We start from the raw sequence: 112044 nt of genomic DNA on the forward strand, positions 1-112044 counted from the left end.
CAGGAAGACTTCGCGCCTCGTCTTCTTCCTCTTGCCGGCGTACTCCGCGTCCGAAAAACTCAGCTGGCTCATCGCTCAAGCTCCTTTGCGTCTTTCAACGCATGAAGGCATCATCGGTGGACTTGTTCAGACGTTCCTTAGCATCCGGGGAATCAACTTCTTGTTCCCGGGGGACATGGAACGAGCCGGATTTCTGAACCTGCTCAAGTATCAGCCGTTTGTGAATCTGCTGCCGAATGTGCACGTGCTGATGGCAGCGCACCATGGCCGAGAAAATGGCAAGTGCGAAGCGATGTTCGACCTCTACGGATGCAACCCAGAACTCGTCGTCATTTCCGACTGCGCAAAGAAGCATCAGTCTCAGGAGACGGTACCCTACTATTACAGCAAGGCGAGGGGAATTGCCGGCTTCAGGGGAAAAGGACCTCGGTCGGTTCTGACTACGCGGAGCGACGGGCACATCTGGTTCCGTTGGGAGAACGGTGCCTGCAAAGTGTTTTGACACCGATGCGCTCTATGAGCTAAAGAGCTCGGTCCGGGCACTGGCGAATACCGAATGAGGCGATAGGCCGCTTCAAGTCGCGCTCTCGCCTCAGGCTGGTCACGCTGTGCTGAGACTCTGGTCCGAGGCTCCGTCCACCAACAGTACGTTCTCGAGGGCGGTCACACCCTAGTTTGAACCAGCAAACACTTCGCCTGCGATTCACTCATATCTGGTTGCAAAACCGGTCGCGGAATCGCCGCCTAGTCAGTTGACCGCTCGAAGTCGTGCTCCAAACTTCTCATTGAAATTCAATGAAGACCGGAGCCTGAGAACATGAGCAAGAGATTGGCGAAACTCACCGCTATGCAAGTTCAGCACTTCACCAAGCCGGGTAACTACGGCGACGGCGGAGGTCTCTACCTGCAGATCAATCCCCAGGGCAGGAAGAGCTGGATCTTCCGCTATGAGCTTTTCGGGCGCGAACGCTACATGGGTCTCGGGCCACTGCATAGCGTCGGCCTTGCTGACGCGAGAGTTGCCGCGCGCGAGGCTCGGCGATGCCTCCTCGACAAGGTGGATCCTTTGGAGAAGAAACGTCAGGAGGTGGAGAAACAGCGCAGCGACCAAGCGCGCGAGTTGCCCTTTGACGCCTGCGCCAAACAGTACATCGAAGCTCATGGCGATGTGTGGCGAAGCGCGAAGCACCGGCAGCAATGGGAGAACACACTGCGCACCTATGCTTCTCCGCACTTTGGCTCGGTCAACGCCCGCAAGATTGACACGGACCTTGTGCTGAAGGCCCTCGCGCCGATCTGGGCGAGCAGGACCGAAACCGCCACGCGCGTGCGCGAACGCATCGAGCGGGTCTTGGCTTGGGCGGCAACTCGCGGATATCGCGATGGCGAGAACCCCGCCCGCTGGACAGGCCATCTTGAGTGGCTGTTGCCAGCCCCTTCAAAGCTCAAGAAGGTGAAGCATCATGCGGCGCTGCCGTTCAGTGAGATCGGCGCATTCTTCAAAGCTTTGAGGACGCAGGAAGGCGTTGCTGCCCAGGCGCTGGAATTCACGATCCTCACGGCTTGTCGTACGAACGAGGTGCTGGGAGCGTCGTGGAGCGAGGTCGACCTGGTCAACTGCGTATGGACCGTGCCGGCAGAGCGGATGAAAGCGGGCAGGGTGCATCGAGTTCCGCTGGGCGATGCGACTGTCAAGTTGCTCCGCGCGCAGATCGGTTTGGATGCTGTGGTTGTTTTCCCCGGGACAAAGAAGGGGGCGCGGTTGTCCGCCATGGCCATGCCGACGGTCTTGCAGCGGCTCCAGCGCGATGACCTGACGGTTCACGGCTTTCGCTCGACGTTTCGGGACTGGGCGGCCGAGGTCACCGACTATCCGGGCGACCTCGCCGAGATCGCTTTGGCGCACACCGTGGGCACGGCCGTTGAAAACGCCTACCGCCGCAGCGACCTGTTTGAATGGCGCCGTCGCCTCATGGCGGACTGGGCCGCGTGGTGTGGAGAAAATGCTCCTTCGAATGCGCGACCCGCCACGGATGCACGGGGCTCCCAGGAGAAGCCGTCTCCCAACGATCTCCGCCCAATTTCTCAGGCCCCCGCCGCCACCCCCATTCTGGTCGGAGACGGGGTGAATCGTGGTGGTCCGACGTGAGACGACCGACGCTCCTAAGTCATCGGCCCAGCTTGATTTTTGGGACCTGGTGGGACGACCTGACATCATCCGGCGGCAGTCGTCCACTCCGCCAATGCTTCAAGCACGACAAGGGCCTTCGGGCCCTTGTTCGTTTCTGCCGCACATTCTTTAGTTGAGTGATGTCTTCAGCTCGATGAAGCTGTTCGACTTGGGCCCGCGGTTCAGCCACGCCGATTCGCGGGCGTGGGCCAGGCGTTTGCGCGCTCGTTGCGCGTCAAGGGCGTCATGTCCTTTGCGGCAATCCTGCGCGAAGGAAATCGAATCCATCGCACCGATGAAATATCGAAATGTCTCCCTCAGGAAAGCTCCTCGTCTTCCGGCGGCATCCCCGGCACTTGGCTGCCATACTCCCCGTCGCGGCAGTAGTACATCATCCCTTCGGGCGTGAACACCACCGTGACCGACTCCGGCCGGCCTGTGCTCGGCGCGCGGCGGAATCCTTCCTCTTCCACCATGTCGAACGCTTCGGTCTCCGACAGGCAGATGCGAGCCGCCCTGAGGCGCGTGCCCGCAGCCTCGACGTACCGAAGCCCCTCGTCCAGAGAGCCGGGCGAACCGTCGGGTGTCATTCCCGCCTCGTTCCCGTACAGCGACGCCTGCCCACCCGCTATGGAGTAAGTCCAGTCGACGACGCCTTTGGCGGTCATCGCTCGCGCGACGTGGGCGACAGCTTGCGCCGCCGGAATCAGTAACGAGAAATGACCCAGTGTCATCACCACCTTGTCATCGTCCCCGGCGGCGGGGCCTATCGCCGCGACTGCGTAGCACGTCGACAAGCCGCTCGTCGCCAACGCATCGAGCGTTCCATCGCTGCTTCGCCTGTCGACGACGATGGTCGCCATGTCGTCCATCGACACGTCGAACACAATGCGCAGATTGCCGAGCTCGGGCGAAGTGGGCTGCAATTCCTGAATGCCTTCGGCGCGCAACAGCGGCATTGTTCGTGTGAACTCGGCCAGACGGACCACGTCGGGCGGCGCGCCGACTTCGACCACGCCGCGGGCCGGTGGGCTCGCTCGCCTCGTGGATTGCATCTCGGCGAGATGCTCGTCCGATTCCGGCTTTCGCTTGCCTCCTGCACGATCCTCGGGTGCCGGCGGCTGAACAGGCATGTGGATGCTCAAAGCAGCCTGTGCGGGGAATGGCTGCAGCCCCGCGGACACATGAATGCCGAGCAACTCGGAAGCGGGCCGCGGGCGATGCGCAGCGTCAAGGTCGACTTCGCCCCGGTCCATCGCAGGTTGCACGCGCGCCGGCGCCGGAAGTGAAAGTCGAGTGCGTTCACGACTTTGCACGAGGGAAGTGACGGGGTCACCTACTGACGCCGCCACGGGAAGCGATGGGGAAATGGATGTTCGCGCGAACATGGGAGTCCTCGGTGGTTGGCGCCGCTGGAATCGGCGAGCAGGCGAGCAGGCCGGCCGGACGCCAGGCCCGTTCGCGCCATGGGTTATTCGGACAGATGAGTAACGCAGAGCCAAGCCGAGTTCCAACCGGGGCGGCGGCATCGCGAAGCTGCCATTCGCTTCTCCAAGTACAGCGTTAGGTTGTACCGAGGGTACGGAGGGTCTTGGTCACGCCGTCAAGTTCTTCAGAACCCGGCTGCCCGAGCCGGGAGAGCACATCGTCTTCGGCCGAGCCATCCCGAATACCGTACAGCGAAGGGCGGGTGGGAACGCCCGCGCCATTCACCGAAGTACGTCCACCACATTCCGCGCAGCACCGACGCCCATGTTCACATAGGCGTCACCGGTGACGCCTCCGATGTGCGGGCTGAGCACAATGTTCGGCTCGTGCTGGAACGCATGCGGGACGGTCATCGGCTCGACGGCGAAGCTGTCCAGGCCCGCGCAAGCGACCTGCCCCGAACGCACCGCCTGCAACAGCGCGGATTCGTCGATGAGCCCCCCGCGCGCCGTGTTCACCAGAATGACGCCGCGCTTGCACGCGGCAAGCGCCTGCGCGTTCACCATGTTCCGGTTGTCGGCCGTGAGCGGACAGTGAAGCGAAATCGCGTCGGACTCGCGCCAGAGCGTGGGCAAGTCCCCCAGCCGCACGTACTCGGGCACGTGGTGCGCGAAAGGGTCGAAGCCGATCACCTTCATGCCCATCGCATCGCACATGCGCGCGAAGCGCTGGCCGATCGCACCGAGGCCGACGAGGCCGATCGTGCGCCCGTGCAGCTCGAGGCTCTTGTGCGTGGCCTTGTCCCAGTGGCCCGCGTGCATGCGCTCGTTCAGGCGCACGACGGACTTGGCGCACGCGAGCAGCAATGCCAGCGCCTGTTCGGCGACCGCCGCGGCGTTCGCGCCGGCGGCTGCGCGCACTTCGATGCCGCGAGCCTTGGCCGCGTCCTGGTCGATCGTGTCCGTTCCGCTTCCGTGCTTGGAGATGACGCGCAGCGACGGTGCGGCATCCATGACCGCGGCGCCGACCTTGCCGTAGCGCACAATGATCGCGACGGGGTCGTGCCGCTTGCACAGCGCGATGAGGTCGTTTTCTTGCGGCGTCTTGCCCGCGTAGACCACATCGAAATCGCGTAGGAGATCGAGCGCCTGCGGCGCGAGGTCCGCACCCGTGACGACGACCGCGCGTCTGGCGCTCACAGGCCTTCGCCTTCCTTCAGCACGCCCGCGGCGCGCAGCGCGGGCACGAGCCACTTGGCGGCAGTGTCGCCGTTCTTGATCGCGGCGATGCGCGCAGCCTCGTCCTCCACCTTCTTGCGGGCCAGCGGCAGGAGCGAAGCGACACGTTCCCGCTCGCCGACGAACACGCCGTCCGCATCGGCGACGACGAGGTCGCCCGACCGCAAGACGACACCGCCGCATGCGATCGGATGGCCGATGCGGCCCGGAACATTCTTCGTCGGCCCGTTCGGGTTGGTGCCGAACGAGAACACGGGAAAGTCCATCTCGTCGATCTCGAGACTGTCGCGCACGGCACCGTCGATCACGACGCCGGCGATGCCCAGCTGCCTGCATGCGGTCATCATGATCGTGCCCATCAGCGCGGCCGTCTGGTCGGCCTTGCCATCGATCACGAGCACGTCGCCGGGCCTGGCGAGCGACATGGCGGCATGGATCATCAGGTTGTCGCCGGGGCGCACGTCCACGGTGAGAGCGGGGCCCGCGAGCTTCATGCGCGGGCGCAGCGCCGCGATGCGGCCGTGCAAGGCACCGCGGCGGCCGTTCACGTCGGCAAGGATTGCCGCCTGGAATTCGCAAGCCTGGCGCACGAGGTCAGGGGAAACGCGCTCGAAGTCGCGGACGATGTCGGGGTTCATGCGGTGTCTTTCTTGAAGGTGGGGATCGAGTCGACGCGGGCGACGCTCAATCGATCTTGGCGCCGGATTCCTTCACGACCGCGCCCCAGCGGGCGACGTCGTCGCGAATGAGTCGGGCGAACTGCTCGGGCGTCCCGCCGAGAATGTCCGCGCCCTGCGCATCGAACTGCTTCTTCAGCTCCGCATCCTTGAGCGCCTTGTTGATGTCGGCGTTCAGCTTCGACACGATGTCCTTGGAAAGGTTGGCCGGGCCGAGGATGCCGAACCAGGTCACGGATTCGAAGCCCTTGTAGCCCGACTCCGCGACGGTCCGCACTTGCGGCAGGTCGGCAACCCGCTTGGCGGATGTGACGGCGAGCGCGCGCATCTTGCCGCTGCGGATGTGGCCGATCAGCGTCGGCACCGACGACACGTACAGCTGCACCGCGCCGCTCATCACGTCGGTGGTGCCTTGCGATGCGCCCTTGTACGGGATGTGCGTGAGCTTGATGCCCGCCTGCTTCTGGAGCTCGACCATCGTGAGGTGCGCCACCGTGCCGTTTCCGGAAGAAGCGAAATTGATGCTGCCCGGATGCGCCTTCGCTTCCTTGATCACGTCCTCGATCGTGTGGAACGGCGAATTGGCGCTGGTAACGATCAGCAGCGGCGAGCTGGCCACCAGGCCGATCGGCGTCAGGTCCTTGACCGGGTCGTAGGGCAGGTGCGAGTACAGCGTGGGATTGATCGCCAGGTTGCTGGTCTGGCCCATGACGAGCGTGTACCCGTCGGCAGTCGACTTCGCCGCGGCATCGACGCCGAGATTGCCGCCCGCACCGGGTCGGTTTTCGACCACGAAGTTGTAGCCCGGCATCTTGCCGGTGACCTCGCGGGTGAGGACGTCCGTACCTCCGCCCGCGGGGAAGGGCACGATCACGCGGATGGGCTTGGCCGGCCAGGCTTGCGCGAACGCGGTGGATGCAACGAAGGATGCGGCGGTGAGCGCGAGCAATGCGCGGCGTGTGAAATTCATGTGTTGTCTCCGTTCGTGCTTGCTGCACGTGGACCGAATGTAGAGGGACGTTGCACGAGCTACAATACCGTTTCACTCCTTGAATCGCGGTGCAAGATGCGCAACTCAGCCAAGGAACGATCGAGCCCTGCGGCCACGCACCCGGGCGTTGCCGCGGTGACGAAGGCCTTGTCCGTGATGGAAGCCTTCGAGATCGGCGAGTCGACACTGAGCCTTGCCGAGTTGAGCCGCAGGGTCGGCATGCACAAGACGACGGTGCTTCGGCTCGCGCGCACGCTGGCGTTATCGCAATACATGGTGCAGTCCGACGATGGCCAGTGGCGGCTCGGCCCCGCGGCTGGCTGGCTGGGCGCTCGCTACCAGGCCGGCTTCGACGTGAACAACGTCGTCGAGCCCGCGCTGCACCAGCTGGTCAAGGAAACAGGCGAGAGCGCCTCGTTCTACGTGCGCGAAGGAGACATCCGTTCCTGTGTCGCGCGCGTCGAAGGCCCGCGCTCGGTGCGACATAACATTCGGATAGGCGAGCGGCTGCCGTTGAACCGCGGAGCGCCGGGGCGAGTCATTCTCGCGTTCAGTGGCGCGGCCGGCGAGCCCTACGAATCCATCCGCGAGCGCGGCTATCACATCTCGCTCGGCGAACGGGAGGCGGAAGTTGCGAGTGTTGCCGCGCCAGTGTTCGCACTGAATTGGAGGCTGCTCGGCTCGATCTGCATTTCGGGGCCGAGCGCGCGCCTCACGAAGGCGAAGCTGGACAAGCACGCGAAGTTCGTGATCCGGGCGGCCAACCAGCTTTCGTATGCACTGGCGGGCACGAAGTCGTCGGCGACACCGGCAGCCGTGTCCCGTTGGCATCCCTGAGGGATGCGCCTTCGTGCAGCCGAAGAACTGCTTCCTGCGAGCGGCCTCGAATCAGGCGTGAGCAATGCCTCGCGTGACGCCGGCGGTGAGGCGGCGCCACACGGGCTTGAACAGCCGCAGCGCGCTCGACGCGTCTTTCTCGGCGAAGCCGGCGAAACCGAATAGAAGCCCCTTGCGCTTTGCGGTGATGCAATAGGCGGAGATGGGAGCGATGTCGATGCCATGAGTGGCTGCGGCCTCGCAGATGGCAATGTCGTCGATTTCACTGTCCAGCGAAACGCAAATGTGCAAGCCCGCGTTGGGCAGGTCCGCGAAGGCGCTTTCACCGAAGATCGTCGACGCGTGCTCGACGAACGAAGCCCGTCGCCGGCTGTAGACGTTGCGCATGCGCCGCAAGTGCCGCAGGTAGTCGCCGCTCTCGATGAACTTGTAGAGACACCATTGCGCCTCGATGCTGCTGAATCGGTCCGCAATGGCTTTTGCGCGTCCAAGCCCCTTCACGACCGCCGGGCTCGCAACGACGAAGCCCAGGCGAATCGACGGAAAGAGCGTCTTCGAAAAACTGCCGACGTACGCTACCCGGTGCTCGGAGTCGAGGTTCTTCAATGACGGGACGGCATTGAAGTTGTACTGGAACTCTCCGTCGTAGTCGTCTTCAACGATCCACGCGTCGTTCTGTTGCGCCCATGCGAGGAGTGCGAGGCGCCTGTTCAGTTTGAGTTGGTAGCCGAGAGGAAACTGGTGCGTGGGCGAAACAACCACGGCCCTGATTCCCTGCAAACGCTCCAGAGCGTCGACCCGCAACCCTTCGGCATCGACGGGGATTGGCACAGGAACCAGCCCCGCGGCTTTCATGGCCGCGACGCTGCCCGGATAACACGGGTCTTCGATCGCGACGCGATCCCCGGCGTCGCAAAGCACCGTGAACAGCATTGAAAGACCCTGCTGTGCGCCGTTGGTGACGATCAGGTCTTCGGCGCCGCAGTTGATGCCGCGCGAGAGAAACACGACTTCGGCCAACGCCTCGCGCAGGCGCACATAGCCGGAAGATCCGTGGTAGTCCGCCAGCCGGTGGGCGACGGGGTCCGGCATGTCGCGCAACAAGCCGTGCCATCGCCGGAAGGGAAACAACTCCGCCGCGGGTTGGCCCAGCCGGAAAGGAAGGCTGCGATCGGGCGGCGCGTTGCCCCATTCCGGCAGGTAGCTGCTGAGGCCCGCACCGCGGCGTGAAAGCTGGCCGGTCTTTCCGCTGCTCTCGCGGCCTTTGCCTGCGGCCGGCAGGGTGACCGTCGACACGTAGGTGCCATCGCCGGTTCTCGATTGCACGTAACCCTCATCGCGCAAACGGTTGTACGCCGCGTTCACCGTCCCCCGCGCCACGCCGAGGATTTGGGCGTAGTCGCGCTCCGGCGGCAGGCGGATGCCCGCCTTCAATTGCCCCGTGAGGATGCTCTCCTTGAGCATGCGGTAGATGAGCGCGGACTTGTTTTCGCCCTCGTACGCGGGGGGTAGACGTGAGGGAACGGTTTTCATTGGCTCGAATACTTCGCTGGAATTGGTACAACCGATCACGGCTGAACTTCTCAAAATTGTAGTCCAACAAGGGTAGGCCATACAGACCCGGATGACGGGCCACATACAGAAGAAGCACGGATGAATTCAGTCGTTGTCGGACACATCCGCACCATGGACCCCATGCGCCCCACTGCGCAGGCGATGGCGGTCGTCGACGGACGCATTGCAGCCATCGGCGCGCGCAATGAAATCGCGGCGCGGTTCGGCAGGGATGCGCGCACTCTCTCGTTTGAAGGCGGGGCGATTCTTCCCGGCCTCATCGATACCCACAACCACCTCCTGCGCACCGCCATGCAAGAGAGACTGGCCGATCTTTCGCAGTGCCGCAGCGTGTCGGACGTCCTCGACGCCGTCGCCGCCTATGCACGCGCGAATCCGGACAAGCCATGGATCGCATCGGGCATGGGCTGGCATGTGGTGAACCTCGAGGAAGGGCGCTATCCCACACGAAAGGAACTGGACAGCGTCTGCCCCGACCGCCCGGTCTACTTGCCGCGCGTGGGCCATGCGGCGGTCGCCAATTCACGCGCCTTGCGGTTGGCGGGCATCGACCGTCATACCGTCGATCCGCTGGGCGGCCGGATCGAAAAAGACGAAGAAGGCGAGCCGAGCGGGGTGCTCCTCGCCCGGCCCGCGTTCGACCTGGTGGGGCGCCTGGTGCCGCCGGCGGCTCTTGACGAAGTGCTGCAAGCGATCCTCGACATGCAGGCAAAGTATCACGCCTGCGGCATCACGGGCTTGATCGAGCCGGGTTTGTCGCGCGAAGACTTTGCTGCCTACCGGCAGCTCCACGAAGACGGGCGCCTCACGATTCGCACGGTTGCCATGCCGATGGCGGCGACGGGTGCGGGAGATGACGAAATGATCGCAGACCTGCAGGCGTGGCAGGGCCGCACAGGCCAGGGTGACCAGCGGCTGAAACTCGGCGGGGTGAAAGTGGTGCTTGACGGCGGGGCGTCGCTCGGCACTTCGCTCATGCGCGAGCCCTACCCGGGCGATCCGTGCAATTGCGGCATCCAGGTCACGCAGACTGAAACCCTGCATCGGCTGGCCGAATATTGCGCGGGCCACGGGTGGTCGATGGGCGTGCACGCAGTGGGCGGAAGGGCGATCGACATCGTCATGTCGACTTTCGACGCCGTCGACCGTCTCCATCCCATCCGCGACCTGCGTTTTCACGTGATTCACGCGTACCTGTGGCCTTCGAAGGGAAACATCGAAACGGCGGCACGCCTGGGCATCGGTGTTGCCACGCAGGCTTCCATGCAATACCAATTCGCGCCGATTCTCGTGAAACGCATGGGCGCTCGCGCAGTGGGCCGCGCAACACCCATCCGGGACTGGATGGATGCGGGTGTGATCGTAGGAGGCGGCTCCGATTCGCCAGTGACGCCCTATCAGCCGCTGCTGGGCATCTGGCATGCCGTGACTCGCTGGGTGGATGCTTTGACGCTGGTGCTGGGGCGCGAGCAGGCCATCTCGGCGCAGCAAGCGCTCGAGATGTATACGACCAACGCTGCATGGCTGAGTTTTGCGGAAGGGGAGCGGGGCATGCTGAAAGAAGGCATGCTGGCCGACTGGGTCAGCTTGGCCGTGGACCCGCTCGAATGCGATCCCCATGCCATCAAGACGGTGAAGGTGCAGGCCACTGCGGTGGGCGGCGAACTTGTCCACATGGCGCCATGAGCTGCACGCAAACGCCAACCGCCGAGCACGCGCTGCAAGGCTACGAATGGTTTCGGGGGCTTTGCGCAACCCAACGAAGCCTCGTGCTTTCGACAAGCCGCCTGGAGCGGCTTGCCGCGAAGGAGCTGATCGGAAGACGAGGAGACTTTCCCGACACGTGGACGGGCGTGCTGAGCGGCATTGTGAAAGCCAGTTTCCATACCGTCGACGGCCGAACGCACAGTTTCGTCCTGGCGTATCCGGGCGAGTGGATCGAAGAGTGCGACATCATCAACGCCACCTGCCGCATGTACGACATCGCAACGCTTACGCAAGCCACCGTCCTTCGCATTTCCGCGGACACCTTTCGGACTTTGAACAGCAACAGCTTCGAATTCGCGGCCTTCGCCATGAAGGCGCTTACGAGCCGGCACATGCGCCTCATTGTTCGCAGCCATGTCGACCGCATCTCGAGCAAGGAAGCCAGCGTCGCCAAGCTACTGGCGGAACTGACCGAGTTCAGTTGCGCGGCTCGCCAGGGCGCTTGCGTCGACAGCGGAGAGCTGTTCGTCACGCAGGAGGATGTCGCGGAAATCGTGGGCCTCACACGCCAGACCGTCAACGAAGCGATCAACTCGCTGGTGGAAAAGAAGCTGATCGGCAAGCGCCGCGGCCGCATCACGGTGCAGAGCATCGGTGGGTTGCGGTCTTCATTCTCGGCGGTGCTTGCAGCCGCGGCCTGAAACCGGCGCGCCGCTCTTGCTTCTTTCATTCGCGATCACGCCACACAAGTGTCGGCGCACCGACATACACGAAGCTCCTGCATTCCTAGCATTCGTTGCGCCGCGCGATCCCGTGCGGCACATCTGGAATAACCAACTTTGGTCGAGGAGCAGACTTTGAAGAAAGCGATCACAGCGGCAATCATGGCGTTTGTGGGAACAGGCGCGGCGTGGGCCCAGTCGTCGGTCACCCTCTGGGGGGTGGTCGATGCGGCCCTGCAACGCGTGAGCGGCGATGGCAACGGAAGCATCACGCGCCTCGTGCAAGGCGCCAACCGTTCGAGCCAGATTGGTTTTCGCGGTGTCGAAGACCTGGGTGGCGGCATGTCGGCCTCCTTCTGGCTGGAAGCGGGCATGAACAACGACAGCGGCACCTTCCAGCCGTCGAACATCAACAACCAGCCAACGGGCAGTGCGCTGGCCGGTATCAACGGCGGCCAAGGCCTCACGTTCAACCGGCGCTCGACGGTGAGCCTTGCAGGCTCGTTCGGCGAGGTGAGGCTGGGCCGCGACTACATCCCCGCGTTCTGGCAGTCCTCGCTCTACGACGTGTTCGGTCACGTCGGCTCGGCCTCGAGCTTCAACCTCATCGGCTCGCTGGGCAGTGCGAACGGCATGCAGGCGAATGTGCGAGCGTCGAACAGCATCGGCTATTTCCTGCCGCCCAACCTTGGCGGCTTCTACGGCCAGGTGATGTACGCGCTCGGCGAAAACCCGAGCAACGCTGCCGGCGGCACGAAGAACAACGGCGACCATTTCGGTGGCCGTCTCGGTTATTCGTTCGGCGCAGGCAATATTTCCTATGGTTACGGCCGCACCCGCTACACCACGGGTGACTACGTCCAGCAGGGGCTTGCGGGTACATACGACTTTGCGGTGGCGAAGCTCTTCGCAGGCATCTACCGCGATGCAATCCGCTCCGCCCTGCAGCCGAGAAACAGCGCCTGGTATGTCGGTGCCTCGATCCCGTTCGGTGTGGGGGAGTTCAAGCTTTCGTACACGTCGGCCAACCAGAACGCCGGTGCAGGCAACAACGATGGCTCGCAGATTGGCATCGGATACGTCCACAACCTGAGCAAGCGCACGGCTTTGTACGCGACGTACAGCGTGGTCGACAACAAGGGCGCGAGCGTCTTCTACAGCAATGGCCGACCCACCACAACGCCCGGCGGCAACACGACGGGCGCCGAGCTCGGCCTGCGCCATCTCTTCTGAAGCAACAAAGCAAAACCCGCAAGTTCTCCAAGGTTGGGCCGGCTCGGGGCCGGCCCTTTTTTCCCCGACATCTGCGCAGTCACCCATGCAAAACCCATCACCGCAAGGGTCGTGCGAGCTTCGCATGACCCACTTCGGCGCAGCCGGCTGGCGCATCACAGACGGCATGACGACGTTGCTGGTCGATCCGTATTTCTCCCGCGTGCGCTATGCAGGCAAGACCTTCGGCGACCCCGACGCCCCGGTGTCTCCCGGCGACGCGCGCCCCATCTTCCGTCCGGCCGATCGCCTGCACACCGACGTGGCGCTCGTCGACAATCACATCGACCGGGCCGACTACATCCTGATCTCGCACTCGCACTTCAACCATTGCATGGACATGCCGCACATCGCGCGCAAGACCGGTGCACTGGTGCTGGGCACCGAGAGCACGATGAACGTCGCGCGTGCCGGCGATGTTGCCGAGCGCCAGCTCATCACCGTGAAGGGTGGCGAGGACTACGCCTTCGACACGCTGTCGGTCCGGGTGCTGCCGAGCCTGCACTCGCCGCTGGCCGCGAAGCGGTACTTCGAGTCGAGGCTGGTGCCCCCCGACGTGGAGCGGCCGCTGCGCATGATCGACTACTGCGAAGGCGGCACGCTCGGCTACTTCGTCCGCTGGAAGTCGCATCGCATCATCGTGTTCGGTTCGATGAACTACATCGAGCGGGAACTGTTCGACATCGACGCGACAATCGCCCTCGTGCCGGCGGCCAAGCCGCGCCTGCACATTCACGACTACACCGGCCGCCTTCTGCGGCGCGTCGGCTTGCCCCCGCTGGTGGTTGCCACGCACTGGGACGTTCAGACGGCGCCCTACGGTGCGCCGCAAGACGAGGCACTGGCGCAGGCCGACACCTTCGTGGCGGAGGTGAGGCATGTGTCGCCCGGCTCGGAAGTCGTCGTGCCGCGTCATTTCGACACCGTGGTCGTTAGCGAGTCCGGCGCGGTGCGCGCGGTCGAGAGCGCGCATCCGGAGGCGAATTGGCCCAGCTTCCGCAGCTGAATTGGCCCACGGAAATTTCATGCAACTGCACATAATTCAAGGCCAATGTCACTCCCCGCCAAAGGTGGATTGGCATGAGGCATTCGTTCGAGGAATCGCATGTTTTCGGAATACAAGGATTACGACGCGCTGGGGTTGGCAGACCTGCTGAGGCGCAAGCGCGTGTCGCCGGCGGAGCTGATGGAGGCGGCCGTGGCGCGCGCGCGCGAGGTCAACCCGGTGCTCAACGCGCTTTGCTACGAGAAGTACGAGGAGTCCCTTGCGCTCGCGCGCGCGCTGCCTCTGAAGGGAACCTTCGGCGCTGTGCCGTTCCTGCTGAAGGACTCCATCGCCGCCACGCGGTTCAAGACGAGCATGGGCTCGCGCTTTTTCAAGGACGTCGAGCACAAACAGGACGCCACGCTCGTCACTCGCTTCGGCGAAGCGGGGCTCGTCTCGTTCGCGCGTACCTGTGCGCCCGAGCTGCTGATGTCGGCAACGACCGAGGCCGTGGTCAACGGCGGGCCGACGCGCAACCCGTGGAGCCTCACGCATTCTTCGGGCGGCTCGAGCGGCGGCGCCTCGTCGGCCGTGGCTGCGGGAATCGTGCCTCTTGCGCATGCCAGCGATGGAGGCGGCTCCATCCGCATCCCGGGTTCGAGCTGCGGACTCTTCGGCCTGAAGCCTTCGCGCGGCCGACTGCCCGCCGGGCCGCTGACGAGCGAGATCCGCGCGGGGCTCGGCACCGATGGCTTCCTATCGCGGTCGGTGCGCGACACGGCCGCGGCGCTGGCCGCGGTGTGCGCGCCGGATCCCGTTGCACCGTACGCGGCTCATGGCCCAGCGGTGAACTACGCCGACCGGTCGAGCCTGCCCTCGCATCGCCTTCGTATCGCGGTGTGGACGAGCGCATGGGAGATGTATCCCGTTCACGCCGACTGCGTGGCCGCGGTGGAGACGCTCGCGCGGCACTGCGAGCAGCTCGGCCACGCGGTCGAGGTGACACAGCCCGCGGCATTCGACTACGGTGCTTACGCCGACGCGACCACGCGTCTTTTTGCGAGCCACGTCGCACTCGACATCGACAGGCGCGCGAAGCTGCTCGGCCGCGCGCCAGGGCCCGAAGACCTCGAGCCGGCGACGCGCTCGGCGTACGAAAAAGGCAAGACCATCTCTGCCGCTGATTACCTGGCGGCGGTTGCCACCATCCACGCCGTGGGCCGCGCGATGACGGGCTTCATGTCGAATGTCGATGTGGTGCTGACTCCGTCGCTCACGCAGCCGCCGCCTTTGCTCCAGGAAATCGCGCAGGCCCGCAACATTGCCGATCACCAGGAAGCGAACTTTGCGCGCACGGCTTTCCTCATCCCGGCCAATGCGTCCGGCCAGCCTGCGGCCACGGTCCCCGTGCACTGGAACGCCGAGGGGCTGCCCATCGGCGCCCAGATGATCGGCGGCGCCGGCCGCGAGGACGTGCTCTTCGCGCTGGCTTTCGAAGTGGAAGAGCTCGCGCCATGGCAGCCGCGGCTTTCCGTTGTCACGCATCGCGCCTTCGAAAGCGCATCGCGCTGAAGAAACGCAATAACCAGAATCCCCAGGAGACTCAATGACCCAGTACATCGAGATGACGCCGCAGGAGATGACGCAGCGCGTCGCGCGGTTCAAGGACTTGCGCGCGAGCAAGCTGGCCGTGATCGACGCCGTCATCCCCGAATTCGAACGCGAATTCTTCAGCGTGATCGGTCGCGGCATCACCGAAGACCCGGAAATGCCCGTGGCGATCCCCGATGCACAGGACTTTCACGTCGCCATCGTGAAAGCGGCGCCGGGCAAGGGCTCGGGCCTGCATTCGCACACGACGACCGAAGTGTTCCTGCCGCTGTCCGGCCGCTGGTCCATCCAGTGGGGCGGCAAGGGCCACGAGCTCATGCTCGAGACATGGGACGTCATCTCGGTGCCGCCGAATGTGATGCGGGGCTTTCGCAACGAGTCTTCCGAGGATGCGTACCTCGTCGCCATCCAGGGCGGCACGAAGCCCGATCCCATCGAGTGGTCCCAGCAGATCCGAGAGGCCGCGATGAAGCTGGGCGTCACCACGGACGGCAAAGGGCGGATCGTGCGCAACGGCAATCCGGGCTGACCGCCCGGCATACAAGAGCTAGGAGAGAAGCATGTTTTTCGAACGAATCGCACGCGTGCTGATCGCCGCGTGCATCGCGCTGGTCAGCCACGTGGCACTGGCGCAGGCACCGCAGAAGGTGCTGAACGTGATCAGCCAGGACCTGAACGAGCTCGACCCGACGCAGGGCAGCAACCGCATTGCGCGCGTCTATTCGCAGATGGTGTTCGACACGCTCTTCGCGCTGGATGGCAAGCTCGCGCCGCAGCCGATGATGGTCGAGCGCTTCACGACGAGCGCCGATGGGCTGGTGCGCACGTACACGCTGCGCAAGAACCTGAAGTTCCACGACGGCACGCCCATCACCGCGCACGACGTCGTGGCGTCGATCAAGCGATGGGCCGACAACACGGGCATCGGTGGCCAGCTCAAGTCGCGGCTGGCGTCGCCGCTCGGCATCGAGGATGCGCTCACGTTCCGACTCACGCTCAAAGAGCCTTTCGGGCAGGTCGAATTCCTGCTGGCGGGGGGCGGCGCACCGATTCCTGGGATCATGCGCGAGAAGGACGCCAGGCGCCCTTACAACACGCCGATGCCGCTGCCCGTCGTCGGTTCGGGCCCGTTCAGGTACGTGGACGCCGAGCGCATCGAAGGCTCGCGCGCGGTGTTTGCCCGCAACCCCGATTACGTCGCGCGGCAGGAGCCGCCGGATGGGCTTGCAGGCAGCCGGGTCGTGAAGGTCGACAAGGTGGTGTGGATGGTGATGCCCGATGCAACGACGGCTGCAAGCGCCCTGATCGCCGGCGAAGCGGACCTCTGGAGCGAAGCCGATCCCGACCAGTTGGGCACGCTGAAATCCAAGGGCATCCAGATGAGCCGCAACGGTTTGCCTTTCGTGTGGTTCGTGCGCCCGAACCACCAGGTGCCGCCCTTCAACGATCCCCGGGCGCGCCAGGCACTCGCGTTGCTCGTCGACGCCAAGGAGATGATGCCGATCGCCGCGGGCGATGCCGACTGGAAAGCCTGCCATGCTTTCACGGTGTGCGGCTCGGTGTATTCCACCGAGGTGGGCTCCGAGCCTTTTCGCAAGCCGGACCTGAAGCGCGCGAAGGAGCTGATGGCGCAGGCCGGCTACAAAGGCGAAACGCTGGTGATGGTTGCCACGCTGGGGCGCGACACCTGGGTGGCGCAGGTTCTCGCGCAGCGCCTGAAGGACATCGGCGTGAAGGTGGACGTCCAGCCTCTCGAATTCCCGGCGCTGCTCCAGCGTGTGCGCGCGAAGGGCAAGCCCGTGGGGCAGGGCGGCTACAACCTCTTCGGGTACAACGCCACGGGCAGCCTGTGGTTCCATCCGCTCACGAACGTCGCGCTCGACATGTCGTGCGGCGGCAAGAACTGGCAAGGCTACCCGTGCGACGAGAAAAGCGAGGCGCTGCGCCAGAAGTTCTTCCAGGCGACGACACCCGTCGCGCAGAAGGCCGCCTTCGAGGCGTTGCAGCGCGACCTCTGGCGATCGCTGCCTTACATCCCGGTGGGGCAGTGGGACGTGGTGAATGCGTACCGCTCCAACATCAGCGGCGTGTCGCCCGCGTACGTGCAGGCCTTCTGGAACATCGACAAGCGCTGACCGGCGCCGCATCCGACAAGGTTTGGCATGACCGCATACCTCCTGCGGCGCGTCCTTGCGACGCTGCCGGTGATCTTCGTGGTGGCGCTGATCGTGTTCAGCCTGCTCTATCTCTCACCGGGCGACCCGGCGATGCTCATCGCGGGTGATCAGGCCAGTGCGGAGGAGCTCGAGCACATCAGAGTGTCACTCGGACTCGACGAGCCTTTTCTCGTGCGGTTCGGCAGCTGGCTGTGGCAGATCCTCGGCGGCTCGCTCGGGGTCTCCATCTTCACCAACATGCCGGTGGGCAGCCTCATCGCCGCCCGCGTCGAGCCCACGATATCGATCATGGTCCTGACTCTGCTCTTCGCATTGGCGGTGGGCGTCCCCCTGGGTATCGCCGCTGCAGCGAAGCCGGGCGGCTGGGTGGATCGCATCAGTATGTCTTCAGCCGTGCTGGGCTTCTCGGTTCCCGGGTTCGTGCTCGGCTATCTGCTGGCCTACGTGTTCGGACTGAAGCTCGGCTGGTTTCCGGTGCAAGGCTACTCGCCGCTCGGCGACGGCGTCGTCCACTGGCTGCGCAGCCTTGCACTCCCGGCCTTGTCGCTCAGCAGCATCTACATCGCCGTGATCGCGCGCACCACGCGCGCAGCGATGCTCGACGTCCTGCAGCATGGCTATATCCGCACGGCGCGCGCCAAGGGCGCAGGGCGCGCAAGCTTGCTTTACGTGCACGCACTGCGCAATGCCGCGCTTCCTGTCGTCACCGTGGTCGGGATCGGCGTTGCGCTGCTGATCGGCGGCGCGGTGGTCGCGGAAAGCGTGTTCGCGATCCCCGGTGTCGGCCGGCTCACCGTCGACGCCATCCTGCGGCGCGATTACCCCGTGATCCAGGGCGTCGTGCTGCTGTCCTCCCTCATGTACGTCGTCGTGAACCTGCTGATCGATCTGCTGTACGTCGTGATAGACCCAAGGGTGCGCCTGTGACGACCGAAACCATTCCGGCACCGCCGGCGGCGATCGACGGCACTTCCGCGTTGCCTGCCGCTCCCGCGCGGCGCGCGAGCTGGGTGCGATCCGTCTGCCGCAACCCGGCCGTTGCCATCGGCGGGTTCGTGCTGCTCCTGCTGGTGGCCATGGCGGTCTTCGCGCCTTACATCACGTACGCGGACCCCGAAGCCGTCGCGCCGGTCCATCGGAAGCAGGGCCCTTGCGCCATGTTCTGGTTCGGCACCGATATCCTCGGGCGCGACATCTTCTCGCGCGTCGTGTTCGGAGCGCGCATCTCGCTCATCGTGGGTTCATCCGTCGCATTGCTCGCGTGTGCGGCGGGCCTGGTGGTGGGTGGCGTCGCGGGCTACTTCCGCTGGGCCGACAACGTGTTGATGCGAATCATGGACGGCATGATGGCCATCCCCTCGATCCTGCTCGCGATCGCCATGATCGCGTTGAGCCACGCGGGCGTATGGAGCGTGGTGATTGCCATCACCATCACGGAAATCCCGCGCGTGGCGCGCTTCGTGCGCGGCAACGTGCTCACGATCCGCGGCCAGCTCTTCATCGAGGCAGCCGTGGCGAGCGGCACACGGCCCGCGCGCATCCTTGCGAGGCACGTGTTTCCCAATCTGGTGTCGCCGCTGGCCGTGCAGGCCACCTTCATCTGCGCGGCAGCCATCCTTCTCGAAGCGGCGCTGTCGTTCCTTGGCGCCGGCATTCCGCCCAACATCCCCTCGTGGGGAAACATCATGGCCGAAGGCCGCGGCATTTGGCAGACGAGTCCGCACACGGTGCTCTTTCCCGCGCTGTTCCTCACGGCCACCGTGCTGTCGATGAACGTGCTGGGCGACGGCGTGCGCGATTTCCTCGACCCGCAGATGAACCGCCGCGACTGAGACGAACCCCACATGAAATCAGTTCCAGCAGCGCCCATCCTGCAGGTCGACGACCTGCACGTGCGGTTCCCGGCGGCAAGCGGCATGGCGCACGCCGTGCGAGGCGTCACCTTCGACGTCCGCGCGGGCGAGACGGTGGCCATCGTGGGGGAAAGCGGCAGCGGCAAATCCGTTACGGCCATGTCCATCCTGCGCCTGCTCGGCCCCAACGCCCGCATGTCGGGAGACATCTTCTTTGAAGGCCGCGACCTCGGCCTGCTTGCCGAGCGCGAAATGCGGCAATTGCGGGGCAACGAGATCGGCATGATCTTTCAGGACCCGATGGCGAGCCTCAACCCGCTCTTCCCCGTGGGCAAGCAGATCGCGGAATGTCTGTTGCTGCACAGCGGGATGAGCGGGTCCGAAGCGAGGGAGCGCACATCGAAGCTGCTCGTGGAAGTCGGCATTCCCGACCCGCAGCGCCGCGCGCGGCAGTATCCGCACGAACTCTCGGGCGGCATGTGCCAGCGCATCATGATTGCGATGGCGATCGCATCGCGGCCCAAGCTACTCATCGCCGATGAGCCCACGACAGCGCTGGACGTGACGATCCAGGCGCAGATCCTCGACGTCCTGCAATCCCTCGCTCACGAGCAAGGCTCGGCCGTCCTGCTTGTCACGCATGACCTGGGCGTGGTCCGTGAATTCGCGACGCGCGTACTGGTGATGTATGCCGGCCGAATCGTCGAGTCCGCCGCCACGGAGACGCTCTTCCACGCACCCCTGCACCCCTACACGCGCGGCCTCATGGGCGCGATGCCGCCGCCGGTCGTGGCGGGCTCGGGCTATCGCCGCCTCAACGAAATCCGTGGCTGCGTCCCCAGCGCGAAGGAACACATCGATGGATGTTCGTTCCGGCCGCGGTGCGATCGTGCGACGGACGTTTGCCGCGGAGTCACGCCGCAACCTCACGCTTTCGCAAGCCTTCACTCGGCCGCTTGCCACAACCCCTTGTCGATGAAGGAGCCCGCGTGACGGAAGCGCTGCTCGAAGTTCACGAACTGAAGAAGCACTACCCCCTGAAGGCGGCCTTGCCGTTTCAGCCTCGCGCGCTCTTGCGCGCGGTCGACGGCGTGTCGTTTTCGATCGCCCGGGGCGAGACCTTGTCGCTGGTCGGCGAGAGCGGATGCGGAAAATCCACCGTCGGCCGCTCGGTGCTGGGCCTGCTGCCCGTCGATGGCGGCGAGATCCACCTCGACGGCGTACGCATCGACACGCTGACGGCGGGCCGCATGCGGGCCATGCGCAAGCGCATGCAGGTGATCTTTCAAGACCCCTTCTCGTCGCTCAACCCCCGGTTGAAGGTGCGCGACATCATCGCGGAGCCGATCACCAACTTTCACCCCGCCGTGCGTGCCGAGGAGATCGAAAGGCGCGTGGCGTCGCTGCTCGAAAAGGTCGGCCTGCCGCGCGATGCGATCGGCCGGTGGCCGCATGAGTTCAGTGGCGGCCAGCGGCAGCGTATCGGCATCGCGCGTGCCCTGGCCGCCAACCCGGAGCTTATCGTGTGCGATGAAGCCGTGTCCGCTCTCGACGTCTCGGTCAAGGCGCAGATCGTGAACCTGTTGCAGGACTTGCAGCGCGAGCTGGACCTGTCCCTGCTGTTCATCAGTCACGACCTGGGCATCGTGGCGCACATGACGCATCGCGTCGCCGTGATGTACCTCGGGCGCATCGTCGAGATCGGCACCCGTGACGCCATTTTCCTGCAGTCCCGGCATCCGTATACGCAGGCGCTGCTCTCCGCCGCGCCCCAAGTCGAACCCTCCGCCGCCAAGCGGCCGCGCGTGATCCTCAGGGGCGAAATTCCAAGCGCGGCCAACCCGCCTTCGGGTTGCCGCTTTCACACCCGGTGCCCCCATGCGTTCGAGCGCTGCGTGAAGGAGGAGCCGCAACTCAGGCGAGTGAGCAGCTTGCACGAATCCGCTTGCCACCTCAATGACGAAAGGCCCTTGCAGTGACCGTTCATGTCCTTCGCGCCACGCCCGCCACCGTGCGGGTGGGCATGTTCGATGCGAGTTTCGAGCCCGTGCTGTCCATCGCATCGGGCGACAGCGTCGAGATCGAGACCGTATCGGGCAAGTCGAACCTTTTGCCGGCCGAAGGATCCGGCATGCACGTGCCTCAGGCCCTGCGGGCGATTGTCGAGGCCGACTTGCCGTTGATGGCGCCGCACATCATCACCGGCCCCGTGGCCGTGCATCACGCCGAGCCCGGCGACATGCTGGAGGTGCGCATCGATTCCGTGACGCTTGGCTGCGACTGGGGCTACAACTACATTCGCCCGCTGGCCGGTACGCTGCCTGAAGATTTCCCCGAATATTCATTGGCGACCATTCCCATCGACCGCGAGCGCGGGATGGCCGAGTTGCCTTGGGGGATGAAGCTGCCGCTGCGGCCCTTCTTCGGTGTGATGGGCGTGGCACCGCCCGAGCGCTTCGGCCGCATCTCGTCGAAAGAGCCGCGTGTTCATGGCGGCAACATCGACAACAAGGAACTCGTTGCGGGAAGCACGCTCTACTTGCCCGTGCATGTGGCGGGCGCCAATTTTTCCGTGGGCGACGGGCACGCGGCGCAGGGCGACGGGGAGGTGTGCGTCACCGCGCTCGAAACCTGCCTCGACGGCAAGTTCACACTGCACTTGCACAAGGGCGGCGGCATCGGCGACCCCTTGCAGGTGTATCCGCGCGCGGAGACGCCAACGCACTTCATCAGCATGGGTTTCGACGAAGACCTCGACCAGGCGATGAAGCAGGCGCTGCGGCAGATGATCGGATTTCTCGAGCGACGCTGCCGCTTGTCGCGCGGTGAGGCCTATCAGCTTTGCTCCTTGGCCTGTGACTTCCACGTCACGCAGACCGTGAACGGCGAGAAGGGGGTGCACGGCATGTTCCCGAAGCACTTGCTGGGTTGAGGCACGCATGCTTCGAGAAATGATCCAGGAACCCTGGAGGCTGGATGCGACGGCACTGGCCGAAGCGATCCGCAACGGTCGCCTCACGAGCCGCGATGCAGTCGAGTCGTGTCTGTCACGGCTTCACACCGTCAATCCCCGGATCAATGCTGTCACCGTCACCCTTGCCGACGAAGCGCGGGCTGCCGCGGACGAAGCCGATGCGGCGCTGCGCCGCGGCGAAGCGCTGGGCCCGCTGCACGGCGTGCCCGTCGCCATCAAGGAGAACGTGGACCAGGCGCGCACCGCCACCACGGCGGGCGTCGCTGCGTTCAGGGACATGATGGCGCCGGATGACAGCGCGCCAGTGGCCAACTGGCGGCGCAGCGGTGCGGTGATCGTGGGCCGCACGAACACATCGCCATTCGCCATGCGCTGGCACACCGACAACGAGTTGCGCGGCGCCACGCTCAACCCCTGGGACACGTCGCTCACACCCGGGGGCTCCAGCGGGGGTGCGGCGGCCGCGCTCGCGGCGGGCATCGTGCCCCTGGCGCACGGCAACGACTACGGCGGCTCCATCCGCTGGCCGGCGTACTGCTGCGGTGTCACGGGATTGCGGCCGACGTTCGGTCGCATTCCGTCATTCAATCCGTCGGCGAAGGAAGACCGCGGCTTCACCAGCCAGACCTTTGCCGTGCAGGGCCCGATGGCGCGCAGCGTGCGCGACTTGCGGCTGGGCCTTGCCGCGATGTGCGGGCGCGATCCACGCGACCCGTGGTGGGTGCCGGCGCCGCTTGAAGGGCCTGCGCCCGCGAGCCCGCTGAAGGTGGCACTGGCCATCGACCCCGGCGGTCAGGGCGTCGCACCGGCCGTGGCCCATGCCGTGCGCAAGGCGGGGCGCGCGCTGGAGCGTGCCGGCTATGTCGTCGAAGAGGTGGATCCGCCTTCGGTGGAACTGGCGGCGGACCTCTGGTGGCGCCTGGCGTGGACCGAGACCAGGCACGTGGTCGCACCGGCCATCGAGAGATTCGGAGACGACGCGCTCCGGCAGACGACGGCGCGCTACATGGCTTCCGCGCCCGACATCGACCTGGCCGGCTACATGAAGGACATCGCGAGGCGGGCCACGTGCCTGCGCGAATGGATGGTGTTCCTCGAACGCTATGCCGTCGTGGTGGGGCCGGTCTCGACGCAGCCGGTGCCTGGTGCGGCGTTCGACATCGCGGACGGTGCGGACGCGCTCGAGCAGAAGAAGGCTTTCCGGCTGCTCATTTCCGTGAACCTGCTGGGCCTGCCCGCCGTATCGGTACCTACGGGTGTCGAGGGTAACGTCCCTTGCGGCGTGCAGGTGATCGGATCGCGTTTCCGCGAAGACCTGTGCCTGGCCGCGGCGGAAGCGATCGAAGCGAATTGCGGCGTCTTCACGCCGATCGACCTCGCGCGCTGATGCGCCTCACCGTCTCACCGGCCCAGCGGCGCACGTTCACTGCCATGCAACAGCCTGCCAGGGAGGCGCTCGACCAGCGCGCACCGCTTCCGCGCGCGTTCGCCGCATCGGCACTCGCGCTTTGCGTCGTGCTCACGAGCGCGAATCTTTCGACCCCGCTGTACCCTTTGTGGGCGGCGCGGTGGGGCTTTTCGACCGCCGTGCTCACGATCGTGTTTGCCGCTTACGTGATCGGCATCATCGGGGTGATCCTTCTGGCAGGCAGGCTGTCGGACGCGCTCGGCCGGCGCCGCGTGCTGCTCCCCGCGCTGGCGTGCTCCTTCGCAGGGGCGGTGATGCTCTTTCTCGCACGCGGCGTCGAATGGTTGATCGTCGCGCGCGCGTTGCAAGGCATTGCCGTCGGCGCCACGGCAGGCACGGCGACGGCCGCACTCTCGGACTACGCGCCCGAAGACAAACCGGGCCGCGCGGCCATCGTGGGCTCCTTCGTTTCGGTTGGCGGCTTGTCATTCGGGCCATTGATCGCGGGCATGGTTTCGAGCCTGGGATTCGAGCCCGACGCCATCGTGTGGCCGATCGACATGGTGATGATCGCCGCGAGCGGATCGCTCGTGATGCGATACCTTCCGCAGACCCGGACGTTCGCGCGGGCCGCGATGCGTTTCCAGAGGATTTCCGTGCCTCGCGGGATTCGGCTCATGTTCGCCGGCTGCGCGGGAGTGTTTCTCCACGGCTGGGTGGCCACGGCGTTTTTCCTGGCGTTGGGGTCGACATTCGTTCACGACATGCTCCACCGGCGCCAGCCCGTCATCGGCGGGTTGGCCGTGTTCGGTGTATTCGCGGCTTCCGGCCTTGCGCAGTTGCTCGTGCGGCTGACCAAGTCCCGCAACGCGCGCCGCGACATGTTCGCCGGCATGGCCGCGATGGCCGCCGGTACGGGTCTCTTCCTCACAGGGCTCGCGCAGTCTTCGCTGTTGCTCTTCGCGTGCGGCAGCGTCTGCGTCGGCGCCGGCCAGGGCATTTCGTATGTCGGCAGCCTCGCGTCGTTGCAAGCGGTGACCCCGGTCACGCACCGCGGCGAGGTGATGGGCGCGTATTACCTGGCGGGCTATGCGGGTGTGGCGGTGTTCGTCCCCGCGGCGGGCTTCCTCGCGTCCTCGATCGGGCTTCTCGCTGCGGTCTCCTGCGTGAGCGGCGCGCTGATGGTGTCGGGGGTCGTCGCATCGGCAGTGCTCTTCACGCCCGCTTGCTCGCAAACATTCAGGGAACTGCGCTGCCGCGTTGCCGCCGCCTGATGCAAGCCATCGATCTGCAGCCTTGCGCTGATTTGAACTTCCGCATTGGACCAAATCTTCGGATTTCAGCGGGACCCATCATCTTTTGCTTGAGATCGGATTCTCCGTTGTTCAAACTTCCCAAATTGCATGCAACGGAATACAGAGAAAGAGGAATCGAATTGATAAGCGCAGAGAGAAACGAGTTCATGACGCGCGTGGGCGCCGGAACGCCGGCCGGCACACTGCTGCGAAGGTACTGGCAGCCCGTGGCCCTTGTCGACGAACTCGAGGGCAAGCGGCCGCTGAAGGCTGTGAAGCTGATGGGCCAGGACTATGTGGTGTTCAGGGATGAGCAGGGGCGGCTCGGAATGCTGGACAGGGACTGCCCGCATCGCGGCGCGGACCTGGCTTTCGGCCGGCTCGAAGATGGCGGCTTGCGCTGCCCGTTTCACGGGTGGCTCTTCGATGCGACGGGCCAATGCCTGCAGACGCCAGCGGAGCCCGCCGGCAGCAAGTTATGCACGCGCATCAAGCAGAACTCGTACCCGGTTGTCGAGCGCGCCGGCATCGTCTTCGCCTTTATCGGGGAGGGCACGCCGCCCTCATTCCCGGACTTCGACTGCTTCGTCGCTCCCGACACGCACGTGTTTGCATTCAAGGGGTTGTTCGAGTGCAACTGGCTGCAAGCCCTGGAGGTCGGCATCGACCCCGCTCACGCTTCGTACCTGCACCGCTTCTTCCAGGACGAAGACCCGTCGGTCAGCTACGGCAAACAGTTCCGGGGCGCTTCGGCCGATTCCGACATGCCCATTACCCGCGTGCTGCGCGAATTCGGTCGGCCGGATATCAGCGTCACGCTCACGGATTACGGCTTGCGCCTCACGGCCCTGCGCGAGCTTTCCGAAAGAAGCACGCATGTGCGCGTCACCAACGTCGTATTTCCACAAGCTTTCGTCATCCCCATGAGTTCGGAGATGACGATTTCGCAGTGGCATGTGCCGGTGGACGACACGAGCTGCTACTGGTATGCCGTGTTCACGAGCTTCACGACCCCCGTGGACAGGCAGCAGATGCGCGAGCAGCGACTGAAGCTCTACGAGCTGCCCCATTACACGTCGCGCCGCAACAAACGCAACGGCTACGGCTTCAACGTCGACGAACAGCTCAAGGACACCTACACGGGCATGGGTGACGACATCAACGTGCACGACCAATGGGCGGTGGAGTCGCAGGGGCCGATCCAGGACCGCACGCGCGAGCACTTGGGCACCACCGACAAGGGCATCGTCGCGTATCGCAAGCTGCTGGTGGAAGCGATCGAGGCGACGCGCCAAGGCCGCCCGGCGCCGATGCTGATCGACGCAGCGCAGGCGGCGGCTCTCTCGGGGCCGGCGTCGATTGACGGCATTGGCGAATCCGCGGACCCGCACGGCTACTGGCGGCGCGCGGACCGGCATCGCCGCGAGAAGTGCGACTGGGCGGCGCCGCGCTTGCGTTCCCAGGCCACCACCTCCTGAGCGCGCCATGCCATCTTTTGTCGAACGACACGGCCTGCGGTCGGCTGAGGCAGCGCGCGAAGCTTCGGAGCTCGAGCGGCGGCTCGAGAGCGCAGCGGTCGACGTCGTGCGGTTCGCCTGGCCAGACCAGCATGGCCTGCTGCGCGGCAAGACGCTCGTGGCCGGCGAAGCAGCGAGCGCGCTCGCGCAAGGCGTGAATCTCACTTCGACGCTGATCGCCAAAGACACGTCGCATCGAAGCGTTTTTCCAGTCTTCAGCGCAGGTGGCGGTTTTCCGCTCGAAGGCTTCCAAGGCGCAGCGGACTTCACCATCGTGCCAGATGCCTCCACTTTCAAGGTGCTGCCGTGGGCGCCACGCACGGGCTGGGTGCTGTGCGACGCCTTCATGTCCGACGGGAAGCCTTGCCCGTACGCAACGCGGCGAATCCTGCAACACGCTGTGGATGCGCTGCGCGAGCACGGGCTCGAATTCGTCGCGGGGCTCGAGGTGGAGTTCCATGTGTTCAAGCGGACCGATGCGTGCATGGCGCTGGAGCATTCCGGCCAGCCGGGGCGGCCGCCGGAAGTCGAATTGCTCTCGCACGGCCACCAGTACCTCACCGAGCTGCGCTATGACCGAGTGGATGAAGTGATGGAGCTCCTGCGCGGGCAGTTGCTCGCACTCGGCATGCCGTTGCGATCGCTGGAAATCGAGTTCGGCCCCAGCCAGTTCGAGCTCACCTTCGGCCCGACCGTGGGCGTGTTGCCCGCCGACACCATGGTGTTGCTGCGCAACGCGATCAAGCAGATCTGCCACCGGGCAGGTTACCACGCGACCTTCATGTGCCGGCCGCGCATCCCGAACGTGATGTCGAGCGGATGGCACCTGCACCAGTCGCTCAGGCATTCGCGCGATGACGCGAACGCCTTCGTGCCCGCGGATCCAGGCTCGCCCCTCAGTGAAACGGGGATGGCCTGGCTGGCGGGGCTGAAGGAACACGCCTGCGGTGCCGCGGTTTTCGCGAGCCCCTCTGTCAATGGCTACCGGCGCTACCGCCCCAATTCGCTCGCACCCGACCGCGCGGCATGGGCCCGCGACAACCGCGGGGCAATGCTTCGAGTGCTCGGAGGCCATGGTGAGGCCGCATCGCGCATCGAAAACCGTGCGGGCGAGCCGACGGCGAACCCCTACCTCTATCTCGCCTCGCAGATCTTCTCAGGGCTTGACGGTGTCGTGCGCGGGCTCGACCCGGGTCCCGGTGCCGATGTCCCTTACGAGACGAAAGCGCAGCCGCTGCCGCGAACGCTCGCCGACGCGTTGCACGCGCTGAAAGGCGACGGCTACCTGGTCGAGGCCTTCGGCCGCAATTTCGTCGACTACTACTGCCACATCAAGCAAGCGGAAATCGATCGCTTCAATCTCGAAGTGAGCGAGTGGGAACACCGCGAGTACTTCGACCTTTTCTGAGACGTTCGCATGCCAACGGTCTATTACGTCACGCCTGCAGGCGATCGCATCGCGGTCGAAGCGAAGCTCGGCATGTCCATCATGGAAGCGGCGATTCGCAACAACGTGCCGGGCATCGAGGCCGAATGCGGCGGCAGCTGTTCGTGTGCAACTTGCCATGTCTACGTCGATCCGGCCTTCATGCCGCGACTCGCACCACCCGAGGACATGGAAGCCGAGCTTCTCGAAGCCGTCGCAGCTGCGCGCACGCCGCAGAGCCGGCTCGGATGCCAGGTGGTGATCACGCCCGAGCTCGATGGCATCACTTTGCGTGTGCCGCTCGTGCAGTCATGATCGGCAAGCGCCCGCTCGTCATCGTCGGCGCGTCATATGCGGGCCTGCAGATTGCCGCGAGCGCCCGTGAAAACGGTTTCGAAGAGAAGATCTATCTGCTCGGCGAAGAGCCCTACGCGCCTTACCATCGTCCGCCCTTGTCGAAAGGGTTGCTGACGGGCAAGACACGCGAGGAGCAGATGATCCTCAAATCCCCCGATTTCTTTGAACAGCAGGGAATTGAGCTGCTTACTCGCACGACTGCGACGGCATTCGATGCCGCCCAACGCAGACTGAGCCTTGCCGACGGCTCGCAACTGGACTACGGCTGGTTGGCTCTTGCCACCGGTGCGTCGCCGTGCAGGCTTGAAATGCCTGGTGCGAATCTGGACGATGTCTTCCACTTGCGAACGCTCGACGACGCGCGTGCCATCGCAACTGCGGCGGAGACGGCCACGCGCGTCTGTGTGATCGGCGGCGGCTACATCGGACTGGAAGTTGCAGCTGCACTCGCGAGCCGGAGAAAGTTCGTCACCGTGCTGCAGCGTGCGCCTCGGCTATTGAGCCGCAGCATGTGCCAGGTGATGTCGGCGTACGTCGAGGAGGCGCATCGTGAGCGCGGCGTCGACGTGCGCACCTGCCAGCGCGTTCGATGCTTCAGGCCTCACTTGGGACGCGTCGCCGCGGTCGAGACTGAAGACGGCACCCAGATCCATTGCGACATGGTCGTCCTTGGTCTGGGTGTTCGGCCCAATTCCGGACTTGCAGCGCACGCAGGCCTTCATGTGTCAGACGGGATCGAGGTCGAGGTGAACGGGCGAACGTCGGCCCCCTGGGTGGTTGCGGCCGGAGACGTCGCATGCGCGCCCAACCCGTACGCTGGACATGGCGCACGACGCGTACGACTCGAGTCGATTCACGCAGCCAACGAAGGAGCAAAGGCCGCCGCCGCGACCATTGCCGGCCGAACTGCGACGGCTGCGCAGGTGCCCTGGTTCTGGAGCGACCAGTTCGACCTCAAGTTTCAGATGGCGGGCATTGCCCAGCCGGGCGACGAATACGTGGTGCGTGGCGAGATGGCTTCGGACAGGTTCAGCGTGGCGTATCTGCGTGATGGGGTGTTCGTCGCATTGCATTCGGTCAATCGGCCGCTGGAGCACATGATCGCGCGCAAGCTCGTTGCTGCCCGGGTGCGTCCCAATCCCCTTGTCCTGGGCGATCCGTCGTTCGACCTTCAAGAACTCCTGCGCCATCCGGTGGCCGCCGAGCGCCAATGAAGTCCCGCTGCTTCAGTAAAGGTCCTCCTCTCGCGGCGGCATCCCGATAAGTTCCAATGCGGCCCGTCGTTTCCGCCGAGTTGCCCCACACACCAGCACACACATCAAGGCTTGAATACGTACCGGGCGTCGGTGCCTGTCTCCCAGCACACCGCCACCTCGGACAGCGGGCGGACGACAGGGGCCAGCGACAGCTCGCCTGAAGCCGCCGAGCACGCCTGCGATCGCCTTCAACAGGGACGGCAGAGCGACGCTTCGGATGCCGCTGCCCGTGAGCGTCGGCCCGCTGGCAGCACCGACCGACCTCATCGGCCCCATCGGCATCGATCTGCGCCTTGCAGCGTTTGACGTTCGGGCTAGCAGCCATTGCACAGCTGTCATCCCGGCGGGAGCGGAAGCCTTTGCGCGAGCGAGACGCTGGTACACATCCTCGGAAAGCACCCAAGTTGACGGTGTGTTGCGCTTGACTCTCGCACATCACCCCTGCCTCGCCCGCACCTGATCCAGATACCTCCCGAGCACCGGCATCGGCCCGTAGTGGCCGATCTCCTCATCCACCACCGCATACACCTTGCCGCCGCACCGCTCGCTCCACCGCCGGCAGAAGGAGTAATCCTCGCCGAGGTAAGTCCCATCCACCACCACCGGCTCGAAGAAGCCGAAGTAGTTCTCGTGCCCGAACCACTGCGTGTAGGGAAAGTGCGCCTGATAGCGGCCCACGGCCCCGCTATCCCTCATGCGGCCGAGCGCCTCGGTGGAGATGAGCACGATGCCCGTGCCGATCGAGGCCACTTCGCAGATACCCCGCTCGACCGTGAGCGCCGTTCCGGGCAGCAGCCGCACCGCATACGGCACGGCTTGCGAAATCGCCTGCCGGAACGTCTTGCCGGCTTCCTTCACCGGCTCGTGCAGCGGAATCGTGCGATAGGGCGACGCGCACCCGATCACGTCCTTGCCCGCGGCGATCAGCTTGCGGATCGCGCTCACGCTGAACTCCATGTCGGTATCGATGAAAAGCAGATGCGTCGTGCCCTCGTCGAGCAGCGCCTTGCTCGCCATCACGCTGCGCATCACGTGCAGGAGCGAAGCCTGCTCGATGCGCATGTCCCACTCGATGCCGGCATGGCGGAAGTAGTCCGTGAGGACCATGATGGAGCGCATGAATTCCTTGCGGACGTTGCCGTCGTAGCTCGGGCTCGCGATGAGGATCTTCGTCATGCACGAGAGTCTAGTCCCGCGCGCGCCGACGGCCCCACACCGCCGCGGGGCATTGAATCCATCGTCCAATCTGCGCCATGACCGATCTTTCCGCCTTCCCCATCACGCACAAATGGCCCGCCCGGCACCCCGAGCGGCTGCAGCTCTATTCGCTGCCCACGCCCAACGGCGTGAAGGTGTCGATCATGCTCGAGGAAACCGGCCTGCCGTACGAGGTGCATCGCGTCGCCTTCGACAGCAACGACCAGCATTCGCCGGAATTCGCCTCGCTCAACCCCAACCAGAAGATTCCCGCGATCCTCGACCCCGATGGGCCGGGCGGCAAGCCGCTGCCTCTCTTCGAGTCCGGTGCGATCCTCCTTTACCTCGCCGACAAGACGGGCCGGTGCGTTCCCGCCGATGCCGCACGGCGCTACCAGTGCATCCAGTGGCTCATGTGGCAGATGGGCGGCGTGGGTCCCTTCTTCGGGCAGGTCGGCTTCTTCAACAAGTTCGCGGGCAAGGACTACGAGGACAAGCGTCCTCTTCAACGCTACGTGAACGAGGCGCGGCGGCTGCTGCAGGTGCTCGACGGCCACCTGCGCGGCAAGGCTTGGATCATGGGCGACGAATTCACGATCGCCGACATCGCCACCTTCCCGTGGGTGCGCAACCTCGTGGGCTTTTACGAGGCGCGCGATCTCGTCGGGTTCGACACGTTCACCGAAGCAAGCCGCGTGCTCGACGCTTTCCTTGCGCGACCCGCCGTGCAGCGCGGCCTGAACATCCCCGCGCGAGTGGCCTGACAGCAGGTCGGGCGCGCCACCGACAGCGCGTGTCGGCGGCGCTGCTACGTTTCCTGTTCATGGGGCTCGTTGCTCCGTGGACTGAAGAGACTCTCGAATGGACGCCAACCCGCTTGCCCTTCTCATCTTCGTGACGGCCGTGATCCTTCTGGTCGCGGCGCTCGCAGCGCGCAGACACCGTTCCAACCGGCTCATCAGGCAGTTCGGCCCGGAGTATCACCGCGCGGTTGAAACACTCGGCAGCCCCGCCAAGGCAGAGGCCGAGCTCGAGGCGCGGCGCAGGCGCGTGGACAAGCTGCACCTCGTGCCTCTCGCGCCCGGCGAGGCGGGGCGCTTCCGCGAATCCTGGTTCCGCCTTCAGGAAAGCTTCGTGGACGATCCGCACGGCGTGGTGCGCGATGCGGACCGGCTCGTGTGCGAGCTGATGCGCCGGTGCGGCTACCCGATGGGCGAATTCGATCAGCGCGCCGCCGATGTCTCGGTGGATCACCCGCGCGTGGTGAGCCACTACCGCGCCGCGCACGAGCTCGCGCTGGCCGACTCGGACGGCCGAGCCGATACCGAATCCCTGAGGCAGGCGCTCGTGCACTACCGCGAGCTCTTCGCCGAACTGCTGCGCAGCCCCGCCGAGCCCGCGCAGCCCGAGCGCCGGCGCGAGAAGCCGCGCGCGGCCTGGACCGAGCGCGCGATGGCGCGCAAGGACGCGCAATCGCGCGACAAACCGCACTGATGTCCGTGCTGAAGTGCACGGCCTGCATCGTGCATCCGTGAAGTCCTACGCGGCCGCGCTGGCGTGCTTTCTAGCATGCCATGCATGAACGAGAGACTTCGCCACATCGCGCTCACCGTCGAACAAGTGACGGGTGGATACGGCTGGTTGCTTTTCGAGAGCGCGGGCAAGCGCCTTGTAGTGCTAGAACGGGCCAAGCAGCCCTACCGGACTTACCTGCGGGCCCTGCAAGCCGGCTACGAAGCGCTGGCATTGCTGTCGGCCTGCGGCCTGCACGAACGCGGCATCGGCCATGAACCGGCCACGCGCGAGGCCGAGGCAGCCCGAGAGCTCGTGGAGTTGGACTGATGCGTTACAGCCGGGCCGAATACGCCAAGATCCTTGCCTTGCAACAGGAAGTTGCGCGCGCCGAAGCGGACTACCAGCGTCTGCGCGGCGCCTACCTCGAGGTCGCTCGCGCCGAGCCCGGCCACGAAGTCGCGCTCGCGATGATCGGTGCCGACATGGACCGCGCGCATGCGCGGCTGCAGGCGCTCATCGGCCTGCCGCGCTTGCCGTTCACGCACGAGCCGAGCGCCGTCGTGCGGCGCGAGGCGCAGCGCATGGCCGAGCAGGAAACCGAGGAAAACCGCTGACGCCGCGTTCCGCGCGGGCCGACACGCGGATGGCGCGGCATCCGTAGCGGCAGGCGCGCCCCTCGGCGCAACATGGGAGTCGAAGGAGATTCGAGCAGATGATTCCCTACGACATCGATCCGAGCCTGCACGGCGGCATTCCCGAGCCCGAAGAACTCGAAGATGGCTTTTCGCCGCCGCACGCGCAAGCGGGCCTCGAGGACGCGAAGGATCGCGAGCACGTCGACGTGCCGCCCGAGGCCTGGCTCACCGACAAGAGTCCCTATTGAGGCTGGCGCGAAAGCCCAGGCTTCGCGTCGAAGAAAGCATCGATGGCCACGCATCCCGTCGAACCCGAACCCGTTGCTCCCGACGAGCGCGGCTCCGAGGCCCCGAATCCGAGCCATCTGCCCGTGGAGCCGGAATTCGGGCCGATGACGCCGCCAGGCCGCCCCGAGGAGCCGCGCGCACCGAAGCCGTCCACCGATTGATGAAGGAAAACCGAGCATGTACAGCACACCGCCTGCCGGCGTCACGCCGCCCGCCCCGGGTCTCGAAAAAGAAGAACCCGACTGCCTGATGTTCGAGGACGACATCCCGCTCGACGAGGACTCGGGCCCTGAAGCGGACGTGCTCGGGCACAATGAGGGCGCCTGAGCGCGGCATTTCCGCGCTCTCGCGCAACGATGACCGGCACGCCCGCGGCGCCCGCACCCAGCCCGCCATCTCCCGCGCCACCGCCGAACCCCGAGCCGGCGCAGCCGCCGCGCGACCCGGAAAAGCATCATGTACCCGAGCCGGGCGAGGGCAAGTCGGAGCATCCGGGGCAGGCTGCCCCATCGGCTTCATAGCGGCGCCTGCGAGTCCTCGTTCGGATCGGCCACCGGCGTCGCCTTCGCGAGCGCCATCCACACACCGAACGGCAATCCGCCACGCGTGCGCCTGCGCGCGGGCCGCGCTACCTGCAGCCGCGACTGCGCGAGCACCATCACGCCGCATTCCGCGGGAATCTCCTCCGGCTCGGCGATGACCTTGCCGCGCGCGTCGCAACCGAGCACGTACCAGCATTCGCCGAGATCGAGGTAGGCCGCGCGCTTGGATTGCTGCTTCAGATCGCCGAGCAAGTCGGCGCGGCGCACCTTCACCTCGTGCACGATCGGCTCGACATACGACTCCACCGACGTGTGGCGGATCGAAAAGACGTCCGGCCGCGCGACGCACCAGCGCAGCGGCTTGTCCGCGTCGCCGGTGGCGACCTGCGCGCGCAGGCTGAGACCGCGCCACGCGAGCCGCCCGGCGCGGCACATCTCGAGCGCCACCTGCTCGACGAGCGCTTCGTGCGCCGACAGCGCGGCGCGATTGCGCGCGAGCGATTGCGCGAGCCAGCGCAAGCCGCTGTCCGTCACGCGTAGCGTCTCGTGCCCTTCGCTGGAACGCACTCGCTCCAGCAGGCCCGCGGCGAGCAGGTCGATTTCCAGCGCGTCCTGCGAAGGCCAGCCCGCGGAGCGGTAGATTTCGCGCAGGCGCCGCGCGTGAGGCCTGCCCAGCAGCGAGCCGGAAGTCGAGAAGTCGGCGCTCATGTCCGGCATCCGCACAGTGTAGCCACCGTAGGCACGCTCCGACCCGCATTGGCGGGAAGCGCTGATCGAGGGCCGACCGCGAGGGACCACAATACCGCCATGGTTGAGAAAGCCGTTTACGGGATCACCGCCTTGCGCTATGCGGGCTCGCAGATCGTGGAAGCGATGATGGGGCTGGTGGACAGCTCCCTCGCGCACTGGGACCTCGGGCCGGCGCCCACGCGCCTGGTGGACGTGGTGGACCGCCTGGTGGAGGGCGACACCGTGATCACGCTCTTCCCGGACGATGCGGGCGAATTGCATCCCGGCCCGCAGGTGAAGGTCGACGTGCTGGCCGAGGGAACCGAGACGCTCGCGCTCGCCGAGGAAGCCCCGGGGCGCCGGCTGAACGACCTGCCGCGGTTCTGAGCCGCTTTCTTTCTTTTCAGACTTCCTTCAGCTGCCGTTGCAGCGCCATCTTGTCGGCGCGGCGTTCGGCTGCGCGGGACTTGCGGTGCGATCCCGCCTTGCGCTGCGCGGCCGCCGCCACGAACGGATTGCGCGGTTTGGGAGGCGGCATGTGCAGCTTGATCTTGCGGGCCGAGGAACTCATGTCTGGGGACGCAGGCTCGGAAACTTCGCGAGCCCGGTCGAAAGCGCCGTCCCGCACACGATCACGATACCGCACATCACCATCCACGGCGTCACCGATTCGCCGAGAAAGAGGGTGCCGTAGATCACCGCGAACACGGGCACGAGGAACGTGACTGCAACGGCTCGCGCCGGCCCGGTGTTCTCGATCAGGCGGAAGTAGAGGATATACGCGACGCCCGTGCACAGCACGCCGACCGCGACCGCGCCGAGCCACGCATGGGGCCCGGGCATCCGCGCCGGCCACAGGAACGCGGCGGGAATCGCGAGGCCGATCGTCGCGCCGAGCTGGCTGCCCGCCGCGGTGACGAGCGGTGACAGCCCGCTCAGGTACTGCTTCGCCGCGTTGGCGGCAATGCCATAGCACAAGGTTGCGCCGAGCGCCGCGAGCACGGCCCAGGCCGGCGCGATGCCGGACGCGCCGGGGCGAAAGCTCGTCTTGTCCCACGCGAGCATCGCCACGCCCACGAAACCGATGACGAGGCCCGCGAGGCGCGATGCGTTGGGCCGGTCCTTCAGCCAGGCCCATGCGATGAGGGCGCCGAACAGCGGCACGGTCGCGTTCAGGATCGCGGAGAGTCCGGTCGTGATCGAGAGCAGCGCGAAGGCGAAGAGGGCGAAGGGAATGCCGGAATTGAGCAGGCCGATCACCGCGATCGCCTTGAAGTGCTTGCGCAGTTGCGGCATGAGCCCGCGCCACCAGACGATCGGCAGCAGAAACACCGTGGCGATCGCGACGCGCACGGCCGCGGTCGGCAGCACGCCGAAATCCACCACCGCGTAGCGAGTGAAGAGGAAGGAGGAGCCCCAGATGGCGGAAAGCAGCAGGAAGTCTGCGATGGAAGCGGCATTCATGATGCGAGTGTCGCGGCAACGCGCGTCGGAACGTGACAGCGATTGATGAATCCTGGCGGCGGCATTGATACGCGATTCACATCAATGCGCCTTCGAGCTTCAGCAAGGCGCTCTTTCGCTCGAGTCCTCCCGCATAGCCCGTGAGCGATCCGCCGGTCCCGAGGACGCGGTGGCATGGCACGACGATCGACAGCGGGTTGCGTCCCACGGCCGCGCCCACGGCGCGCGAGGCGTCGGGTCGTCCGATGCTGCGGCCCACTTCGCCGTAGCTCGAGGTCTTGCCGCTCGGGATCGCGAGGAGTGCGCGCCAGACGGACTGCTGAAAGAGCGTGCCCGACTGCAGGTCGAGCGGGAGCTCGAACCGCGTGCGGGTCCCGGCGAAATATTCGCCGAGCTGCGCCGCGGCGTCTTCCAGCAGCGGATGCCGCGCGTCCTCGCGCCAGCCTCGCGTGTCGGGCGCGTACTGCTGCCCCACGAACCAGATGCCCGCGACCCCCTGATCGGCCGCGGCGATCAGCATCGCGCCGAGCGGGCCCGCGTAGCGGGTGAACGTGATGGGTGTGATTTTCAGCTTCATGAGTTGGCTCCATACCAGGCGCGGATCACCGCGTAGCTTCGCCACGGCTTCCACGCAGCGGATGCGGCTTCGGCTTCGCGCGCCGCGTTCTTCGCGCCCTGCACGCCGAGCGCCTTGTGCAGCGCGACGTCGCCGGCCGGGAAGGCGTCGGGCCAGCGCAATGCGCGCATCGCGATGTAGCTGGCCGTCCAGTCGCCGATGCCCGGCAGCTGCTTCAAGGCGAGCATCGTCGCTTCGACGTCGCAGCCCGCGTGCAGTTGCAGCGTGCGATCGGCCACGGCGCGAGCGATGCCCACGATGGCGGCCTGGCGCTGGCGCACGATGCCGAGTTGTCCCAATGCGTCGCCTTCGGCTCGCGCGAGCACCTGCGCGGAAGGAAAGAGCCTGTCGAGCGATGCGACCGGCGTTTCGATCTTCTCGCCGAAGCGGTCGACCAGCCGCTGCGCGAGCGTGCGCGCCGCGGCCACCGTGATCTGCTGGCCGAGGACGGCGCGCACCGCGAGTTCGTAGCCGCCGAGTGCGCCGGGAACGCGCAGGCCGTCGCCCTTGGGGAAACTTTCGTGCAGGGATGCGTTGATCGCGTCCGGGTCGGCGTCGAGGTCGAACATGGCGCGCACGCGGCGGATCACCTGCGGCAGCACCGCGCGCAATCCTTCGCTGGCACGCAGCACGAGCTGGTGACGCTCGACGTCGAACGACACCGCGAGCCAGCCTGAATGGATGCGGCCCGCGGATTCGACGGCGAGCGTGCGCGCGAGCCCGCGCCGCGCCGCATCGACCGTCTCGACGCCCGCGATCGCGCGGTCGCGGAAGAAGCCGAGCATCGCATCGATGTCGTAGGGCGGCCGGTAGCCCAGGCGAACCTCGACGCCCTGCGTCGGAGAGCCGCCCGCCTTGCGCAATTGCGTCGGGCTCAGGCCGTAGTGTTCCGCGAAGGCCGCGTTGAAGCGGCGCACGCTTGCGTATCCGCTCACGAGGGCGACCTGTGTGACGGCGAGGTCGGTGTCGGCCAGCAACTGCTTGGCGGTGAGGAGGCGCCTCGTCTGCAGATACTGAAGAGGCGACACGCCGAATTGCGTCTCGAAGATGCGGCGCAGGTGCCGGTCGCTCACGCCCAGGCGCGCGGCGAGTGCTTCGACAGTGGGCGCCGCATCGCTCCATGCTTCGGGCTCGTCGAGCAGGCGCGCCGCCTGATGCGCGAGGATGCTGCCCGCGTCCTGGATGGACCACGCGAGCGACTGAGGCGCAAGCTCGGGGCGGCAGCGCAGGCAGGGGCGAAAGCCCGCGCTTTCGGCCTGCGCGGCGTGGTCGAAGAAGCGGCAATTCTCGCGCTTGGGTGTGCGCACGCGGCAGACGGGGCGGCAGTAGATGCCGGTGGTCGTGACGCCCGTGAAGAAGCGGCCGTCGAAGCGTGCGTCGCGTGCCTTGAGCGCGAGGTAGCAGGCGTCCGGCTGAAGGGTGGATGCGAGCGTCGTCATGCAGGTCATGATACGCAGCGCCGCGGTGGGGACTGGCCGTTTCCGGACATGTGCCTGCGAGCCTCGAGGACGTCATTTTCCGATCTCGACGGCGTCGCTCCGGGTCTCCTCGCTGTCATTCCCGCGCAGGCGGGAATCCAGGAAGGCGGGGAGGGCAGAGCTCGGGAAACTCAACGGTGTTCATCGACAAGAGCCAGTGGACGCCCTGGATTCCCGCCTGCGCGGGAATGACGGGGGTGAGACCACATACGGCCGAGGAGAAGGCCCTAGAATTTTTCGATGCAGATTTCACCCACCATCTTCAAAGCCTACGACGTGCGCGGCGTCGTTCCCGCCACCCTCGACGAGGAAGTCGCCGAGGTGCTCGGTCGCGCATTCGGCACGATCGCCCAGTCCGAAGGGGAACGCGCCGTCGCCGTCGGCCGCGACGGAAGGCTGAGCGGCCCCGCATTGAGCGCCGCGCTCATCCGCGGCCTCACCGCCTCGGGCATGGACGTCCTCGACATCGGCATGTGCACGACCCCGATGCTCTACTTCGCCGCGAGCACGCTCACGACGAGCGGCATCCAGGTGACCGGCAGCCACAACCCGAAGGACTACAACGGCTTCAAGATGGTGATGAACGGCCGCGCCATCTTCGGCGAGGAAATCCAGGCTCTGCGCCGCATGATCGAAAGCCGCAGCTGGACGGACGCCGAGCGCGAAGGCACCGTTCGCAACGTCAACATCTTCCTGCCCTATCGAGATCGCATCGCGTCGGACATCGTGCTCGCCCGGCCGCTGAAGCTCGTGGTCGATTGCGGCAATGGGGTGGCCGGCGCGTCGGCCCCGGCCATCTATCGCGCAATCGGCTGCGAAGTGATCGAGCTTTTCACCGAAGTCGACGGAAACTTCCCGAACCACCACCCGGACCCGAGCAAGCCCGAGAACCTGCGCGACCTGATCGCGAAGCTGAAGGAAACGGGCGCGGACCTCGGGCTCGCGTTCGACGGCGACGGCGACCGGCTCGGCATCATCACGCGCAACGGTCAGAACATCTACCCGGACCGGCAGATGATGCTCTTTGCGCGCGACGTGCTCGGCCGCGTGCCGGGCGCGACCATCGTCTACGACGTGAAGTGCACGCAACGCCTCGCACCCGCGATCCGGGAGGCGGGCGGTGAACCGATGATGTACAAGACCGGCCACTCCCTCATCAAGGCGAAGATGCGCGAGGTGGGCTCGCCCCTCGGCGGGGAGATGAGCGGCCACATCTTCTTCAAGGAACGCTGGTTCGGCTTCGACGACGGCACGTACGCGGGTTGCCGGTTGCTCGAAATCCTTTCGAAGCACGACGACCCGGGCGCGGTGCTCGAAGCGCTGCCCACGAGTTTTTCGACTCCGGAGCTGAACGTGAAGTGCGCCGAAGGCGAGCCGCACCGCGTCGTCGCCGAACTCGTGCGGCAGGCGAAGTTCGCGCCGCCGGCCGAGGTCTCAACGATCGACGGTCTGCGCGTCGACTGGCCGGACGGCTTCGGCCTCATCCGCGCGTCGAACACGACTCCCGTGCTGGTGCTGCGCTTCGAAGGCCACACCGAGGCCGCGATGCACCGCATCGAAGAGGAGATGCTCGCCGTGCTGCGCGCCGTGAAGCCGGATGCGCGCATCGGCGATGCGAGCCACTAAACTCGCTGGATTCCCGCTTTCGCGGGAATGACGGAAGGTCCGGCATTTCGCTGTGTCCACGGCACGTGTCGAGTTCTCGGCGCGTGTCGGGTCTCCGGCGCGTGTCGAGGCTTCGGCACGTGTCGAGTCCCCGGCATGCGCCGTGTCTTCGGCGACTTGTCGTGTGCCGTGCGCTTCGTCATCCCCGCGAAAGCGGGGATCCAGAAAAAGAAGGCTCCTTGCGGATTCTTGTCGTCAAACTCTCTTCGCTGGGTGACGTCGTGCACACCCTGCCGGCCGTGCAGGACATCGTGCGCGCCGTGCCGCACGCCACCATCGACTGGGTCGTCGAACGCGGCTTCGCGCCGCTCGTGCAACGCTGCGAAGGCGTGCGGCGCGTGATCCCTTCGGAGCTGCGGCGCTGGCGCCGCGCGCTGCTCGCGCCCGCCACGCGCGCCGAATGGTCCGCCTTCCGCTCGCGCCTGCGCGAGGTGGAATACGACGCGGTGATCGACCTGCAGGGGCTCACGAAATCGGCCGTCGTCTCCCGCGTGGCGCGCGTGTCGCGGCAGGGCCGTCGCTACGCGATGGCCAATCGGACCGACGGCGCGAGCTACGAACTGCCCACGCGCTGGGTGGCGGACGTGGCCGTGCGGGTCGAGCCGCGCATCCACGCGATGACGCGTGCGCGCGAGATCTGCGCGCGGGCGCTGGGCTATGAAGTTCCAGCGGACTTGCGCTACGGCCTCAGCGTGCATCCCCCCGAGAAAGCGGGCGCGAAGCCGTGCATCGCGCTGATTCACGGCTCCTCGCGCGCCGACAAGTGCTGGCCCGAGGCGAGCTGGGCCGCGCTCGCGGGGCGCCTCGTGCAGCAGGGCTTCGAAGTCGCGCTGCCCCACGGAACGGACGAGGAGCTCGCGACGAGCCAACGGCTGGCCGCGCGCATCGGCCCGGCCGCGACGGTGTGGCCGAGGCTGTCGCTCGATGCGCTGCTGGATCGCATGGCGGGCTGCGCGGGCGCGATCGGCGTCGACAGCGGCTTGAGCCACATCGCGGTGGCGCTCGGTCTCGCGCACGTGCAGATCTACAACTTCGACACCGCCTGGCGCACCGGCCCGCTCGACACGCCTCATCAAGCAAGCGTCTTCGCGCGGCCCACCCCTGTGGTCCCCGAGGTGTGGGATGCGTGGACGCGAGTCGGGCAGTCCACAATCGCGCGATGATCCGGCCCCGCGAACGCACATCGCTCGCGCGCTCATCGCTCGCGCGCCCATTGCTTTCGCGCTGCGCCTTGGCGCTCTACTCGCTGGCGGTGATCGGCGTGCAGCCGCTGCTCAGGCGCAAGCTGCGGCGCCGCGGCCGGGCCGAGGCGAAATACCTGGAGAACATCGAAGAGCGGTTCGGGCACTACGGTGCGCCCACGCAGCCCGGGCGCCTCTGGATTCACGCCGTGTCGCTCGGCGAAACGCGCGCGGCGGCGGTTCTCATCGAAGAACTTCGCAAGCGCGATCCGTCGCTACGCATCCTCCTCACCAACGGCACCGCGACGGGACGCGCCGAGGGCGAGCGGCTGGTCCGCGAGGGCGACGAGCAGGTCTGGCAGCCGTGGGACACGCCCGAGGCCGTGCGCCGCTTTCTCGAGCACTTCAGGCCGTGCGCGGGCGTGCTGATGGAAACCGAGGTGTGGCCCAATCTGATCGAAGGATGCAAGGCGCGCGGCATCCCCATCGCGCTCGCGAACGCGCGCATGAGCGAAAAGACGATGCGCCGCACGCAGTGGGGAGCGCGGCTGCTGCGGCCCACGTATGCGGCGCTGTCGGCCGTGTGGGCGCAGACCGGGGACGACGCGCGCCGGCTCGCGCAGACGGGCGCCACGGTGAAGGGCGTATTCGGAAACCTGAAGTACGACGCGACGCCCGACACCGCGCAGCTGGAGCGCGGCGTCGCGTGGCGCACGGGGCTGGACCGCCCCGTGGTGATGCTCGCGAGCTCTCGCGAAGGCGAGGAGGCGGAGTTTCTCGCGGCCTTGCCGCGCGACGCCGATGTGCAATGGCTGATCGTGCCGCGGCATCCACAGCGGTTCGACGAAGTCGCGCGGATGGTGGCGCAGGCAGGGTGGTCGGTTTCGCGCCGGTCGGCGTGGGGCGCCGTCCCGCAGGCGGCGCAGGTGTGGATCGGCGACTCGCTCGGCGAGATGGCGCTCTACTATGGGCTGGCCGACGTCGCGCTGCTGGGGGGCAGTTTCGCGCCGCTTGGAGGGCAGAACCTGATCGAGGCGGCCGCGTGCGGGTGCCCGCTCGTGATGGGGCCGCACACGTTCAATTTCGCCGAGGCCGCGCAGCTGGCGTTGCACTCGGGCGCGGCGGTTCGCGTGGCGTCGATGCGGGAGGGCGTGATTGCGGCGCGCGAGCTCGCGCGCGACCGCGGGCGTTTGAACGAGGCCGCAGCGGCGGGCGAGCGATTCGCGGAGGCCAATCGCGGTGCGGCAGCGAAGACGGCGCAGGCGCTGCTGGAGCTGCTGGAGCTGCCGGAGCTGCTGGCGAAGCAACGGTGAGGCGAATCGCTACTTCACCACCAACGTATTCAGCCGCGCCACATCGCCTTCTTCCAGCGTGCCGTTGGCCTGCCTCAGCTTCAGGTGTCCCAGCAGCACGTTGTACCGAGCCTGCGCGAGATCGCGCTTGGTCTGGTAGAGCTGGCTCTGGGCATTCAGCACGTCGATGTTGATGCGCACCCCCACCTGATAGCCCAGCCGGTTCGCATCCAGCGCGCTCTGGCTCGAAGCCTCCGCGGCCTCGAGCGCCTTCACCTGGCTTTGGCCCGACACCACGCCGAAATACGCCGTGCGCACCTGCTGCGCGACGCTGCGCCGCGTCGCGTCCAGATCGGACTTCGCCTTGTCCTCGAGCGACAGCGTCTCGCGCACGCGATTTTCCACGGCAAAGCCGGAGAACAGCGGCATGTTGAACGTGACGCCGACGGTGCCGCTCTTCGGCGTGAACGTGAACGGCGTGGACGAATTGCCCTCGAGGTTGCGCTGCCACCCGTAGTTGGCCGTGAGATCCACGGTCGGCTTGTGTCCGGCGCGCGCCTTCTCCACTTCGAGTCCGGCAATCTCGACGGCGGCCCGGGCCTGCTCGATCGCGGGACTCGCCGTTTCGGCCTGCTGCACCCACGCCTGCGGATCGGCCGGCTGCGGCGGGGGCACCGACATCGGCGCGGCGATGGGGTCGGGCTTCGCATCGGCCTTGCCCACCAGCGTATCGAGCGCGAGCTTCTTCACCCGCAGGTCGTTGTCCGCCGCGATTTCCTGCGCGATCACGAGGTCGTAGCGCGCCTGCGCCTCGCGCGTGTCGGTGATGGTGGAGGTGCCGACTTCGAAGTTGCGCTTGGCCGATGCGAGCTGCTCGGCCACGGCCGCCTTCTGCGCCTGCACGAAGGCAAGCGTGTCCTGCGCCGCGAGCACGTCGAAGTACGCCTGGCTCACCCGCACGATCAGGTCCTGGCTTGCCTGCTTCAGCTGCTGCGCGGCCTGATCGGCCTGCCACTTCGCCTGGCGGTAGGTCGCGAGGTTCGCGGGCCGGTACAGGGGCTGCGACGCCGAGATGCTCGCGCCCTGCGTCGTGTACTCGCGGTCCGTGGGCGGCACGTCGATGTCGATCGCGCTGCGCGAGATGCCGGCGCTGAGCCCGACGGTCGGCAGCAGCCCGGCACGGGCCTGTTCGGCTCGAGCGAGGTTCGCGTCGTACTGCGAACGGGCCGATTGCCACGTCGCGTCCTGTGCCTTCGCCAGGTCGTACAGCGCCAGCAGGCTCTCGGCCCGCGCCGCCGGTGCGAACACGGCGGCAAAAGCCAACGGCATGGAAATGAGCCGCATCGATCTCATGAGTCCGGTCCTCGGTTTCTTGATGGATACCACGTCGGTTCGTCGATTCTTCAGTAGCGCGGCACGCCCGCATCCAGCTCCTGGCTCCAGGCATCGATGCCGCCCGCCACGTTGGCGACCCGCTCGAAGCCGCTTTGCGCGAGGAACATCGCCACGCGCAGGCTGCGCGTCCCGTGGTGGCACAGGCACGCCACGGGACGCTCGGGGTCGATCTGCGCCACCCACGCGGCAACCCGGTTCATCGGCACCGTCGCCAGCTCGAAGCCCGAAGGCGCCACGCTCGCGGCCTGCACCTCCCAGGGCTCGCGCACGTCCAGCAAAAGCGCCGTGGCAGCGTGCGGGCCGAGCGATGCGAGCCAGTCCTGGAGTTCGCTGGGGCGCACTTGAACGAGCATCGTCTTTGTTTCCTCGTCTTCCTTCAGAAGCGAAAGCGCGAGGGCTCGGGGAAATTGCGCAGGCGCGGCGCCGCCGTGTCCCACGGCTGGCTCGTGGTCCAGCCCGCCTCGCTCGCGCGCGTCACGAAAGTCGCGCGCATCACCGGCTCTTCCCCCACGATCGCGGCGAGGCGCCCGCCCACCTTCAGTTGCGCGAGGATCGCCTGCGGCACTTCGGCCACCGACCCGGACAGCACGATCACGTCGAAGGGGCCCTCGGCGGCGAGTCCCGCCGAGCCGTCGGCTTCGCGCACTTCCACGTTGGCGATGCCCGCCCGCGCGAGATTGCCGCGTGCCATCTGCACGAGCCGCGGCTCGATTTCGAGCGAGATCACGCGCTCGGCGCGCCGCCCCATGAGCGCGGCCATGTACCCGGAGCCGGCGCCGACTTCCAGCACCTTCTCGTTGCGCTTCAGATGAACGTCCTGCACGATGCGCGCTTCCACCTTGGGCTCGAGCATGCATTGGCCGCTTTCGATCGCCTCCGCGGCCGAGCCCGCAAGCGGGATCTGCATGTCGACGAAAGCGAGCGCGCGATGCTCGGCCGGCACGAACTCCTCGCGCTTCACTTCGTCGAGCAGGGCGAGGATTTCCAGATCCAGCACGTCCCAGGGGCGGATCTGCTGTTCGATCATGTTGAAGCGGGCGCGAGCCAAATCGAGTGCGGCGTTCATGGCGGGTTTTCTTCGGGCGGGGTCAGGACAAACCATCCATTCTAGAAGCGGGCACGGCCTGCCCGCCCGCCCCGCCGGACGCAGTCTTCGGTTTGCGTCGCAGCCACTGCGCGAAGTCGTCCAGATAGCAGTAGACGACCGGCACAACCACGAGCGTGAGCAGCGACGACGTGATCACGCCGCCGATCACTGCCTGGCCCATCGGGGCGCGCTGCTCGGAGCCTTCCGTGAGCGCGAAAGCAAGCGGCACCATGCCGAAGATCATCGCGAGCGTGGTCATGAGGATCGGGCGCAGCCGCACCCTGGCCGCGTGCAGCAGCGCCTGCGAACGTTCCATGCCCGGCTCGCGCGTGCCGTCGGGGCCCACCGCGCCCTCGCGGGCCCGGTTGGCGAAGTCCACGAGCAGGATCGCGTTCTTGGTGACGAGCCCCATCAGCATCACGATGCCGATGATGGAGAACATCGACAGCGTCGAGCCGAACAGCATCAGCGCGAGCACCACGCCGATCAGCGTGAGCGGCAGCGACGTCATGAGCGCGAGCGGCTGCAGGAAGCTCTTGAACTGGCTCGCGAGGATCATGTAGATGAAGATCACGGCCATCGCAAGCGCCGAAACCGCGTAGCCGAACGACTCGGCCATGTTCTTCGTCGAGCCGCTGAAGGAATAGCGGTAGCCCGGCGGGAAATGCACTTGCTCCAGTTGCGCGCGGATGTCGCTCGAGATGTCGCCGGCCGCGCGGCCGTCCGCGTTCGCGTTGATCGCGACTTCGCGCGTGAGGTCGCGCCGGTTGATCTGATTGGGCCCGGTCGATTCGCGGATCGTCGCCACCTGGTTCAGCCGCACGATGCGCGTGCTGCCATCGGCATTCGTCCCCATCGCGAACGGCAGGCGCTGCAGGTCCTGCGGGGCGCCGCGCGCTTCGGGGGCAAGGCGCACGTTCACGTCGTAGGTCTGGTCGTCCGGCGCGCGCCAATTGCCCACGGTCTGCCCGGCCACGAGCGTGCGCATCGAAGCCGCGATCTGCGCGACCGACAGGCCGAGGTCGGAGGCGGCGTCGCGCTTCACATCGACCTGCACCACGGGCTGGTCGGCCTTCACGCTCGAGTCGAGGTCGACCAGGCCGGGAATACCGCGCACGCGTTCCATGACGAGGCGTGAAAGCCGCTCCAGCTCCTTCAGGTCCGGCCCCTGCAGCGAGAACTCGATCTGCTTGTTGCCGCCCACCGCGTCGAGCAAGCCGACGTGCGTGACGGTCATGCCGGGGACTCGCTGCAGCCGTTCGCGCACGATGGCCGACATCTGATCGACGTTGCGCACGCGGTCCTTGCGGTCGGCAAGGCGCACGTAGACCGAGCCGTAGATCTTGCCCGAGCCGGCGGTGTTGATGGTCGAGAGCGTGTAGCGCACCTCGGGAAACTCGCGCACGATCGCTTCGACCTGCCGTGCCTTGGCTTGCGTCACTTCCAGCGACGAGCCCACGGGCGTGTAGAAGTTGATGCTCATCTCCGAGTAGTCCGCCTTGGGGACGAACTCGGTGCCGAGCAGCTTCGTCATCGCGATCGAGAGCACGAAGATCGCGCCCGCCACACCGAGCGTCGTGAGCTTGTGCGCGAGCGACCACCGCAGGATCGCCTGGTAGGCGTCGATCGAGCGCTCGGTCGCGCGGTCGAACCAGCCCGTCACGCGGCCGATGGTCCGCTCGTACAGGGTGACGCGTTCGCGCGGCTTGCCGTGCTTGCCGATCTCGGGGTCGTGCCACACCGAAGAGAGCATCGGATCGAGCGTGAAGCTCACGAACATCGAGATCAGCACCGCGCCCACGATCGTCACGCCGAACTGATGGAAGAACTTGCCGATGATGCCGCCCATGAAGCCGATCGGCAGGAACACGGCCACGATGGAAAACGTGGTGGCGAGCACCGCGAGGCCGATCTCGTTGGTGCCGTCGAGCGCGGCGGCGTACGGGGGCTTGCCCATCTGCACGTGGCGCACGATGTTCTCGCGCACGACGATCGCGTCGTCGATGAGGAGCCCCACGCACAGCGACAGCGCCATGAGCGTCACCATGTTGACGGTGAAGCCGAACGCGTACATGAGCAGGAACGTGCCGATGAGCGCGATGGGCAGCGTGAGCCCCGTGATGACGGTCGAGCGCCACGAATTCAGGAAGAGAAACACGATGAGCACGGTGAGCGCGGCGCCTTCGACGAGCGTGCGCTGCACGTTTTGCACCGAAACGCGGATCGGCCGCGAGGCATCGGTGACTTCCTCCAGGCGCAGGCCCGCGGGCAGTTCGGCCCGCATGTCGGCCACGGTCTGCTTCAAACCGTCGATGACCGCGATGGTGTTCTCGTCCTGCGACTTCTGCACCGTGATGAGGAGCGTGCGCTCGCCGTTGTAGAGCGCGAGGCTGTCGATTTCCTGGGCGCCGTCGGAAACGCGCGCGACCTGGCTCACGCGCACCGCCGCGCCAGCGCCCGCGGCGCCGGCGCCCGCGGCGGCCTTGCGCGTCACGATGATGTCGCCGAACTGCTCCGGCCGGCCCACGCGCGCGTCGATCCGCACCGTGCGGTCCTGCGCGGTCGAGCGGATCGAGCCGAGCGGAAGGTCCTGGTTTTCGTTGCGCACGGCGGCCACGACCTGGTCCGCGGTCACGCCGAACGCTTCCATCGCGATCGGATTCAGGTAGATGTCGATTTCCCGCTTGGTGCCGCCCACGAGATTCACCGAGCCGACGCCGCGCACGTTTTCCAGGCGCTTGCGCAGGACCTGGTCGGCCCAGTTGGTGAGTTCCACCGGGTTCATCGGCTTGCCCCGCGAGGCGTCCGGCAGCACGGCCACCGACCAGATCGCCTTCGCGGCGGGATCGAAGCGCACGACGCGCGGCTCCTTCACCTCGGTGCGGAAGGTGGGCTTGACCGAAGCCACTTTCTCCCGCACGTCTTCGGCGGCCTTGCGCCCGTCCACGTAGAGCTGGAACTCGATCACGACGACCGACTGGCCCTCGTAGCTGCGCGAGGTGAGGGCGTTGATGCCGGCGATCGAGTTGACCGCTTCCTCGATGTTCTTCGAGACTTCGCTTTCCACCACTTCCGGCGAGGCGCCGGGGTATTCGGTGATGACGACGACCACCGGAAAGTCGATGTTCGGGAACTGGTCGACATTCAGCCGCGAATAGGAAAAGAGTCCGAGCACGACGATGGCCAGCATCACCATCGTGGCGAAGACGGGGTTTTTCAGGCTGACGCGGGTGAACCACATGCTACGGACTGGGTCTCCTGCCGCCTCCGGCGCCGGGGGCGGGCAGAGGCGGGGACGGCGCGTACGGCACGGCCTGCGTGAACTTCACGTTCGTGCCTTCGCGCAGCGGCCCCACGTGTCCCCGGATCACCACCGCACCGGCAGGCAAGCCGCTCACCGCGACCCACGTCTGCCCGTCGGCTTCTCCGCGCGCGCCGGCTTCCACCGCCTTGTGCACGACCTTGCCGTTTTCCACGACCTGCACGTAAGGCGAAGGCTTGTCCGTGCGCACGGCGGCCAGCGGCACCGCGAGCGCATTGGCGCGGCCGGTCGCGAGCGTGCCTTGCGCGAAGAGGCCGTGCCGCAGGCCGGGCACGGGCGCAATCGCGAGATACGCCACCACGCTGCGGCTGCCCGCCTGCGCGCTGGGATTGATGCGAACCACCCTCGCTGCCACCGGTTGCGCGCTGCCTTCGACCTGCAGCACGGCATCCTGCCCGATGCGCACGTCCATCGAATCGGTGGCCGAGAGCGTGGCTTCCAGCTCGAGGCGGCTCAGATCCACGATCTCGACCACCTTGCCGTCGATGGCGATGCGCTCGCCGGATTGCGCGAGGCGTTGCGACACGATTCCCGCGATCGGCGCGCGCAGGACCGTGTCGTCCAGCGCCTTTCGCGCCACCTCCACCGCCGCGAGCGCGGCCTGGTGGTTCGCCTGCGCGGAGACGAAGTTGTTCCACGACGTGTCGAGCGCGGTCTTCGAAATGAAGCCCTGGTCGACGAGCGCCTTGTTGTTGTCCCACTGGCGCTGCGCGATCTCGATCTGCGCCTTGGCCGAATCCGCCTGTTCCTGCGCCTGCTTCAGCCGGGCGCGGCTTTCCGTTTCCTCCACGCGCGCGATCACCTGGCCGGCCGTGACGGGGTCGCCTTCGCGCACCGTGAGGCCGAGCAATTCACCCGCGATGCGCGCCTTCACGACAGCGGAGTTCACGGCCTTCAGCGAACCGGAGATCGGCAGGCCCTGGGTCAGCTCGCGCGGCTGCGCCTGGACGACGTCGCTGGAGGCGAGCTCCACGACGACTTGCTGCCGATGCTCGGCGGCGCTCGCCTGCAGGGCCTGTTGCGCCCGGCGCGCGGAGAGCACGCGCATCGCGCCCGCGGCGGCGAGGAGCAGCACGAGCGCTGCGATCGCCCAACGCCAGTGGATGCGCTTCATTGCGTCTTCGCGCCGTTGCCGGCCGCGGCACACATCCCGCGCAGGACGATGTCGGCCTGCGATTGCAGATAGCGTTCGGGGTCGAACGCGTACTCCTGCGGCACGCAGGGCGCGAGCGAATGCTTCACCATCACGAGGTAGACCATCGGCGCGATGATGCTGTAGATCGCGTGGTCGACGTCCAGCTCGCGGAATTCGCCGCTTTCCACGCCGCGCCGCAGGATGCGGCGGATCAGCTCGTTGCCGGGGCGGATCACTTCCTGCTGATAGAACGCGGTGATGTCCGGGAAATTGCGCGCCTCGCTGATGATGAGCTTGGTGATGCCCGATGCGCGCGTGTTGCCGATGCGCTCCCACCAGACCCGGAAGCAGTAGCGCACCATGTCGGCCGTGCTGCCTTCGAAGGAGGCGAATTCCTCGTTCCATTCGGCGAAGCGTCCCGAGATGTTCTCGCGGACCACGGCCTTGAACAATTCTTCCTTGCTCGGGAAATAGAGAAAGAGCGTCCCCTTCGAGACGCCCGCGCGCGCGGCGACTTCCTCCGCCCGGGTGGCGGCGAAGCCCTTTTCGACGAACAGGTCGAGCGCGGCATCGAGCAGTTCGCCGGGCCGCGCCTGCTTGCGGCGTTCGCGCTTGGCCTGAGTCTCGTCGCCGCGAGGCGAGGCGCCGGACTTGCCGAGAATGGGCGAGAAGGACGACATGAAATTATTAATGACTGACTGGTTAGTAATGTAGCGGAGCGGTCATGGTCGAGTCAAGACCGGTAAGCCCGCCGTGCCCCGAGCGACTACAGTTCATCCCCGATTCAGGAGAAACGAACGTGACCACCGAATCCATCGTGCTTGGCGGCGGCTGCTTCTGGTGCACCGAGGCCGTCTTCAAGGAAGTCCGCGGCATTGTCGACGTGGAGTCCGGCTACAGCAACGGCCGCGTGCCGCATCCGAGCTACGAGCAAGTGTGCAGCGGCACAACGGGCCATGCGGAAGTCGTGAAGCTGCAATACGACCCCGAGCGCATCAGCGTGCGCCAGATCCTGGAAATCTTCTTCACCGTGCACGACCCGACGCAGTTGAACCGGCAGGGCAACGACACCGGCACGCAGTACCGCGGCGGCATCTACTACACGACCGAGGCGCAGAAGCGCGAGGCCGAGGCCATCATTTCGGAGCTTGCGCGCGACAAGGTGTATGCGCGCCCGATCGTGACCGAAGTGCAGCCGCTTGCGAACTACTGGCCCGCCGAGGAGTACCACCAGGACTTCTTCGAGAAAAATCCGTTCCAGGGCTATTGCGTGGCCGTGGCGGCGCCGAAGGTGGAGAAGTTTCGCAAGACATTCCAGGAGCTTGCGAAAGCGTGAGACGGCGGGCGGCCGCGCCGATCACGCCTTAGACTTCACGCCGTGATCGAAACCAGAGCCCTGCGCTACGAATACCCCGCCGGCCCCGTTCTTTCCTTCTACGACGTCGACGTCCGGCAAGGCGGGGTGCTGCTGCTGCAGGGGAAGTCGGGTTCCGGCAAATCCACCTGGCTCGCGCTCGCCGCCGGACTGCTCACGCCCGCGGCGGGCGAAGTGGTGGTCGCGAACCAGCCGCTGTCGAAACTCTCCCATGGCAAGCGCGATGCCTGGCGCGCGCGCACGATCGGCTTTTTGCCGCAGAAGCTGCACCTGAGCGATGCGATGTCGGTCGAGCGCAACCTCGCGCTGTCGTACTTCGCCGCCGGCGTGCCCGAGAACCTCGCCACGATCCGGCGCGCGCTCATGGCGCTCGGCGTGCGCGAACTCGCGCAGCGCCGGCCCTCGCAGCTCTCCGGCGGGCAGTTGCAGCGCGTCGCGCTCGCACGCACCATCCTCATGGAGCCCAAGGTCATCCTCGCCGACGAACCCACCGCGAGTCTCGACGACGAATCGGCGGCCATCGGCCTGAAGCTGCTGCGCGACTGCGCCACGCAATGCAACGCGACGCTCGTGATCGCGACGCACGATGCGCGCGTGCAGCAGGCCTTTCCTGCGGCGGTGGTGCACCTCATGGCCCGCCGGCAGGCGGCGGCGCTCTCATGAAATCGATCGCGCTCGCCTTTCGCTATCTGTGGTCGCGCCCGCTCGCGGCCTTGCTGAACCTCCTTCTGCTCACGCTCGGCCTCGCATCGATCACGTTCGTCGTGCTCGTGAGCCATCAGGTCAATCGCGCGTTCGACCGCGACCTCGCGGGCATCGATGCGGTGGTGGGCGCGAAGGGCAGTCCGCTGCAGCTCATCATGGCGGCGGTGTTCCAGATCGACGTGCCGCCGGGCAACGTGCCGCTCGCGCAAGTGCAGAAGCTCGCCGCGCTGCCGCAGCTCGAGCGCGTCATTCCGCTGGCGCTCGGCGACAGCTATCGCGGCTATCGCCTGGTCGGGACGACGGCGGCCTATCTCGACCACTACCGCGTGCGCGTCGCGCAAGGCGAGCTCTGGCGGCGGTCGATGCATGCCGTGATCGGCGCGGAGGTCGCCAAGGCCACGGGCATGCAGCCCGGCGCGAAGTTCAGCGCCGTCCACGGCTTTTCCGCCACGGGCGACACGCACGACGAAGCCCCGTTCGAGGTGATGGGTGTGCTCGCGCCGTGCAACTGCGTGCTCGATCGCCTCATCCTCACGACCGTGGAGTCGGTGTGGCGATTGCACGAGAAAAAGCCCGAGGCGAAGCCGGGTCTGCGGCTCGCGCCGTCGTTCTCCATGGCGCCCCCGGCCGCGGCCTCGGCGCCCGATGCCGCCGCGTCCGCGCCGCTTGCCGCCGCATCCGCTGTCGATGCCGGTGCGGCAGGCAGCGAGGAAAAGCCCGAGCAGCCGCAGCCCGAAGTGACAGCCGCGCTCGTCACCTACAAGTCCGCGCAGGCCGCTGCCGGGTTCGTGCGCTACGTCAACACGCAAACCACGATGCAGGCGGCTTCGCCGCGCGTCGAAGTGGACCGGGTGCTGCGCCTCATGGGCGTGGGAACCGAAGTGCTGCGCGGTCTCGGCGCGGTGCTCCTGCTCACGGCCGCGCTATCGGTGTTCGTCGCGCTGTGGAACGCGGTGCGGGAACGCCGCATGGACCTGGCGATGCTGCGCATGCTGGGCGCGACGCCCACGAAGGTGAGCGTGCTGCTGCTGTGCGAAGCCTTCTGGCTGGCGTTGCTCGCGTCGATCCTCGGGCTCGCGCTCGGCCACGGCCTCACGGCCATCGTCGGCTATCTGCTGCAGGCGCAGCAATCGCTGCCCGTCACGGGCGCGCAATGGGTGGCCGCCGAAGCGTGGATTCCTTTCGCGGCGCTCGTCACCGCACTGATTGCCGCGCTCACGCCGGCGATCAGCGCCTACCGGCTGGACGCGGCGACGATGCTGAACGTGCGGTAGCGATGTGAGTCCATCCGTCCATTCCGTCATGCGATTTCGACGCTGCGCGACCGGATCCACGAGGCGAATTCAGCCTCCGTGATGTCTCCGGCCGCCACCGCCAGCATGGTGAGCACCGCATCCGAATCTTCGGCCGCGAGAACGTATCCGTTCAACGACAGGAATAGTTCGGTCGCCACGAATGCGGTCCGCTTGTTCCCATCGACGAAGGGATGGTTTCGCGAGAGGCCGAAACCATATGCAGCCGCGAGGTCCGCGAAATCCGGTTCTCCGTAGGCGTGGAGATTCTCGGCGCGCACCAGCGCCGACTCGATCAGGCTGGGGTCGCGCGTGCCCGTGCCGCCCCCATGCTCGGCAAGCTGGGCTTCGTGAACGGCGAGAATGACTTCCTGTTGCAGCCAGACCCAGCGCTTCACTTCGCGAGCTCACGCAGCACCGCACGCCGGCGCTTCATGATCTCGCGCGCCGCGCGCATCTGCCGCTCGAACTCGGGATTGTGCTTCGTGATTCGCATTCCATCCGGCGAATCAGTCACGTAGAACTCGTCGCCCTTTTCGAAGTCGTGCTTGGCCATCAAGTCCTTCGGAAAAATCGCGCCCACGGAGTTCCCTATCTGAATGAACTTCAACTTGTGCATGATCGGCCCGAACGGTTATTACGTCTGTAATAATACTCCGGGTTGGCCGCTGCGGCCACCTCATCTTTCCTATGGCGCCAGCCGCTCGCGTATCCACGCTGCCTGCACCAGCGAATACCTGAGCCGGTCATGCAGCCGGCTCTTGCGCCCCTGCCAGAACTCCCACCGGTCCGGCACGAGCCGAAAGCCCCCCCAATGCGGCGGACGAGGCGGCTTCAGCATGAATTGCGCACCGTATTTCGCGGCGTTCGCCACGAGCACCGAGCGGCTCGCGATCACCTGGCTCTGGGGGCTTGCCCACGCGCCGATGCGCGAATCGAGGGGACGCGTCGCGAAATAGGCATCGCTTTCTTCCGCGCTTGCCTTCTCCACGCGGCCTTCGATGCGCACGACCCGCTCCAGCTCCACCCAGTGGAACTGCAGCGCGGCGAACGGATTGCCCGAAAGCTCGACGCCCTTGCGACTCTCGTAGTTCGTGTACCAGACGATGCCGCGCGCGTCATAGCCCTTCAGCAGCACGACGCGCGTGCTCGGCCGCAGGTTGCCCGCGACGGTGGCGAGCGTCATCGCGTTCGGCTCCGGAACTTCGCTGGCCATCGCCTCGGCGAGCCACTGGTCGAACTGCCGCAGCGGGTCGGCGTGCGAGGCTTCCTCGCTCAGCTCGGCGCGTTCGTAGGACTTGCGCAGTTGCGCAATCCGCTCGGATGCCCCGGAAGTCGTGCTCATGTCAGGGATTGTCTCATCGCCGCCTAACACTTCACCGCCTACAGTTGCGCTCGCCCACACGACAACGAAAGGAAGGGATCGTTCCATGGTCACCCTGAACGTCAACGGACGGGACGTCGCGCTCGACGTCGACCCATCCACCCCCATCCTCTGGGCCCTGCGCGACACGCTGGGCATGACCGGCACCAAGTTCGGCTGCGGCATGGCGCAGTGCGGCGCCTGCACGGTGCACATGAACGGCCAGCCCATCCGCAGCTGCGTGACGCCGGTTTCCGCGGCCGCGGGCCAGAAGATCACGACCATCGAATCCCTTTCCTCCGACCGTGTCGGCCGCGCGGTGCAGGACGCGTGGGTGAAGCACGACGTCGCGCAGTGCGGCTACTGCCAGAGCGGCCAGGTGATGAGCGCCACGGCGCTGCTGAAGTCCAACCGCAGGCCGACCGACGCGCAGATCGATGCGGCCATGGCCGGCAACATCTGCCGCTGCGGCACCTACGCGCGCATTCGTGCCGCGATCAAGGATGCCGCCGGGCGGCTCGCCTGAGGAGGACACGCCATGCACTTCGAACCCACTTCGATCGAACTGCCGAAGCTCCTGCAGGCACGCGCACGCGACAGCGGCCTCGACCGCCGCGACTTCCTGAAGCTCACGGGCGCGTCGGGCTTCGCGCTCGGCGCATTTCCCCTGATGGCCGCCGCGCAACAGCAGCAGGCTTTGGCACCATCCGGCTTGAAGCCGACACAGCAACCGTCGGCCTTCGTTCGCATCGCACCGGACGGCATCGTCACGGTCACGATCAACCGCCTCGACTTCGGCCAGGGCGTGCAGACGGGCCTGCCGATGCTGCTCGCCGAAGAGCTCGATGCCGACTGGTCGAAGGTGCGCAGCGTCCACGGCTCGGCCGATCCCGCGTACGTCGACCCGATCTTCGGCGTGCACCTCACGGGCGGCTCGAACTCCATCCACAACTCGTTCATGCAGTACCGCGAGCTCGGCGCGCGCACGCGGGCGATGCTCGTCTCCGCGGCGGCGGCGCAGTGGGGCGTGGCGCCCGGCGAGCTTCGCACGGACAATGGATTCGTCATCGGCCCGGGCGGGCGCCGCGCGGGCTACGGCGAACTCGCCGAAGCCGCGATGAAGCAGCCGGTGCCGCAGACAGTGACGCTGAAGGACGCGAAGCAGTTTCGCATCGTCGGCAAGCCCACGGGGCGCCTCGATGCCCGCGCGAAGTCGAGCGGCGGGCAATCCTACGGCATCGACCTGCGGCTGCCGGGCATGCTCACCGCCGTGGTGGCGCATCCGGCCGTGTTCGGTGCGAAGGTGAAGTCGCTGGACGATGGCGCGGCGCGCGCCGTGAAAGGCGTGAAAGCGGTGCTGCGGATTCCCGCGGATCGCGGCGGGGAAGCGGTCGCGGTGGTGGCCGACGGCTACTGGCCCGCGAAGACGGCGCGCGATGCGCTCAGGATCGAATGGGACACCTCCGGCGTGGAGAAGGTCGACAGCGCGAAGCAGCTCGCCGACTACCGCGAACTCGCGAAGCAGCCCGGGCTCGTGAAGTACGACGCCGACATGTCGAAGCTCGCGGGCGCGGCGCATCGCATCAGCGCGGAATTCGTCTTCCCGTACCTCGCGCACGCGCCGATGGAGCCGCTCAACTGCACCGTGGCGTACGACGGCCAGGGCGCGGAACTCTGGATGGGCACGCAGATGCCGGGACTCGACGCGATGGCGGCGTCGCGCACGCTCGGCGTGCCCCCGCAGGCGGTGAAGGTGAACACGCAGATGGCCGGCGGCGGCTTCGGCCGCCGCGCGATCCCGACCAGCGACTATGTCGTGGAGGCCTGCCAGGTGGCGAAGGCCGCGCGCGCCGCCGGCGTGAACGCGCCGGTGCGCACGCTCTGGAGCCGCGAGGACGACATCCGCGGCGGCTACTACCGGCCGATGCACGTGCACCGCGCCGACATCGCCTTCGATGCCGACGGCCGCATCGTCGCGTGGGACCACGTGATCGTCGGCCAGTCGATCCTGAAGGGCACGCCCTTCGAGGAAATGATGGTCGAAAAAGGCATCGACCGCACGCTGGTGGAAGGCATGCGCGAGCCGTACGACGTGCCGATGCGCCTCGTCGTGCATCAGCCGCAGGTGAACGTGCCCGTGCTCTGGTGGCGCAGCGTGGGCTCCACGCACACGGCGTACGTGATGGAGACGCTGATCGATGAAGTCGCCCGCACGGCGCGGCAGGACCCGGTCGCGTGGCGCATGAAGATGTTCGGCGACAGGCACGCGCGTCACAAGGCGGCATTGCAGCTCGCCGTGGACAAGTCGGGCTACGGGCATCGCGCGTTGCCCGCGGGGCGTGCGTGGGGCGTCGCGGTGCACGAGTCGTTCGATTCCGTCGTGGCGTACGTGGTCGAAGCCTCGGTGACGAAGGGTGTGCCGAAGCTGCACAACGTGACGGCGGGCGTGCACTGCAACTTCGCCGTGAATCCGCTGTCGGTGGAGGCGCAGGTGCAGGGCGCGGCGCTGATGGGCCTGGGCACTTGCCTGCCGGGTGCGGCCATCACGCTGAAGGACGGCGTGGTGGAGCAGAGCAACTTCCACGAGTACAGCGTCGCGCGGATCGGCGACATGCCGCGGATCGCCGTGCACATCGTGCCGAGCGCCGAGCCGCCGACGGGCATGGGCGAACCGGGCCTGCCGCCGCTGGCGCCGGCCTTCGCGAACGCGATCGCGCGGCTCACCGGGCGCACGCCGCGCGAGTTGCCGTTCAAGCTCGCGTGAACGTCGAGCCGGTCGTGCTGGTGCTCGCCTCGGGACGAGGCGAGCGCTTCATCGCATCCGGCGGCACCGGCTCCAAGCTGAAGGCGCTGCTCGCGGGCAAGGCCGTGCTCGAACACACGCTGGACGCCGTGCGCGCGAGCGGCTTGCGTTGGCACGTCGAAGACGCGGGCCACGAAGGCATGGGCGATTCGATTGCCGCGGCGGTGCGCGCGACGCGCGATGCCGCGGGGTGGCTCGTGCTGCCGGGCGACTTGCCGCTCGTGAAGCCCGAAAGCCTTCGGCGTGTCGCGCAGGCGCTGCGCGACGACGCGATCGTCGTGCCGTTTCACCGCGGCCTGCGCGGGCATCCGGTCGCGTTCGGATCGTCCTTCGGTGACGCGTTGGCGGCACTCACCGGGGCCGAAGGCGCCGCCTCGATCGTGCTGGCGCATGTTCCCGTGACGCTGGAGCTCGACGATGCCGGCATCGTGACCGACATCGATACCGTGGAGCAGCTCGCGGCGGCGCAGTCGTTGCTGAAGCGCTGACACGGCAGTTCGCGCTGTCGGCCCGGGCCGACAGAAGTGCGACACACGAGGCTGACACGCCGCGCGCGCTGGCACCGGTACAAGCGAAACGGATGACGGTGTCCGATCTCTTTGCGCTCGATACCTCGCCGCTGGAACTTGTACTTCGCGGAACGCTCATCTACTGGGCGCTGCTGCTTACCTTCCGCTTCGTGCTGCGGCGCGACCTGGGCTCGCTCAACGTGTCCGACGTGCTGTTCATCGTCATCGTTGCCGATGCGTCGCAAAACGGCATGTCCGGGGGGTACGACACCGTTTCGGAAGCGATGGTGCTGATCGGCACGCTCGCGGGATGGAACTATCTGCTGGACGTCGCGAGCTACCGCAGCGCGCTCGTGCGGACCCTCCTGCAGGCACCGCCGCTCATTCTCATCCGGGACGGCAAGGTCATCGCGCGAAACCTGCGCCGGGAGTTCCTCACGCTGGACGATCTGCACTCGCAACTGCGCGAGGCGGGCATCGCATCGATCGCGGACGTGCGCGAGGCCTACCTCGAAAGCGACGGGAAGTTCTCGGTGATCGAGCGCAAGCCGGGCGGGCGCGAGCGGCAGGTCCCCGGCAAGGACGGGCCGGCGGGCGGCAGCGCCGGCTAACCGGCATCGGACGCCGCGTCGGACGCCGCATCGAGCGCCTATCGCTCCAGCAGCTTCAGCAGCCTTTCCAGGTGCCGGTCGCGGATGTTGTGCCGCTTCAGCTCCTCGTGCGTGCGGTGCGCGTAGTCGAGGGTCGTGCCGTAGATCCCGCGGGCTTCGTTGAATATCCTGCGATATTCCGCTTCGCTCAGCTCGCCCGTGTGGCTCGGGCTTCTGCGCGACAGCGTGAAGGCGAGCGCGCTCACCGTTCCGAGCGGCGTCTCGGCCGGCAGCCAGCGCGCGTCATAGACGGCGAGCTTCATCTCGCGCAGCCACAGCATGGCGAGCGTTTCGGCGCCCACCGCCTTGGGAATGCGATACACCATGCCGCGGCAGCAGCCGCCCGAGAGCATGCCGAAGACGAGTCCCGGCCGCTCGGGCGTGCCGCGGTTGATCCGGCTCCACATCTTGAGCGCGCGGTGCCAGCCATGAACTCGCGCGGGGCGGCGCTCGACGTAGTCGAAGTCCGGCCGCCAGATGAGCGAGCCGTACGCGAAGACCCAGAGGTCCTCGTGGCCGCCCCACTCGGCGAGCGCCTTCTCGAGCAGGGCTGCCGGGTCGCGCAGCGGCTTGGGCAATTCGCTCATGAACATGACTCTACCGTTTCCCGCGACGGCCGTGCGGATTCGTAATCGGTTCGTTTCCCGCGCGGCCGCGCGGCGGCGTACGATGAAAGGCGTGAACCTGAACCCCGTCGTCGAATCCGTCACCGAACGCATCCGCAAGCGCAGCGCCGAGTCCCGCGCCGCCTACCTGAAGCGCGTGGACCAGCTCGCGTCCCGCCCACGCGGCGAAGAGCGGCTCGGCTGCGCCAACGTGGCCCACGCTTTCGCGGGCTTGCCCGAGAACGATAAGCTGCGCATCGTCGCCGAACACGTCGCCAACATCGCGATCGTCAATTCGTACAACGACATGCTCTCCGCGCACGCGCCTTACGGCGCGTATCCCGCGATCGTCAAGGACGAGGCGCGCCGCCGCGGCGCGACGGCCCAGGTCGCGAGCGGCGTGCCCGCGATGTGCGACGGCGTGACGCAGGGCACCTCCGGCATGGAGATGAGCCTCTTCTCGCGCGACACCATCGCGCTCGCCACGGCCGTGGGGCTCACGCACGACGTGTTCGATGGCGCGCTCATGCTCGGCATCTGCGACAAGATCGTGCCGGGCCTGTTGATCGGCGCGCTCCATTTCGGCCATCTGCCCACTGTCTTCGTGCCGGGCGGCCCCATGCCGAGCGGGCTTTCCAACAGCGACAAAGCCAAGGTGCGCGAGCAGGCCGCCCAGGGCCTGGTGGGGCGCGATGCGCTGCTCGAAGCGGAATCGAAGGCCTATCACACCCAGGGCACGTGCACGTTCTACGGCACGGCCAACAGCAACCAGATGCTGATGGAGGCGATGGGGCTGCACGTGCCGGGCGCCGCGTTCGTGCAGCCCCAGCTGCCGCTGCGCGAAGCGCTCACCCGGGAAGCGGTGCGCACCGTGCTCGGCATCGTGAGGGGGCGCCGCTTCACGCCCATCGGCCGGCTCGTGGACGAACGCAGCATCGTGAATGCGATGGCCGCGCTCCTGGCCACCGGCGGCTCGACGAATCACCTGATCCATTGGGTCGCCGTCGCGCGCGCCGCCGGGATGTCGATCGACTGGAACGATTTCGACCAGCTCTCCCACGTCGTGCCGCTGCTCGCGCGCGTCTACCCGAACGGCCTGGCCGACGTGAATCACTTCCAGGCCGCGGGCGGGCCCGGCTACGTCATCCGCGAACTGCTCGATGCGGGATTGATGCACGAGGACGCGCTCACGGTGCGCGAGGGCGGCTTGCGCGAGTACACGCGCTCGGCCGCGGGCGAGGGTGAGGGCATCGCCTGGCACGACATCGGCGCATCGGGGGACCTGCAGGTCGTCCGCCCCGTCTCCGACCCCTTCTCACCCACCGGCGGACTGCGCCTTCTCACAGGCAACCTCGGACGCAGTGTGATCAAGGTCTCCGCCGTGCCGGACGACCGCCACGTGATCGAAGCGCCCGCGCGCCTTTTCGATAGCCAGGAAGCGCTGCTTGCTGCCTTCAAGGCGGGCGAGCTGGAGCGCGACGTCGTGTGCGTCGTGCGCTGGCAGGGCCCGAGGGCCAATGGCATGCCCGAGCTGCACAAGCTCACGCCGCCGCTGGCCGTACTGCAGGGCAAGGGCTTTCGCGTGGCGCTCGTCACCGACGGCCGCATGAGCGGCGCGTCGGGCAAGGTGCCGGCCGCGATTCACGTGTCGCCCGAAGCGGCCGCGCTCGGGCCGCTCGCGAAGCTGCGCGACGGCGACCGTGTGCGTCTCGATGCGGCAAACGGCAGGCTCGATGTGCTGCTGCCCGCCGAGGAATGGGCCGCGCGCACGGTCGACGCGATGCCTTCGCATCTTGTGGAGTCGAATGCGCACGGACTCGGCCGCGAGCTGTTCTCGGGCATGCGGCGCAACGCGCTCGCCGCGGAGGAGGGAGCCTGCACATGGCTTTGAAGCCGAGCGCGCTCGAAGTGATGCAGGACGCGCCGGTGATTCCGGTCATCGTGCTCGACGACGTCGCGCATGCGGTGCCGATCGCTCGCGCGCTCGTGGCGGGCGGCATCCGCATGCTGGAGGTGACGCTGCGCACGCCTGCGGCGCTCGCCTGCATCGAGGCGATCGCGAAGGATGTGCCCGAAGCGGTGGTCGGCGCCGGCACGATCCGCAGCGCGGCCGACGCGCAGGCGGCCGCGCTCGCGGGCGCGCGGTTCGGCGTGAGCCCGGGCTACACGCATGCGGTGGGCAAGGCGTGCGCCGAATCCGGACTCGCGCTGCTGCCCGGTGTCGCGACCGGCAGCGAGATCATGGCGGCGCAGGAAGACGGCTACACATCGCTCAAGTTCTTCCCGGCGATGCAGGCGGGCGGCGCACGGCTGCTGAAGGCGTGGCAGGGGCCCTTCGCCGACGTGAAGTTCTGTCCAACGGGCGGGATCGACATGTCGAATGCGCGGGAGTTTCTTTCGCTTTCGAATGTCGTGTGTGTGGGAGGGTCTTGGCTCACCCCCGCGGAGGCGATCGCATCGGGCGACTGGAAGCGCATCACGCAGCTCGCGGCCGAGGCACGCGCGCTGCGCTGAATCCGCCTCGCGGACGCGTTGCTCCTGAACAAGGGAGCCGGTCGAATTGCGCCGGATTCCTGCGGTTCACCATTCTTTGCACGCCGTTCATGAGGCGTGACTACACTCCCGCCGCATGAGAAGCCCACGCGCAACGATCGCCCCCGTGCTGGCGGTCGCCATCGCGCTTGCATCCACCGTCGCGCTGTCCGGGCCGCTGCGCGACCGCATCATGCAGCGCCAGGCCGAACGCACGGCCGGGGAGATGACGGGCACGCGCGTCCTGCGCGACGTCGCCTACGGCGCCGACCCGGCGCAGCGCTTCGATGTCTACCTGCCGCCGAAGCCCAGCGGTCCGGTGATCTTCATGGTGCACGGCGGCGCATGGAAGTTCGGCGACAAGGCAAGCGCGGACGTCGTCGTGAACAAGGCGAAGCACTGGCTCGCGCGCGGCTTCGTGTTCGTCTCCGTCAACAACCGCCTGCTGCCGAAGGCGAATCCGCTTCAGCAGGCCGAGGACGTCGCGGCCGCGCTCGCGGCCGCGCAGAAGCAGGCCGCGTCATGGGGCGCGGAGCCGTCGCGCTTCGTGATCCTGGGTCATTCGGCAGGAGGCCATCTCGTCGCGCTGCTGGGTGCGAATCCCTCGTTCGCCGCTCAACGCGGAGCGCGACCGTGGCGCGGCACGGTGAGCCTCGACAGCGGCGCGCTGGATGTGGAAGCCACGATGCAGGCCCGCCATGCGCGGCTTCACGACGAGGCGTTCGGCTCGGACCCGGCGTTCTGGCGGGCGGTGTCGCCGCTTGCCAATCTCGCAGCCGGGGCGCCACCGTTGCTGGCTGTCTGCTCCAGCAAGCGCGCCGCGCCTTGCCCCGAGGCGGAATCGTTCAAGCGCAGGGCCGAAGCGCTCGCCGACCGTGTCGACGTGATGCCGCGCGACCTCACGCACCACGACATCAACGCCCTGCTCGGGACGCCTGGGGACTACACCGAGTCGGTGGACCGCTGGATCAGCTCGATCTTGTAGCCGTCCGGATCGGTCACGAACGCGATCACGGTCGTGCCGCCTTTCACCGGCCCGGGCTCGCGCGTCACGTTGCCGCCCGATGAGCGAATGCGTTCGCACGCGGCGTGGACATCGGGCATGCCGATGGCGAGATGGCCGAAGGCGTTGCCCATCTCGTACTTGTCCACCCCGTGGTTGTAGGTGAGCTCGATCTCCGCATGCTCGGGGTTGCTCCCGTAGCCCACGAAGGCCAGCGAATAGTTCTGATCCGGCCGCTCGGTCGTGCGCAGCAGCCGCATGCCGAGCACCCGGGTGTAGAAGTCGATCGAACGCTCGAGGTCGCCGACGCGGATCATCGTGTGGAGGAGTCGCATGACCCCGATTATGGTGCGCCCGCGGCCCGTGCGCGGCGCTCATCCATGGACACCCGTGGCGAGAAGTCGGAATCCGCCTACGCGAGGCGCCGCGCAAACCCGCGATAGTTCCGCGATGGCGGGACTCGGCCAACAGTCCGGAGGTAGCGTGGCGCATGTGCGGCGCCGCTTGCCCATCGGCGCCGAATGCTTCGGCGACGAGGGCGTGCATTTCCGCGTGTGGGCGCCCGAGGCGCGCAGCGTCGAGGTGGTCGACGAAGCCGGGGGGCGCGCCGCCGTCGCGATGGAAGCGCAAGAGGGCGGCTACTTTCACGCGCTCGTGCGCGATGCGCAAGCCGGCATGCGCTACCGTTTTCGTCTCGACGGCGGCGACTCGTATCCCGACCCGGCATCGCGCTTCCAGCCCGAAGGGCCGCACGGGCCTTCGGAAGTGATCGATCCCGCGAGTTTCAGCTGGAGCGACGCGGCATGGCCCGGGCTTGCGCCGCAGCGCCAGGTCGTCTACGAGCTGCACGTGGGCACCTTCACGCCCGAGGGCAGCTATGCCGCGGCCGAGCAGCACTTGCCCTATCTGAAGGAGCTCGGCGCCACAGTCATCGAGCTCATGCCCGTGAACGAATTCGACGGGCCGTTCGGCTGGGGCTACGACGGAGTCGACCTCTTCGCGCCCACGCACCTCTACGGCCGCCCCGACGAGCTGCGCCGCTTCGTCGACCGCGCGCACGCGGTGGGGCTGGGCGTGATCCTCGACGTGGTCTACAACCACTTCGGGCCGAGCGGCAACTACCTCGCGCGATTCTCGAGCCACTACCTCACCGGCGGCAAGCGCAACGAGTGGGGCGACGCGATCAATTTCGACGGCCCTTCCAGCGCGCCCGTGCGCGAGTTCTTCACGGCGAACGCGGCGTACTGGATCGGCGAATTCCACTTCGACGGCCTCAGGCTCGATGCGACGCAGGCGCTGCAAGACAGGAGCCCGCGGCACATCGTCGCCGACATCGCGCAGGCCGCCCGCGCCGCGGCGCGCAGGAAGAAGATCTACCTCACCGCCGAGAACGAGCCGCAGCACGCGCACATCGCGAGGCCTCCCGCGCAGGGGGGCTGGGGCATCGATGCCCTCTGGAACGACGACTTCCACCACAGTGCCCTCGTGGCGGCCACCGGCTACAGCGAGGCGTATCTGAGCGAGACGCGCGGAACGCCGCAGGAGCTCATCTCGGCGTTGAAGTGGGGCTTTCTCTACCAGGGCCAGTACTACGCGTGGCAAAGCCAGCGGCGCGGCAGCGGCGCGCTCGATCTGCCTTCGCGCGCGTTCATCGATTTCCTGGAGAACCACGACCAGGTGGCCAACAGCGCGCGCGGCTCGCGCCTGCGCGAGCGCACGACGCCCGGGCGGCTGCGCGCGCTCACCGCGCTCCTGCTGCTCGGGCCGGGCACGCCGCTGCTCTTCCAGGGCCAGGAGTGGGGCGCGACGGCTCCCTTTCTCTTCTTCGCGAAGCACGGCGAGGAGCTCGATGCGCTCGTGCAAAAGGGCCGCGGGGAATTTCTCGCGCAGTTCACCGATGTCGCAAGCGAGGCGGGCGCGGCACTCGTGAGCGTGCCGAGCGACGCATCCACCTTCGAGCGATGCATCCTCGATCACAGCGAGCGCGAACGCGCCGGGCACGCCGAGCTGCTCGCCTTGCATCGCGACTTGCTGCGCCTGAGGCGCGAAGACCGCGTGTTCGCCGCGCAGGACGGCACGCGGCTGCACGGCGCGGTGCTCGGGCCCGAGGCGTTCGTGCTGCGCTATCTCGGCGACGCGGGAGACGACCGGCTCCTCGTCGTGAACCTGGGCGCGACGCTGCCGCTCGTGCCCGCACCCGAGCCGCTGCTCGCGCCGCCGAGCGCGGCGCGCTGGCGAATCCTCTTGAGCACCGAAGACCCGCGCTATGGCGGCTCGGGCATGGCCGAGCTCGACGTCGAGTCGTCGTGGCGCTTGCCCCCGCATGCGCTCGCGGTGCTCGCGCCGGCCGAATGGAAGGACAAGGATGCCTAGCTTTCCGCTCAGTACCATGCCGTGGCCGGGCCCCGGGGCGCAGGAGCCCGAACGCCTGCTCACGCGCGAATGGCTCGTCACGAACGGCCTGGGCGGATACGCCTCGGGATCGGTCGGCGGCGTGTGCACGCGGCGCTACCACGGCTTGCTGGTCGCGGCGCTGCCCACGCCGCTCGGGCGCATCGTGATGCTCAGCCACATCGCCGAATACCTGCATCTGGCCGACGGCCGCCTCGTGCGGCTCACGGGCGAGGAGCGCACCGACGCGCCGTACGACCTGCCGGAGGTGCTCAGCGAATTCCGCATGGAGATGGGCCTGCCCGTGTGGCGGTTCCAGGTCGGGGCCGCCGTTCTCGAAAAGCGCGTCGTGCTGCCGCATCGGCAGAACACGGCGCACGTGAGCTACCGGATGATCGAAGGCGACGGCGGCGCGCGCCTCACGCTTCGGCCGCGGATGAACTTCCGCCCGCACGAAGGCAACGTCTCGCAGCCGGTCGGCGAGTACCAGGTCGAGGCGATCGGCGCGCGCTACGAGGTGCGGCTACTCGGCGACTCGCAACTGCCGCCGCTGCGCTTTCTCATGCACGGCCACAACTCCGAGTTCGTGCTCGACGGCGGTCGCGTGAGCGAGTTCTTCTACCGAGTCGAGGCCGCGCGCGGCTACGACAACCGCGGGCCCGTGTGGAGCCCGGGCCGCTTCGACATGGAGCTCCGGCGCGGGGAGGAGTGCACGCTCGTCGCATCGACGGAGCCCTGGGACACGATCCTCGCGCTCACGCCGCGCGAAGCGGTCGGCGCGGAGATCGGACGGCGCGAGCGCCTGCTGCAGCAGGCGCACCCCGCCGCGCGCGAAGGCGTGGCCGCGGAACTCGTGCTCGCGGCCGATCAGTTCATCATCTACCCCTTCAGCCGGCAGGCGGATGCCGCGAGGGCGCGCGCCGAAGGCGACGATGCGCGCACCGTGATCGCCGGCTATCACTGGTTCACCGACTGGGGCCGCGACACCATGATCAGCCTGGAGGGCCTCACGCTCTGCACGGGCCGGCATGCGGAAGCCGGCTACATCCTGCGCACGTTTCGCCACTACGTGCGCGACGGCCTCATCCCCAACATGTTCCCCGAAGGACAGAACGAGGGCCTGTACCACACCGCCGATGCGACGCTCTGGTTCTTCCACGCGATGGACCGCTACGTCGCGGTGACGGGCGACCGGCTCACGCTGCGCCAGGCGCTGCCGACATTCGTCTCGATCGTGGAGCACCATCTGCGCGGCACGCGTTTCGGCATCGGCGTGGACCCGCGCGACGGCCTGCTGCGCCAGGGCGCGGAGGGCTACCAGCTCACGTGGATGGATGCGAAGGTGGACGGCTGGGTGGTGACGCCCCGGCGCGGCAAGGCGGTGGAGCTGAACGCGCTCTTCTACAACGCGCTTTGCCTCATGCAGCGCTGGCTCGCCGAGGAGGGCGACGCGCGCAGCGACGAGATGGCCGCGCACGCGCAGCGCCTGCGCCAGAGCTTCAACGCGCGCTTCTGGAACCCGCGCACGGGCGCGCTCTTCGATGTCGTGGACGGCGAGCACGGCGACGACGATGCCGTGCGGCCCAACATGGTGCTGGCGATCTCGCTGCCGCATGCGGTGCTCGACCCCGAGCATTGGGTAAGCGTCCTGGATGCCGCGTGGCACAAGCTCGTGACCCCCGTGGGGCTGCGGTCGCTCGCGCCCGGACACCCCGACTACAAGCCGCGCTACGACGGCGACCTGCGCGCGCGCGACGCGGCGTATCACCAGGGCACGGTCTGGGGCTGGCTCGCGGGGCCTTTCGCCGACGCGTGGCTGAAGGTGCATCCGCGCGACGTGCAGGGCGTGCGCCATCTGGTGGATGGTTTCGCCGCGCATCTGCGCGAGGCGTGCATCGGCTCGATCAGCGAGATCTTCGATGCCGAGGAGCCCTACACGCCCCGCGGCTGCGTGGCGCAGGCGTGGAGCGTGGCGGAGGCGCTTCGCATTCTCGTAAAGACCGCTCGCTAGCCGAGCTCACTTCGGTTCGAAGACGAGGCACGTCGTCGTGCCGTGCGCGTAAAGCGTTCCATCGGGCCCCGTGAGACGCGCCTCGGCCGTGGCGAGCTGGCGGCCGCAATGCACGACCTTGCCCTGCGCGCGCACGCGCTCCAGCCCGAGGGGGATCGCCTTCACGAGGTTCACGCTCAGTTCCGCCGTCGTGTAGGCGCGCCCGGCGGGCATCATCGTGTGCACGGCGCAGCCGAGCGCCGAATCGAGCAGCGTCGCATACCAGCCGCCGTGGATGCCGCCCATCGGATTCAGGTGCTGCGGACCGGGCCGGCCCTGGAACACCGCCAGGCCCTCGCCCACTTCCATCAGCTGGAAGTCGAGCGTGCGCGCGATGGGCGGATAGGGCAGCTCGCCTCGCAGCATCATGCGCATCGTCTCGATGCCGCTCCTGCCGGCCACCTGCTCGGGCCGCGACACGCCGCAACCCGCCCCCGCATCGATGCGGGTCTGCACTTCACGCTCCTGAGCGAGCCAGCGCCGCAGCTCGTTGTCCGAATCCATCGTGCCTTCTCCTGTCGCGTCGCGACGCCATCCGACCGGCATCGCCATCCGAATTACTTGTATCTGCAATGATTGCAGCTACAATAGTCGCTATGGATACCGCTGTCAAGCCGCAGGGGTGCACCAACCTCAAGCTGCGCCAGCTCATGCGCCGTGTCGCCCAGCTCTACGACGCCGAGGTCGGCTGCACGGGCCTGAAGGGCACGCAGTACTCGCTGCTGTCGTACGTGGCGAAGCTCGGGCCCGTGCGCTGCGTCGATCTCGCCCGCGAAATGAAGATTCAGCCTTCGACTCTCACGCGCAATCTGCGTCCGCTGATCGACGGCGGCTTGATCGAGATGGGGCCGGGGCCCGATGCGCGCAGCCGCCTCGTGGCCGTGACGCAGAGCGGGCGGCACAAGCGCCAGGAGGCGCAGCGCCGCTGGCGCGCCGCGCAGGAACGGGTGAACGCGACACTCGGCGCGCGCCGCGTGGTGGAGCTGCACGCGCTGCTCGACAAGTGCATGGAATTGCTCGGCGACCTTCCCGAATCGGCTCGCGGCGAGTAATCCGCGCACCGCGTCGCGTGCGCACGCCTGGGCTTGCGCGGCGCGCCGCGGCGCGAGCGCACCCCAAGCTCAGCGTTGCTCTCGGCCTACGCGCGGCCGAGTCAACTTCCCGCGCGGGCCGCTGAGTCTGTCCGATCCGGGTCGACGCGTTCGTACTACCATGAAAAGCACATGACAGGCGCAGAGTATTATCATGTTCAAGTCCAGCATGAGCGCCTGAATGGAAGAGAAACCCGCCCGCCTCACCGTACTCATCGACGCCGAGAAGAAGAAGGCTTTCGAACGTCTTTGCGCATCGCAGGACATCACCGCGTCGCAGATGGTGCGCCAGCTCATCAAGGAGTACCTGGTGAAGCATGGAATCGAATACACGCCCGCACTCGAGAAGAAGACGGGCTCCTAGACGGCCGCCCGCGGCGGCCCGGCCCCGGGGGGAGCCGAAACCGTTACACTCTGATTAACATCAGAAGCAGTCCGCCCATGGAGCTCAAGACCGCCCGGCTCACCGTACTGATCGATCCCGCGAAGAAGCAAGCCTTCGAGGACTTGTGCCGCACCCAGGACATGACGCCCTCGCAGGTCGTGCGGCGTCTGATACGCGAATTCATGGAGCAGCAAAAGCCACCGGTGGCCCGCAAGGCCGCGCCGGCGCGAAAGAAGTCGCGCTGAAGATCGCTTTCAGCTGCTTCAGCAGCTTTAGCAGATGCAGCCGCGTGCCGCCGCTGCAAGCGCCGCGAGCCCCCGCCACGTCGCTTCCGACCCGATCGTTCGCGGCCGCGCGCCCATTGCCGCGAGCGCGAGCCGATAGCGCCGCGCGAGCTCGGGCGCGCCGACCACCAGCACGCTTTCCCCTTCGACGTCGCGCGTGCGCAGCTCCTCTCCGATCACGAGGCCGGACAGATAGCTCGGCGCAAGCGGCTGCGCAATGCGGTCGAAGAGCCGCAGCGTACGAACGCTGAAGGCCGAGCCGAGCAGCGACCCCGCGTGCACCGCGTGCGCGACGCCGCGCAGGAAGGCGGGCTCGTCGAAGACCTCGTGCGTCGCGGGAAGCGAGCGCGCGAGGATCGAATGGCGCGCGAGCAACGCATACACCTCGCCCGTCATGAACGTGGTGAACGAGCGGATGCGCCCGTCTTCGACGCGCACCCACTTGCTGTGCGTGCCCGGCAGCACGAGCACGGCGTCGTCGAGCTGTGCGATGCGAAGCGCGCCCAGCACCTGTGTTTCCTCGCCGCGCATCACGTCGGGCACGCCGTCTTCGTCGCGGCTCACGCCGGGGACGATGGCGATGCGGCCGGGCTCGATCCACTCAAGATGCGCCGCGATCTCTTCGAATCCCGCGGGGCAGGCGCAGTAGGGCGCTTCCTTCCAGCCTTCGCGGCTACCGACCATGCCGCACACGAGCGCGAGCGCAACCCGCTGCATCCAGTCGCCGAACGAGCGATCGAACGCGTCCCGAAACTCGCCGGCCGCCAGCGTGAGGACGCCGCGAGGAAACGTGCGCTCCTGCAGCACTTCGCCGGAGTCGCCGAGCAGGGCCCCGCGCAGTGTCGAAGTGCCCCAGTCGACGGCGACGAGGCTCGCCACGGCGGGCCTCAGTGGTTGTCCCTCGGCACGAACGCGCCGCGCTTGCCGACGAGGAAATCGAGGTCGCAGCCTTGGTCGGCCTGCAGCACGTGGTCCACGTACAGTTTCCAGTAGCCCGAATCCAGCGCGGGCGCGGGCGGCTGCCATTCGGCGCGGCGGCGCGCGAGTTCCTCGTCGCTCACGTGCAGATGGAGCCTGCGGCCCGGCACGTCGAGCTCGATCGCATCGCCGTTTCGCACGAGCGCGAGCGGCCCGCCCGCGGCTGCTTCGGGCGCCGTGTGAAGCACCACGGTGCCGTAGGCCGTGCCGCTCATGCGCGCGTCGCTGATGCGGACCATGTCGGTGACGCCGCGCCTGAGCACCTTCGGCGGCAGCGGCATGTTGCCGACTTCGGCCATGCCGGGGTAGCCCTTGGGGCCGCAGTTCTTCAGCACGAGCACGCAGGTTTCATCGACGTCCAGACTCTCGTCGTCGATGCGCGAATGGAAATCCTCGATGTTCTCGAACACGACCGCGCGCCCCGTGTGGACCATGAGCGAGGGCGTGGCCGCGCTCGGCTTGATCACGGCGCCGCGCGGGGCGAGGTTGCCGCGCAGTACCGCGATGCCCGCCTTGTCCTTGAACGGTTGCGCGAGCGGCTTGATCACGCGCGCATCGAAGTTCCGCGCGGTCTCGATGTTTTCGCCGAGCGTCCGGCCGTTGGCCGTGACCGCGTCCAGATGCAGGAAGCCCGCGATTTCCTTCAGCACCGCGGGCAGCCCGCCCGCGTAGCAGAAGTCCTCCATCAGGTGCTCGCCCGACGGCTGCAGGTTCACGAGGCAGGGCAGGTCGCTGCCCAGCCTGTCGAAATCGTCGACGTCGAGCGCCACGCCGATGCGCCGCGCGATCGCGATGAGGTGGATCACGGCGTTGGTCGAGCCGCCGATCGCCGCGAGCGTGCGGATCGCGTTCTCGAACGCGTGGCGCGTGAGTATCTTCGACAGCACCATGTCCTCGTGCACCATCTCCACGATGCGCCGCCCCGCATCGCGCGCGATCACGTTGCGGCGGCCGTCCACCGCGGGATACGCCGCGTTGCCCGGCAGGCCGAGGCCGAGCGCTTCGACCATCGACGCCATCGTGGAGGCCGTGCCCATCGTCATGCAGTGGCCGTGGCTGCGGTGCATGCAGCTTTCCGCTTCGAAGAAGTCCGCGAGCTTCAGCGTGCCCGCGCGCACCTGCTCGCTCATGCTCCAGACGCCCGTGCCCGAGCCGAGCTCCTGCCCGCGCCACTTGCCGTTGAGCATCGGGCCGCCCGACACGCCGATCGTGGGCAGGTCGACGCTTGCCGCGCCCATCACGAGCGAAGGCGTGGTCTTGTCGCAGCCCATCAGCAGCACGACGCCGTCCACCGGGTTGCCGCGGATCGATTCCTCCACGTCCATGCTCGCGAGGTTGCGGTACAGCATCGCGGTCGGGCGCAACAGCACTTCGCCGAGCGACATCACCGGGAACTCGAGCGGAAAGCCGCCGGCTTCGTACACGCCGATCTTCACCTGCTCGGCCAGCGTGCGGAAGTGCGAGTTGCAGGGCGTGAGCTCGCTGAAGGTGTTACAGATGCCGATCACGGGCCGGCCGTCGAACTGGTCGTGCGGGATGCCCTTGCCCTTCAGCCAGCTGCGATAGGCGAAGCCGTCGCGGTCGCGGCGTCCGAACCACTGCTGCGAGCGCAGCTCGCTGGGTTTTTTCTTCTGCATGGCGGCAAGCCCGGGAAAGTACAAACATATTATCGTCATATGTTTAGTGGGCGATCCTCGGGCTAACCCGCTGGTTTTTCCGGGCGGGTGTTCACCGCAGAGGCGCAGAGGACGCAGAGGAACGCAGAGAATTTCAAAATGACTTTCCTCTGCGGCCCTCTGCGTCCTCTGCGCCTCTGCGGTGAACAAACCCCCCCCACCGCAAGAGAGAAAGAGAGCGGGAAAACCCTGCGGAGACGTGTCGTCGTACGTCATACGATAGGACTTTTGCGCCACAACGAGGAGACACTGCCAATGAAACTGCAACGATGGATCGCGCTGGCCGCCGCCGGGCTCGGCCTGGCTTCGGCGGCCTTCACCGCGCACGCCCAGCAGACGCTCACCGTCTTCTGGGTCAAGGGCTTCTACAAGGCCGAGGACGACGCGCTTTTTGCCGCCATCAAGAAGTTCGAGGCGAAGCACAAGGGCGTGAAGGTCGAACTCTCGCAGTATCCGGTGCAAGACACGATCCCGAAGACCGTGGCCGCGCTCGATTCCGGCAATCCGCCCGACGTCGCCTACTCGGATGTCTACGACTTCCAGGTCACGGCGAAGTGGGCGTTCGACGGCAAGCTGGAGGACATCTCCAGCGTCATCGATCCGCTGCGCGCCAAGTTCGAACCGGCCGCGCTCTCCACGACCTTCCTCTACAACGACCAGAAGAAGGCGCGGGCCTACTACGCCTTCCCGATCAAGCAGCAGACGATGCACATCCAGTACTGGAAGGACATGCTGGCCGAATCGGGCTTCAAGGAAAGCGACATCCCGAAGGACTGGAAGGGCTACTGGAGCTTCTGGTGCGAGAAGGTGCAGCCCGCCTACCGGCAAAAGACCGGCCAGCGCGGCTTCGCCACCGGATTTCCGATGGGCGTGGATTCGAGCGATTCGTTCTATTCGTTCCTCACGTTCATGGACGCGTACAACGTGAAGCTCGTGAACGATTCCGGCAAGCTGCTGGTGGACGATCCGTCGGTGCGCGAGGGCCTCATCAACGCCCTGAACGACTACACGTCGGTCTACACGAAGGGCTGCACGCCGCCCTCGTCGACGACGTGGAAGGACCCGGACAACAACAACGCCTTCCACAACCGCACGATCATCCTCACGCACAACGCCACGATCTCCATCGCGGCGAAGTGGCTGGACGACATGAACAACGCCGCGCTTTCGGCCGACCAGCGCGCACAGGCGAAGAAGAATTACGAGCAGAACATCGCGACGGCCGGATTTCCGAGCAAGCCCGACGGCAGCAAGATGGTCTACCGCGCCGCGGTGAAGACGGGCGTGATCTTCAAGGACGCGAAGCACAAGGACCTCGCGAAGCAGTTCGTGGCCTTCATGGTGGACGAGGCCAATCTCACGCCTTACGTCGAAGGCTCGCTCGGCCGCTGGTTCCCGGTGACGAAGGCCGCGCAGCAAAGCGCCTTCTGGAAGTCCGACCCGCACCGCCTCGCGGTGTACAACCAGTTCATGGCCGGAACGACCCCGTTCGAATTCACCAAGAACTACAAGTTCACCGTGCTCAACAACGAGAACGTGTGGGCCAAGGCGATGAACCGGGTGCTCTCCGAGAAGTGGCCGGTGGACAAGGCCGTGGACGAGATGATCGCCCGCATCAAGCAGGTAGCCGGCTGAGCGCGGCGCCGGAGGCGACCGGGTGAGCGCGACGCTGCCGATCGAAGGAGGCGGGGCGGTCGCGCCCCGGCGGCGCACGACCGCCTGGCAGTTCTGGGGTCGGGCGCTGATCGCGCCCTACCTCCTCGTCTTCCTCGTCTTCGTGCTGTACCCGGTGGGCTACGGCCTCTGGCTCGCGCGGCACCCGCAGACGTACGTCCATCTCGCCGACGACCCGATCTTCCTGCGCACCGCGATCAACACGCTCGTGTTTCTGATGGTCGCGATCAACCTGAAGATGATCGTCGCGCTCTTTCTTTCCGGCTTTTTCGTGCACGAGCGCTGGTGGATTCGCATTCTCTCGGTGCTTTTCATCCTGCCCTGGGCCGTGCCGTCGATCCCGACGATCCTCTCGGTGCGCTTCATGCTGAACCCCGAGTGGGGCGTCATCAACAGCACGATCTTTCGCCTCACCGGCAACGACGGACCCAACTGGCTCAACGACCCGACGCTCGCGCTCGCGTTCTCGATGCTGATGCACGTGTGGAAGTCGCTGCCGTTCTGGACGCTGATCCTCGTCGCGGGGCGGCTTGCCATTCCCGCGGAGCAGTACGAGGCCGCCTCCGTCGACGGCGCCACGCGCTGGCAGAAGTTCCGCTTCATCACCTGGCCTTCGATGCGCGGCCTCTACCTCACCTCCACGATCCTCTCGATGATCTGGACGCTCGGCGACTTCAACAGCGTCTACCTGCTCACGGGCGGCGGCCCCGCCGACCTCACGCACGTGCTCGCCACGCTCGGCATCCGCTACCTGCGGCTCGACCAGGTGGACCTCGCGATGGCGTCGATCGTGGTGGGGCTTCCCTTCGTGCTGCCCCTTGTCTTCTTCATGATGAAGAGATTGTCGAAATGACCCTGCGCAAGGTGATGGACGAAGCGCGGCTCGTGCTCATCGGCATCCCGGTATTCCTCTGGACGGTGATTCCCGTCTATCACCTCTTCCTGCTCGCGATCTCGCCGCGCGAGGCGGTGACGGCGGGCAAGCTGTGGCCGGATCACCCGACCCTCAACAACTTCGGCATGGTGTTTCGCGAGGAGCACTTCTACCTGAATCACTTCTGGCTGCAGCTGTGGAATTCGGTGCTGATCGCGGGCACGGTGGGCGTGCTCACGCTCGTCATCGCGACCTGCGCGGCGTTTTCCATCAGCCGGCTGAAAGTGCGCGGCGGCCGCACGGTGATGAACATGGCGCTCTTCACCTACTTCATCCCCGCGGCCTTCCTCGCGGTGCCGATGTACAAGGCGATGAGCATCTACGGCCTTCTGAACAGCCAGTGGGCGCTCATCCTCGCGATGGTGACGATCGCCTCGCCCTACTGCATCTGGGTGCTGAAGCAGGCGAGCGACAAGCTGCCGTGGGAGCTCGACGAGGCCGCGCGCATCGACGGCGCGACGCCGCTGCAGCTTTTCCGCCTCGTGTATCTGCCGCTCATGACGCCTTCGCTCGTGGCGGTGGGCACGTATGCGCTGCTGCTCGCGTGGAACGAGTACCTGTACGCGTACCTGCTGCTGTCGCGCGACGAAAGCATGACCCTCGCGGTGGCGCTCGGCCACTTCCTGTCGTCCGACGACTCGCCGTGGGAACTGCTCATGGCCACGGGCTTCATCTACGCGCTGCCGCCCGCGGCGATCTACTACGCATTCAAGCGCTACATGGTGTCGGGCCTCACGGCCGGCGCCGTCAAGTCCTGATTCCCTCATGGCCGCAGTCTCCTTTCGCGACATTCACAAGGCCTTCGAGAAGACGAAGGTGATCCACGGCATCGATTTCGACATCGCGGACGGCGAGTTCGTCGTGCTGGTCGGGCCCTCGGGCTGCGGCAAGAGCACGCTCCTGCGCATGCTCGCGGGCCTGGAGGAAGTGTCTTCGGGCCAGATCGTGATCGGCGGCAACATCGTGAACGACGTGGACTCGAAGGACCGCGACATCGCGATGGTGTTCCAGAGCTACGCCCTTTATCCGCACATGAGCGTGCGCGAGAACATGGGCTTTTCGCTCAAGCTGCGCAAGGCCCCCGCCGATCTGATCCGGGCGCGCGTGGACGACGCGGCGCGCATCCTGAATCTCGCGCACCTGCTCGATCGCCTGCCGCGGGAACTCTCCGGCGGCCAGCGCCAGCGCGTCGCGATGGGCCGCGCGATCGTGCGCGATCCGAAGGTGTTTCTCTTCGACGAGCCGCTGTCCAATCTCGACGCCAAGCTGCGCGTGGCGATGCGCGCCGAAATCAAGGCGCTGCATCATCGCCTGAAGACGACCACCGTGTACGTGACGCACGACCAGATCGAGGCGATGACCATGGCCGATCGCATCGTGGTGATGCACGATGGCCACGTGGAGCAGATCGGCACGCCGCTGCAGCTCTTCGATCGTCCGGGCAACCTGTTCGTCGCGCAGTTCATCGGCTCTCCCGCGATGAACGTCTTTACCGGCACGGTGCGCGATGGGCACGTGGAAGCGCTCGGCGCGAGCTGGCCGAAGCCCGCGGGGTGCGACGCCGCTTCGGGCACCGAGGTGAAGTACGGCATCCGCCCGACCGATCTGCGCGTGGTGGGCGAGGGCATTGCCGCGCGCGTCGTGGTGGTGGAGCCGACGGGCGCGGAGACCGAATTGCTCGTGGAAGTCGGCGGCCAAAGCATGATCGTCGTGATGCACAGCCGCACCGACGCACGCCCCGACGACATCGTTCACCTCGCCGTCGATGCGGCGCGACCCCACGTCTTCGACGCGGCAAGCGGCGTGCGCCTGTAGGAAGGCCGCGGCGTGCCGATCAAGAACGTCCACGGCAACACGCTCGACGCCCTCGGCGAGGCCATCGTGTCCGGCCGCTGGCCGCCGCAGGCGTCGATGCCGTCCGAGGCGACGCTGTGCGAAGAGTTCGGCGTGAGCCGCACGGTGGTGCGCGAGGCGGTGAAGTCGCTGGTCGCGAAGGGACTCGTGTCCACCGGGCCCAAGGTGGGCACGCGCGTGCTTCCCGCCGACCAGTGGAACTGGTTCGACCCGGATGTCGTGGCGTGGCAGTCGAAGGCCGGTCTCACGCGCGAGTACCTGCGCGACCTGCAGGAACTGCGCCGCGTCGTGGAGCCCGCGGCCGTGCGCATGGCGGCAACGCGCGCGAGCACGGGCGACATCGCCGCGATCGAGGAGGCTTTCGCCGGCATGAAGAGCGCGGTGGAAAAGGGCGGCGACTACGTCACGCACGACCTGCGCTTCCACCAGGGGTTGCTGAAGGCCGCGCACAACCGGATGCTCGCGCAGATGGGCAAGGCGCTCGCGGCGCTCCTGCGCACGAGCTTCGAAATCTCCACCGCGCGCAAGGACGGCCCGCGCAAGTCGCTGCCGCTGCATCGCGCCGTGCTCGACGCCATCAAGGCGCACGAACCCGCGCGGGCGGAAAAGGCGATCCTCGTGCTGATCGACGGTGCGAGCGAGGACATCGACCAGGTGCTCGCGAGCCGGCGCCGGCTGCCTCAGCTCGACCGACCCGCGTCTCGCCTGCGTTCGGCCGCCTGAGCTCCGGCGATCCGTGCGGCGCTGGTCCGCGGCCGCTACGGCTGCATCTCGCCCGACATCAGCACGCGCCGCCCTTCGGCGCGCGGCACCTCGCGCAAGAGCGAAGCCGCGACGTCCTTCGCGAAGATGGATCGATAGTTGCGCGGGATGAGTGGCTTCAGCGCCGTGCTCACTTTCAGCGCGAGCTTCTCGCCCGGGCGCTGGGGCTGCCCGAGCGATTCCCGGTCGCCCGCGAGCATCGAGGGCCGCGCGATCACGAGGCCCGCGAATCCCAGGGCGGCGAGCGCCTCCTCGAGCTCGCCCTTCACGCGGCTGTAGAACACGCCCGATCGGGCATTGGCGCCCATCGCGCTCACGAGCCCGCAGCGCTGCGCGCCCGCGGCCTTCGCGGCGCGGGCGACGGCGAGGTTCGCCTCGAAATCGACCGCGCGAAACGCGGCCTGGCTGCCCGCGGACTTGATGGTGGTGCCGAGCGCGAGATAGACCTCGCCGGCCGCCGGCAAGGCCGGCAGCGAAGCGAAGTCGACGAGGTGGACGGAAAGCTTCGGGTGCCGCGTATCGAGCGGCCGCCGCGCGAGGGCGTGGACCGCTTCGACCGAATCGTCAGCGATGAGCCCGGCGAGGAGCTCGCGCCCCACGAGGCCCGATGCGCCTGCGAGGAGTGCGATACGCGCCGCCATGGGCGAGCATCTTACTGCCCGCGCGAGCGCATCGTCGAGTGCGTCTGTGCGTTCTGCCCGCCGCCGCTGCCGCGCCGGCGATTGCCGCCGCCGCGGCGGTTCGAAGCGCCCATCGCATCGATGCTGGTGCGGGTCGGGTCCGGCTGGCCGCCGGCGTTGCCGCCCATGCGCTTCACGCCCGTCATGTCGCGCCGGCTCGGCAGGTTCGTGCGCAGCGGGTCCACGTTGCGCGGGATGCGCGAGTCGTCGCTGTCGTCGGCGTCGTCGTGCTGCCGATGCGCGGGCGCATGCGCGTCCTGGCGGGTCTTCGCGTGATGGGGGTCCTGGCCGCCGTGGCGCTGCCGAGCGGCGTGATCGGGACGGGGCTGCTGGGCGGGTCGTCTGCGCGCATCGCCTTCGCTGCGGGGCTGCGCATGCGCCTGAGTCTGCGTGCCGTTGCCGCCGCGCCGGTCGCCCTTCGGCGCGGTCTTCCTCGCGGTGGCTTCCTTCTCGGAGTCCTTGCGTTCGCGGATGCGCTGCATCATCTCGCCGCGCGCGGCCTTCGCCGCGGCGTTCATCACCTCGCGCGACGGCATGCGGCCCGCGCCGCCCCAGAGCACCTGGCGGCCCATGGCGATCGGCTCGGCCTGCTCGCCTTCTTCGGGACCGAAGCCCTCGAGCGTGCGCACCGGGATCGACTGCTTCGTGAAGCGTTCGATCTCCTTCATGAAGCCTTCTTCGTCCAGGCACACGAGCGACACGGCCTGGCCTTCGCGGCCCGCGCGGCCGGTGCGGCCGATGCGGTGCACGTAGTCCTCGGGCACGTTCGGGATCTCGTAGTTCACGACGTGCGGCAAGTCGTCGATGTCGATGCCGCGCGCGGCGATGTCGGTCGCGACCAGCGCGCGCAGCTCACCGCTCTTGAAGCCGGCGAGCGCCTGCGTGCGCGCCGTCTGGCTCTTGTTGCCGTGCAATGCAAGCGCCTTGATGCCGGCCTTGTTCAGATGGTCGGCCACGTTGTTCGCGCCGAACTTCGTGCGCGTGAAGACGAGCACCTGCGACCAGTCGTGTTCGCGGATCACGTGGGCGAGCAGTGCCTTTTTCCTGCCGCGGCCCACGGGATGGATCACCTGCGAGATGCGCTGCACGGTCGTGTTGCTCGGCGTCACCTGGATGTGCAGGGGGTCGTGCAGCAGGCCGTTGGCCAGGTCGCGGATTTCGTCGCTGAACGTGGCGGAAAAAAGGAGCGACTGCTTCTGCGCGGGCAGGAGCGCGAGCACCTTCTTCACGTCGTGGATGAAGCCCATGTCGAGCATGCGGTCGGCTTCGTCGAGCACGAGGATCTGTACCGTGGAGAGATCGAGGCGGCCCTGCTGGTTCAGGTCCAGCAGGCGCCCGGGCGTGGCGACAAGGATGTCGACGCCGGACCTCAGGCGTTCGATCTGCGGGTTCATGCCGACACCGCCGAAGATGACGGTGGAGGTGAGCTGCAGGTACTTGCCGTAGGTGCGCACGGACTCTTCGACCTGGGCCGCGAGTTCTCGGGTGGGCGTGAGCACGAGGGCGCGGATGCCGTATCCTCCGAAGCGGTTGCGCGCGCTTCTCGCCATCGTGAGCTTGTGCAGCATCGGCAGCGTGAATGCGGCGGTCTTGCCGGTGCCGGTCTGCGCGCCTCCGAGAAGGTCGCGGCCTTCGAGCACCGCGGGGATGGCCTGAGCCTGGATGGGGGTGGGCGTTTCGTAGCCCTCTTCGCGCACCGCCTTCAGGATGGCCGGTGCCAGTTTCAAATCGTCAAAAGTCATGGAAAAAATACGCGCACTGTCCCCGGCGCAGGGGCATCGGCCGTTTCGGGTGCATGCACCCGTTCCAGTCAAGGCAGATGAGGTCTGATGAAGCGGGAGCCCGCGGCCCGGAAGGCCGCATCGTCCCCAGCGAAGCGCTGAGCTTGCGGGCAACTGGGGTCCACAAGAATCCGCATTGTCGCACAGACCGGCCGCGCGTGGCCCTTCGCTCCGGTTTTCGACGCTCGACCCGCCGATGCGACCTCTGGTCCGGTGGGTCCGCCGTTTCGTTACCGCTACTTACATATCGGCGACAATACGCCGGTGGGGGAATTTTCCGGGAACGGACCGGCGTAGCTGTTTCGATGCACGAGTGGTGCGGCGCAAGGCTGGCGCGCTCGCGGCGAGGTCCGGATAATCGCCCGAAGCAGGAGAGCCATGGCCACGAATTTGTTGAAGCTGCGCATGGGCGTCGCGGACGACCCCACGGCGCTGCAGCCGTCGTTGAACGATTGCCTGGAAGCGATGCTGCAGCAGGCCGAGGTGCTCATGATGGACGTGCTGCGCGGGCTGGAGCTCGCGAGCCTGCCCGCCGGAGCCCAGCGCATCGCGGCGTTTTCCAAGGGCGCGAACAAGGCCGCCATCGACAGCCTGCGCTCGGGCAGCAAGACGGTCTGCAAGACCTACAGGGAAGAACTCACGCGTCTCGTCTACCACGCGGGTGGCAAGGAGCAGCAGCAGACCGAGCTGCTGCGCTTCGAGGACTTGCAGCTCTTCGGCGACGCCGAGCTGGATCAGAGCATCGAGGTGGCGCGCGCGCAGCAGGAGGTGAGCCACGCGGTGGACGACGTGCTGCCCGTGCTCGATTCGCTCGTGAGCACGCTTCTCGGGTGGCGCACGATCCAGCCGGGGCTCAATCCGCTGCGGCCCGAGGTGTTCGTGCGCGCGCTGCAGGCGACGCTCGCCGCGCACGTGCCGGATGGGCCGGTGCGCGAGGCGCTGATCGCGCCGGCGGCGGGTCTGCTTGGCGTGAACCTGCGAAAGCTCTATCGCGAACTGTCCGAATGGCTCACGTCCACGGGCGTGGAGCCCGCGGTGCCGCTGGGCGGCCGCATCACGAAGGGCGGCGGGGCATCGGGCGCGCCGGTCAACGACACGATGGCCAAGACGCTGCTCACGCTCGACCGGCTGCGCAAGCTTCTCGCGGGTGACTTCGACCAGCCCGGCGGCCGGCCCGACTTCCTGCACACCGTTCCCGCGTCCATCGGCCTCCTGCAGGAGATGAAGGGCGTGGACGCGCTCGTGAAGCGGCTCGAGACGAAGCGGCCGAGACGCGAAGAGCCCGAGCCCGAGACGCTCGAGGAGCGCGAGCAGATCGCCGCCGATGCGCCGCCTCAGCCGCGCATCGGCCAGCAGCTCGGCGAGGAAGTGGTGCGGCTCATGTTCGACAACCTCGGCAGCGACCAGCGGCTGCTCGCTCCGCTCAAACAGGAGCTGAAGGTGATCGAGCCGGCCGTGCAGCGCCTCGCGCAGGACGATTCGCGCTTCTTCAGTGACCGCACGCATCCGGCGAGGCAACTGCTGGACCGCATCACGCAGCGCAGCCTCGCGTTCGCGAGCGAGGACGATCCCGGCTGGCCGCGGTTCATGAAGACGGTGGAAGAAGCCTCGCAGTGGCTCGGCAGCAAGGTGATCGATGCGGACACGTTCGGCGAGCTGCTGGACCAGTTGCAGGATCAATGGTCCGAGCAGGACCAGGCGCTGCGTGCGCGGCGCGAGGAAGCGGCGCGCGCGCTCCTGCACGCCGAGCAGCGCAATCTTCTTGCGCAAAAGCTCGGGGCGGAGTTCGCCGAGCAGCTCGAAGGGCTCGAAGTGGCCGAGTTCGTGGCCGATTTCCTGAAGGGCTCCTGGGCGCAGGTGGTGGCCGAGGCGCAGCTCAGCTGCGCGGACGGCTCGGACGATCCGTACGGCTATCGCGCGCTCGTGGACGACCTGATCTGGAGCGTGCAGAAGAGCACCTCGCAGCGAGGCCGCACGCGGCGGCTCGTGCAGATGATCCCGGGGCTGCTTGCCAAGTTGCGCGACGGCCTGGCGCGCATCGAGTATCCGCCGGAGCTCACGCAGCGTTTCTTCGACAGCCTCATCACCATTCACCGCGCGGCCGTGCAGGAAGGCCGCGACCCCGAGGCGCAGGCCGCGGCCGAGGCGGTCGAGTCCGAGCCGTCGCGCATCGACACCGACGCGGCGGTGGAGGCGATGTGGATGGCGCAGGCCGAGGTGAGCGAATCGGGCTACATGGACGTGGACTCGTACCTTCCGCCCGAGGCGGCGGAGGAGATCGAGCGCGAGGCCGAGCAGGAAGCCGCGCTGGAGCAGCAGATCGAGGATGCGAGGGCGAAATCCGAGGAGGATTCCGCGCCCGCGCCGCTCGAGCCCGTCGGCGCGGCCGAGATGAAGACGGGCACGTGGGTGGAGCTGATCGTCGAGAAGAAGTGGACTCGCATGCAGCTCACGTGGGCGAGCCCGCACGGCACGCTCTTCATGTTCACTTCGATCGCGGGCACGGCGCACTCGATGTCGCGCCGCACGCTGGAGCGGCTGCGCGCCGACGGTTTGATCCGCGTGGTGGCGGACCGCAACGTGGTGGACGAGGCGCTCGACAACGTCGCGAAGGCGGCGTTGCGCAACAGTCTGCAGGGAAAGGGGTAGCCTTCGCGGCAATGACGAGGGCGGGTGGGATAATCCAACGTTTCCCCGCATCCCCACCCATGGCCCAATACGTCTTCACCATGAACCGCGTCGGCAAGATCGTGCCGCCGAAGCGGCAGATCCTGAAGGACATCTCGCTCTCCTTCTTTCCCGGCGCCAAGATCGGCGTGCTCGGCCTGAACGGTTCGGGCAAGTCGACGCTGCTGAAGATCATGGCGGGGATCGACCGCGAGATCGAAGGCGAAGCCATTCCGATGCCCGGCATCAAGATCGGCTACCTGCCGCAGGAGCCGCAGCTCGCGCCCGACGAAACGGTGCGAGAAGCGGTCGAAGGCGGCATGGGCGAAGTGCTCGCGGCGAAGAAGCGCCTGGAGGAGGTCTACGCGGAATACGCGGAGCCCGATGCGGACTTCGACAAGCTGTCGGAAGAGCAAGGCCGGCTCGAAGCGATCATCGCCACCGCTGGCGACGACACCGAGCACCAGCTCGAGATCGCCGCCGACGCGCTGCGCCTGCCGGCGTGGGACGCGGTGATCGGCCAGCTCTCGGGCGGCGAGAAGCGGCGCGTGGCGCTGTGCCGGCTGCTGCTCTCCAAGCCCGACATGCTCCTCCTCGACGAGCCCACCAACCACCTCGACGCCGAGTCGGTGGAATGGCTCGAACAGTTCCTGCTGCGCTTTCCCGGCACCGTGGTGGCCGTCACGCACGACCGCTACTTCCTCGACAACGCCGCCGAGTGGATTCTCGAGCTCGACCGCGGCTACGGCATCCCCTGGAAGGGCAACTACAGTTCGTGGCTGGAGCAGAAGGAAGCCCGTCTCGAGCAGGAGCAGAAGACCGAAGACGCGCACATGAAGGCGATGAAGAAGGAGCTCGAGTGGGCGCGCCAGAACCCGAAGGGGCGCCAGGCGAAGAGCAAGGCGCGCCTCGCGCGGTTCGAGGAACTGTCCTCGATCGAGTATCAGAAGCGCAACGAGACCCAGGAAATCTTCATCCCCGTGGCCGAGCGCCTGGGCAACGAGGTGATCGAGTTCAAGGGCGTGAGCAAGGGCTTCGGCGACCGCCTTCTCATCGACAACCTGAGCTTCAAGGTGCCCGCGGGCGCGATCGTGGGCATCATCGGGCCCAACGGCGCGGGCAAGTCGACGCTCTTCAAGATGATCTCCGGCAAGGACCAGCCCGATTCGGGCGAGGTGCGGCTCGGCGCCACCGTGAAGCTCGCGCTGGTGGACCAGAGCCGCGACGATCTCGGCAACGACAAGACCGTGTGGGAAGACGTCTCCGGCGGCCTGGACATCATCACCGTCGGCAAGTTCCAGATGCCCAGCCGCGCTTATGTGGGCCGCTTCAACTTCTCGGGCGGCGACCAGCAAAAGAAGGTGGGCCTTCTTTCCGGCGGCGAACGCGGGCGGCTGCATCTTGCGAAAACGCTCGCCACGGGCGGCAACGTGCTGCTGCTGGACGAACCCTCGAACGACCTCGACGTGGAAACGCTGCGGGCGCTGGAAGACGCGCTGCTCGAATTCGCGGGCAGCGTGATGGTGATCAGCCACGACCGCTGGTTCCTCGATCGGATCGCCACGCACATCCTCGCCGCGGAAGATGAGAGCCGCTGGACGTTCTTCGACGGCAACTACCAGGAGTACGAAGCCGACAAGCGAAAGCGCCTGGGCGACGAAGGTGCCAGACCGCACCGGGTCCGCTACAAGGCGCTCAAGTAGGGTAGGTTCGCCGCAAGGGCACCCCGCCCAAAGGTGGAGTCATGCCGAGTCGCCTCGAACCCCATCCCGACAGCCGCCCCCACGCCAATTCCCAGCAGGCTCTCTACCGCGCCATCATGAAGGACGCGGCCTCGCAGGGCCGCCTCCTGATCGAGCGCACGATCCACCGTGCCGTGGTGGACATGCCCGCGCTCGCGCAGCAGTCGGGCGACATCGTGGAGCGGGGCCTCCTGAACGAGGCGGCTCGGGTTCTCGCGAAGCACGAAGCGCAGCTTGTCGAGGCGTATCCGCAGGCGCTGCTTGCGGAATTCGCCCACGCGATCGCGGGCGACACGCGCAAGGCGGGCGTGAGCTTCGACTCGCTCGAGCTCATGGGCGACGAGCAGGTGCAGGAAAGCGTGGAGATGATGCGCGCGCAGCAGGCCGTGCTGCGCGCATGCGAAAGCGAGCTGGCCGCGCTCAACGCGCTCGTCTCCGCGGTGCAGGGCCTTGGCACGGTGCAGCCCGGGCTCAACCCGCTGCGCCCCGAAAGCTATGTGAGGGCGCTGCGCCAGGTGGTGCAGCAAAGTCCCGTCTCGGCGAGTGTCCGGCGACGCTGGACCACCCATCTCGCAACGGCGATGGGCCCGGAGCTCGCGGCGTGTTATGGCGAGCTGTCGCAGAAGCTGCGCTCGCAAGGCGTCGTCGACGCGGGCTTCGTCGCGGCGCCCACCGGGGAGCCGACACCCGTCGCGAAGGCCGCGGCCGAAGCGAATACGTCGCTCAACGTCCGTGAACTCAGGCGTCTCCTCTCGGGTGACAGCGTGCCGCCGGGCAGCGATGCCGCATCGTCGAACTTCGCGATGACCATGCCGGCCGCGTTCGAGACACTGCAGGAAATGCGCGAGCTCGACACGGTCGCCGAGCGCCTTCAGCAGCGTCGCGCCGCGGGCGCGGCCCAGTCGCCGGACCAGGCGCTCGCGCAGGAAGTCGTGGCGCTCATGGTCGAAAACATCGCGAGCGACGCTCGCCTGCTCGAGCCCGTGCGCGAGGCCGTGCGCGAGCTGGAGCCGGCGCTCAAGCGCCTCGCCGAGGCCGATCCGCGCTTTTTCAGCGACAAGGCGCATCCCGCGCGCAGGCTGCTGGAAGAGATGACGCAGCGCAGCCTCGCCTGGACCAGCGTCGATGCGCCCGGGTTCGCCGCGTTCCACGAGCCGCTGCGGCAGGCGGTGGACGCGCTCGCGCAAACGCGCCTGAGCGCCGCCGAGCCCTTTGCCTTCGCGCTGCAGACACTGCACGAAGCCTGGGGCGAAGCCGAGAAGCGCGAACGCCGCCAGCGCGAGAAGGCCGTGCGGGCGCTCATGCAGGCCGAACAACGCAACCTCCTGGCCGGGCGCATCGCCGGCGAGCTGAGCCAACGCGCGGACGTGGCGGCCGCGCCGCCCGAGATCGGGCAGTTCCTCGCGGGGCCGTGGTCGCAGGTGATCGCGCAGGCGCGGCTCGCGCCATCGGGTGAAGCCGGCGACGCGCAGGCGTACACCGAGCTCGTCGCGGACCTCGTCTGGAGCGCCCGGCCCGACCTCGCGGGCGCGAATCCGGCCCGGCTCGCGCGCCTCGTGCCGCCGCTCGTGGAGCGGCTCGAGCGAGGCCTGAAGTCGATCGACTATCCGCCCGCGGATGCCCGGCGCTTTCTTGACGTGCTCGCTTCGCTGCACGAGCGCGCGCTCGGGCGCGAGCCGGGCAAGCTCACGCGCGAGGCGCTCGAAGCGCGGCTCGCGGCGCACGCCCCCGCCGATTCCTGGCTGGCGCCGCTCGAAGCGCGCGAATCCGGCTTCATGAAGACGCACACATCGCTGCCGCAGCCGCTCTTCGAGCCCACGCAGCCGCTCGCGGCCGATCCCCCGCCGTCCGCCGATGGACCCGAGCTGCCCGAAGTCGCGCTGCAGCCGGGCGCCTGGGTGGAAATCTTCGAGGGCCGATGGGTGCGCTGGCAGCTCACCTGGGCGAGCCCGCACGGCACGCTATTTCTCTTCACGCATCCCGACGGTCGCCGGCAGTCGATGACGCGCCGCCTCGTGCACAAGCTGCTCGCGGCGGGGTCGCTGAGGCTCGTGTCGTCGCAGGCCGTCGTGGCGGGCGCGCTCGATGCGGTCGCGCAGGCGGCACTTCGCAACAGTGCGGACCTGTAGCGGGGGCGCTCGCGCGGCATCCCGATTGTCCCGCGCCTGCACAGGCACGGCGGCGACGAGTGCTGCGCCCTTCGTCCTACAACCCGCGAGGGGGCGCGCGCGCAACATGCGCACAGAGCGGATTCCTCCTGAGCCGCTCACAGCATTGGAGCCCGATATGAAGATCGCCCTCTTCGTGTGTGCCGCCCTGGTCGCGGCCCCCGTGTTTGCCGATGACCTCGTCGCGAGGAACGGCGATGACAGCGTGCGCCTGAGCGAAGGCAAATGCACGAGCGAGCTCGTGCTCGCGCGGCTCGAGCCGCAGACCCAGACCGAGTACAAGGCGGCCACCGCCGTCGTGGGCGGACAGCAGTTCCAGGCGTGCTGGCACGTGGTCGGAAACTCCGCGCACCTGATGTACGAAGACGGCGACCAGGGCCTGATCCCGCTGGAGGATCTGAAGCCCGAGCTGAGCGCCTGATACCCGCTCACCCCCCTGTTTGGGGACGGTGCCCCGGATGAAGCACAATCCGGGGTTATGCCCAACATCGCAACCGTCCTCAAATCGGAGATCGCCCGGCTGGCGCGCAAGGAAGTCCGGTCGGAAACCGATACCCTCAAGAAATCGTCCGTGCAGTACCGCGCGGACATCGCGGCGCTCAAACGCACCGTGAAGGAACTCGAACGGCGACTGAAGCTGCTGTCGAAGGCGAACGGGCGAGCGAGCGTCCGCGCCGACGACGCCGAGCCCGAACGACGCCTGCGCTTCAGCCCCTCGCGCCTCGCGGCGCAGCGCAAGCGCCTGGGCCTCTCGGCCGCGGACTTCGGCGCGCTGGTCGGAGTCACCGGCCAGTCCATCTACAAGTGGGAGCAAGGCAGCGCCCGTCCGCGCACGGCGCAGCTGCAGGCCATCGCGCAAGTGCGGTCGCTCGGCAAGCGCGAAGCCAACGCGCGCCTGGAGCAGCTGCAAAGGCGCTGACGCGCGGTCACGAACGAGGACGCGGGCGCCCTTCACGCAAATCGCGCGCATTGTGCGCCTCGCGCGCACCGTGCGCCTCCGTGCAGGCTGAAGCCCGCCAACGCTTCACTGCGGCGTCCTACAGGTCGAGGCAGGGCCGGGCTTTTACAGTCGCGGCAGCATGACTCACCCCGCCATCCAACGCGCCGGACACTTCGCACGCCGTCTCGCGGCGGCGGTTCGCCACCATCCATGGCGTACGGTGTTCGCGTTTCCCGCGCTCGCGCTCGCGTACGCACTCGCGCTCTATCCTTTCACGCCGAGCATCGGCGACATCCGCCGGGCCAAGCTCGAACAGCCGACGGTCGTGCTGACCGCGGACGGCAAGGAGCTCGCGGTCTTCAAGCGCGCGAACCGCGACTGGGTGAAGCTGAAGGACATTTCGCCCAACGTCGTGAACGCGCTGCTCGCGACCGAGGATCACCGCTTCTACGCGCACCACGGCTTCGACGCGAAGCGCACGCTGACCGCTCTCATGGCGACCGCGGGCGGCGACCGGCAGGGCGGCTCGACGATCACGCAGCAGCTCGCGCGCAACCTGTACCCCGAGGAAGTGGGCCGCGCGCCGACCATCACCCGCAAGATCAAGGAGCTCATCACCGCCTTCAAGATCGAGGCGGTCTACAGCAAGGACGAGATCCTCGAGACCTACCTCAACACGGTTCCCTTCCTTTACAACGCGTACGGCATCGACGCGGCGGCGCGCACCTATTTCGACAAGAAGGCGGACAAGCTCGATGCCGACGAGGCCGCGACGCTCGTGGGCATGCTGAAGGGCACGAGCTACTACAACCCCGTGCTGAACCCGGAACGCGCGGTGCAGCGGCGCAATACGGTGCTCGCGCAGATGGTGAAGTACGGCAAGCTTCCCGCGGGCAGATTCGAATCGCTCGCGAAGAAGCCGCTTCGGCTCGACTTCGAGCGGCTGCCCGAATTCGCGGGCATGGCGCCGCACCTCGCGCAGAACATCCGGCGCTGGCTCATCGATTGGGCCGACCGCCACGACTACGACATCTATGCGGACGGACTCGTCGTGCGCACGTCGATCGACTCGCGCATGCAGAAGGTGGCCAACGAGGCCGTCGCGCGGCGCGCGCGCGAACTGCAGGGCAAAGTCCCGGTGCAGCTCAACGCGGGACTGCTCGGGACCTTCGTGCGCGAATCGTCCGAATACAAGGCCGACCGCGAAGCCGGCATGAGCGACTCCGAGGCGCTCGCGAAACTCGAAGCCGACAAGCAGTTCATGAAGTCGCTGAAAGAGGACAAGACGCGCCTCGAAGCGAGCTTCCTCGCGATCGATCCCACGAACGGCTACGTGAAGGCCTGGGTCGGCAGCCGCGACTACGAGGACGACAAGTACGACCACGTCGCGCAGGCGCGCCGCCAGCCGGGCTCGACCTTCAAGCCCTTCGTCTACGCCGCCGCATTCGAAGCGGGCGCGCGGCCGACCGACACGTTCATCGACCAGATCACGACGATCCAGGTCGATCGCAACCAGTTCTGGAGCCCCGGCGACATCCACGGCGTGACGAACCAGCCCATGACCTTGCGCGAAGCGCTCGTGAAGTCGAAGAACACGATCACCGCGCAGGTGATGCAGCAAGTGGGCCCCGCGCGCGTCGCGCAGGTCGCGCGGGCCATGGGCGTGCGCCAGAGTCCCCTGGAGCAGGTGCCCTCGCTCGCGCTCGGCACGAGCCCCGTCACGCTGCGCGAAATGGTGAGCGGCTACGCGACGATCGCCAACAACGGCGGCTATATCGAGCCGATCGTGGTGCTCAGCGTGGAAGACCGCAACCACCACGTGCTGGAGGAGTTCCGCCCGAAGCTGCCGGAGCAGTCGATCCCGTCGGAAGTGGCTCAGACGCTCCTGGACGTGATGCGCGGCGTGATCGACGAGGGCACGGGCGTGGGTCTGCGCCCGCGCTTCGGCATTCCCGCGAGCGTGGACCTCGCGGGCAAGACGGGCACGACGCAGAACTACACCGACGGCTGGTTCATCGCGATGCATCCGCAACTCGTGATGGGTGCGTGGATGGGCTTCAACGACGCGCGCATCACGATGCACGACGAGTACTGGGGGCAGGGCGCGCACAACGCGCTCTTCGTGGTCGGGGACTTCCTGCAGCAGTCGCTGAAGAACGGAACGCTCGATGCCAAGGCGGCGTTCCTCGTGCCCAAGGACATGAGCAAGGGAGCGCCCAACGGCGGCGGCAGCATGTGGGACCCGCTCGTGGGCAAAGTGAACGACTGGTGGAACAGCATGTTCCAGAGCTCGGGAAATGACTCGGCAGCCGTCGCGCAGCCGACGCCTGTTCCCGAGCCGCCTCCCGCGCCTCCCATGCCGGCCATGCCACAGGTGCCGAGCGCGCCCATGCCGCCCGAGCAGCAGGCGATGCCGGCTCCCGAGCCACTGCCCGACTCCGGGGCGATGCCGTCGACGCCCGCTCAGCGCGCGGCGACCGTCATCGTCGGCGCTCCCGCGCCGCGCGCGCCCGATGCGACGATTCCCGCTTTGCGAAGCCAGCCCGAAAGCGCGCCGGTGGACGTGCAGGTCGCCGCCCCCAGCGCGCGCGGCCGCATGCCTCAGCCGGCTCTCGGAACGCCGCCTGCCGCGATCGACAAGCTGCCGGGAGTGAGCTCATGGACGCCAGTGCCGTCCGCGAGCATCGTCTCCGCCGCGCCAGGCGCGACGAATTCCACATCGGTGGCCACCGGCTCCGCGCACGCGCGCGCCGAGACGACGCAAACGCGTGATTCCGTCACGCCGCAGGAACATTTGTCCCAAAGCAATTTCTCCGGCGCCGTTAACTCCGATGCCGCGGCGTCTCCGGCCGTCGGAAGCGCGACGGGTTCGGCTTTCGCCAACTCAGCCGGCAGCCAGTAGCTGTCGTTCGTCTGACACGCTGCCTCGGCAGTGTCGCTCCTCATCCACGGGCAAGCGCGGTTATGCGCAGCATTGCGCTGCTGAGCCAGCGGCGTGTCCTGCGATGTAGGACGAGACCTTGTAACGGATCGAACTTTTCCTACGCCGAGCAGGTCTGTCGGGTTCGCTTGAAAACAAGAGGACCCATGACGAACAGGAGATTGAGCATCGCTTCATCCGCCACGGCGCTCGCGCTCGCCGGCTTCGTGGCCACGGGGATACACGGCGCGTCGCTGCCGGCGCTCGCCAAGGCCGACGCGAACCCCGTTTCTTCAGGTCGTGTGCAGCCCGATGCGCCCGCTGGCGATGTGCGGGTGCGTGCGCAATTCACGCAAGAGCTTCCCGTGTTCGGGAACAATCTCACGAACCCTGCATCGCAGCAGATGATCGCCGTGACCGGCACGCAATCGCGCACGGCGCAGCAGGTGACCGACACCGTCCCGCCGCGCGACGCTGCCTACTACAGCCAGCTGCGTTCCCGGCTCAACTGGGTGCCGGTGCGCCTGGGCAACACCGAGCTGAAGACGCCGGACATGCTGTCGCGCCTGATGCTCGTGCAGTCGGCCGCGCGGCGCGCCGGGCTCGCGCAGGTGGGTCTGAGCTTCGCCGACGTCTACGGCATCATCAACGCGGAGACTTCGTGGATTCCGCGCGTGGGAGCGAGCAAGGACGGCACGCCCAATCTCGGCATCGCGCAGTTCGAGCCGGCGACGGCCAAGGCGCTGGGCCTCAGCAATCCGCAGGATCCGGTGGAGTCCGTGCACGTGATGGCGCTGCACCTGAAGGACGCGGCGCTCTGGAGTGCCCGCAAGCTGCAGGGCCTCAAACTGTCGCCTGCCATGTACACGGCGAAACTGCGCGAGGGCCTGTCGGTCTACTACAACCTCTCGTCCAAGGGCCGCTCGCAGTGGAACGGCCTGAACACGGCCAAGCTGCCGATCGAGACGCGGCGCCACATCAGCAACGCCGCGCAGGGCGCGCGCGAAGCGCAGACGCTGGAGGCCGAAGTGCGCGAGATGCGCGCGCAAGGCCGCATGGAAGCGCTCAATTCGCCGGCCTCCGGCTTCCTGAAGACCGGCGGCTGAGCGCGGCCGCAAGACGCGACGGCGCGATCAGCCGCGCTTGCGCACGAAGCACATCTGCCGCCAGAAGTGCATGAAGTCGATGTCGCCCTCGCCGTTGTCCATGTCGCGCAGCGCCGCGTCGGCGAACTGCGCGAAGTGGCTGCGATCGAAAGCCGCGGGGTCCTTGGGGAACGTGAACATCCGCTGGTAGTGCGCATCGTGCGTGCAGCGCAGGTCCTCGATCACGTAGTAACCGCCGGGTTTCACGCGCGGCCAGAGATGCGCGAACGCCTGCACGATGTCCAGGCTCACGTGCGAGCCGTCGTCGATGATCACGTCGAACATGCGCTGCGTGTCGAGCGCGGTCGCATCGGCGATCATGATCTCGATCTGCGGCCAGCCCTTGCAGAGTGACTTGCAGGCGTCGCGGATATCGACTCCGACCACGCGCGAGCGCGAAAAGTATTTCGCCCAGGTCTTCAACGACGAGCCGCAGGCCACGCCGATCTCCATGAGGTCGATCGGCGCGCCGCGCATGCCTTCGAAATACTGCTCGTACACGAGCGTGTAGCGGTGCTTGATGCTGCCCTTGTCGGTCTTGTAATGGTCCGCGATGTCGGTGAGCGTGGCGCTCGCGTAGTCGATGTCGAAGCCGGGCTCGTAGTCGATGGGAGGCGTCGTGTCCAGGGAATAGATGCGGTCCGGCGACGGCTCCCGGGGCGAGCCTGCGATGGTGGCCGCCGTCGGTGCCGGGGGCTCAGAAGGCGGCTGCGGATGCGGAAGCGTTTCGGCCGTCGGGGCCTGCGCGGCGGGCTTGGAGAGCGAGCCCCTCATGTTGCGCAGCATCGTGAGAAGGATGGACATGGACGCGTGCTTCGTCGTTGGCTGCGGCGAGTGTAATGCGGCGGCGCCAGGGCTTCCGCAGGAGAAGCATCGCGAAGGCGCTACGCTCGGGCCTGCATGAAGAAACCACTCGAATTCGCCGTCGTGCTCCTGGAGCGCCTGCGGCCCAGCGATTGGCAACGCACGCTCGCGTGGGCGGCACTCGTGGGGTTCACGGGTGCGCTCGCGACGCTCGGGTTCCGCATCGCGCTCGGCGCGGTGGAAACGCTTCTGTACGGCACCGCGGGCGGTCTCGTCGAAGCGGCCGAGTCGCTCTCGTGGTGGCACCGGCTCGTCGCGCCCGCGGTGGGCGGCCTGCTCGCGGGGCTGGTGCTCGTCGCGCTGCGCCGCCTGCCTCAGCGCACGCCCCATGGCGACTACATGGAAGCCACGGTGCTCGGCCGGGGCGACCTGCCGGTGGCGAGTTCGCTTCTGCGCGCACTGTCTTCCGCGTGCAGCGTCATCGGCGGCGGTGCGATCGGGCGCGAAGGTCCGATGGTGCAGCTCGCCGCGCTGACGGGCTCGGTCGTGGCTCGGTGGCTCGGCATGCCCGTTCCACGGCGGCGACTGCTCGTCGCTTGCGGCGCGGCGGCGGGCCTCGCGACCGCCTACGGCGCGCCGATCGCAGGGGCGCTCTTCATCGCGGAGATCGTGCTGCAATCGCTCGCAACGGAGACGCTCGCCGCACTCCTGATCGCATCCGTGTGCGCGCATGCGACGGTCGCGGCACTCGTCGGCACGCAGCCGCTCTACACCATGCCGCCCGTGTCACCCACGGGGGCCGCGCTCGGGGCATGCGGCGTGCTCGGCTTTCTCGCAGGCGTGTGCGCGCCGGTCTACCTCGGCCTGCTCGATCTGTCGAAGGCGGCATTCGCCGCGTGGCGCGTGCCGCTGCCTCTGAAGCTCGCCGCGGGCGGGCTGGCGGTGGGCCTGCTCTCGCTGCAGGCGCCGCAGGTGTGGGGCAACGGCTTCAGCGTCGTGAACGGCATCCTGCAAGGCCACTGGGTCTGGCAAGGTCTCGTCATCGTCCTCGCACTCAAGCTCGCGGCCGTCGCGGCCACGACGGGGTCGGGCGCGGTCGGCGGCATCTTCACGCCCACGCTCTTCGTCGGCGCGGCGAGCGGCGGACTCTTCGCGCTCGCGGCCGATGCGTTCTGGCCGGGCGCGCTGCCGGTGCCCGCGGGCGCCGCGATCGGCATGGGCGCCTTTCTCGCAGCAAGCACGCACGCGCCGCTCACGTCGATCCTGATGATCTTCGAGATGACGGAGAACTACGGCATCGTCGCACCCCTCATGCTCGCGTGCGTGCTCGCCTTCTCGTTTTCGCGCCTCATCCGGCCCGATTCGATCTACGCGTCGTCGCAGCGTGCGAAGGCCGTGGCCGATCCCCGCGTCGCGACGGCGCGCGACCTCGTGCGCGACGAGAGCATCACCGTCGTGCCCGGCGACAGCATCGAAGCGGTCGAGCAGCGCCTCGTGGAAAGCCGGTGGCGCCACGTCTACGTGGTGGATGCCGGGCGCGTCTTCCTCGGCGCCATCGCCATGCACGATCTCGTGGGATTGCTGAAGGAGGCGCACGACGCTGGCGCGCCCTGGCCGCCCCAGCTGCTGCAGTCCGGCTATCCGCGCCTCGCGATGGACATGCCCTTGTGGGAAGTGCTGCGCGTCTTCGAGGACCATCCCGGCGAGCGTCTGCCCGTGCTCGATGCGGCGGGGCGCCTGGCCGGGCACATCGCGAAGACCGACCTCGTCCTGATGCTGCGCGACCAGGTGGCCGTCGCCTGAGCGGAAGGATGACCGCGGCGGCCCGCCGCGCGGTAAGCTCGCGCCGTCATGAGTCACAACCAGATTCCGGTCGAGGATTGCGGCGAGCCGCTGGTCGACGTCGCGGTCGAGGGTGGCCTGCTGATCGGGCCGCCCCCCGAGACGCCGCTCACCGAGCCGGACTATCGCTGGGTGCGCCGCACGGTCTACGAGAAGCTGCTGCGGGTGCAGGAGAACCTGCCCCGCGGGCTGTCGCTGCGGCTCTACGAGGGGCTTCGCAGCGCGGCCGTGCAGCATCGCCTGTTCGAGGAGGAAAAGGCGCGCGTCGCGATCGCGCATCCGCGCTTCACGCCGCGCCAGGTGCATCTCGAAGCGAGCCTTCTCATCGCACCGCCGGTGCATTTCGACGGCACGCCCAACATCCCGCCGCACAGCACGGGCGGCGCCGTGGACGTGGAGATCGTCGACGAGAGCGGCTCGGTGATCGAGTTCGGGATGGAAGCGAAGGACTGGGTCCGCGTCGATGCGCGTTTCTGCGAGACGCGGCACGAGGACCTCACGCCCGAGGCGAGAGCCAATCGCCTGATGCTGTGCGAGCGGATGGAGGCCGAGGGATTCGTGAACTACGTGCGCGAGTGGTGGCACTACTCGTACGGGGACCGGTATTGGGCCTGGATGAGCGGCGCGCCGAAGGCGATCTACGGACCGGTGTCGCGGCCCTGAATCCGCCGGGATGCCGAGCGGACATCCCGGCGTCGCCTCACTGCGGCTCCAGACCGACCTTCTTCACGAGCGCCGCGTACTTCGCAAGCTCGCGCCTGAACGCCTCTTGCGCTTGCGCCGTCGAGCCCACGCTGATCGTGCTCACCGGCGAAGTGGCGAGGTGGCCCGCTCAGACTTCTCCGCCGAGGGCCGCGCAGAGATTTTCGATGTACTTCTCCACGAGCTTCTCGAATTCGCCGGCCACGACGGGCTCCACGATCACCTTCATGACCGCGGGCAGGGGAACGTCCACCGTCCCGTCGATCTTCAGCACGCACTTGGTGGACTTGCCCTTGTTGTCGGTGATCTTCCAGCTGCCGCCCACGAGCGCGTTGCCCACGCCCTTCACGGGCGCCCACTTCACGGTGCGCTTCGCCTCGTCGCTCACGTACTTGCTCGCGTACACGGTCTGGATGTTCACCTGCTTCGTGCCGACCTTCTGCATTTCCCACTTGTAGACGCCCTCGCCCATGTCGGTGAGCTTGTCGACCTTCGGAAAATGCGAAACCGATTCGGGCACGTCGGCCAGCAGCGCGAAGACCTCTTCGGGCTTCGCCTTCACGTCGAATTCGTAGCCCAGCTCGATGCCGACCGTGATGGCCATGCGCGTCTCCTCGTCGTTGCCGATGCGGGCTATTGTGGCTGGTTTGCCGCTCAGGCGCGAGCCGCGGTCCGGGCCGCGACCCGATCGAGACCGGCGCGCGCCGCCTGCACGAGCGTGTCGATCGCGATCGAGGCACCCGTGGCGGTCATCTCCACGCCGCGCGTGTAGTAGCCGCCGCACACCTGCTGCAGGTGCTTCGCATTCCTGCGCGTTTCGGCGTCGAGCCGCGGGCTCGATTCCTTCAGCGCGGCATCCCACCTTGCCTTCGCGGCATCGCCGAGCCGTTCGCTCGAAAGGCGCCAGGTCTCGATGGCGCGGTGCGCGGTGACGTCGAATCCGTCGACGAGGCGGGTGGCGAGTTCGGTGAAATCGGTGCTCATGAAGACCCTCTGTGTTGCTGGACAGAGCCGATTCTGCGCAGGGGCCCTAGGGCTCGCGACCTAAAGGCCTAGAGCCTGGGCTCTACGTGTGCTCTGCCAGTGCTCTACGTGTGCTCTGCCAGTGCGCCGCGGCGACAATCGCCTAACAGAATCCGGCTTCCCCGGAGCCATGCACGAATTCGCCGTCCGTGGTACCGTGCGGCCCAACAATACGGGAGACAAGTCCTTTCATGAGCAACCTTCCGACCCGACTCGCCAGCCTCGCGCCGGAACGCCTGGCCGGCATGCGCCGCGGCATCGAGAAGGAGAGCCTGCGCGTCGCTGCCGACGGCGCCCTCGCGCTCACGCCGCATCCCGCGGCGCTCGGCTGCGCGCTCACGCACCCGAACATCACCACCGACTACAGCGAGTCGCAGCTGGAGCTCATCACGGGCGTGCACGCGAGCGTCGAGCAGTGCCTGGAAGAGCTCACGAACATCCACCAGTTCACCTACCGCGCGCTCGGCGAGGAGATGCTGTGGGTGAGCAGCATGCCCTGCATCCTGCCGGCCGACGAGAACATCCCGATCGGGCGCTACGGCTCCTCCAACGTGGGGCGCGCGAAGAGCGTCTACCGCATGGGTCTCGCGCACCGCTACGGCCGGCGCATGCAGACGATTTCGGGCATCCACTACAACTGGTCGATCCCGGGCACGAGCGATGCGGATTACTTCGGCCTCATCCGCAACTTCCGCCGCCACGCCTTTTTGCTGCTCTACCTCTTCGGTGCGTCGCCCGCGCTCTGCGGTACGTTCGTCGCGGGGCGCGAGCATGAACTGCGGCCGCTTCGCAACGGCACCATGTACATGCCGCACGGCACGTCGCTGCGCATGGGACGCCTCGGCTACCAGAGCGAAGCGCAAGCGAGCCTCGCGGTGAGCTACAACAGCCTCGAAGGCTACGCCGCGTCGCTCCACGACGCGCTCACGCGGCCGTATCCGCAATACGAAGCGATCGGCATCATGAATCCGGGCGGCGAGTACAACCAGCTCGCCACGAGCCTCCTGCAGATCGAAAACGAGTTCTACGGCACGATCCGGCCCAAGCGCGTGATCCGCCCGGGCGAGCGCCCGCTGCACGCGCTGCGCGAACGCGGCGTCGAATACGTCGAAGTGCGGCTCATGGACCTCGATCCGTTCGTGCCGGTGGGCATCAAGGCGCAGACGATGCGCTTTCTCGACGTCTTCCTGCTGCATTGCCTGCTCTCGGAAAGCCCGCCGGATTCGCCGCAGGAAATCGCCGCGCTCGGGCGCAACCAGCACAAGACGGCGGCCTTCGGCCGCGAGCCGGGGCTCACGCTCGAGCGCGACGGCCGCGACGCGAAGCTCGTCGACTGGGCCTCGGAGATTCTTTCGGACTGTCGGCCGGTGGCCGCGGCGCTCGATGCGGTTCACGGGACCACCGACCATGCCGATACGCTGCGTGCCGCCGAAGCGATGCTCGTCGCGCCCGAGATGCTGCCTTCGGCGCGCGTGCTGGAAGCGATGACGCGTGACCATGACGATTCGTTCGTCGCGTTCGCGCGCGCGCGCTCGGCCGAAACGAAGGCCAAGCTCCTGAAGCTGCCCTATGCGGGCGCGCTGCACGCGAAGATGGAAGCGCTGGCCCGCCAGTCCGTGGCCGAGCAGGCCGCCGTGGAAGCGGCGGACACCGTGCCGTTCGAAGTGTTTCGGCAGCAGTACATCTCGCCCGCTCGGCTGGAGCTCACGCAAGAGGCTGTGACGACGGCACTCGCGGCGGTCTGAGGAGAGGGAGAGGGCCAGGGCCAGGGCCAGGGCCAGAGCCAGACCCAGGGCAGGGCCAATGCGCAAGCCCCCACTGCGCACGCAAGGGGCGGGCCAGCTTACAATGCGCTGTTGCGGGCCCGCCTCGCGAAGCCCCGACTCCCGGAACCTCGCCTGGTCGCCTTGCGAAACGGCACCGTTCCGGTTTCGCCCCAGTCCCGGCCCTCACGGCCGGCCCACCGTCCCCTTTCAACCTGCGCGGCGGCCCCGGGGCCTGCCGCGCGAAGACGCCCGGAGCTGCATGGCCAAGGAAGAACTCATCGAAATGCGCGGCCGCGTGGCCGAAGTGCTGCCCGATTCGCGCTATCGCGTCGTGCTCGACAACGGCCACGAACTCGTGGCCTATACCGGCGGCAAGGTCCGCAAGAACCACATCCGCATCATCGCGGGCGACACCGTGTCGCTGGAACTCTCGCCCTACGATCTCACCAAGGGCCGCATCATGTTCCGCCACCTGCCCGAAAGGAGCGGCCCGCCGCCGACGCGGCCCGCGCATTTCCGCCGCTGAAGTGTCTTTCCCGCCGGTGCGGCCGGCTTGCCTGACGCTGGCCGGCACGGCCCGGCTGGCGCACGGCCGGATGCCGAGCTAAGCTGCGGCCGTTTCCCTCGACCTCCGGAGCGTTGGCCATGGAAGTCCGACCCGCCGCCGTCGCCGGGATGTTCTATCCGGGCGACCCCCAAGCGCTGCGCCGCGCGGTGCAGGGCTATCTGCAAGCCGTCCCACGCCCCCACGAAGGCGCACGGTGGCCCAAGGCGGTGATCGTGCCGCACGCGGGCTACGTGTATTCGGGCTCGACCGCCGCGCAAGCCTTCGCGCAACTCGCGCCCGGCCGAGGCACGATTCGCCGCGTCGTGCTGCTCGGGCCGGTGCACCGCGTTCCCGTGCGCGGCCTCGCCTTGCCCGGCGCGACGGCGTTCGAGACACCGCTCGGCACGATCCCGCTCGATGCCGAAGCCATGCGGCTGGCCGCCCGGCTGCCGCAAGTCGTGCTGAGCCCGGGTGCGCACGCGATGGAGCATTCGCTGGAAGTCCAGCTGCCTTTCCTGCAGGAAGTGCTCGGCGACTTCCTGCTGCTGCCGCTGGCCGTGGGCGACGCGACGCCCGGGGAAGCGGCCGAGGTGCTGGACGAGCTCTGGGGCGCGGACGAGACGGTGATCGTCATCAGCTCGGACCTCTCGCACTACCACTCCTACGCCGAGGCGCGCGGCATCGACGACGCGACCGTGCGCACGATGCTGCGCGGCACGCCGAACCTCCATCACGAGCAGGCCTGCGGCGCGACGCCCGTGAACGGCCTGCTCCTCGCGGCGCCTCGGCATGGCCTGCAGCCGCGCCTGCTGAAGCTGTGCAATTCGGGCGACACGGCGGGCGACAAGTCGCGCGTGGTCGGCTATGCGTCGCTCGCGTTCGATCCGCGCGAAGGCAAGCGCGAGCTGCCGCGCGACGCCGGGGCTGAAGTCCCCGAGGACGCGGGAGCGACGCTGCTGCCGATCGCGCGTTCCGCGATTTCGCAGGCGCTCGGCCGCGCGCACGCCGCCGCCGAGCATGCCGCGTGGCTCGGCCTGCCCGGCGCGACGTTCGTGACGCTCAAGAGTGCGGCGGGCGAGTTGCGCGGCTGCATCGGCAGCCTCGAGGCGCGGCGCACACTTCTTGCCGACGTGAAGCACAACGCCGTGGCCGCGGCGCTGCACGATCATCGCTTCGCGCCGCTGCAGGAAAGCGAGCTCGATGCGATCCGCATCGAGGTGTCGCTGCTTTCTGTGCCGCAACCGATCGCCTTTCGCGACGAGGGCGACGCCATCCGCCAGTTGCGCCGCGGGATCGACGGCATCGTGCTGAACGCGGCCGGCCGCCGCGCGACCTTCCTGCCTCAGGTGTGGGAGCAGATCGCCGAGCCCGCCGAGTTCCTCGAGCACCTGAAGCGCAAGGCCGGGCTTGCACCGCGGTACTGGGACCCCCACATCCGTCTGGAACGCTACACCGTGTCGAAGTGGGTGGAGGTGGAGGAGGCCAGGCAGTGAGCGCATCGAGCTTTCCGGGCCGCTGGTGGCACCGTCTGGACGACGGCCGCATCCAGTGCGACCTGTGCCCGCGCGACTGCAAGCTGCACGAAGGCCAGCGCGGCCACTGCTTCGTGCGCATGCGCGAGGGCGATGCGATGGTGCTCACGACCTACGGGCGTTCGTCGGGCTTTTGCGTGGACCCGATCGAGAAAAAGCCGCTGAACCACTTCTACCCCGGCTCGAGCGTGCTCTCGTTCGGCACCGCGGGCTGCAACCTCGCCTGCAAGTTCTGCCAGAACTGGGACATCAGCAAGGCGCGCGACATGGACCGCCTGATGGACCAGGCGTCGCCCGAGCAGATCGCCCGCGCGGCGCTCGCCTGCGGCAGCAAGAGCGTGGCCTTCACCTACAACGATCCGGTGATCTTCGCCGAGTACGCGATGGACGCGGCCGATGCGTGCCATGCGCACGGCGTGCATTCCGTGGCGGTGACGGCGGGCTACATGCGTCTGGACGCGGCGAAGGCCTTCTACGCGAAGATGGACGCGGCCAACGTCGACCTGAAGGCATTCACCGAGGAGTTCTACTTCCGCCAGACGGGTGCGCACCTGTCGCCGGTGCTCGACACGCTCGCCTTCATTCGTCACGAGACCGATTGCTGGCTGGAGATCACGACGCTGCTCATTCCCGGCCTGAACGACGGCGCCGGCGAGATCGGCGAGCTCAGCCGCTGGATGATGCGCGAACTCGGACCCGAGGTGCCGATCCACTTCACCGCGTTCCATCCCGACTACAAGATGCGCGACATCCCCGCCACGCCCGTCTCGACGCTCGTGCGCGCCCGCGAAATCGCGATCGGCGAAGGTCTGCGCTACGTCTACACGGGCAACGTCCACAACGCGCAAGGCGACACCACCTTCTGCCCCGGCTGCCATGCGGCGCTGATCGAGCGGGACTGGTACCGTATCGAGGGTTACCACCTCACGGCCGGCGGCGCTTGTCCTCATTGCGGCCACGCGGTCGCGGGGCGGTTCGAGGCCAAGGCGGGCAATTTCGGCTCGCGGCGAATTCCGGTGCGCCTCGCGGCCTGAGGGCCATGGGGCCCTTCCCGAGGGGTTCAGACCCCCATCGTCTGCCGCCACACCGGCGCGAGCTTGCGCCACCCCTTCGCGTTCGGATGGATTTCGTTCGCCCAGTCGCCGCTCGAGCCCGTCGCGGCCGTTGCGGGATCGAGGTTCGCGAGCGTCGTGGGCACCTGCACCACGTTCGCGTAGCTCGCCGCCCAGTCCTGCACGACAAGCCCGATCTGCCGGAAGACTTCCTCGGTCACCGCGGGCCAAAGCGATGCCGGAATGCCGTGGTTCGTGTAGGCGCGCGCGAGCCACGACTTCCCGCCGGGATACGCCGGCGCGTTGCGCGCGACGGGCACGCAGTAGCTGTTCAGGTAGATTTTCACGTCGCCCTGCGGGCTGTGGCGCACCGCGTCGACGAGCGTTGCGAAATGCCGGTGGAGGTAGTCGTCGCGCAGCTGCTTCACCGCCGTGGCGTTCACGTGGTCCGCACCCGTCATGCCGGCCCGATGGACGTTCAGCAGGCCTTCTCCCACCGGAGGATCGAGCGCGGCGTCGATGAAGTCGTTGCCGCCCGCGCTCACGAGGATCGCGCGGTAAAGCCGGTTGGACGACACCCATTCGAGGAATTCCCCGTTCACGTGCTCGCCGATGCGCACCATCGTGTCGCCGAAGTGCGAGAGGTTCACGAGCAGCGCGTTGTGCCCGCTCGCATCGAAGCTTTCCTGCAGTGCCCACGGCAGCGACAGCTGCGCCGGGCTGCTGCGATCCATCCAGGAGTCGCCCTCGCACAGCAGCACGAATTCGAAGTTCTCGGGTGCGAGCCCCTGGTCGATCGCTCGTCCCCACTCGTGCCCGTAGACGACCGTGGATGCCATGGCGACTCCTGCGCTGGTTGAGATGCGCTACATTGTGCCGCTTCGGTCAACGTTGGAGCAGTAGTTCATGTCACTGGATTTCAAGGGCCGAGTGGCCATCGTCACCGGCGCGGGCGGTGGGCTCGGACGCGAGCACGCGCTGGCGCTCGCCGCGCGCGGCGCGAAAGTGGTGGTCAACGACCTGGGCGGCGCGGTCGACGGCTCGGGCGGCTCGACCTCTGCCGCGCAGGCGGTCGTGAACGAGATTCGCGCGGCCGGCGGCGAGGCGATCGCCAACGGCGCATCGGTCACGGATTTCGCGGCGGTGGAGGCGATGGTGCGGCAGGCGGTGGACACCTGGGGCCGCGTCGACGTCCTCGTGAACAACGCGGGCATCCTGCGCGACAAGAGCTTCGCGAAGATGGACATGGCCGACTTCCGCCTCGTGATCGACGTGCACGTCATGGGCGCGGTGCACTGCACGAAGGCCGTGTGGGCGCTCATGCAGCAGCAGAAGTACGGCCGCATCGTGATGACGACTTCCTCGACCGGCCTCTACGGCAATTTCGGCCAGAGCAACTACGGCGCGGCGAAGATGGCGCTCGTGGGCCTCATGCAGACGCTTGCGCTCGAAGGCGAGAAGTACGGCATCCGCGTGAACTGCCTCGCGCCGACCGCGGCCACGCGCATGACGCAGGACATCTTTCCGGGCGACATGCTCGACAGGTTCGGACCCGAGGCCGTGGTGCCCGCCATGCTGGTGCTCGCCTCGGACGATGCGCCCACGCGAACGATCCTGTGCGCCGGGGCGGGCACGTTCGAGGCGGCCAACGTCACGCTCACGGCCGGACGCCACATCGGCATCGGGCCGAACGTGCCCGAACGCCTCGCGCTGGAACTCCCGGCCGTGCGCGACCGCGCCGGCGAGACGGTGCCCGGCAGCGGCGCGGCGCAGAGCATGAACGAGATGCAGCTCGCGCGCGCCGCGCGCGGTTGAGCTGCGGCAGGCGGGGCCGGGGCCGTCAGAAGTTCGAGTGCGCGAGCAGGTTCGCGATCAGCCCGGTCGCGATCGCGACGAGCAGGAAGTCGCCCGTGTCCGTTCGCACCCACTGGTAGCCGTATGGCGGCGCATAGAGGCCGGGGTAGGCGCCCCAGTTGTTCACGATGTAGCGCGGCCCGCTGTAGTAGCCGCCCACGCGCCAGCTCGGCCCATACGCGTAGCGCGGGGCGTTGCGGTAGACGTAGTGCGGCGTGTCCCGGTAGACGTAGTGCGGCGCGTACTCGCGGTGGCCGGACCAGCCGTGCTGGTACTGCGCGTGCCCGTTCCAGTCGCGGTGGTGCTGGTTCGAAGGCGCGGTGACGACGGGGCCGCCGCCGCCGTGGCCGCGGTGATCCCATTGGTGCTCGGCACGGCCTGCGTCGCCGTGGTGATGGCGTTCGTGGTCCTGCGCGAGGGCGGCGCCGCTGAAGCTCATCGCGGCGGTCGCGACGGCACAGACGGTGGCAATGGACTTCATCATCCTCATGGTAGGTACTCCTTTATCCGATGGCTTCATGATGATCCCCCCGCATGTCGGCGCGGCGAAGGCTCGGCAAAGCGCGGTGACGAGATGTGTGCGCGGCCTGCGGGAATTTGTCACGAGCCACCGCCTGCTCGCCTCAGAACGGCCCCGGCAAGGTCTTCAGGCCGATCCACGCCGCGCCGATCACCGCATTGACGGGCACGGCGAGCGCGCTCGGCACGTAGAAGCAGGCCGAGAGCCCCGGGGCGTTGAACGTCCATTCGAACAGGTGCCCGAGGCCGTAGAGCAGCAGGCCGCACCAGACCCACCGCCGCATGTAGGTCGGCAGCCACCGGGCCTGCGACTGGTTGTGGCGCCACGCGGCCATCCGTTCGAACATGCTGCCGCGGCTCGCGTCCCTGAACAGCCAGCCGAAGAAGAAATAGCGGTACAGCAAGGTGCGAAAGGCGGTCTCTTGCACGGTAGCCTCAGTGTGAGGATTTTTCGCGCGGGCGACAAGGCGGCATCGTAGGATCGCGGCGCCGCCGGGTGTGCGGCCGATCCTTGTTCAGGGCCGGCGCGGCCGGGTCAGGCCTGGATCACGAGCGCCGCGAGTCCCGCCATCACGAGCGCGAGCCCGAGCCGCTCGGTGGGCGCGAGGTGCTCGCGCATCAGCCGGCGTGAGACGAGGTAGCTGAAGACCACCTCCACCATGCCGATCGCTCGTACGTTGACGGCCGAGGTCAGGGCGAATCCGGCGAACCAGCCGACCGATGCGAGCGCGCCCATCGCCCCGGCGGCGATCGACACGCGCCAGGCCGTGGCGGTCGCGCGCAGCGACTGCGGCGACTTCCACGCGAGCCAGCCGCCCAGGAGCAGCGTCTGCAGCGACTGCCCGAGGAGTACGCCCCAGCCCGAAACGAACCAGGGGGACGCGCCGGGCGACGCGCCGGCCCACTCGAGCGCCGCGCCCCGATAGCCCACCGCGGACAAGGCGAAGCCCGCGCCGGAGGCGAGTCCCCAGGAGGCCGCGAGCCAGCCGCCCTCGGCTCCCGCGGAGGCCACGTGCGTCCTCGGCAGCGAGAGCATCACCACGCCCGCGGTCGCCATCGCGATCGCGAGCACCGCGAGCCAGCCCGGCACTTCGCGCAGCAAGAGCGTGCCGAAGAGCGCGACGAGCAGCACGTCGGTTTTCGAGAAGGCGACGCCCACCACGAAGTTGCGCTGCTTCATGGCCAGCAGCATCGCCGCGGTGGCCACGAGCTGCGCGACCGCGCCGAGCGCGAGCCAGGCGAAGTAGGCGAGCCGAAACGGCGGGAGATCGCCCGGCGCGGGCGAGGCCAGGTGGAGCACGGCCACCCAGGCGAGGGCGAATGGGATGCCGTAGAGAAACCGCGCGAGCGTCGCGCCGAGCGTGCCGGCCCGGGCGATGAGCGAGCGCTGCGCGGCGTTGCGCGCGGTCTGCGCGAGCGCGGCCCACACCACGATCGGGATCCAGGCCCAGGAAGCCGCGAGCACAGCCGCGGGCTGCGTCATGAGCCGACCAGCTTCTCGACGAACGTGCGTCCGTACGGGCTCGTCATCAGCACCAGCGCCACGCCCGGCTGCACGATGTGGCTCTCCTCCGGGTTGAAGCGCCACTGCCCGTTCTCGTGCAGGGCCATCAGCATGTAGTGCGGCGAGCGCGGCAGGAGTTCGGACACGCTGCGCGGCTCGAATCCCGCGGGCACCACCACCTCCTCCACGCGCAGGCCCTCGTCGCTGCGCAGCATCTGGTCCATGAAGTTCACGACGTGGGGTCGCACCATCGCGGAGGCGATGCGCATGCCGCCCGTGAAGTCCGGCGAGACGATCTCGTCGGCGCCCGCGCGGCGCGCCTTGTCGGCGTTGCGCACGTCGTGCAGCCGCGCGACCACGCGCGCCTTCGGGTTCAGGAGTTTCACCGAGAGCGCCACCATCAGGTTGTGGCTGTCGTCGCCCGTGACCGCGAAGACGCCCGCGGCGCGCGCGACGCCCGCCTTGCGAAGCGCCTCGTCGTCGGCCGCGTCGGCGTTCAGGTAGAGCGTGTCGGGGTGCTTTTCTCGCCACGCCTCGATCGCGGCGAGGTTGGATTCGATCACCACGAACGCTCGCCCGGTTTTCACGAGCTCCTCGGCGACGTTGCTGCCCACGCGGCCCATGCCGCACACGATGTAGTGGCCGACGAGCGCGGCGATGTGGCGATCCATGCGTTTCTTCCGAAAGGTTTCGTTCAGGTCGGACTCGATCAGCAGCGCGAGGAAGGTGGAAAAGAGATAGCTCATGGTGGCGATGCCCACCACGGCGATGGCGACGGTGAAGAGCCTGCCGGCCGGCGACGCGCTCAGGTCCACGACTTCCGCGTAGCCGATCGTGGCCACCGTGATGAAGGTCATGTAGAAGCTGTCGACCCACGAGGCATGCGGCCAGCCGATCACGTGGTAGCCGACCGTGCCCGCCGCCAGCACGAGCACGAGCACGGCGCCGCCGCTCACGAGGCCGCGAAAGTGCCGGCTGCGAAAGACCTTGTGCAAGGGGTCCGGTGTGCGTATCGAGTCCATGCTCCTGGCGAAAAATTGTACGTTGGGCCCCGTTGGGAGGCCGGCGCGCGAAGTGCTAAGCTGTCCCGACCGCCAGTACCACGAGACCGCACCATGCCCGGATTGCTCCCCCACGTCGACCCCGAAGGACTGCTCGAGTTCTCCGTCGTCTACACCGATCGCGCCCTCAATCACATGTCGCGCGCCTTCCAGGGCGTGATGCGCGACATCTCCTCGATCCTGAAGGAGGTCTATCGCGGCCACGCGAGCGTGCTGGTCCCCGGCAGCGGCACCTTCGGCATGGAATCGGTCGCGCGCCAGTTCGCCACGGGGCGCGACGTGCTCGTGATCCGCAACGGCTGGTTCAGCTATCGCTGGACGCAAATTTTCGAGATGGGCAACATCCCGAAGTCCTCGACGGTGCTGAAGGCGAGCCGGCAGGGCAGCGCGCCCACGTCGCCCTGGGCGCCGCCGCCGGTGGAAGAGGTCGTGCGCGCCATCCGCGAGACGAAGCCCGCGGTCGTCTTCGCGCCGCACGTCGAAACCGCGAGCGGCATGATCCTTCCGGACGACTACATGAGAAAGGTCGGCGACGCGGTGCACGAGGCGGATGGCCTGTTCGTGCTGGACTGCATCGCCTCCGGCGCCATGTGGGTCGACATGCAGGCGTGCAACGTCGACGTGCTCGTCTCCGCGCCGCAAAAGGGCTGGAGCAGCTCGCCTTGCTGCGCGATGGTGGTGCTGAGCGAACGCGCCCGCCGCGCCATCGACGCGACGACGAGCACGAGCTTCGCGATGGACCTCCGGAAGTGGCTCCAGGTGATGGAAGCCTACGAGGGCGGCGCGCACATGTACCACGCGACGATGCCCACCGATGCGCTCACGCGTCTTTGCGCGACGATGAAGGAAACGCGCGAATACGGCTTCGCGAAAGTGAAGGCCGAGCAGCAGGAGCTTGGCCGAAAGGTGCGAGCGCTCTTCGAAAGCCGGGGGCTTGCGAGCGTGGCCGCCGCGGGCTTCCAGGCGCCGGGCGTCGTCGTGAGTTTCACGAGCGACCCCGAACTCCAGTCCGGGCGCAAGTTCATCGGCGAGGGGCTGCAGACTGCCGCCGGCGTGCCGCTGCAATGCGACGAGGGCCCCGACTTCCGCACGTTCCGCATCGGCCTCTTCGGTCTCGAGAAGTGGCACCACGTCGAGCGCACGGTGGCGCATCTGGAGGCGGCGCTGGATCGCCTGGGCGTCGTGGCCGAAAGCGCCCGCGCGGCGCAGGCGGCCTGAGGAAAACCATGCGCGCGGCCGCGCTCGTCGTGCTCGGCGCGCTCGTCGCCGGGGCGGGTGCAGCGCATGCGGGCGGAGACACGTTCCTCGCGGGCGGCGACGTGCGCTCCGCGCGTCCGATCGAGGGCGACTTCATGGCCTTCGGCGGCCACGTGCTGATCGATGAGCCGGTCCGCGGCGATGCGGCCATCGCCGGCGGTGCCGTCGAAGTGCGCTCTGCGGTCGGCGACGACCTGGCCGCCGCGGGCGGCAACGTGAGCATCGATGCGGCGGTCGCGGGCGACCTCATGGCGGCGGGCGGCAACGTCACGCTGTCGAAGCAGGCCGTGATCGGCAAGAACGCGCGCATCTATGCGGGCGACGTCGTCGTCGACGGCCGCATCGAAGGCGATCTCAAGGGTTCGGCGCGCAAGTTCACCATCAACGGCGAAGTGGGCGGCGACGTGCGCGTGCAGGCCGAGGATGTGGAGCTCGGCCCCGAAGCGAAGATCGGCGGCACGCTCGCCTACACCTCGCGCAACGAACTGAAGAAAGCCGAGGGTGCGGCCATCGGTGGCGGCATCGCGCGCGACGCAGGGTCGCCGCGCAGGACGCTGAGGGAACGCGAGCCCGAATCGCCGCTTGCCTGGCTCGTGCGCAGCGTCGTGGTCTACCTGGGCCTGCTCGCCTGCGCGGCGCTTTTCATGGTGCTGTTCCCCGCGTTCGCCCTGCGGGCGGCGCAACGGGTTCGCGCGTCGCCCTGGCTCGCTCTGGCGGTCGGCGTGGCGGTGCTCCTCGCGGTGCCGGTCGCGGCGGTGCTGATGATGATCACGATCCTCGGCATCCCGCTCGCGCTCGTCACGCTGGCGGCCTATCCGGTGCTCCTCCTCGCGGGTTTCGTGCTGGGCGTGGTGTTTCTCGCGCGGCTCCTCGCGCGCGCGGTGCGCCACGAGGATGTCGAGGGCTATTCGCAGGTCATGGGCTACGTGGCGGTGGCGCTCGTGGGCGTCGTGCTGCTGCATCTGGTGCCCTTCGCGGGCGGCTTGTTGATCGCTCTGATGAGCCTCGCGGGTCTGGGTGCGCTGCTTCTCGAGCTGTTCAGCCGCTGGGGGCTCGCGCGCAAGGCGGTCTGACCGATCCGGGGGCGTGACCGGCAGACCGGCAGACCGGCAAACCGTCATCCCGGCAGACTGTCATCCCGGCAGATCGTCATCCCCGCGAAGGCGGGGATCCAGGGTGTTCCCAGTGGCGGGTGCGCACAGGCGTAGCATGCAAGCATGAGCACGCCCGCACGCACTTCACCACCCACTCCACCGCGCATCGCGCCGCTGCCCGCGCCGCGGCCCGAAGAGACCGAGTCGATCCTCGCCGCCCTCATGCCGCCGGGCATGGAGCCGCTCAAGCTCTTCACCACGCTCGCCCACCACCCCGAAGTGCTGAAGCTGCTGCGCGCGATGGGCAACCTCGTGTTCAAGTCGGGGCTGCTCGATGCGAGCCAGCGGGAAATCGTGATCCAGCGGGTCTGCGCGCGCAAGGGCGCCGAGTACGAATGGGGCGTGCACGCGAAGCTCTTCGGCGCGAAATTCAATCTCGCGGGCGAGCGGCTGCACTCGCTCACCTTCGACGACAAGCCGGGGGAGCTCTTCAGCACGCAGGAGCAGGTGTTGATCGCGGCCGTCGACGAGCTCTGTTCGGCAAGCGCCGAGATCGGCGACGCGAACTTCGAGCGCATGCGTTCGGCCGGCTTCAGCGACGCGCAGATCCTCGAAGTGGCCGCGGTCGCGGGCCTCTACCACGTGATCGCCTTCCTCGTGCGAACGAGCCGCGTCGAAAACGAAACCTTCGCGATGACCTTCGACGCGCTGCGGCGCGCGGGCGGCTGAGGCCTACTCGATCCGCATGCCCGCCTTCTTCGCGACCTCCCGCCACCGCTCGGTCTGCGACGAAAGAAACGCGGCGAATTCCGCCGGGGGCATGGGCGCGACCGCGATGCCGATTGCGTCGGTCCGCTCGGCGACCTGCGGATTGGCGAGGGCGGTCGCGACGTCCGCCGCGATGTGCTGGGCGACGGTGCCGTCGGTGCCGCCGGGCGCCACGAGGCCGAAGAAACTCTCCACGAACAGGCCCGGGAATGTCTCGGCCAGGGTGGGCACCTGCGGGAGGTAGCGGCTGCGCTGGCGCCCACTGGTGGCGAGCGGCACGAGGCGGCCCGCCTTCACGTGGGGCATGCTCGAGAAGACCGGCTCCACGAGGAATTCGATGCGTCCCGCGGCAAGCTCGATGAAAGCGGGGCCCGAGCCTTTGAACGGCACGTGCAGCAGCTCGAGCCCGGCGCGCTGCTTGAGCATCTCCAGCGCGAAGTGCATCGAACTGCCGGCTCCTGCGGTCGCGCAGCTGTACTTGCCCGGGTTGGCCTTCACGCGGGCGAGCGCGTCCGCGAGACGGTCGGCGCCGAATGCCGGCGATGCAGAGAGCAGCAGATCGGACGTGCCGATGCGCGTGAGCGGCACGAAGTCCCGTTCCGGGTCGAACGGCAACGAACGGATCGCGGGGTTGATCACGTGCGGCGTGGCGATCATGCCGATCGTGAGGCCGTCGGGTCGCGACTTCGCGACGAAGTTCGTGCCGAGCACGGTCCCCGCGCCGGGGTGATAGTCGACGATCACGTTGGCCGGACTCCAGAGCGGCGCGAGCGCAGACGCGAGCAGCCTCGCGATGATGTCCATCGCCCCGCCGGGATCGTTGGGCACGACGAGCCGCACCGGCGCGCCGGGCTGGAAACGCCCCGTCTGGGCGACGTTGCCCTGCGCGAGGGCCGGAGCGCACGCCGCGCCGCCGAGGAATGACAGAAAATCCCTTCGAAACATGCATGGCTCCAAATGAATCGAACCGAGTCCGTTGCCGGACATCCTAACGCCGAGATGCGAATCCACGCCGAACTCACCGCGGACCTCAATGGTTTCCAGCGCGGCGCGGTCCTCCATGCCCTTGCCGCGCTCGACGTCGTCGGCCTGATCCGTGATGGCGCCGACACCTGCGAGCGCGCGTGCGAGCGCCTGGGCGCCGATGCCTCGGCGCTCGCGCGGCTGCTGGACGCAGCCGTGCGCTTCGGCCTCCTCGCGCGTGAAGACGATGCGACCTATCGCGTCACCGAGCGGGGCGCGTTGCTGGACCCGGCGCATCCGATGTCGGTCCATCCCTACGCGCGCCTGAGCGTCGAGCAGTACTGGCCGGCGTGGGCGCGCATCGCCGAGGCCGTGCGCACGGGCGAAACAGCGTTCGACAAGGTCTTCGGCTGTACGCCCTGGGAATACCGCCGCGATCGTCCGGAGCAAGGCGCGATCTTCGACACATGGCAAGGCGGCGAATCGCGCAAGGTGCTCGGGCAGATCATGCAACGGCTCGATCTGTCGATGCATCGCACGGTGGCGGACATCGCAGGCGGCAGCGGCGCCCTGGTGGAAGCCTGCCTCGAGCGCTGGCCGCACCTGCGAGCCACGCTCTTCGAGCAGCCGCACACGCTCGCCGCGAGGCAGCATCGTTTCGGCGAGCGGCTGCAGCTCGTGGCGGGCGACTTCTTCCGCGAGGTGCCGGTGGCCGCCGACTGTCTGCTGCTCAAGAGCGTGCTGCACGACTGGGGCGACGCCGAGGCCGTGGCGATCCTTTCGAACTGCCGCCGTGCGATGCGCGACGACACGCGGCTCGTGATCGTCGAGCGCGTGCTGTGCGAAGGCGTGAGCGACGGCGCGTACATGATCGACCTGCACATGCTCCTCGTCACGGGAGGCCGCGAACGCACGCTCGCACAATACGCGGCGCTCGCGCGTCGCGCGGGCATCGAAGTGGCCGGCATGACGCGCACCGCGGGGGATTTCAGCCTCGTCGAATGTCGCGCGGCAAGCTAAGGAGCAGTTCGGAATGACAGCCAATCTCTACGAGTGGTGCATGGCTCGCGGCGGCGAAGGCGGCGAAGCCGGCGAAGGCGCGACGGCGGTGCGCTGGCAAGGGGGCGTGCTGAGCTACGCCGAGCTCGACGCGCTCGTGAACCGGCGCGCGGCGACCTTGCGCGAGAGCGGCATCGACAGCCAGGCGATCGCCGCGCTGCGCTTCGTTTCCCAGTTCGAGCTCGCGCTCACCGCGCTGGCGCTCATGAAGGAATGCGTGCCCTTCATCGCGATCCCGCGATCGCAGACGGCGCAGCTGGCGTCGCAATGGATCGGCGAGGCGCGCGCGACGATCCTGTTGACCGACAACCCGGGCAGGCGCCTCGATGCGACGGCATCGCTTCTCGTCGGTTGCGATTCGGATCGCGAAGCCGCCTCGCCGCGCTCGGCGGCGCCGCGCGGCGACGGGCTTGCGATGATCATCGGCGGCAGCGGCTCGACCGGGCGCAGCAAGCTCATTCCCATCACGTGCGAGCAGATGGAAAACCGCGTGCTCGACACCATCGAGACCCTGGGCCTCACCGCGCGCGACGTGAGCCTGGGGCTCGTCCACCTAGAATTCGCCTCGGCGATGCACCGGTTCCTCTCCGTGCTGAAAAGCGGCGGCTCGACGATCCTTGGCGACTTTCCGATTGCCGAGGCGATCGACCGCGCCGGGCGCGAGGGCGTGACCGTGATCAGCTCCACGGCCGTCCATGCGGACATGCTGCTCGCGCAGGCGGGAAGTGCCAGGCAGCCCGTGTTGCCGCGCTTGCGCATGATGACCATCGCGGGATCGACCATCTCCGAGCCGCTCCGGCGGCGCGTGATGGAGGCGATCACACCCAACCTGTGGGTGGGCTACGGCACCAATGAATGCTGGTATGCCACCGCGGCCACGCCGGAGATGATCCGCACGACGCCCGGGACGGTCGGCGTCGCCTCCAGCCGCTCCGAGGTGCGGCTGGTGAGCGACTCCGGCGAACCGGTCGCGGCGGGCGAGGTGGGGCTCATCGAGATTCGCGGCCGCTCGGTCGTGTCGGGCTATTGGGACCCGGGCCTGCCCGAGAACGGCGCGTTCAGGGACGGCTGGTTCCGGCCGGGCGACCTCGGGCGCGCGACGGCCGACGGGCAGATCGTCTTTTGCGGCCGGTCCGACAACATGATGATCTTCAACGGCGTGAACATCTACCCGGTGGAAATCGAGAACTGCCTGCTCGCCTTTCCGGGCATCGCCGAAGCCGTGGCTTTTCCGTCCGGCGACCCCGTCCACCAGGACGTGCCGGTATGTGCCGTGGTGTTCGAGGAGGGCGTGCAGCCGGACGTGAAAGCGCTCGCGCAGTTCGCCCGGAAGCAGCTGGGGTTTCGCGCTCCGCGCGCCGTGTACCTCTTCCCCAGGCTGCCGAGGACGACGCTCGGCAAGGTCTCGGTGCCCGAAGTGATCCGGATCACGGCGAAGGTGGCGCTGCGGAAGGTCTGAGGCGCCTCACTCTTCATCTTCATCTTCATCTTTCTCTTCGGGCGGCGACGATCCTGTCGATTTCGGGGGAATCATCCGTCATAGTTTCGCCGGGCCGTGCGGCCTCGCATCTTTTCGCAAACCTCAGCCAAGGAGAAAATTCCATGCCCATGCTCGACAGCTATCTCTTCTTCGACGGCAACTGCGCCGAAGCCATGCGCTTCTACCAGGGCGTGATCGGCGGTGAACTGCAGCCGATGATGAAGTACGGCGATTCGCCCGACCCCAAGCAGTGTCCCGCCGGCTCGGCCGATCGCATCATGCACACGAGCCTCACGGTGGATGGCCGCAACCTCATGGCGTCGGACACGCCCGCGGGGCAGGGCAAGCCGATGCAGGGCTTTTCGCTGTCGCTGTACTACGCGAGCCCCGAAGAGGCGAAGCAGAAGTTCGCGGCGCTCGCCGAGGGCGGCACGGTCGTCCTGCCGATCGGCCCGACCTTCTGGGCGAAGGCGTTCGGAATGCTCACCGACCGGTTCGGCACCCCGTGGATGGTGAGCGGCGGCGGGATGGAGCAGGGCGCGGACTAACTAGCCGAGGAGTTCCTGGGGCCGCGTCGTCTCGGCGATGTAAGCTTCATGATCTGTTCAAGCCAAGGGAGCGAGCCATGCCTGCCGATATTTCCAGGGAGACACCGCCGGTCTTCTCGGGCACCAAGTTCCACTTCGAAGCCGAGTGGGGCGCGGTCATGCTGACCTTTCAGGAGGTGTCGGGCCTCGACGTGCGCACGCCCGGCCTGAAGCTCGGTGACTTCGCGGCCGATGCGCCAACGGCTGGGGAAGCGCCGGACCACGTCGTCATCAAGCGGGGAACGTTCGAGCGCGGCGACGACGCGCCTCCGCAGCTTTCGGCCGCCGACGCGGCCGAGCCATTGACGATCCGCATGAAGGACGATCTGGGCAACACGATGATGACGTGGACGGTCGCATCGGCGCGCCCCGTCACGATCGTCGGCGCTGAAGCGGCGTCCGAGGGAAAGAGGGTGGCCTTCGAGACGATCGGGTTCTCGCACGGCGGGGTGAAGACCGGCGCTTCCTGACGCGGCCTCCGTCGGTTCGCGCCGGGTCGCGCCGGGTTCGCGCCGGGTTCGCGTGCCCGGCGACCCTCGGTTAAGCTCCATCTCCCCCTGTTGGCGAGTTGGAGGCGACACCATGAACCTGCTTCGAACGGCAGCGCGCGCGCTGGCGCTCTTCACCCTGGCCGCGACACTTGCCGCGCCCGCC

Annotated in this window: 109 protein-coding genes and 1 pseudogene (1 of these 110 only partly in view); 74 read left to right on the forward strand and 36 right to left on the reverse strand. The window is 67.5% G+C overall.

Annotation, left to right across the window (positions count from 1 at the left end):
• Positions 1 to 502, forward strand: a pseudogene (locus tag VHA82_RS22480) (hypothetical protein); the annotation flags it as partial.
• Positions 503 to 817: 315 nt separating this feature from the next.
• Positions 818 to 2149: a tyrosine-type recombinase/integrase gene (locus VHA82_RS22485; protein ID WP_325547410.1), complete on the forward strand. Its 1332-nt coding sequence runs from the start codon at positions 818 to 820 to the stop codon at positions 2147 to 2149.
• A 338-nt stretch (positions 2150 to 2487) separates the two neighbouring features.
• Here VHA82_RS22485 and VHA82_RS22490 read toward each other — a convergent pair whose 3' ends face one another.
• The 4 genes from VHA82_RS22490 to VHA82_RS22505 form a co-directional block, all read right to left on the reverse strand.
• Entirely contained in the window at positions 2488 to 3426 is a 939-nt protein-coding gene (locus tag VHA82_RS22490; protein WP_325547411.1) for a hypothetical protein, read from the reverse strand.
• A gap of 453 nt (positions 3427 to 3879) precedes the next feature.
• The gene (locus VHA82_RS22495) at positions 3880 to 4797 is read right to left on the reverse strand and encodes an NAD(P)-dependent oxidoreductase (protein WP_325547412.1); all 918 of its coding nucleotides are present in this window, start codon (positions 4795 to 4797) and stop codon (positions 3880 to 3882) included.
• Positions 4794 to 5474 (reverse strand): RraA family protein, encoded by a 681-nt coding sequence (locus VHA82_RS22500; protein WP_325547413.1) that lies wholly within the window; start codon positions 5472 to 5474, stop codon positions 4794 to 4796. Before VHA82_RS22500 ends, VHA82_RS22495 begins: the two co-directional genes overlap by 4 nt.
• Before the next feature lie 46 nt (positions 5475 to 5520).
• Entirely contained in the window at positions 5521 to 6483 is a 963-nt protein-coding gene (locus VHA82_RS22505; protein WP_325547414.1) for a tripartite tricarboxylate transporter substrate binding protein, read from the reverse strand.
• 96 nt (positions 6484 to 6579) lie between these two features.
• Between VHA82_RS22505 and VHA82_RS22510 the strand changes: the two genes are divergently transcribed.
• The gene (locus tag VHA82_RS22510) at positions 6580 to 7341 is read left to right on the forward strand and encodes an IclR family transcriptional regulator (RefSeq protein ID WP_325547635.1); all 762 of its coding nucleotides are present in this window, start codon (positions 6580 to 6582) and stop codon (positions 7339 to 7341) included.
• 51 nt (positions 7342 to 7392) lie between these two features.
• Here the strand turns inward: VHA82_RS22510 and VHA82_RS22515 are convergent, their stop codons facing one another.
• Positions 7393 to 8874, reverse strand: coding sequence for a PLP-dependent aminotransferase family protein (locus VHA82_RS22515; RefSeq protein WP_325547415.1), 1482 nt, complete (start codon positions 8872 to 8874; stop codon positions 7393 to 7395).
• Positions 8875 to 8994: 120 nt separating this feature from the next.
• On the opposite strand from VHA82_RS22515, the gene VHA82_RS22520 reads away from it, so the two are divergent.
• The 18 genes from VHA82_RS22520 to VHA82_RS22605 all read left to right on the forward strand — a co-directional run bounded on the left by VHA82_RS22520 (position 8995) and on the right by VHA82_RS22605 (position 29434).
• Positions 8995 to 10602 (forward strand): amidohydrolase, encoded by a 1608-nt coding sequence (locus tag VHA82_RS22520; RefSeq protein ID WP_325547416.1) that lies wholly within the window; start codon positions 8995 to 8997, stop codon positions 10600 to 10602.
• Positions 10603 to 10685: 83 nt separating this feature from the next.
• Positions 10686 to 11324: a Crp/Fnr family transcriptional regulator gene (locus tag VHA82_RS22525; protein WP_325547417.1), complete on the forward strand. Its 639-nt coding sequence runs from the start codon at positions 10686 to 10688 to the stop codon at positions 11322 to 11324.
• Positions 11325 to 11462: 138 nt separating this feature from the next.
• Positions 11463 to 12578: a porin gene (locus tag VHA82_RS22530; protein ID WP_325547418.1), complete on the forward strand. Its 1116-nt coding sequence runs from the start codon at positions 11463 to 11465 to the stop codon at positions 12576 to 12578.
• A gap of 124 nt (positions 12579 to 12702) precedes the next feature.
• Positions 12703 to 13623 carry an MBL fold metallo-hydrolase gene (locus tag VHA82_RS22535; RefSeq protein ID WP_325547419.1) on the forward strand — a complete coding sequence of 307 codons (921 nt, stop codon included), beginning with the start codon at positions 12703 to 12705 and terminating at the stop codon, positions 13621 to 13623.
• Positions 13624 to 13722: 99 nt separating this feature from the next.
• On the forward strand, positions 13723 to 15174 hold the full coding sequence (locus VHA82_RS22540) for an amidase (RefSeq protein ID WP_325547420.1): 1452 nt from the start codon (positions 13723 to 13725) through the stop codon (positions 15172 to 15174).
• A 34-nt stretch (positions 15175 to 15208) separates the two neighbouring features.
• On the forward strand, positions 15209 to 15742 hold the full coding sequence (locus VHA82_RS22545; RefSeq protein WP_325547421.1) for a cupin domain-containing protein: 534 nt from the start codon (positions 15209 to 15211) through the stop codon (positions 15740 to 15742).
• A gap of 31 nt (positions 15743 to 15773) precedes the next feature.
• On the forward strand, positions 15774 to 17348 hold the full coding sequence (locus tag VHA82_RS22550; RefSeq protein WP_325547422.1) for an ABC transporter substrate-binding protein: 1575 nt from the start codon (positions 15774 to 15776) through the stop codon (positions 17346 to 17348).
• 27 nt (positions 17349 to 17375) lie between these two features.
• Positions 17376 to 18317 carry an ABC transporter permease gene (locus VHA82_RS22555; RefSeq protein WP_325547423.1) on the forward strand — a complete coding sequence of 314 codons (942 nt, stop codon included), beginning with the start codon at positions 17376 to 17378 and terminating at the stop codon, positions 18315 to 18317.
• A gap of 50 nt (positions 18318 to 18367) precedes the next feature.
• The gene (locus tag VHA82_RS22560) at positions 18368 to 19222 is read left to right on the forward strand and encodes an ABC transporter permease (RefSeq protein WP_414708691.1); all 855 of its coding nucleotides are present in this window, start codon (positions 18368 to 18370) and stop codon (positions 19220 to 19222) included.
• A gap of 12 nt (positions 19223 to 19234) precedes the next feature.
• Positions 19235 to 20236: an ABC transporter ATP-binding protein gene (locus VHA82_RS22565; RefSeq protein WP_325547425.1), complete on the forward strand. Its 1002-nt coding sequence runs from the start codon at positions 19235 to 19237 to the stop codon at positions 20234 to 20236.
• Between the two features lie 80 nt (positions 20237 to 20316).
• Positions 20317 to 21222, forward strand: coding sequence for an oligopeptide/dipeptide ABC transporter ATP-binding protein (locus VHA82_RS22570; RefSeq protein ID WP_325547426.1), 906 nt, complete (start codon positions 20317 to 20319; stop codon positions 21220 to 21222).
• Complete coding sequence (locus tag VHA82_RS22575) at positions 21219 to 22175, forward strand: acetamidase/formamidase family protein (protein WP_325547427.1); 957 nt, start codon at positions 21219 to 21221, stop codon at positions 22173 to 22175. The genes VHA82_RS22570 and VHA82_RS22575 overlap by 4 nt, the downstream gene beginning before the upstream one ends.
• A gap of 19 nt (positions 22176 to 22194) precedes the next feature.
• Positions 22195 to 23604: an amidase gene (locus VHA82_RS22580; protein ID WP_325547428.1), complete on the forward strand. Its 1410-nt coding sequence runs from the start codon at positions 22195 to 22197 to the stop codon at positions 23602 to 23604.
• 44 nt (positions 23605 to 23648) lie between these two features.
• The gene (locus VHA82_RS22585; RefSeq protein WP_325547429.1) at positions 23649 to 24899 is read left to right on the forward strand and encodes an MFS transporter; all 1251 of its coding nucleotides are present in this window, start codon (positions 23649 to 23651) and stop codon (positions 24897 to 24899) included.
• A 161-nt stretch (positions 24900 to 25060) separates the two neighbouring features.
• The gene (locus tag VHA82_RS22590) at positions 25061 to 26398 is read left to right on the forward strand and encodes an aromatic ring-hydroxylating dioxygenase subunit alpha (protein ID WP_325547637.1); all 1338 of its coding nucleotides are present in this window, start codon (positions 25061 to 25063) and stop codon (positions 26396 to 26398) included.
• A gap of 7 nt (positions 26399 to 26405) precedes the next feature.
• Positions 26406 to 27845, forward strand: a complete 1440-nt coding sequence (locus VHA82_RS22595) for a glutamine synthetase family protein (protein ID WP_325547430.1) — start codon at positions 26406 to 26408, stop codon at positions 27843 to 27845.
• A 9-nt stretch (positions 27846 to 27854) separates the two neighbouring features.
• Positions 27855 to 28178, forward strand: a complete 324-nt coding sequence (locus tag VHA82_RS22600) for a 2Fe-2S iron-sulfur cluster-binding protein (RefSeq protein WP_325547431.1) — start codon at positions 27855 to 27857, stop codon at positions 28176 to 28178.
• Complete coding sequence (locus VHA82_RS22605; protein WP_325547432.1) at positions 28175 to 29434, forward strand: FAD/NAD(P)-binding oxidoreductase; 1260 nt, start codon at positions 28175 to 28177, stop codon at positions 29432 to 29434. The genes VHA82_RS22600 and VHA82_RS22605 overlap by 4 nt, the downstream gene beginning before the upstream one ends.
• A gap of 477 nt (positions 29435 to 29911) precedes the next feature.
• Here VHA82_RS22605 and VHA82_RS22610 read toward each other — a convergent pair whose 3' ends face one another.
• Positions 29912 to 30652 carry a hypothetical protein gene (locus tag VHA82_RS22610; protein WP_325547433.1) on the reverse strand — a complete coding sequence of 247 codons (741 nt, stop codon included), beginning with the start codon at positions 30650 to 30652 and terminating at the stop codon, positions 29912 to 29914.
• A gap of 77 nt (positions 30653 to 30729) precedes the next feature.
• On the opposite strand from VHA82_RS22610, the gene VHA82_RS22615 reads away from it, so the two are divergent.
• The 7 genes from VHA82_RS22615 (at position 30730) to VHA82_RS22645 (ending at position 33438) form a co-directional block, all read left to right on the forward strand.
• A complete protein-coding gene (locus VHA82_RS22615; protein ID WP_325547434.1) occupies positions 30730 to 31437 on the forward strand; it encodes a glutathione S-transferase N-terminal domain-containing protein in 708 nt (235 codons plus the stop codon).
• Positions 31438 to 31534: 97 nt separating this feature from the next.
• Positions 31535 to 32167 (forward strand): hypothetical protein, encoded by a 633-nt coding sequence (locus VHA82_RS22620; protein ID WP_325547435.1) that lies wholly within the window; start codon positions 31535 to 31537, stop codon positions 32165 to 32167.
• Positions 32168 to 32251: 84 nt separating this feature from the next.
• On the forward strand, positions 32252 to 32515 hold the full coding sequence (locus tag VHA82_RS22625; RefSeq protein WP_325547436.1) for a hypothetical protein: 264 nt from the start codon (positions 32252 to 32254) through the stop codon (positions 32513 to 32515).
• On the forward strand, positions 32515 to 32802 hold the full coding sequence (locus tag VHA82_RS22630) for a hypothetical protein (protein WP_325547437.1): 288 nt from the start codon (positions 32515 to 32517) through the stop codon (positions 32800 to 32802). Before VHA82_RS22625 ends, VHA82_RS22630 begins: the two co-directional genes overlap by 1 nt.
• Positions 32803 to 32900: 98 nt before the next feature.
• On the forward strand, positions 32901 to 33071 hold the full coding sequence (locus tag VHA82_RS22635) for a hypothetical protein (protein ID WP_325547438.1): 171 nt from the start codon (positions 32901 to 32903) through the stop codon (positions 33069 to 33071).
• A gap of 42 nt (positions 33072 to 33113) precedes the next feature.
• The gene (locus tag VHA82_RS22640) at positions 33114 to 33272 is read left to right on the forward strand and encodes a stereocilin (RefSeq protein WP_325547439.1); all 159 of its coding nucleotides are present in this window, start codon (positions 33114 to 33116) and stop codon (positions 33270 to 33272) included.
• A 16-nt stretch (positions 33273 to 33288) separates the two neighbouring features.
• The gene (locus tag VHA82_RS22645; protein ID WP_325547440.1) at positions 33289 to 33438 is read left to right on the forward strand and encodes a hypothetical protein; all 150 of its coding nucleotides are present in this window, start codon (positions 33289 to 33291) and stop codon (positions 33436 to 33438) included.
• Between the two features lie 188 nt (positions 33439 to 33626).
• On the opposite strand, the gene VHA82_RS22650 is transcribed toward VHA82_RS22645, so the two are convergent.
• Positions 33627 to 34361, reverse strand: a complete 735-nt coding sequence (locus VHA82_RS22650; RefSeq protein WP_325547441.1) for a hypothetical protein — start codon at positions 34359 to 34361, stop codon at positions 33627 to 33629.
• Between the two features lie 99 nt (positions 34362 to 34460).
• On the opposite strand from VHA82_RS22650, the gene VHA82_RS22655 reads away from it, so the two are divergent.
• Positions 34461 to 34769 carry a hypothetical protein gene (locus VHA82_RS22655; protein ID WP_325547442.1) on the forward strand — a complete coding sequence of 103 codons (309 nt, stop codon included), beginning with the start codon at positions 34461 to 34463 and terminating at the stop codon, positions 34767 to 34769.
• 16 nt (positions 34770 to 34785) lie between these two features.
• On the opposite strand, the gene VHA82_RS22660 is transcribed toward VHA82_RS22655, so the two are convergent.
• The 4 genes from VHA82_RS22660 to VHA82_RS22675 form a co-directional block, all read right to left on the reverse strand.
• A complete protein-coding gene (locus VHA82_RS22660) occupies positions 34786 to 34953 on the reverse strand; it encodes a hypothetical protein (protein ID WP_325547443.1) in 168 nt (55 codons plus the stop codon).
• Positions 34950 to 35846: a DMT family transporter gene (locus tag VHA82_RS22665; RefSeq protein WP_325547444.1), complete on the reverse strand. Its 897-nt coding sequence runs from the start codon at positions 35844 to 35846 to the stop codon at positions 34950 to 34952. Before VHA82_RS22665 ends, VHA82_RS22660 begins: the two co-directional genes overlap by 4 nt.
• Positions 35847 to 35922: 76 nt before the next feature.
• On the reverse strand, positions 35923 to 36423 hold the full coding sequence (locus tag VHA82_RS22670; protein ID WP_325547445.1) for a methylated-DNA--[protein]-cysteine S-methyltransferase: 501 nt from the start codon (positions 36421 to 36423) through the stop codon (positions 35923 to 35925).
• Positions 36420 to 37910: an AlkA N-terminal domain-containing protein gene (locus VHA82_RS22675; protein ID WP_414708686.1), complete on the reverse strand. Its 1491-nt coding sequence runs from the start codon at positions 37908 to 37910 to the stop codon at positions 36420 to 36422. Before VHA82_RS22675 ends, VHA82_RS22670 begins: the two co-directional genes overlap by 4 nt.
• Positions 37911 to 38180: 270 nt before the next feature.
• Between VHA82_RS22675 and VHA82_RS22680 the strand changes: the two genes are divergently transcribed.
• The 3 genes from VHA82_RS22680 to VHA82_RS22690 all read left to right on the forward strand — a co-directional run bounded on the left by VHA82_RS22680 (position 38181) and on the right by VHA82_RS22690 (position 42099).
• Complete coding sequence (locus VHA82_RS22680) at positions 38181 to 39566, forward strand: phosphomannomutase/phosphoglucomutase (protein ID WP_325547447.1); 1386 nt, start codon at positions 38181 to 38183, stop codon at positions 39564 to 39566.
• 218 nt (positions 39567 to 39784) lie between these two features.
• Positions 39785 to 40768, forward strand: coding sequence for a lipopolysaccharide heptosyltransferase I (gene waaC, locus VHA82_RS22685; RefSeq protein WP_325547448.1), 984 nt, complete (start codon positions 39785 to 39787; stop codon positions 40766 to 40768).
• Positions 40765 to 42099, forward strand: a complete 1335-nt coding sequence (locus VHA82_RS22690) for a 3-deoxy-D-manno-octulosonic acid transferase (protein ID WP_325547449.1) — start codon at positions 40765 to 40767, stop codon at positions 42097 to 42099. Before waaC ends, VHA82_RS22690 begins: the two co-directional genes overlap by 4 nt.
• Before the next feature lie 9 nt (positions 42100 to 42108).
• On the opposite strand, the gene VHA82_RS22695 is transcribed toward VHA82_RS22690, so the two are convergent.
• From VHA82_RS22695 to VHA82_RS22720, 6 genes are read right to left on the reverse strand one after another with little or no spacing between them, the layout of a single operon-like run.
• Complete coding sequence (locus VHA82_RS22695; protein ID WP_325547450.1) at positions 42109 to 43431, reverse strand: TolC family outer membrane protein; 1323 nt, start codon at positions 43429 to 43431, stop codon at positions 42109 to 42111.
• 50 nt (positions 43432 to 43481) lie between these two features.
• The gene (locus VHA82_RS22700) at positions 43482 to 43826 is read right to left on the reverse strand and encodes a rhodanese-like domain-containing protein (protein ID WP_325547451.1); all 345 of its coding nucleotides are present in this window, start codon (positions 43824 to 43826) and stop codon (positions 43482 to 43484) included.
• A gap of 23 nt (positions 43827 to 43849) precedes the next feature.
• Positions 43850 to 44539 (reverse strand): protein-L-isoaspartate O-methyltransferase, encoded by a 690-nt coding sequence (locus VHA82_RS22705; RefSeq protein WP_325547452.1) that lies wholly within the window; start codon positions 44537 to 44539, stop codon positions 43850 to 43852.
• Between the two features lie 22 nt (positions 44540 to 44561).
• Positions 44562 to 47801 (reverse strand): efflux RND transporter permease subunit, encoded by a 3240-nt coding sequence (locus VHA82_RS22710; protein ID WP_325547453.1) that lies wholly within the window; start codon positions 47799 to 47801, stop codon positions 44562 to 44564.
• 1 nt (position 47802) lies between these two features.
• Positions 47803 to 48996 (reverse strand): efflux RND transporter periplasmic adaptor subunit, encoded by a 1194-nt coding sequence (locus tag VHA82_RS22715; protein WP_325547454.1) that lies wholly within the window; start codon positions 48994 to 48996, stop codon positions 47803 to 47805.
• Positions 48993 to 49697 carry a TetR/AcrR family transcriptional regulator gene (locus VHA82_RS22720; protein ID WP_325547455.1) on the reverse strand — a complete coding sequence of 235 codons (705 nt, stop codon included), beginning with the start codon at positions 49695 to 49697 and terminating at the stop codon, positions 48993 to 48995. The genes VHA82_RS22715 and VHA82_RS22720 overlap by 4 nt, the downstream gene beginning before the upstream one ends.
• 119 nt (positions 49698 to 49816) lie before the next feature.
• On the opposite strand from VHA82_RS22720, the gene msrA reads away from it, so the two are divergent.
• From msrA to VHA82_RS22735, 3 genes are read left to right on the forward strand one after another with little or no spacing between them, the layout of a single operon-like run.
• The gene (msrA, locus tag VHA82_RS22725) at positions 49817 to 50353 is read left to right on the forward strand and encodes a peptide-methionine (S)-S-oxide reductase MsrA (protein WP_325547456.1); all 537 of its coding nucleotides are present in this window, start codon (positions 49817 to 49819) and stop codon (positions 50351 to 50353) included.
• Positions 50354 to 50395: 42 nt separating this feature from the next.
• Entirely contained in the window at positions 50396 to 51055 is a 660-nt protein-coding gene (locus VHA82_RS22730) for an ABC transporter ATP-binding protein (RefSeq protein WP_325547457.1), read from the forward strand.
• Positions 51052 to 52371 (forward strand): ABC transporter permease, encoded by a 1320-nt coding sequence (locus VHA82_RS22735; RefSeq protein WP_325547458.1) that lies wholly within the window; start codon positions 51052 to 51054, stop codon positions 52369 to 52371. Before VHA82_RS22730 ends, VHA82_RS22735 begins: the two co-directional genes overlap by 4 nt.
• A gap of 26 nt (positions 52372 to 52397) precedes the next feature.
• On the opposite strand, the gene VHA82_RS22740 is transcribed toward VHA82_RS22735, so the two are convergent.
• The 3 genes from VHA82_RS22740 to pdxH all read right to left on the reverse strand — a co-directional run bounded on the left by VHA82_RS22740 (position 52398) and on the right by pdxH (position 53734).
• Positions 52398 to 52787, reverse strand: coding sequence for a type II toxin-antitoxin system death-on-curing family toxin (locus VHA82_RS22740; RefSeq protein WP_325547459.1), 390 nt, complete (start codon positions 52785 to 52787; stop codon positions 52398 to 52400).
• The gene (locus VHA82_RS22745) at positions 52784 to 52945 is read right to left on the reverse strand and encodes an AbrB/MazE/SpoVT family DNA-binding domain-containing protein (protein WP_325547460.1); all 162 of its coding nucleotides are present in this window, start codon (positions 52943 to 52945) and stop codon (positions 52784 to 52786) included. The genes VHA82_RS22740 and VHA82_RS22745 overlap by 4 nt, the downstream gene beginning before the upstream one ends.
• Positions 52946 to 53077: 132 nt before the next feature.
• Positions 53078 to 53734, reverse strand: coding sequence for a pyridoxamine 5'-phosphate oxidase (pdxH, locus tag VHA82_RS22750; RefSeq protein WP_325547461.1), 657 nt, complete (start codon positions 53732 to 53734; stop codon positions 53078 to 53080).
• Between the two features lie 85 nt (positions 53735 to 53819).
• Between pdxH and VHA82_RS22755 the strand changes: the two genes are divergently transcribed.
• The 4 genes from VHA82_RS22755 (at position 53820) to VHA82_RS22770 (ending at position 57675) form a co-directional block, all read left to right on the forward strand.
• Positions 53820 to 54278 (forward strand): (2Fe-2S)-binding protein, encoded by a 459-nt coding sequence (locus tag VHA82_RS22755; RefSeq protein WP_325547462.1) that lies wholly within the window; start codon positions 53820 to 53822, stop codon positions 54276 to 54278.
• Between the two features lie 12 nt (positions 54279 to 54290).
• Positions 54291 to 56516: a xanthine dehydrogenase family protein molybdopterin-binding subunit gene (locus VHA82_RS22760; RefSeq protein ID WP_325547463.1), complete on the forward strand. Its 2226-nt coding sequence runs from the start codon at positions 54291 to 54293 to the stop codon at positions 56514 to 56516.
• Positions 56513 to 57043 (forward strand): nucleotidyltransferase family protein, encoded by a 531-nt coding sequence (locus VHA82_RS22765; RefSeq protein WP_325547464.1) that lies wholly within the window; start codon positions 56513 to 56515, stop codon positions 57041 to 57043. Before VHA82_RS22760 ends, VHA82_RS22765 begins: the two co-directional genes overlap by 4 nt.
• Before the next feature lie 92 nt (positions 57044 to 57135).
• A complete protein-coding gene (locus VHA82_RS22770; RefSeq protein ID WP_325547465.1) occupies positions 57136 to 57675 on the forward strand; it encodes a DUF421 domain-containing protein in 540 nt (179 codons plus the stop codon).
• Between the two features lie 38 nt (positions 57676 to 57713).
• On the opposite strand, the gene VHA82_RS22775 is transcribed toward VHA82_RS22770, so the two are convergent.
• Positions 57714 to 58301 carry a gamma-glutamylcyclotransferase gene (locus VHA82_RS22775; protein WP_325547466.1) on the reverse strand — a complete coding sequence of 196 codons (588 nt, stop codon included), beginning with the start codon at positions 58299 to 58301 and terminating at the stop codon, positions 57714 to 57716.
• Positions 58302 to 58383: 82 nt separating this feature from the next.
• On the opposite strand from VHA82_RS22775, the gene edd reads away from it, so the two are divergent.
• The 3 genes from edd (at position 58384) to VHA82_RS22790 (ending at position 61836) form a co-directional block, all read left to right on the forward strand.
• Positions 58384 to 60210, forward strand: coding sequence for a phosphogluconate dehydratase (gene edd, locus VHA82_RS22780; protein WP_414708688.1), 1827 nt, complete (start codon positions 58384 to 58386; stop codon positions 60208 to 60210).
• Complete coding sequence (gene eda, locus VHA82_RS22785) at positions 60201 to 60833, forward strand: bifunctional 4-hydroxy-2-oxoglutarate aldolase/2-dehydro-3-deoxy-phosphogluconate aldolase (RefSeq protein WP_325547468.1); 633 nt, start codon at positions 60201 to 60203, stop codon at positions 60831 to 60833. The genes edd and eda overlap by 10 nt, the downstream gene beginning before the upstream one ends.
• A 115-nt stretch (positions 60834 to 60948) precedes the next feature.
• The gene (locus VHA82_RS22790; protein WP_325547469.1) at positions 60949 to 61836 is read left to right on the forward strand and encodes an alpha/beta hydrolase; all 888 of its coding nucleotides are present in this window, start codon (positions 60949 to 60951) and stop codon (positions 61834 to 61836) included.
• Here the strand turns inward: VHA82_RS22790 and gloA are convergent.
• Complete coding sequence (gene gloA, locus VHA82_RS22795) at positions 61794 to 62189, reverse strand: lactoylglutathione lyase (RefSeq protein WP_325547470.1); 396 nt, start codon at positions 62187 to 62189, stop codon at positions 61794 to 61796. The genes VHA82_RS22790 and gloA overlap by 43 nt on opposite strands.
• 148 nt (positions 62190 to 62337) lie before the next feature.
• Between gloA and treZ the strand changes: the two genes are divergently transcribed.
• Positions 62338 to 64227: a malto-oligosyltrehalose trehalohydrolase gene (gene treZ, locus VHA82_RS22800; protein WP_325547471.1), complete on the forward strand. Its 1890-nt coding sequence runs from the start codon at positions 62338 to 62340 to the stop codon at positions 64225 to 64227.
• Positions 64220 to 66256 carry an amylo-alpha-1,6-glucosidase gene (locus VHA82_RS22805; protein ID WP_325547472.1) on the forward strand — a complete coding sequence of 679 codons (2037 nt, stop codon included), beginning with the start codon at positions 64220 to 64222 and terminating at the stop codon, positions 66254 to 66256. The genes treZ and VHA82_RS22805 overlap by 8 nt, the downstream gene beginning before the upstream one ends.
• Positions 66257 to 66262: 6 nt before the next feature.
• Here VHA82_RS22805 and VHA82_RS22810 read toward each other — a convergent pair whose 3' ends face one another.
• Positions 66263 to 66799, reverse strand: coding sequence for a PaaI family thioesterase (locus VHA82_RS22810; protein ID WP_325547473.1), 537 nt, complete (start codon positions 66797 to 66799; stop codon positions 66263 to 66265).
• Between the two features lie 92 nt (positions 66800 to 66891).
• Between VHA82_RS22810 and VHA82_RS22815 the strand changes: the two genes are divergently transcribed.
• From VHA82_RS22815 to VHA82_RS22825, 3 genes are all read left to right on the forward strand, one after another.
• A complete protein-coding gene (locus VHA82_RS22815) occupies positions 66892 to 67347 on the forward strand; it encodes a MarR family winged helix-turn-helix transcriptional regulator (protein WP_325547474.1) in 456 nt (151 codons plus the stop codon).
• Between the two features lie 220 nt (positions 67348 to 67567).
• Positions 67568 to 67750, forward strand: coding sequence for a ribbon-helix-helix protein, CopG family (locus VHA82_RS22820; protein ID WP_325547475.1), 183 nt, complete (start codon positions 67568 to 67570; stop codon positions 67748 to 67750).
• A 77-nt stretch (positions 67751 to 67827) separates the two neighbouring features.
• Entirely contained in the window at positions 67828 to 68016 is a 189-nt protein-coding gene (locus tag VHA82_RS22825; RefSeq protein WP_325547476.1) for a CopG family transcriptional regulator, read from the forward strand.
• Positions 68017 to 68043: 27 nt separating this feature from the next.
• On the opposite strand, the gene VHA82_RS22830 is transcribed toward VHA82_RS22825, so the two are convergent.
• On the reverse strand, positions 68044 to 68934 hold the full coding sequence (locus VHA82_RS22830; RefSeq protein ID WP_325547477.1) for a 2-dehydro-3-deoxygalactonokinase: 891 nt from the start codon (positions 68932 to 68934) through the stop codon (positions 68044 to 68046).
• Positions 68935 to 68942: 8 nt separating this feature from the next.
• Positions 68943 to 70670: an IlvD/Edd family dehydratase gene (locus VHA82_RS22835; protein ID WP_325547478.1), complete on the reverse strand. Its 1728-nt coding sequence runs from the start codon at positions 70668 to 70670 to the stop codon at positions 68943 to 68945.
• Positions 70671 to 70964: 294 nt separating this feature from the next.
• Here VHA82_RS22835 and VHA82_RS22840 point away from each other — a divergent pair, with 294 nt between their 5' ends.
• From VHA82_RS22840 to VHA82_RS22860, 5 genes are read left to right on the forward strand one after another with little or no spacing between them, the layout of a single operon-like run.
• Positions 70965 to 72344 carry an ABC transporter substrate-binding protein gene (locus tag VHA82_RS22840; RefSeq protein ID WP_325547479.1) on the forward strand — a complete coding sequence of 460 codons (1380 nt, stop codon included), beginning with the start codon at positions 70965 to 70967 and terminating at the stop codon, positions 72342 to 72344.
• A gap of 34 nt (positions 72345 to 72378) precedes the next feature.
• Positions 72379 to 73236, forward strand: coding sequence for a sugar ABC transporter permease (locus VHA82_RS22845; protein ID WP_325547639.1), 858 nt, complete (start codon positions 72379 to 72381; stop codon positions 73234 to 73236).
• Positions 73224 to 74075 carry a carbohydrate ABC transporter permease gene (locus VHA82_RS22850; protein WP_325547641.1) on the forward strand — a complete coding sequence of 284 codons (852 nt, stop codon included), beginning with the start codon at positions 73224 to 73226 and terminating at the stop codon, positions 74073 to 74075. Before VHA82_RS22845 ends, VHA82_RS22850 begins: the two co-directional genes overlap by 13 nt.
• A 7-nt stretch (positions 74076 to 74082) precedes the next feature.
• Positions 74083 to 75132 (forward strand): sn-glycerol-3-phosphate ABC transporter ATP-binding protein UgpC, encoded by a 1050-nt coding sequence (locus VHA82_RS22855; RefSeq protein ID WP_325547480.1) that lies wholly within the window; start codon positions 74083 to 74085, stop codon positions 75130 to 75132.
• 12 nt (positions 75133 to 75144) lie between these two features.
• Positions 75145 to 75894 (forward strand): FadR/GntR family transcriptional regulator, encoded by a 750-nt coding sequence (locus VHA82_RS22860; RefSeq protein WP_325547481.1) that lies wholly within the window; start codon positions 75145 to 75147, stop codon positions 75892 to 75894.
• A gap of 35 nt (positions 75895 to 75929) precedes the next feature.
• Here the strand turns inward: VHA82_RS22860 and VHA82_RS22865 are convergent, their stop codons facing one another.
• Both VHA82_RS22865 and VHA82_RS22870 read right to left on the reverse strand, forming a co-directional pair.
• Complete coding sequence (locus tag VHA82_RS22865; protein ID WP_325547482.1) at positions 75930 to 76574, reverse strand: NAD(P)H-binding protein; 645 nt, start codon at positions 76572 to 76574, stop codon at positions 75930 to 75932.
• A gap of 11 nt (positions 76575 to 76585) precedes the next feature.
• Positions 76586 to 78355 (reverse strand): DEAD/DEAH box helicase, encoded by a 1770-nt coding sequence (locus tag VHA82_RS22870; protein WP_325547483.1) that lies wholly within the window; start codon positions 78353 to 78355, stop codon positions 76586 to 76588.
• 417 nt (positions 78356 to 78772) lie between these two features.
• Here VHA82_RS22870 and VHA82_RS22875 point away from each other — a divergent pair, with 417 nt between their 5' ends.
• The 7 genes from VHA82_RS22875 to VHA82_RS22905 all read left to right on the forward strand — a co-directional run bounded on the left by VHA82_RS22875 (position 78773) and on the right by VHA82_RS22905 (position 89937).
• The gene (locus tag VHA82_RS22875) at positions 78773 to 81043 is read left to right on the forward strand and encodes a DUF1631 family protein (RefSeq protein ID WP_325547484.1); all 2271 of its coding nucleotides are present in this window, start codon (positions 78773 to 78775) and stop codon (positions 81041 to 81043) included.
• Between the two features lie 59 nt (positions 81044 to 81102).
• Positions 81103 to 82764, forward strand: a complete 1662-nt coding sequence (gene ettA, locus VHA82_RS22880) for an energy-dependent translational throttle protein EttA (protein WP_325547485.1) — start codon at positions 81103 to 81105, stop codon at positions 82762 to 82764.
• A gap of 41 nt (positions 82765 to 82805) precedes the next feature.
• A complete protein-coding gene (locus tag VHA82_RS22885; RefSeq protein ID WP_325547486.1) occupies positions 82806 to 84932 on the forward strand; it encodes a DUF1631 family protein in 2127 nt (708 codons plus the stop codon).
• Between the two features lie 157 nt (positions 84933 to 85089).
• Complete coding sequence (locus tag VHA82_RS22890; protein WP_325547487.1) at positions 85090 to 85392, forward strand: hypothetical protein; 303 nt, start codon at positions 85090 to 85092, stop codon at positions 85390 to 85392.
• Positions 85393 to 85449: 57 nt separating this feature from the next.
• Positions 85450 to 85890 (forward strand): helix-turn-helix transcriptional regulator, encoded by a 441-nt coding sequence (locus tag VHA82_RS22895; RefSeq protein WP_325547488.1) that lies wholly within the window; start codon positions 85450 to 85452, stop codon positions 85888 to 85890.
• Positions 85891 to 86050: 160 nt separating this feature from the next.
• The gene (locus VHA82_RS22900) at positions 86051 to 88813 is read left to right on the forward strand and encodes a transglycosylase domain-containing protein (RefSeq protein WP_414708689.1); all 2763 of its coding nucleotides are present in this window, start codon (positions 86051 to 86053) and stop codon (positions 88811 to 88813) included.
• 185 nt (positions 88814 to 88998) lie between these two features.
• Positions 88999 to 89937, forward strand: coding sequence for a hypothetical protein (locus VHA82_RS22905; protein WP_325547490.1), 939 nt, complete (start codon positions 88999 to 89001; stop codon positions 89935 to 89937).
• Positions 89938 to 89964: 27 nt separating this feature from the next.
• Here the strand turns inward: VHA82_RS22905 and VHA82_RS22910 are convergent, their stop codons facing one another.
• On the reverse strand, positions 89965 to 90780 hold the full coding sequence (locus tag VHA82_RS22910; protein WP_325547491.1) for a class I SAM-dependent methyltransferase: 816 nt from the start codon (positions 90778 to 90780) through the stop codon (positions 89965 to 89967).
• A gap of 96 nt (positions 90781 to 90876) precedes the next feature.
• Between VHA82_RS22910 and VHA82_RS22915 the strand changes: the two genes are divergently transcribed.
• Together VHA82_RS22915 and VHA82_RS22920 are read left to right on the forward strand one after the other, a co-directional pair.
• Positions 90877 to 92583, forward strand: a complete 1707-nt coding sequence (locus tag VHA82_RS22915) for a ClcB-like voltage-gated chloride channel protein (protein WP_325547492.1) — start codon at positions 90877 to 90879, stop codon at positions 92581 to 92583.
• Between the two features lie 48 nt (positions 92584 to 92631).
• Positions 92632 to 93285, forward strand: a complete 654-nt coding sequence (locus tag VHA82_RS22920; RefSeq protein ID WP_325547493.1) for a M15 family metallopeptidase — start codon at positions 92632 to 92634, stop codon at positions 93283 to 93285.
• A 169-nt stretch (positions 93286 to 93454) separates the two neighbouring features.
• Here VHA82_RS22920 and VHA82_RS22925 read toward each other — a convergent pair whose 3' ends face one another.
• Positions 93455 to 93928: an SRPBCC family protein gene (locus VHA82_RS22925; RefSeq protein WP_325547494.1), complete on the reverse strand. Its 474-nt coding sequence runs from the start codon at positions 93926 to 93928 to the stop codon at positions 93455 to 93457.
• Between the two features lie 50 nt (positions 93929 to 93978).
• Positions 93979 to 94308 (reverse strand): hypothetical protein, encoded by a 330-nt coding sequence (locus VHA82_RS22930; RefSeq protein ID WP_325547495.1) that lies wholly within the window; start codon positions 94306 to 94308, stop codon positions 93979 to 93981.
• Between the two features lie 230 nt (positions 94309 to 94538).
• Between VHA82_RS22930 and gshA the strand changes: the two genes are divergently transcribed.
• The 4 genes from gshA to amrS all read left to right on the forward strand — a co-directional run bounded on the left by gshA (position 94539) and on the right by amrS (position 99226).
• On the forward strand, positions 94539 to 96092 hold the full coding sequence (gene gshA / locus VHA82_RS22935) for a glutamate--cysteine ligase (RefSeq protein ID WP_325547496.1): 1554 nt from the start codon (positions 94539 to 94541) through the stop codon (positions 96090 to 96092).
• Between the two features lie 280 nt (positions 96093 to 96372).
• The gene (infA, locus tag VHA82_RS22940) at positions 96373 to 96639 is read left to right on the forward strand and encodes a translation initiation factor IF-1 (protein ID WP_325547497.1); all 267 of its coding nucleotides are present in this window, start codon (positions 96373 to 96375) and stop codon (positions 96637 to 96639) included.
• Between the two features lie 119 nt (positions 96640 to 96758).
• Positions 96759 to 98153, forward strand: a complete 1395-nt coding sequence (amrB, locus tag VHA82_RS22945) for an AmmeMemoRadiSam system protein B (RefSeq protein ID WP_325547498.1) — start codon at positions 96759 to 96761, stop codon at positions 98151 to 98153.
• Positions 98150 to 99226, forward strand: coding sequence for an AmmeMemoRadiSam system radical SAM enzyme (amrS, locus tag VHA82_RS22950; RefSeq protein ID WP_325547499.1), 1077 nt, complete (start codon positions 98150 to 98152; stop codon positions 99224 to 99226). Before amrB ends, amrS begins: the two co-directional genes overlap by 4 nt.
• Positions 99227 to 99252: 26 nt before the next feature.
• Here the strand turns inward: amrS and VHA82_RS22955 are convergent, their stop codons facing one another.
• Positions 99253 to 100083: a hypothetical protein gene (locus VHA82_RS22955; RefSeq protein WP_325547500.1), complete on the reverse strand. Its 831-nt coding sequence runs from the start codon at positions 100081 to 100083 to the stop codon at positions 99253 to 99255.
• Positions 100084 to 100150: 67 nt separating this feature from the next.
• Between VHA82_RS22955 and VHA82_RS22960 the strand changes: the two genes are divergently transcribed.
• Positions 100151 to 101059 (forward strand): SDR family NAD(P)-dependent oxidoreductase, encoded by a 909-nt coding sequence (locus VHA82_RS22960; RefSeq protein WP_325547501.1) that lies wholly within the window; start codon positions 100151 to 100153, stop codon positions 101057 to 101059.
• 25 nt (positions 101060 to 101084) lie between these two features.
• On the opposite strand, the gene VHA82_RS22965 is transcribed toward VHA82_RS22960, so the two are convergent.
• The 4 genes from VHA82_RS22965 to VHA82_RS22980 all read right to left on the reverse strand — a co-directional run bounded on the left by VHA82_RS22965 (position 101085) and on the right by VHA82_RS22980 (position 104143).
• Positions 101085 to 101588: an RcnB family protein gene (locus tag VHA82_RS22965; RefSeq protein WP_325547502.1), complete on the reverse strand. Its 504-nt coding sequence runs from the start codon at positions 101586 to 101588 to the stop codon at positions 101085 to 101087.
• A gap of 133 nt (positions 101589 to 101721) precedes the next feature.
• Positions 101722 to 102045: a hypothetical protein gene (locus VHA82_RS22970; protein WP_325547503.1), complete on the reverse strand. Its 324-nt coding sequence runs from the start codon at positions 102043 to 102045 to the stop codon at positions 101722 to 101724.
• Between the two features lie 107 nt (positions 102046 to 102152).
• Positions 102153 to 103100, reverse strand: a complete 948-nt coding sequence (locus VHA82_RS22975) for a DMT family transporter (RefSeq protein ID WP_325547504.1) — start codon at positions 103098 to 103100, stop codon at positions 102153 to 102155.
• Positions 103097 to 104143, reverse strand: coding sequence for a potassium channel family protein (locus VHA82_RS22980; RefSeq protein ID WP_325547505.1), 1047 nt, complete (start codon positions 104141 to 104143; stop codon positions 103097 to 103099). Before VHA82_RS22980 ends, VHA82_RS22975 begins: the two co-directional genes overlap by 4 nt.
• Before the next feature lie 93 nt (positions 104144 to 104236).
• Between VHA82_RS22980 and VHA82_RS22985 the strand changes: the two genes are divergently transcribed.
• The 3 genes from VHA82_RS22985 to VHA82_RS22995 all read left to right on the forward strand — a co-directional run bounded on the left by VHA82_RS22985 (position 104237) and on the right by VHA82_RS22995 (position 107262).
• A complete protein-coding gene (locus tag VHA82_RS22985) occupies positions 104237 to 105400 on the forward strand; it encodes an aminotransferase class V-fold PLP-dependent enzyme (RefSeq protein ID WP_325547506.1) in 1164 nt (387 codons plus the stop codon).
• Positions 105401 to 105408: 8 nt separating this feature from the next.
• The gene (locus VHA82_RS22990; protein WP_325547507.1) at positions 105409 to 106512 is read left to right on the forward strand and encodes a polymer-forming cytoskeletal protein; all 1104 of its coding nucleotides are present in this window, start codon (positions 105409 to 105411) and stop codon (positions 106510 to 106512) included.
• A 144-nt stretch (positions 106513 to 106656) separates the two neighbouring features.
• A complete protein-coding gene (locus VHA82_RS22995; protein WP_325547508.1) occupies positions 106657 to 107262 on the forward strand; it encodes a carboxymuconolactone decarboxylase family protein in 606 nt (201 codons plus the stop codon).
• Positions 107263 to 107265: 3 nt separating this feature from the next.
• Here the strand turns inward: VHA82_RS22995 and VHA82_RS23000 are convergent, their stop codons facing one another.
• A complete protein-coding gene (locus VHA82_RS23000; protein WP_325547509.1) occupies positions 107266 to 108246 on the reverse strand; it encodes a Bug family tripartite tricarboxylate transporter substrate binding protein in 981 nt (326 codons plus the stop codon).
• 12 nt (positions 108247 to 108258) lie between these two features.
• On the opposite strand from VHA82_RS23000, the gene VHA82_RS23005 reads away from it, so the two are divergent.
• The 5 genes from VHA82_RS23005 to VHA82_RS23025 all read left to right on the forward strand — a co-directional run.
• Positions 108259 to 109284 carry a methyltransferase gene (locus tag VHA82_RS23005; RefSeq protein ID WP_325547510.1) on the forward strand — a complete coding sequence of 342 codons (1026 nt, stop codon included), beginning with the start codon at positions 108259 to 108261 and terminating at the stop codon, positions 109282 to 109284.
• A gap of 13 nt (positions 109285 to 109297) precedes the next feature.
• Positions 109298 to 110782, forward strand: coding sequence for a fatty acid--CoA ligase family protein (locus tag VHA82_RS23010; RefSeq protein ID WP_325547511.1), 1485 nt, complete (start codon positions 109298 to 109300; stop codon positions 110780 to 110782).
• A 143-nt stretch (positions 110783 to 110925) separates the two neighbouring features.
• Positions 110926 to 111351 carry a VOC family protein gene (locus VHA82_RS23015; protein WP_325547512.1) on the forward strand — a complete coding sequence of 142 codons (426 nt, stop codon included), beginning with the start codon at positions 110926 to 110928 and terminating at the stop codon, positions 111349 to 111351.
• A 77-nt stretch (positions 111352 to 111428) separates the two neighbouring features.
• Positions 111429 to 111860 carry a phage tail protein gene (locus tag VHA82_RS23020; RefSeq protein WP_325547513.1) on the forward strand — a complete coding sequence of 144 codons (432 nt, stop codon included), beginning with the start codon at positions 111429 to 111431 and terminating at the stop codon, positions 111858 to 111860.
• Between the two features lie 112 nt (positions 111861 to 111972).
• Positions 111973 to 112044: the beginning of an ABC transporter substrate-binding protein gene (locus tag VHA82_RS23025; protein WP_325547514.1), read on the forward strand. Its footprint extends 705 nt past the window's final position; the window shows 72 of its 777 coding nt (coding positions 1-72); its start codon is at positions 111973 to 111975; the stop codon falls past the right edge of the window.

Origin of the sequence: Ramlibacter sp. (assembly GCF_035548915.1) — a bacterium.
Classification (GTDB): Bacteria; Pseudomonadota; Gammaproteobacteria; order Burkholderiales; family Burkholderiaceae_C; genus Ramlibacter.

Excerpts from the sequence above, each read along its gene's own strand:
- VHA82_RS22870 (WP_325547483.1), bottom strand. The coding sequence starts at position 78,355 with ATGACTTTTGACGATTTGAAACTGGCACCGGCCATCCTGAAGGCGGTG.
- VHA82_RS22610 (WP_325547433.1), bottom strand. The coding sequence starts at position 30,652 with ATGACGAAGATCCTCATCGCGAGCCCGAGCTACGACGGCAACGTCCGC.
- VHA82_RS22695 (WP_325547450.1), bottom strand. The coding sequence starts at position 43,431 with ATGAGATCGATGCGGCTCATTTCCATGCCGTTGGCTTTTGCCGCCGTG.
- VHA82_RS22735 (WP_325547458.1), top strand. The coding sequence starts at position 51,052 with ATGAAATCGATCGCGCTCGCCTTTCGCTATCTGTGGTCGCGCCCGCTC.
- VHA82_RS22705 (WP_325547452.1), bottom strand. The coding sequence starts at position 44,539 with ATGAACGCCGCACTCGATTTGGCTCGCGCCCGCTTCAACATGATCGAA.
- VHA82_RS23020 (WP_325547513.1), top strand. The coding sequence starts at position 111,429 with ATGCCTGCCGATATTTCCAGGGAGACACCGCCGGTCTTCTCGGGCACC.
- VHA82_RS22855 (WP_325547480.1), top strand. The coding sequence starts at position 74,083 with ATGGCCGCAGTCTCCTTTCGCGACATTCACAAGGCCTTCGAGAAGACG.
- VHA82_RS22745 (WP_325547460.1), bottom strand. The coding sequence starts at position 52,945 with ATGGCCAAGCACGACTTCGAAAAGGGCGACGAGTTCTACGTGACTGAT.
- VHA82_RS22995 (WP_325547508.1), top strand. The coding sequence starts at position 106,657 with ATGAGCACGCCCGCACGCACTTCACCACCCACTCCACCGCGCATCGCG.
- eda (WP_325547468.1), top strand. The coding sequence starts at position 60,201 with ATGGCTTTGAAGCCGAGCGCGCTCGAAGTGATGCAGGACGCGCCGGTG.
- VHA82_RS22955 (WP_325547500.1), bottom strand. The coding sequence starts at position 100,083 with ATGGCATCCACGGTCGTCTACGGGCACGAGTGGGGACGAGCGATCGAC.
- VHA82_RS22760 (WP_325547463.1), top strand. The coding sequence starts at position 54,291 with ATGCACTTCGAACCCACTTCGATCGAACTGCCGAAGCTCCTGCAGGCA.
- VHA82_RS22620 (WP_325547435.1), top strand. The coding sequence starts at position 31,535 with ATGGACGCCAACCCGCTTGCCCTTCTCATCTTCGTGACGGCCGTGATC.
- VHA82_RS22630 (WP_325547437.1), top strand. The coding sequence starts at position 32,515 with ATGCGTTACAGCCGGGCCGAATACGCCAAGATCCTTGCCTTGCAACAG.
- VHA82_RS22520 (WP_325547416.1), top strand. The coding sequence starts at position 8,995 with ATGAATTCAGTCGTTGTCGGACACATCCGCACCATGGACCCCATGCGC.
- pdxH (WP_325547461.1), bottom strand. The coding sequence starts at position 53,734 with ATGAGCACGACTTCCGGGGCATCCGAGCGGATTGCGCAACTGCGCAAG.
- VHA82_RS22510 (WP_325547635.1), top strand. The coding sequence starts at position 6,580 with ATGCGCAACTCAGCCAAGGAACGATCGAGCCCTGCGGCCACGCACCCG.
- VHA82_RS22895 (WP_325547488.1), top strand. The coding sequence starts at position 85,450 with ATGCCCAACATCGCAACCGTCCTCAAATCGGAGATCGCCCGGCTGGCG.
- VHA82_RS22770 (WP_325547465.1), top strand. The coding sequence starts at position 57,136 with ATGACGGTGTCCGATCTCTTTGCGCTCGATACCTCGCCGCTGGAACTT.
- VHA82_RS22595 (WP_325547430.1), top strand. The coding sequence starts at position 26,406 with ATGCCATCTTTTGTCGAACGACACGGCCTGCGGTCGGCTGAGGCAGCG.
- VHA82_RS22775 (WP_325547466.1), bottom strand. The coding sequence starts at position 58,301 with ATGAGCGAATTGCCCAAGCCGCTGCGCGACCCGGCAGCCCTGCTCGAG.
- VHA82_RS23005 (WP_325547510.1), top strand. The coding sequence starts at position 108,259 with ATGAATCGAACCGAGTCCGTTGCCGGACATCCTAACGCCGAGATGCGA.
- VHA82_RS22490 (WP_325547411.1), bottom strand. The coding sequence starts at position 3,426 with ATGGACCGGGGCGAAGTCGACCTTGACGCTGCGCATCGCCCGCGGCCC.
- VHA82_RS22820 (WP_325547475.1), top strand. The coding sequence starts at position 67,568 with ATGGAAGAGAAACCCGCCCGCCTCACCGTACTCATCGACGCCGAGAAG.
- VHA82_RS23015 (WP_325547512.1), top strand. The coding sequence starts at position 110,926 with ATGCCCATGCTCGACAGCTATCTCTTCTTCGACGGCAACTGCGCCGAA.
- VHA82_RS22825 (WP_325547476.1), top strand. The coding sequence starts at position 67,828 with ATGGAGCTCAAGACCGCCCGGCTCACCGTACTGATCGATCCCGCGAAG.
- VHA82_RS22925 (WP_325547494.1), bottom strand. The coding sequence starts at position 93,928 with ATGGCCATCACGGTCGGCATCGAGCTGGGCTACGAATTCGACGTGAAG.
- VHA82_RS22640 (WP_325547439.1), top strand. The coding sequence starts at position 33,114 with ATGGCCACGCATCCCGTCGAACCCGAACCCGTTGCTCCCGACGAGCGC.
- VHA82_RS22960 (WP_325547501.1), top strand. The coding sequence starts at position 100,151 with ATGTCACTGGATTTCAAGGGCCGAGTGGCCATCGTCACCGGCGCGGGC.
- VHA82_RS22605 (WP_325547432.1), top strand. The coding sequence starts at position 28,175 with ATGATCGGCAAGCGCCCGCTCGTCATCGTCGGCGCGTCATATGCGGGC.
- infA (WP_325547497.1), top strand. The coding sequence starts at position 96,373 with ATGGCCAAGGAAGAACTCATCGAAATGCGCGGCCGCGTGGCCGAAGTG.
- VHA82_RS22625 (WP_325547436.1), top strand. The coding sequence starts at position 32,252 with ATGAACGAGAGACTTCGCCACATCGCGCTCACCGTCGAACAAGTGACG.
- VHA82_RS22545 (WP_325547421.1), top strand. The coding sequence starts at position 15,209 with ATGACCCAGTACATCGAGATGACGCCGCAGGAGATGACGCAGCGCGTC.
- VHA82_RS22675 (WP_414708686.1), bottom strand. The coding sequence starts at position 37,910 with ATGACCTGCATGACGACGCTCGCATCCACCCTTCAGCCGGACGCCTGC.
- VHA82_RS22565 (WP_325547425.1), top strand. The coding sequence starts at position 19,235 with ATGAAATCAGTTCCAGCAGCGCCCATCCTGCAGGTCGACGACCTGCAC.
- VHA82_RS22505 (WP_325547414.1), bottom strand. The coding sequence starts at position 6,483 with ATGAATTTCACACGCCGCGCATTGCTCGCGCTCACCGCCGCATCCTTC.
- VHA82_RS22645 (WP_325547440.1), top strand. The coding sequence starts at position 33,289 with ATGTACAGCACACCGCCTGCCGGCGTCACGCCGCCCGCCCCGGGTCTC.
- VHA82_RS22665 (WP_325547444.1), bottom strand. The coding sequence starts at position 35,846 with ATGAATGCCGCTTCCATCGCAGACTTCCTGCTGCTTTCCGCCATCTGG.
- VHA82_RS22580 (WP_325547428.1), top strand. The coding sequence starts at position 22,195 with ATGATCCAGGAACCCTGGAGGCTGGATGCGACGGCACTGGCCGAAGCG.
- VHA82_RS22910 (WP_325547491.1), bottom strand. The coding sequence starts at position 90,780 with ATGTCCATCCTTCTCACGATGCTGCGCAACATGAGGGGCTCGCTCTCC.
- VHA82_RS22915 (WP_325547492.1), top strand. The coding sequence starts at position 90,877 with ATGAAGAAACCACTCGAATTCGCCGTCGTGCTCCTGGAGCGCCTGCGG.
- VHA82_RS22585 (WP_325547429.1), top strand. The coding sequence starts at position 23,649 with ATGCAACAGCCTGCCAGGGAGGCGCTCGACCAGCGCGCACCGCTTCCG.
- VHA82_RS22890 (WP_325547487.1), top strand. The coding sequence starts at position 85,090 with ATGAAGATCGCCCTCTTCGTGTGTGCCGCCCTGGTCGCGGCCCCCGTG.
- VHA82_RS22615 (WP_325547434.1), top strand. The coding sequence starts at position 30,730 with ATGACCGATCTTTCCGCCTTCCCCATCACGCACAAATGGCCCGCCCGG.
- VHA82_RS22900 (WP_414708689.1), top strand. The coding sequence starts at position 86,051 with ATGACTCACCCCGCCATCCAACGCGCCGGACACTTCGCACGCCGTCTC.
- VHA82_RS22835 (WP_325547478.1), bottom strand. The coding sequence starts at position 70,670 with ATGCAGAAGAAAAAACCCAGCGAGCTGCGCTCGCAGCAGTGGTTCGGA.
- VHA82_RS22710 (WP_325547453.1), bottom strand. The coding sequence starts at position 47,801 with ATGTGGTTCACCCGCGTCAGCCTGAAAAACCCCGTCTTCGCCACGATG.
- VHA82_RS22965 (WP_325547502.1), bottom strand. The coding sequence starts at position 101,588 with ATGAGGATGATGAAGTCCATTGCCACCGTCTGTGCCGTCGCGACCGCC.
- VHA82_RS22805 (WP_325547472.1), top strand. The coding sequence starts at position 64,220 with ATGCCTAGCTTTCCGCTCAGTACCATGCCGTGGCCGGGCCCCGGGGCG.
- VHA82_RS22755 (WP_325547462.1), top strand. The coding sequence starts at position 53,820 with ATGGTCACCCTGAACGTCAACGGACGGGACGTCGCGCTCGACGTCGAC.
- ettA (WP_325547485.1), top strand. The coding sequence starts at position 81,103 with ATGGCCCAATACGTCTTCACCATGAACCGCGTCGGCAAGATCGTGCCG.
- VHA82_RS22885 (WP_325547486.1), top strand. The coding sequence starts at position 82,806 with ATGCCGAGTCGCCTCGAACCCCATCCCGACAGCCGCCCCCACGCCAAT.
- VHA82_RS22985 (WP_325547506.1), top strand. The coding sequence starts at position 104,237 with ATGCCCGGATTGCTCCCCCACGTCGACCCCGAAGGACTGCTCGAGTTC.
- VHA82_RS23010 (WP_325547511.1), top strand. The coding sequence starts at position 109,298 with ATGACAGCCAATCTCTACGAGTGGTGCATGGCTCGCGGCGGCGAAGGC.
- VHA82_RS22655 (WP_325547442.1), top strand. The coding sequence starts at position 34,461 with ATGGTTGAGAAAGCCGTTTACGGGATCACCGCCTTGCGCTATGCGGGC.
- VHA82_RS22535 (WP_325547419.1), top strand. The coding sequence starts at position 12,703 with ATGACCCACTTCGGCGCAGCCGGCTGGCGCATCACAGACGGCATGACG.
- VHA82_RS22840 (WP_325547479.1), top strand. The coding sequence starts at position 70,965 with ATGAAACTGCAACGATGGATCGCGCTGGCCGCCGCCGGGCTCGGCCTG.
- VHA82_RS22670 (WP_325547445.1), bottom strand. The coding sequence starts at position 36,423 with ATGAAGCTGAAAATCACACCCATCACGTTCACCCGCTACGCGGGCCCG.
- VHA82_RS22810 (WP_325547473.1), bottom strand. The coding sequence starts at position 66,799 with ATGGATTCGGACAACGAGCTGCGGCGCTGGCTCGCTCAGGAGCGTGAA.
- VHA82_RS22635 (WP_325547438.1), top strand. The coding sequence starts at position 32,901 with ATGATTCCCTACGACATCGATCCGAGCCTGCACGGCGGCATTCCCGAG.
- VHA82_RS22540 (WP_325547420.1), top strand. The coding sequence starts at position 13,723 with ATGTTTTCGGAATACAAGGATTACGACGCGCTGGGGTTGGCAGACCTG.
- edd (WP_414708688.1), top strand. The coding sequence starts at position 58,384 with ATGAAAGGCGTGAACCTGAACCCCGTCGTCGAATCCGTCACCGAACGC.
- VHA82_RS22790 (WP_325547469.1), top strand. The coding sequence starts at position 60,949 with ATGAGAAGCCCACGCGCAACGATCGCCCCCGTGCTGGCGGTCGCCATC.
- VHA82_RS22980 (WP_325547505.1), bottom strand. The coding sequence starts at position 104,143 with ATGGACTCGATACGCACACCGGACCCCTTGCACAAGGTCTTTCGCAGC.
- VHA82_RS22680 (WP_325547447.1), top strand. The coding sequence starts at position 38,181 with ATGCAGATTTCACCCACCATCTTCAAAGCCTACGACGTGCGCGGCGTC.
- gshA (WP_325547496.1), top strand. The coding sequence starts at position 94,539 with ATGAGCAACCTTCCGACCCGACTCGCCAGCCTCGCGCCGGAACGCCTG.
- VHA82_RS22550 (WP_325547422.1), top strand. The coding sequence starts at position 15,774 with ATGTTTTTCGAACGAATCGCACGCGTGCTGATCGCCGCGTGCATCGCG.
- VHA82_RS22930 (WP_325547495.1), bottom strand. The coding sequence starts at position 94,308 with ATGAGCACCGATTTCACCGAACTCGCCACCCGCCTCGTCGACGGATTC.
- VHA82_RS22515 (WP_325547415.1), bottom strand. The coding sequence starts at position 8,874 with ATGAAAACCGTTCCCTCACGTCTACCCCCCGCGTACGAGGGCGAAAAC.
- amrB (WP_325547498.1), top strand. The coding sequence starts at position 96,759 with ATGGAAGTCCGACCCGCCGCCGTCGCCGGGATGTTCTATCCGGGCGAC.
- VHA82_RS22650 (WP_325547441.1), bottom strand. The coding sequence starts at position 34,361 with ATGAGCGCCGACTTCTCGACTTCCGGCTCGCTGCTGGGCAGGCCTCAC.
- VHA82_RS22865 (WP_325547482.1), bottom strand. The coding sequence starts at position 76,574 with ATGGCGGCGCGTATCGCACTCCTCGCAGGCGCATCGGGCCTCGTGGGG.
- VHA82_RS22905 (WP_325547490.1), top strand. The coding sequence starts at position 88,999 with ATGACGAACAGGAGATTGAGCATCGCTTCATCCGCCACGGCGCTCGCG.
- VHA82_RS22660 (WP_325547443.1), bottom strand. The coding sequence starts at position 34,953 with ATGAGTTCCTCGGCCCGCAAGATCAAGCTGCACATGCCGCCTCCCAAA.
- VHA82_RS23000 (WP_325547509.1), bottom strand. The coding sequence starts at position 108,246 with ATGTTTCGAAGGGATTTTCTGTCATTCCTCGGCGGCGCGGCGTGCGCT.
- VHA82_RS22975 (WP_325547504.1), bottom strand. The coding sequence starts at position 103,100 with ATGACGCAGCCCGCGGCTGTGCTCGCGGCTTCCTGGGCCTGGATCCCG.
- VHA82_RS22990 (WP_325547507.1), top strand. The coding sequence starts at position 105,409 with ATGCGCGCGGCCGCGCTCGTCGTGCTCGGCGCGCTCGTCGCCGGGGCG.
- VHA82_RS22720 (WP_325547455.1), bottom strand. The coding sequence starts at position 49,697 with ATGTCGTCCTTCTCGCCCATTCTCGGCAAGTCCGGCGCCTCGCCTCGC.
- VHA82_RS22920 (WP_325547493.1), top strand. The coding sequence starts at position 92,632 with ATGAGTCACAACCAGATTCCGGTCGAGGATTGCGGCGAGCCGCTGGTC.
- VHA82_RS22690 (WP_325547449.1), top strand. The coding sequence starts at position 40,765 with ATGATCCGGCCCCGCGAACGCACATCGCTCGCGCGCTCATCGCTCGCG.
- VHA82_RS22555 (WP_325547423.1), top strand. The coding sequence starts at position 17,376 with ATGACCGCATACCTCCTGCGGCGCGTCCTTGCGACGCTGCCGGTGATC.
- VHA82_RS22700 (WP_325547451.1), bottom strand. The coding sequence starts at position 43,826 with ATGCTCGTTCAAGTGCGCCCCAGCGAACTCCAGGACTGGCTCGCATCG.
- VHA82_RS22715 (WP_325547454.1), bottom strand. The coding sequence starts at position 48,996 with ATGAAGCGCATCCACTGGCGTTGGGCGATCGCAGCGCTCGTGCTGCTC.
- gloA (WP_325547470.1), bottom strand. The coding sequence starts at position 62,189 with ATGCGACTCCTCCACACGATGATCCGCGTCGGCGACCTCGAGCGTTCG.
- VHA82_RS22875 (WP_325547484.1), top strand. The coding sequence starts at position 78,773 with ATGGCCACGAATTTGTTGAAGCTGCGCATGGGCGTCGCGGACGACCCC.
- VHA82_RS22600 (WP_325547431.1), top strand. The coding sequence starts at position 27,855 with ATGCCAACGGTCTATTACGTCACGCCTGCAGGCGATCGCATCGCGGTC.
- VHA82_RS22815 (WP_325547474.1), top strand. The coding sequence starts at position 66,892 with ATGGATACCGCTGTCAAGCCGCAGGGGTGCACCAACCTCAAGCTGCGC.
- VHA82_RS22485 (WP_325547410.1), top strand. The coding sequence starts at position 818 with ATGAGCAAGAGATTGGCGAAACTCACCGCTATGCAAGTTCAGCACTTC.
- VHA82_RS22500 (WP_325547413.1), bottom strand. The coding sequence starts at position 5,474 with ATGAACCCCGACATCGTCCGCGACTTCGAGCGCGTTTCCCCTGACCTC.